The organism is Amorphoplanes digitatis, from assembly GCF_014205335.1.
GTDB lineage: Bacteria > Actinomycetota > Actinomycetes > Mycobacteriales > Micromonosporaceae > Actinoplanes > Actinoplanes digitatus.
This window is the reverse complement of record NZ_JACHNH010000001.1, coordinates 6,564,715-6,677,712: the sequence shown is the minus strand read 5'-3', so window position 1 is coordinate 6,677,712 and position 112,998 is coordinate 6,564,715. Positions and strand designations below refer to the sequence as shown.

The following is a 112,998-nucleotide window of genomic DNA, read 5'->3' as shown; positions in this document are numbered from 1 at the left end:
CTGGGCGAGCAGCGGCCGGCGCAGCTCGACGGCCTGTAGCCGGTCGAGCGGGATGGCCCGGTTGCGCCGCCAGATCAGCCCCTCGGAGATCCGCAGCTCCCGGCCGACGATGTGATAGCCGGTGTTGAGCCAGCCGACCACCGAGAAGATCACCACGCCGATGGCGATCACCGTGACCACCACGGCGAACCGCCCGACACCGACCTCCGACAGCGTCTGCCAGCTCAGCGCGGCGACGATGACGGCGATGGACTTGGCACCGTTGAGCAGCGGGCTCAGCGGATGCAGCCGCCGCCGTGGCTCGCCGGCCTCCGGCGCTGCCGGGTCGGGTTCCGGCGGCGTGGTCAGGTCACGGTGTGGGTCCGGCTGGGGACGGGCGTCGGCGGTCACAGGCCCTCGGCCCGGTCCTCGCCCAGCGCCGTGAGCCGGTCGCGCAGGCGGGACGCCTCCTCCGGCGGCAGGCCCGGTATCCGCGCGTCGCTGGCCGCCGCCGCCGTGTGCAGCTGGACCGTGGCCAGCTTGAACGCCCGTTCCAGCGGGCCCGCGGTGACGTCGACGAACTGCATGCGCGCGTACGGCACGATCGAGAGGCGGCGGATCACCAGGCCGTGGCGGACCAGCAGGTCGTTGTCGCGCTCGGCGTACCCCCAGGCCTTGACGGCCCGGACCGTCACGGCGGAGCGCCAGGCCGCGAAGAGCAGGACCGCCGCCATGGCCGCCGGCCAGCCCCAATGGTCGGTGAGCAGCCAGCCGACGGTGAGGCCGGCCAGCACGAGCACGACCCAGATCGCGCGATTGATCAACTCCACAGTGATCAGGCTGCGCGAGACCGGCCGCCAGGTGACCGTCTCCGGCCACGGCTCGAGCGGGTCGGTGTGTGCGGGCGCCGCGGCGCTGGGCTCGGTCACAGCAGAAAGCCTATGGGGTGCTGTCGTGCGGCGGCGCCCTGAATTCGGTCACCTCGCGCAGGAAACCGCGGGCGTTGAGGAAATCGCCGAGATGGTCCCGGTGATCGTCGCAGGCCAGCCAGGTCTTGCGGTGCAGCGGCTCGTGCAGGCTGGGATTGTTCCAGCGCAGGACCCAGACCGCCGGCGCACGGCAGCCCTTGGCTGAACATTCGGGAAGAAATTCCTCGACCACTCCGAAACCCTATCCGCAGGATGAGGAATCGGAGGGGAGTTGAGCGCCGGGCGACCACGGGGGAAGTCGCCCGGCGACGCGCTGAATGTTACACGGCGGATCTGGGATTCCGTCTACCCGCCAGGGTGCCCGTTCGAGCGCATCGCGCAGAAAGATCGACATCTCCGGTGAGCATGGCCAGGGACCACCGCGGGAGCCGTCGACCGGGCACCGGGGAAAAAGGTTCTATCTAATGCGGCTCTGCCAGCCGCCTCCAAGCGTGGTCGTGTAAGTCTTGAGCGTCGGCATCCGTGCCGGCGACGGACGACACGCGAAATCTCGATGGAGGACCGGTGGCCGAGCCGACCATGCCCGAGGGCACGACCAGCACCGATCCGGGCGCCCCGGTGCCGCCGGCGCAGGACGCCACGCAGCTCGAACGCGCCATGTTCGAGGTCAAGCGCGTGATCGTCGGCCAGGACCGGATGATCGAGCGGATGTTCGTCGCGCTGCTGGCCCGCGGTCACTGCCTGCTCGAGGGCGTTCCCGGCGTCGCGAAGACCCTCGCCGTCGAGACGCTGGCCCGGGTCGTCGGCGGCTCGTTCTCCCGGATCCAGTTCACCCCCGACCTGGTGCCCGCCGACATCGTCGGCACCCGGATCTACCGCCAGTCGAGCGAGAAGTTCGACGTCGAGCTCGGCCCGGTGTTCGTCAACTTCCTGCTCGCCGACGAGATCAACCGCGCGCCGGCGAAGGTGCAGTCGGCGCTGCTCGAGGTCATGGCCGAGCACCAGGTGTCGATCGGCGGCGAGTCGCACTCGGTGCCGGACCCGTTCCTGGTCATGGCGACGCAGAACCCGATCGAGCAGGAGGGCGTCTACCCGCTGCCCGAGGCGCAGCGCGACCGCTTCCTGATGAAGATCCTGGTCGGCTACCCGACCGACGCCGAGGAACGCGAGATCGTCTACCGGATGGGTGTCAGCCCGCCGGAGCCGAAGCAGATCTTCACCTCCGAGGACCTGCTCGCCCTGCAACGCCGCGCCGACCAGGTGTTCGTGCACAACGCCCTGGTCGACTACACGGTCCGCCTGGTGCTGGCCACCCGCGCGCCGGCACAGCACGGCATGGCGGACGTCGCCCAGCTCATCCAGTACGGCGCCAGCCCGCGCGCCTCGCTCGGCATCGTCCGCGCGACCCGGGCACTGGCCCTGCTGCGCGGCCGCGACTACGCGCTGCCGCAGGACGTGCAGGACATCGCGCCGGACATCCTGCGGCACCGGCTGGTGCTCAGCTACGACGCGCTCGCCGACGACATCCCGGCCGATCACATCGTCGCGCGGATCATGGGCAACGTGCCGATGCCGTCGGTCGCCTCCCGCCAGGGCGCGTCGCCGAACGGCCACCAGGTCTCCGGCGTTCCGGCGCCGGCCAGCGGCGCACCCGCGTTCGACGCGCAGCCGCAGTTCCCCCAGCCGCAGCCCGCCTGGCCGGGACAGCAGTGACGGTCCGGTCATGACCACCGCTGACCTGGCCCGCGCCGAGGCGGACGCGGCCCGCGCCGAGGCGGTGCTGTCGCGGCTGCAGCTGCTGGTGACCCGCAAGCTGGACGGGCTGTTGCAGGGCGACTACGTGGGGCTGCTGCCCGGACCGGGCAGCGAGGCCGGCGAGAGCCGCGAGTACCGGCCCGGCGACGACGTGCGGCGGATGGACTGGCCGGTCACCGCGCGGACCACGCTGCCGCACGTGCGGCGCACGGTCGCCGACCGCGAGCTGGAGACGTGGATGGCGGTGGACCTGTCGGCGAGCCTCGACTTCGGCACGGCCGCGATGCTCAAGCGCGACCTGGCGCTGGCGGCGGCCACGGCGATGGCGCACCTGACCGTGCGCGGCGGCAACCGGATCGGCGCCGTGGTCGGCACAGGCGCGGGCGCGGTGGCCACCGAGCCGGGCCGACTGTGGCGGCGGCGCGCGGCGGCACCGCCGGAGCCGGAGCAGCAGTCGACCGTGCGGATGCCGGCCCGGCCCGGGCGCAAGGAGGCGCAGGGGCTGCTGCGCGCCATCGCCCGTACCCGGATCAGGCCCGGGCGCACCGACCTGGGCGAGCTGATCGACATGCTGAACCGGCCGCCGCGCCGCCGGGGCGTCGCCGTGGTCATCTCGGACTTCCTGTCGCCGGTCGAGGGCTGGTCCCGGCCGGTCCGCAAGCTGGGCGTCCGGCACGACGTGCTGGCGATCGAGGTGGTCGACCCGCGGGAGCTGGAACTGCCCGACGTCGGCGTGCTCACCCTCGCCGACCCGGAGACCGGCGCGCTGCACGAGGTGCAGACGGCCGACCCGGCGCTGCGGGCCCGGTACGCGCAGGCGGCGAGCAACCAGCGCGGCGAGATCGCCCGGGCGCTGCGCGCCGCCGGCGCGGCACACCTGAGGCTGCGCACCGATTCCGACTGGCTGCTGGACATCGTCCGCTTCGTGGCCGCCCAACGACACGCCCGGACCCGGGGGACCACCCGATGATTCGTTTCTTGCAGCCGTGGTGGCTGCTCGCCCTGCTTCCCGTCGTGCTCGTCGCGGCCGCGTACGGCTGGCGCCAGTTCCGCCGGCGCACGTACGCGATGAAGTTCACGAACGTGGACCTGCTGCGCACGCTGGCGCCCAAGGGCCTCGGCTGGCGCCGCCACGCGGCGGCCGGCGCGTTCCTGCTGAGCCTGCTGGCGCTGGCCCTGGCGATGGCGCGCCCGTCGATCGACCGCGAGGAACCGTTGGAGCGCGCGACGGTGATGCTGGCGATCGACGTCTCGCTGTCGATGGAGGCCGACGACGTGCGGCCGAACCGCATCGAGGCGGCGCAGGAGGCGGCGAAGGCGTTCGTGCAGGAGCTGCCCCCGACCTACAACCTGGGCCTGGTGTCGTTCGCGAAGTCGGCGAACGTGCTGGTGTCGCCGACAAAGGACCGCGCGTCGGTGATCGCGGGCATCGACGGGCTGACCCTTGCCGAGGCGACGGCGACCGGCGAGGCGGTCTTCACGTCGCTGGACGCGATCCGTTCGGTGCCGGCGGACGGCGCGGACGGCGCGCCGCCGGCCCGCATCGTGCTGCTCTCGGACGGCTACCGGACGTCGGGCCGTTCGATCGAGGACGCGGCCGCGGCGGCCGACGCGGCGAACGTGCCGGTGTCGACGATCGCGTTCGGCACCGACTCCGGCGTGGTGGACATCCGCGGGCAGCTGCAGCGGGTGCCGGTGGACCGGCTGTCGTTGCAGCAGCTGGCGGAGAAGACCGACGGCTACTTCTACGAGGCGGCCTCGGTCTCGGAGCTGAAGCAGGTGTACGAGGACATGGGCAGCTCGATCGGCCACCGGGTGCAGCCCCGCGAGGTCACCCAGTGGTATGCGGGTGTGGCGCTCCTGATGGGCCTGGTGGCGGGCGCGATGAGTCTGCTGTGGACGTCCCGCCTGCCGTGAGACGTCAGGGTGCGCCGTGCACCAGGACGAAGATGACGACCACCCAGGCGGCTGCGAGGGTGAAGCTCAACGGTGCGACGAACTTGCTCATGGCTGTGACTTCCCGGTGGAGACCGATGGGGAAAGTGCGCACACGAAGCGTCGCGGCCGGCACCCCAGCTCCGTCGCGGCGCACGACACCGGCCGGGTTCGATCGCGTCGAAGCCACGGAACGGCAGGGAGGAGCGGGGTGGTTCTGCGTCAGCGGTCGAGGTCAGAGCGGCTGACGAGCGGCCCGGCCACGACTAGGAGGATCGCTATCTCGCACAGCGATCACCTCCATCAGTAGTCCGGGCTCGGGAACCGTCCAAGAGCGTACCTCTTAAGGCTCGCTTAATGCATCAGGGTCCACGGGGGTGTCGCACACCCGTTACGACGGCGAGGACGGCGGCGAGTACGGGCAGCCAGAGCAACCGGCCGGCGACCCACCCGGGCCCGGCCGGCGCGGTCAGCAGGCCCGGCATCGCGGGGTTGACGAGGGCGGCGATTCCGGCGACGGCGAGCAGGACGCTCTGGTGGCCGAGGTAGACACCGACGGCGGCGCGGTTCACCGCCGCGACCGGACGCCAGGCCCGGTCGTGGCGCAGCAGCCGGGCGAGCGGCCCGCGCAGGAGCAGGAAAACGCCCGTCTGGGTGACGGCCAGCGCGACGGCAAGCAGCGACGGCGGGGAGAGGTTGGACCGGCCCGCACCCGGTACGCCGACCGCGCTGGCGGGGTAGTGGCCGAGCCGGATCAGGGCGACCATGGCGGCCGCGCCCGCGAGGGCGAGCGCCGCGCCGCCGTAGGCGAGTGCGTCGCCGGTGCCGGTGTGGTCGGCGACCAGCATGCCGAGCAGCCAGGGCGCCGACCACGCCGCGATCACGGCCACCGGTCCCGGAAGCAGGCCCGCGTCGGTGGCCGCGACAACGGCGACTCCCGCGAGCACCGCGGCCGGCCCGGCCCGGGCGAGGAGGCGGCGCAGGGCGCCGGTGCCGGCGGACAGCGCCAGGTACGGCAGCAGGAACCAGAGCGGGCTGACGACCAGGGTGGCGATCGTGCGCAGGGTCGTGGCGGGCACGCCGAGCGCGGCGGCGAGCAGCAGCGCGAGCGCCCAGCCGGCGAGCAACCCGAGTACCGGGCGGGCGTGGCGGCGCAGCGGCGGTCGTGGCCGGCCCGCGCGGCGCGAACGGGCCGCCGCGAAGCCGCCCGCGAAGAAGAACAGCCCGAGGGTCTGTAGCAGCCAGGTCAGGGGCGCGCCGGCGGGCATGGCCGCGAGCGGGCTGGCCGTGCCGAGCCCGTCCGGGCCGGGGACCAGGCCGGTGACGAGCCAGTGGCCGCACACCACCCCGGCGACCGCGAAGGCCCGGACCGCGTCGACGGTACGGTCGCGCGGGATCCGGCCGGGCCCGCTCACGCCGCGTTCGCCGTCGTGCGACCGAGGACGATCTCCGCGACCGCGTCCAGGGTCGCGGTGCCCGCGCACAGGTACCCGTCATGCCCGGAGACGCCCGTGACCGGCAGCGCGCGGGCGCCGAAGGCCGGCGCGGACGGGCGCCGCCCGTGGCCCAGGCGCAGCAGGCGAAGCTGCGGCACCCGCCGGATCCAGTCGTCCGGTGCCAGCGCCGACCAGACCCGGGCGCCGCCGAGCCCGGCCGCCGTGTCCGTGCCCATGCCGGGCGCGCCAAGCGCCACGACGTCCGCCACCCGGGGCAGCCGCGGCGCGGCCAGCCCGGCCACCAGCGCGCCGTAGCTGTGGCCGATCAGGGTCACCTCGGCCCGCGCGGGCAGCGCCCGCACGAAGGCCGTCAGCGCCGCCGCGCCCGAGCGGGCGCGCAGGTCGCGGGCGACGTCCAGCGACAGCCCCTCCGGCGGGTCGTAGCCGAGCCACGCCACGACGGCGACCCGGGCGCCCGGGTCGGCGGCGCGCAACCGGTCGTAGACCGCGCGGGCCTGCACCGCCGGCGCCCGGCGGGCCACGCCGCCCAGCCCGCGGTCGAAGTCCCGCAGCCGGGTGTCCACGCCGGGTATCAGCACCGCGATCCGGTCGGCGGTCTCGAGATCGCCGACGGCCTCGACCCCGATGCCGTCACCGCGCGGGTCGAAGGCCAGGAACCGCCGCCCGGTCCGGGCCCACGAGGCGTACGGCTCGCCCGCGGACACCATCGCCGCGAGGGCGGCGGACCGGGAGAGCCCGGGCACGGGCGGCGGGGCCGGCGGCGGCACGGAGGCGAGCGGGAGTGCGACGGTCAGGGCCAGCAGGGCCGGGGAGATTCGCATGCCGACGACCCTGCGGCGCCGGCCTGCCCCCGGTCGTCGGTCCCGGGTGCTGACCGTGGGGCCGTACCCCGGTACTACTCGCCGGCGGCCACCAGACCCGACTCGTAGGCGAACACGACGACCTGCGCCCGGTCGCGCAGGCTCAGCTTCGCCAGGATGCGGCCCACGTGGGTCTTCACGGTCTGCTCGGCCACCACCAGATCCGCCGCGATCTCCTGGTTGGACCGCCCCCGGGCGATCAGCCGCAGCACGTCGGTCTCGCGGGGCGTCAGGGCCGCCAGCGCCGTCGGCCGGGGCCGCCGGGTGCGCGGGCGCGCCGCGAACTCGGCGATCAGGCGCCGCGTCACCGACGGCGCCAGCAGCGCCTCGCCGCCGGCCACGACCCGGACCGCCCGCACCAGATCCGCGGCCGGCGCGTCCTTCAGCAGGAAGCCGCTGGCACCCGCGCGCAGCGCCTCATAGACGTAGTCGTCGAGATCGAAGGTTGTCAGGATCAGCACCTTGACCGTCGACCCGGGCGTCATCAGCCGCCGGGTCGCCTCCAGGCCGTCCATCACCGGCATCCGGACATCCATCAGTACGACGTCCGGGTCGAGCCTGCGTGCCGCCGCGACGGCCTCCGCGCCGTTCGGCGCGTCGCCGACCACGAGCAGGTCCGGCTGCGCCGCGAGCAGCGCACCGAAGCCCTGCCGGACCATTGCCTGGTCGTCCGCGATCAGTACCCGGATCATCAACCCTCCGCGAGTGGCAGTCGTGCCTCGACGCGGTAGCCGCCGTCCGGCGACGGCCCGGCCTCGAGCACGCCGCCGAGCAGCGCGGCGCGCTCCCGCATCCCGATCAGTCCGTGCCCCGGTCCGCCCGGCGCCGGAGCGGGGGAGCCGGGCCCGTTGGCCACCTCCACCACGAGCAACCCCGGACCCCCGCGGACCGAGACCCGCACCGGGCCGCCCGGCGCGTGCCGGGCCGCGTTCGCCAGGGCTTCCTGCACGATCCGGTACGCGGCCAGGCCGACCGCCTCGGGCACGTCCGCGGGCTCGTGGCCGTCGAGGGCGACCGTGACGCCGGCCCGTCGCGCGGTCTCGACGAGCGTCGTCACCTCGGCCAGCCCCGGCTGCGGCGCCCGCGGCGACTCGTCGTTCTCCGCGCGCAGCACCCCGAGCAGCCGCCGCATGTCGGTGAGCGCCGCGCGGGCACCGGACGCGATGGTGGTGAATTCGGCGAGGGCCGGCGGCGACAGGCCGGTGACCCGGTACGGCGCGGTCTCGGCCTGTACCGCGATCATCGACATGTGGTGCGCCACCACGTCGTGCATCTCGCGGGCGATCCGGGCGCGTTCCTCGAGCACCGCGCGGCGGGCCTTCTCCACCTCGGTGAGCTCGGACTGCTCGGCCAGCGCCTGGCGGCTGCGCCGCCGCCGGGACACCATGTCGCCGGCGAGCGCGATCGCGACGAGCAGCAGCGCGACGCCCCACGCGTTCGCGCGCGGCGCGAACAGGAAGACCGGCACGATGTTCAACGCCGTCACGATGCCGATGACGCCCGAGTCCTCGCGCAGGGCCAGCGTCGCGAACACGAACAGGAAGCCGAGGATCTGGACCGTCGTCCACGGCCAGGGCTCGCGGGCGTTCGCGCCGACGGTGCCCAGGAACAGCAGCGGGTACGCGATGCGCCAGGCCAGCAGCGGCCGGCGGACCGCCACCACCACCGGCAGCACGGACCAGGCCGAGAGCAGGCCGGCGACCAGCCCGTTCATCGGCCGGTTGTCGAGCCAGTACTGCGCGTTGGCCAGCCCAAGCCCGAGCAGCGCGAGCACGGCGAGCGGCGCGCCGTACGAGCGGGTTCTGGCCCAGCGCCGGGACGCGGTCGCCGGCGGCCGGTGGTCCGGGCCGGCCAGCACCCGGCGCAGGGGGCCGACGACGTCCATCCCGGCAGGCTACGGTCCGAGGTGACGGCACGTCGTGCACCCCAGGGATGATCTCTGACCCCTACCCGGGTATGAGCCGGGTCGAGTTCCTCCTACCCGCAGGTAACACCTAGTGTTCGATCGGTCCGAGTCCCACGAAAAAAGGAGTACGCGTGGCCCGCACCGTGTTGGTGACCGGAGGCAATCGCGGCATCGGCCTGGCGATCGCGCAGGCGTTCGCCAAGCAGGGCGACCGGGTCGCCGTCACGCACCGCGGCAGCGGTGCACCCGACGGACTGTTCGGTGTGGAGTGCGACATCACCGACTCCGCGGCCGTCGACGCGGCGTTCGCCGAGGTCGAGAAGGAGCTCGGCCCGGTCGAGGTGCTGGTCGCCAACGCCGGCATCACCGACGACACGCTGCTGCTGCGCATGTCGGAGGAGCAGTTCACCCGGGTGCTGGACACCAACCTCACGGGCTCGTTCCGGGTCGCCAAGCGGGCCAGCAGCAAGATGCTGCGCGCCAAGTGGGGCCGGATCATCTTCATCTCCTCGGTCGTCGGCCTCTACGGCGGCCCCGGCCAGGTGAACTACGCGGCCAGCAAGGCCGGCCTGGTGGGCATGGCCCGCTCGATCACCCGGGAGCTGGGCAGCCGTAATATCACCGCGAACGTGGTCGCACCGGGCTTTATCGACACTGAGATGACGGATGTGCTGAGCGACACCCGCAAGGCGGAGATCCTCAAGTCGATCCCGGCCGGACGGCTCGCGGCCCCCGACGAGGTCGCGCAGGCCGTGGTGTTCCTGGCGGGCGACGGCGCGGCGTACATCTCAGGCGCGGTCGTCCCGGTCGACGGCGGCCTCGGCATGGGTCACTGACCCGGCCTCTGCGAAACGGAGAATAAGAAAGTGTCTGGACTGCTCGCCGGCAAGCGGCTGCTCATCACCGGCATCATCACCGACGCCTCGATCGCGTTCTCGGTGGCCAAGCTCGCACAGGAGAACGGCGCGACGGTCGTGCTGACCGGATTCGGACGGATGTCACTGGTCGAGCGGATCGCCAAGCGGCTGCCCGCGCCGGCGCCCGTGATCGAGCTGGACGCGACGAACCCGGAGCACCTGGCCGGGCTCGCCGACAAGGTCCGTGAGCACGTGGACGGCCTCGACGGCGTGGTGCACTCGATCGCGTTCGGCCCGCAGAGCGTGCTCGGCGGCGAGTTCCTCAATGCCCAGTGGGAGGACGTGGCCACCGCGCTGCAGGTGTCGACGTACTCGTACAAGTCGCTGGCGACCGCCTGCCTGCCGCTGATGGGCAAGGGCGGCAGCATCGTCGGCCTGACGTTCGACGCGACGAAGGCCTGGCCGGTCTACGACTGGATGGGCGTCGCGAAGGCGGGCCTCGAGTCGGCGTCGCGGTACCTGGCGCTGCACCTCGGCGCGCAGGGCATCCGGAGCAACCTGGTGTCGGCGGGTCCGCTGCGCACGATGGCGGCCAAGTCGATCCCGGGCTTCGAGCAGTTCGAGGAGGCCTGGGCGCAGCGCGCGCCGCTGGGCTGGGACCTGACCGACCAGGAGCCGGCCGCGCGGGCGGTCTGCGCGCTGCTGTCCGACTGGTTCCCGGCAACCAGCGGGGAGATCGTGCACGTCGACGGCGGGTATCACGCGCTGGGCGCCTGAGCCGGGCCGGGGTCGGTGGGGGCCGCCGGCCCAGGCGGGGGAGGATGGGCCGGTGGCGTACGACGCGTTTCTCCTTCTCTCGTTCGGCGGCCCGGAGGGCCCCGACGATGTGCTGCCGTTCCTGCGCAACGTGACGCGCGGGCGGGGCATCCCCGAGGAGCGGCTCGCCGAGGTGGCCGAGCACTACCGGCACTTCGGCGGGGTGTCCCCGATCAACCAGCAGTGCCGGGACCTGCTCGCCGCGGTGCGGGCCGACTTCGCCGCGCACGGCGTCGGCCTGCCCGCGTACTGGGGCAACCGCAACTGGACGCCGATGTTGGCCGACACCCTGGCGCAGATGCGCGACGACGGCGTCACCTCCGCGCTCGGCTTCGCGACCAGCGCGTACGGCGGCTACTCGTCGTGCCGGCAGTACTGGGAGGACATCGCGCAGGCCCGCGCCAAGGTCGGCGCGCGTGCGCCGGCGGTGACCAAGCTGCGCCAGTTCCACGACCACCCCGGCTTCGTCGCGCCGCACGCCGACGCGGTCCGCTCGGCGCTGGCGACCCTGGACCCCGGGCGCCGGGCGAGCACCCGGATCGTCTTCACCGCGCACTCCATCCCGGCCTCGATGGCAGCCACCGCCGGACCGGACGGCGGCCGCTACGAGGCCCAGCTGCACGAGACGGCCGCCCTGGTGCACGCCGCGGCCGCCGCCGACCTGCCCTGGGACCTGGTCTGGCAGAGCCGCTCCGGCCCGCCGCAGGTGCCGTGGCTGGAGCCCGACGTCAACGACCACCTGACCGCGCTGGCGGCCAAGGGCGTCACCGACGTGGTGGTCAGCCCGATCGGCTTCGTCTCCGACCACCTCGAGGTCATCTGGGACCTCGACAACGAGGCCCGCGACACGGCCGAGGGCCTCGGGCTCGGCTACGCCCGCGCGGCGACGCCCGGCACCGACCCGCGCTTCGTCACCATGATCCGCGAGCTCGTCGAGGAGCGGATCGCCGCGCTGCCCCGACGGCGGCTCGGTACGCTGCCGGTCTGGGACCAGTGCGCGGCCGACTGCTGCCCCACCCCGCAACGCCGAGGAGCAAAATGACCGAGCGCAAGGCCATCGAGACCTGGCTCACCGACATGGACGGGGTGCTCGTCCACGAGGGCGTGCCGGTGCCCGGAGCGCCCGAGTTCGTCAACCGGATGAAGAGCTCGGGCAAGCCGTTCCTCATCCTCACGAACAACTCGATCTACACCCCGCGCGACCTGCAGGCCCGGCTCAGCCGGATGGGCTTCGACGTACCGGAGCAGTCGATCTGGACGGCCGCGCTGGCCACGGCGCAGTTCCTGGCCGGCCAGCGGCCCGGCGGCACGGCCTACGTCATCGGCGAGGCCGGCCTCACCACCGCGATGCACGCCGTCGGCTACGTGCTCACCGACTACGCGCCGGACTACGTGGTGCTCGGCGAGACCCGGACCTACAGCTTCGAGGCGATCACCAAGGCGGTCCGCCTGATCAACGACGGCGCCCGCTTCATCTGCACCAACCCGGACCCGACCGGCCCCTCCAACGAGGGCGCGCTGCCGGCCGCCGGGTCCGTCGCCGCGATGATCTCGAAGGCGACCGGCGTCGAGCCGTACTTCGTCGGCAAGCCGAACCCGATGATGATGCGCTCGGCGCTCAACGTCATCGGCGGCCACAGCGAGAGCACCGCGATGATCGGCGACCGGATGGACACCGACGTGCTCTGCGGCCTGGAGGCGGGCCTGGAGACGATCCTGGTCCTGACCGGCATCAGCACCCGCGCGGAGAGCGAGCGCTACCCGTACCGCCCGTCCCGCATCATCGACAGCGTCGCGGACCTCATCGCCGAGATCTGACCGGGCCGGTGCCGGTGTTGCCGGTGGGGTCGCCATCGTCCGTTCGGTCCCGGCGACTCCGGGTGGCCGGTTGACCTTGACCGCCGCCGCCCCTCGTAGCCTTGCCGCGTGATCCCTGCCGTGCGTGTCGTCCGCTGAGCCCCAAGCACGCCGTCGTCCTTCCCGCACAGGAGCGGGGACGGCGGATCAGATGGCGCGTGGCCACGATCGGCCTGTTTGCCGCGCTGGCCGCGGCCGGGTCATGGGCGTCGGACGCGTGGGGCTGGCCGGACGGTCTGGTCATCCCCGCGATCGCGGTGCCGTACTGGGCGGCGGTGACGGCGGTATGGTCCCGCTGGGGTCCGGAAATGCCGGGCCTGCACTGAACCGTGGCTCATTCTCCGTGTTGCGCCGCAGGCCCGGCCGGGGCTTCGCCGGCCTGGTCCGGCAGGGGGTCTCCGTCAGGCTCGGCGTTTCGCGGCCGGCCCCTCCTTCGCCACCACCGGCGCAACGGCCGGAACATCCTTCTCACCGAGGCCACCAGCAGGAGCGGCCCGACGGCGGTCACGGCGACGAGCAGCCAGAGCCGGGCGTCGCCCGGATCGGCGACCCGGCCGAACACGATCAGCGCGGCCAATGCCCGTCCGGCGATCTCCGTCCCCTGGTCGCGCACCCTGAACGCGATGCGACGCCAACCCTGGGAGTGGTGGGCAACGGCCTGCCGTTCCAGGTGCGAGACTCGCACCGGATCCGGCGCGCACGGCGCCGCGGGGGCACCTTGATCTTGGAGTGGCAATCGTGGGACTGAGCTGGGAAGAGTCTTACATCGGAGGGCTGCGCAAGCTCGCCGGGGACGACCGGGTGCTGATCTCGATCGGCGCGCACAGCCTGGTGCGCGACGGCGACGGCCGGATCCTGCTGATCCAGCGCTCCGACGACCGCACCTGGGCGCTGCCCGGCGGCACGATGGAGCTGGGCGAGACGCTGCGCGACTGCGCCGCCCGGGAGGTCCGGGAGGAGTGCGGCCTTATCGCGCACTCGGTGACGCCGTTCGGGCTGTACACCCGGGCCAAGGACTGGTACCCGAACACCTACGGGCACGTCTACCAGTACATCGCCCTGCTCTGCCGGGTCGACTCGTACTCCGGTGAGCTGGTCCGGGTGACCGACGAGAGCGTCGACGCCGGCTGGTTCGCCCCGGACGAGCTGCCCGAGGGAACGGGCCGGCTGGTCACCCGGGGGCTGGCGGATTTGGTCGCCTTCGAGACATTAGGCACATTCGCCCTAGACTGAGTCCCTCAACTCGGGGTGAATGGGGCCGATCTCACCAGGTGATCCCCCAGGAGGAACCATGTTCGCGCTGCTTGACCGGCTGCCGCTGAAGGCCCGGACCGCCCTTGCCCTACTCTGCTTCGTCGGCTTCGGCATCGGCCTGGGCCTGTTCACCTCCTCGGTGGCCGGCTCGGTCGCCGAGGGGCTGCCCGCCGGTTCCGACGGCCGCGCCGACCTCGAGCGGCTGGCCTCGATAGCGCTCTGGACGCCGCTGATCGTCGCGCCGATCGGGGTGATCCTCCAGATGTCGGTCTGGTTCAGCATCGTCAGGGTGCTGCGCCTGAACGTCGCCGTGATCAAGGCGGCCGCCGCCGGTGACCTCAGCCCGCGCATGCTTGTCGTCGGCAAGGACGAGCTCGGGCAGATGGCCACGGCCTTCAACACGATGATGGGCCGCTTCCAGGAGACCGTCGCCGGCATCCGCCGCGCCGTCGACGAGGTCACCACCTCGGCCGGCAGCCTCCAGCGGGCCAGCGGCACGATGACCGCCGCCGCGGACGCCACCGCCGGCGAGCTGGAGACCGTCGCCCGTTCGGCGGCCCGCACCAGCGAAGAGGTCGGCGCCATCGCCGAGGGCACCCAGCAGATGCGTCACGCGATCACCGAGATCAGCGCGAACACCTCGGACGTCTCCCGGATGACCGACGACGCGGTCACCGGCGTCTCCCGGGCGAGCGGCAACGTGACCCGGCTGCAGGACTCCAGCCAGGAGATCAACGAGGTGCTGCGCACCATCAACGCGATCGCCGCGCAGACCAACCTGCTGGCGCTCAACGCGACGATCGAGGCGGCCCGGGCGGGCGAGGCCGGCCGCGGCTTCGCCATCGTGGCCGGCGAGGTGAAGGAGCTGGCGCAGGCGACCGCGACGGCGACCGAGGAGATCGCCCGGCGGATCGAGGGCATCCAGCACGACACCAGCGAGACCGTCGACGCGGTCAGCGGCTTCTCCGACATCATCGGCCAGATCGCCGCGCACCAGGTGACCATCGCCGCGGCGGTCGAGGAGCAGACCGCGACCACCGGCACGATGGTCGACGGGGCGGGCCTGGTCAGCGCGGGCGCCGAGCAGATCAGCCTGGCGATCGGTGCGGTCAGCTCGGCCGCGGACGAGGTACGCGGCGCGGCGGAGGAGACGCACCGGGCGGTCGACGACCTCACCGGTACGGCGGCCCGCCTGCACGGCCTCGCGGCGGTCTTCCGGTCCTGAACGAACGACTGAACGACTGAACGACCTACAGGCCGCCGGGCTACATGCCGGCGGCCACTTGGGCGAAGTAGCGGTTCGCCACCCGGGTGTGCAGCTCGAAGCCCAGCGGCTCGGGCCCGTGCAGGACCACCCGTTCGAGGGTCTCGTCGGTCGCCTCGAGCGGTGGCAGTTCGTCCGCTGAGGACAGCGCCGGGAACAGCCCGAAGACCAGCAGCGTGCCGTCGGGGGCGCTGATCGTGTCGTACAGCCTCGCCGCGTCGGGATCCGCGGCGAGGCCGGTCTCCTCGATCAGCTCGCGGGCCGCCGCCTGCTCCCAGGTCTCGCCGACCTCGATGTAGCCGCCCGGCAGGGCCAGCGCCTTCTCGGCCGGCGGGATGCCCCGGCGCACGACAAGCAGACCGCCGCCGACCGGCTGGACCGCGACGGCGACCGGCTTGGGGTTCAGATAGCTCGTCTCGCCGCAGGCGCCGCACCGCCGCGGCCACGGCTGCCCCGGCACGAAGCGCGCACCGCAGAACGTGCAGTGCAGGTATCTGTCAGGCATGCAACGGAGCGTTGCAGGCGGCGACCAGGGCCTGCCGGCACGCCCTGGTCAGCGGGCGCAGCGCCGCGTCGCGCTGCTCCGCCTCGTAGCCGTTGACGGCGCCGCCGGGTGCGCTGTGCTCGGCCAGCGCCAGAACCTGGTCGAGGATGCTGGCCCGCGCGAACAGCCGCCGCGAGCGCGGGTCGAAGCCCGGCGGCAGCGTCGCGGTGCTCTCCGGGCGGCGCAGCGCCTGTAGGGCGCCGGCCAGCTCGGGACGCCAGTGCGCGACGTCCAGGCGGGTCAGCCGGTTGGTGGCCTCGGCCAGCGCCGTGGTCAGCTCGCCCTCCGCCTCGGCGGAGCCCATCTGGAAGCCCGGCCGGAACTCCGGCACCGGATAGAAGCGCCACAGCACCGTCTCGAACTCCACACCCGAACCGGAGGTGTGCCGGCGCAGCTCGGGCACGATCCCGAACGACGGGGTGACCATCGCCTCGCCGGCCAGCATCGCCGCGCCGGTCAGCTCGCCGGGGCCGGGCAGGCCGCGCGGGTCGCCGGGCGCGGGCAGCACCAGCCGGATGTCGTCGGGGTGCAGCTTGGCGAACGCGGGCAGCGCCTGCCCCAGCGGCACGTCGGTCCACGTGCCGGGTGCATCGGCGACGAGGTGCTCCTCGTCGCCGGCGATCTCGTCGGCCAGCTCGTCGAACGGGACGAGGCCGGCCCGCCAGGCGCGTACCCACGTCACGAACCGGGTGGACCGGCGCGCCGTGAGTGTCGCCGCATCTGCTGCGGGGGACATGCGAGCAAGGGTACGTGCCGTCTGCCGAGCTTGTCTCGGTCGGAGCGTCGTAACCGGCGTGTCCGCGCTGAGGAGTTAACGTGCCCGTCATGTATGGCGAGGACGTGATGGCGGGGGACTGGCGGCGCCGCAAGGTCGTGCCCGAGGTGGACGCCGAGCGCGATCTGGTGGTCGAGGACGCCGATTCGGGCTTCTGCGGCGCGGTCGTCGGTTTCGAGCTGGGCGCGGTCGTGCTGGAGGACCGGCACGGCCGGCGCCGCAACTTCCCGCTCGAGCCGGCCGCCTTCCTGCTGGACGGCAAGGTGGTGACCCTGCGCCGGCCGGTCGCCCGGCCGGCGCCGGTGCGGCAGCGGACCGCGTCCGGGTCGGTCGCGGTCGCGGGCGTACGCGCACAGGTCGCCAAGGCCAGCCGGATCTGGGTCGAGGGCGTGCACGACGCGGCCCTGGTCGAGCGGATCTGGGGCGACGACCTGCGCATCGAGGGCGTCGTCGTGGAGCCGCTGGACGGCATCGACGACCTCGCCGGCGCCCTCCGGGAGTTCCAGCCGGCCCGCGGGCGCCGGGTCGGTGTGCTCGTCGACCACCTCGTCGCGGGCTCAAAGGAGAGCCGGATCGTCGCCGCGGTCAAGGACCCGAACGTGCTGGTCACCGGGCACCCGTACGTCGATGTGTGGCAGGCGGTGAAGCCGGAGCGGGTGGGACTCGCGGCGTGGCCGGTGATCCCGCCCGGCCAGCCGTGGAAGGAGGGCGTCTGCCGGGCGGTGGGTGTCGCCGAGCCGTACGAGATGTGGCGTCGCGTCCTGAGCGGCGTGCACAGCTACAAGGACGTCGAGACCCCGTTGATCAACGCGATGGAGCGGCTGATCGACTTCGTCACCGAGCCGAGCTGACTTCTGAACGCCCTGCTCACGCGAGGTGCATCGGGTCGCGGCTGAAGACGAACGTGGCGATGTCGAGCTGCGTGACCTCGCCGCCCGGTCCGCGCGACGCGACGAGCACCTCGCCGGTGTTGGTGCCCGACACCCCGCGCCACCGGTCCCGGGACTCCCGGACGAAGCGCCACGGCACCCGTCCGGTGAGGCCGACCGGGCTCATCACCAGGTCCGCGCCGTCGCCGGCGACCTCGAACTCGCCACCCATCCACCACCAGCGCCCGCACAGCTCGGCGGCCTCGCCCTGCGGTGCGGGCGCCGGGCGCCACGGCTGCGGGGCGGGCGGCTCGGCGTCCAGGACCGCGGTGAGCGCCTCGAGGCCGACCGCCCGGATGGTGGTGCCGCGCAGCCCGTACGAGTTGGCGAAGGCGACCACGCCGGTGCGGCTCGGCCGGTGCACCGCGATCACCGCGACGTAGCCGGGCATGGAGCCGCCGTGCCCGACGTAGATCCGCTCGCCGACGCGCATCAGCTCCGGGCCGAGGCCGTGCCCTGCGGTCCAGGCGTCGTCCTGGATCGCCACCGGCGTGCACATCTCGTCGACGGTCGCGCGGCGCAGCATGGCCGGCGCCGGGTCGGCCAGGAACGCGGCCCACTTCGCCATGTCGGTGACCGTCGACCAGAGCTGCCCGGCGGAGGCCATCGCGCCCGCGTCCAGCCTCGGCTCCTCGTGCAGGCTGCCGTCGAGCGCGTGCACCACGTAGCCGCGGGCGAACGGCTCGACGGGGAAGTAGGTGGTCCGCCGCATGCCCAGCGGATCCAGCACCCGCTTGGCGAGCAGCTGCGCCCAGGGCTCCCCGGTCACCCGCTGCAACACCGCACCCAGCACCCCGTACGCCAGGTTGGAGTAGTGGTAGGTCCGGAACGGCGGCGCGGCGATCTTGTCGAACGCGAGTTCGGCGAGGAGCTTGTCCACGTCGCCGCCGGTGTTGCGCTCCCACCACGGCCCGTCCGGCTCGCGTTGCAGCCCGGAGACGTGCCCGAGCAGCTGCCGCACCGTGAGCCCGCCGAGCGGGGTGTCCGGCAGATGCCGGCCCAGCGGGTCGTCGAGGGCGAGGCCGCCCTCGTCGCGCAGCTGCATGATCATGGTCGCGGTCATCGTCTTGGTGATCGAGCCGATCCGGTACTGGGTCTTCGTATCCGGCGGCGGGGTCTCGCCCGCGCCGGTGAAATGCAGCAGCGATCGGTCGCGGACGACCGCCAGCGCCAGGGACGGCGCGCGACCCGCGGACTGCGCGCGGGCGGCGATCTCGGTGACGCGTCGGCCGGTCTCCGGCAGCAGGGACACGGGTGAGCCTTTCTCGGATGCGGGGTACTACTTCTTAACTGAACGGCACCGATATGGCTACGTGGCAACCCGACGTGACGCGACGTCGCCTCACGAGCGCGGACGTGTCACGATCAGGGGGTGGAAAGCGTCCTCTGGATCGTGCTCGCCGTCGCCCTCGCGGTCGCGGAGGCCTTCACCGCGACCTTTCTGATCATTTTCTTCGCCATTGGTGCCCTCGCGGCGGCCGGCGCGGCGGCGCTCGGCGCCCCGCTGCTCCTCCAGACGATAGTCTTCGCCCTCGTGTCCGGCCTCTCCGTCGCCGCACTTCGGCCGATCATCATGCGGCACCAGCGGTCCGCCGCCGAGTCCGGCGAGACGCCGTTCGGGATCGAGGCGATAGAGGGATCCCAGGCGACCGTGCTGGAGGAAGTCACCGCCGACCACGGGCTCGTGAAGATCGACGGTGAGCTCTGGACCGCGCGCTCCTTCGACGGCGCGGAGACCTACGCGCCGGGCGATCGGGTCCGGGTCATCAAGGTCAAGGGAGCCACCGCGATCGTGTGGCGCGACGACCTGCCCAATCTCTGAATCACCAATCGCATACAGAAAGAGAAGAGACGCCATGGAAGTCGCTATCGGTGTGCTCGTCTTCGTGATCGCGCTCTTCGCGGTGATCACCTTGCTCAGGTCGGTCCGGATCGTGCCGCAGCAGCGGCACGACGTCGTGGAGCGCCTCGGCAAGTACAAGCGCACGCTGTCGCCCGGGCTCAACCTGCTGGTGCCGTTCATCGACACGGTACGCACCAAGGTGGACATGCGCGAGAACGTGGTCAGCTTCCCGCCGCAGCCCGTCATCACCTCCGACAACCTCGTGGTCTCGATCGACACGGTGCTCTACTTCAAGGTCGTCGACCCGGTACGCGCCACGTACGAGATCGCGAACTTCCTCCAGGCCATCGAGCAGCTGACCGTCACCACCCTGCGTAACGTCATCGGCTCGCTCGACCTGGAGCGCGCGCTGACCAGCCGCGAGGAGATCAACCGCCACCTGTCCGGCGTGCTCGACGAGACCACCGGCCGATGGGGAGTCAAGGTCACCCGCGTCGAGATCAAGGCGATCGAACCGCCGCCGAGCATCCGCGACTCCATGGAGAAGCAGATGCGCGCCGAGCGCGACCGCCGCGCCGCGATCCTCACGGCCGAGGGTGTCAAGCAGTCCCAGATCCTCACGGCCGAGGGTGACAAGCAGTCGGCGGTGCTGCGCGCCGACGGCGACCGGCAGGCCCGGATCCTCACCGCCGAGGGCCAGGCCAAGGCCATCCGGACCGTCTTCAACGCGATCCACGAGGCCAACCCGAGCCAGAAGGTCCTGGCCTACCAGTACCTGCAGGCCCTGCCGCAGATCGCCAACGGCTCGGCCAACAAGGTCTGGATCGTGCCGACCGAACTCACCAAGGCCCTCGAGGGCGTCGGCGGGGCGCTCGGCGGACTGGCCAACATGGTCGGCGACCTCCCGTCGTCGACGGTCGACGCCGGCGCCGTCGAGCGCGAGGCCGCCGCCGCGGCCGAGGCCGCGGCGAAGGAGGCCGCCGCCGTCGACGCACAGGTACGCGCCGCCGAGGCCCAGGTGTCCGGAGACAGGGGACCCCGGGGCCTGGCCGCGCCCGAGGCCGTGCCGCCGGCCGCGGCGCTCGGCAGCGCCGACTACCACAACACGGGGGAGCCCGAGCGCGCCTGACCTCCCCCGACGAGGTGCAAGATCGTAGCGAATGCCGCAAAACCCCGCGCAGTGCGCGGGGTTTTGCCATGCTGACCGAGGATTCCGACCGGGGTCCACGGCCGCTTGGCGTGAGGCGATGGAATGAGCATCAGTCAACATCAGACGGCCAGCGGACGCCCGCTGCGCGTGGCGCCGGCCTGGGTCGGCGGTGCACAGACCACCGCCGAATACCTGCCGGTCCGCGAGGCCGTCTGGATCTGGTCCGTACGCCGGTACGCCCGGATCTCCCTGTGGGCGCTGCCGCTCGGCGCCGTCCTCTACGGCTGGACCACGCTCGGCGTGTCCAGCCCACCCGGCACGCTGCTGGTCCGACTCGTCGCCGGCTGGCTCTGCGCCGTCGCGATGATCGGCCTCGCCGGACTGCTGTCCGGCTCCCGCACCCGCCGCTCGGCGCTCGCGGGCCTGCTCGTCGGCATGGCCGGCTTCATGATGATGCTCCCGCTGGCCGCACTCCCCGAGGGCGTGGGCCCGGCCGGCTCCGGCCTGAGCGCCACGCAGGTGCACGCCGCCTCGCTGGCCGCCGCCGCGGTCGCCGGCGCCGGCTGGCTGCTGCTGGGCTGGGCGGTCTTCCGCTCCAAGCTGGTCAACCCGGCCGACGGCGTCCTGCTGATGCTCGCGGCCCTCTCGATCGGCGCCGGCTCGTACGCGGTCCGCCCGCTACCGACCGTCGGCGCGCTGCTCCTGCTCGCCGCCGGCATGGGCCTGGCCTGGACGGGATCGCGGCTCATTCCGCCGGCCTGAGGCGGGATTGGTTCCGCCCCGCCTGGGTACCGGTCTCCACATGACGAAGGTGGTCGCCGACATCTCGGTGTCCCTGGACGGGTACGTGACCGGCCCGGACCCGGACGCGGAGCACGGCCTCGGCCGCGGCGGCGAGGCCCTGCACACCTGGGCCTTCAGCCCCGACCCGATCGACCGTGAGGTACTCGCCGCGACGACGGACGCCACGGGCGCGGTCGTCATGGGCCGCCACCTCTTCGACATCATCGACGGCCCGCACGGCTGGAACGACGACGTCGGCTACGGCGCGGGCCTGGCCGCGAAGCCACCCGTGCTGGTGGTGACCCGCAGGCCGCCCGACACGGTCCGCCTCGCGGATCGGGTGACGTTCGTGGTGGACGGCGTGCGCAGCGCGGTAGGGAAGGCCACCGTGGTGGCCGACGACCGGGATGTCGTGGTGATGGGCGGTGCCGAGGTCATCCGCGGTGCGCTCGAGGCGGGCGTGCTCGACGAGTTGCGGCTGCATCTGTCGCCGGTGCTGCTGGGCGGCGGGACGCCGCTGTTTCTGGCCGGGACCGGCCCACGCACGCTGCGTCAGATCCACGTACGAGCCTCCGGCACCACCACCCACCTGACCTACCGCGTCGACTGAGCGTGTCATTGCGGTGACAGTGCCTTGTCAGACATCGACGAGGACGGTAGCTTTGATCAACATTGACTGTCCAGATAGGAGTCTCATGTCTCGGATGCTCAGAGTCATGGCTACCGTATCGGCCGCCGCCCTGATGGCGACGGCGGGACTGATCGCCGGGCCGGCGTCACCGGCCTCGGCCGCTCCGCCGGCGCCCACCGGCTGCCCCTATTCGGTGCCGACCCACCTGCCCAACGGCGGAGGCAAGCTCACCGTCCTGTCCGGTGGCACCTGGCTGAACACCGGCTCCTACGCAGACTGCGACCGGATCAGGAGCCTTTCCGCCGGGACGGTGGTCTGGATGTGGTGCCAGTATTCCAACCACTACAACAACACCTGGTACTACGGCCGCGTCGAGGGCACCACCACGTACGGCTGGGTCTCCTCCGACCGGGTGGCGTTCTCGTACACGCCGGGGGAAGAGCTCGCCACCTGCACCTTCTGACACGGACAGAGATCGTCTCCGGGAGCCTGTCGACGCCGATCTCGGTCAGTTCTTCGCGTGACTTCTCGATGCCAGTGATCTTCCCGTTCGCGATCTCGACGGCCTTCAGGGCTCGGCGCTGAAGGTGCGCCCGGTTCATCGACCAGCATGACGCCGTTACGTGGCGCCACGTCGATGGGCCGGTGCCGGCCTTCGTTGTGTCTCAGAGGGCCGCTTCCGGCTGGACTTGACGCCAACGGCAGGATGTCGGGCGTGGCATTGGCGGCGGTACTGGGCCCGATGCGAACAGACTGACAGGATCAGACACGTGAGCGCCGAAGTAATCGACACAAAGAGGGCGAACCGCGCGCAGCGTGCGGTCATGGCGGCGACCGGCGCACAGGGTTTGTCGGAAGCGTCCCTGTCGGTCCTGGCCAGCGTGCCTGAGTGGTGGCGTCGGCGAGCGCAAGCAGCGGGGATCCGAAGTCCCTGGGGACTGGATGTCTTCACTGCTGTCAGTGCTGAGCCGCCGGTCGACATGGTGTCTCTGGGATTCGCGTCTCCGCGCGATGACCTTCATGAGGCATCCTGTGAGGCGCTTACGGACGCTTACGTCGTGTCACTTGATGCCGAGGTTCGAACTGCGGATGGCCGGCACTACACCCCACCGGCCCTGGCCGCTGCTCTCTATGAGAGGGCAGTAGCTGATCTGGACGAGAAGCCTGGTGGGCTGGTGTGGGATCCGGCGGCCGGGGCCGGCGCGCTGCTGCTTCCCGCTCTCCGAGACTGGCTGAGTGATCAAGCCACGGTTCAGCCGGACATCACCCTGACACGGGTGACGCGCTGCATCGGGGGACGAGACCTGGACGCGGCCGCGGTATGGCTCGGCAGTGTTGTTCTGGCTGCTGAGCTCCTGGAGACCTGGCAACGAGTGCCGGCTCGGCGGCGACTGCCTCTTCCCGCGCTCCTACAGCTAGGCGATGGGCTGTCCGCCCCGCCGCAGCAGCCTCAAGTAACAATCCTCAACCCCCCATACGGTCGAGTGCGGCTGGCAGAGAAAGATCGCGCCACCTGGGCCCATGTCCTGGCCGGGCATGCGAACCGCTACCAGCTGTTTCTCGCTGCCGCTGTCGACCACGCGGCCGACGCCGGCACCGTGGCAGCGCTCATTCCTGCCGGATGGATCGGCGGCAAGTACTTCCAGCTGTTGCGCAAACACCTGGCCTCGAAGGCGCCGCTGAGGCAGGTCTCGTATATCGCCGATCGAAGCGGCGTCTTCTCAACAGGTGTTCTGCAGGAGACGGTGCTCGCCGTCTTCCGCCGTGGCGAAGCCGGCGATGTCGCATGCGAGCAGGTGACAATGAATGGCACCGTCAAGAGCGCTGCGATCGGGCACGGCACCATCCCCACCGACACGTCACTGCCGTGGCTGTTGCCGCGTTCTCAGGACGACAACGCATTGGTCGCCGCGGCGGGTGGTATGACAAAGCGACTCAAGGACTATCACTGGAAGGTCTCTACGGGTCCGCTCGTATGGAATCGCCACAAGGACCAGCTTTCTGCAGAGCCGAGACGGCGAAGCGTGAAGATCGTTTGGGCGGCAGACCTCGACGGCGGGAAGCTTCACCAAGATCCTTTACGCGACAAGATGCGCTGGGTCGAGATGCGCCACGATGCGGACGAGCGGACGCTGGTGCTGCGGCAGCCGGCGGTACTGGTCCAGCGAACGACTGCTCCCGAGCAGAACCGCCGCCTTGTCGCGACGGCCCTCGACGCCGCGGAGCTTGAGCAGTGGGGCGGACGGGTCTCGGTGGAGAACCATGTCAACGTCCTCAGGTGCGGCACTGAGGACAGCGTCCTGACGCCGCGACTTCTGACGGCATTGCTGGACTCGGCAGCGGTCGATCGTCTCTATCGATGCCTGACGGGTTCGGTGGCCGTGTCGGCGTACGAGCTGTCTGCTCTGCCGTTGCCCGATGCGGAGCTCCTCCGCCGATGGGCCAAGCTGGATCCGGCGGTGCTGCCCGCGGAGATTGATCGCGTATATGGTCTGGTGCGTGACGCAGAGCAACCCGAGCCGGGAACTTCCAGCCCTTCTTGAGGACCGCGAGGCGTACCTGGAGCGGCTGCAGGCCATCGTGCCGTCGGACCTCACCGGGACTACCGCAACGGCCAACCCGATCGCAGCGGCAGCAGCTTTGACGCTCATGTACACCGGCGCCATCGACGGTCAGAATCCTGTACGGCCGCTCGCCCTCATGCGGATGAACGAGGAGATCGCGGCGCATCGCACAGACGACGAGCGCCGGGCATACTATGCCGCCTCCAGGTCGTCCAGGGGCAGCCGAGCCATTGACGATCTCTGCGCCGAGTGGGGCGTTGGTTCCCACGCCTGGTATCAGACCAACAGCCGCGAGGGCGTCCGCGATGAGACCTTCCACCGCTGGGAGGAGAACGGCGTGCTGCTCTGGGATCGCTCCGTTCCGACCACTTCCAGCGTCGGCCGGTACAGCCTTGTCGGGGAATTCGCCAAGCTTCTGAGCCCGGTCCTTCAAGGTGAACAGCTGAGTGCTGAAATCGCAGAATGGCAGTCGGCCAATCTGACGCCGACAGGTCGCATGCGAGCACTGACGCGGGCGGACCGCGCCAAGGCCGGAGCCATGGTGACGGTGACCTTGCCCGGAGGCGCTTCCCGCGTACTCAACGCCGGAAGCGAGACCCTGGCTGCTTTCCTCGAGCTCGGCGCGCCGAAGATCATGGGTGATCCGGCTGTTGTGTTCATCAGCCAGTCGGGGGAGCCGGTCAACATCGTCGATGAGCGACTGCTCACGACCTTGCATCTTGATCTCAAGAAACTCGGCAAGCTGCCCGACTGCCTCATCGTCGATGTGCTGTCCGACAGATTCTGGTTCGTCGAGGTCGTCGACAGCGATGGCCCTGTCCACGATGAACGGAAGAAGGCGTTTCTGGCGTGGGCCGTGAGCAGCGGAATCGCGCAGGACAAGTGCAGTTTCTTGACCGTTTTCCAATCACGCGCTCACAGTCCTGCCAAGAAGGCGCTCCCACAACTCGCACTCAACAGCACGGCCTGGTATGCCGACGAACCCGGAGGCATCCTGACCTGGTCAGACATTGGAAGCTAGCCGTCGCCGCATGGCCGATGACATCGGACCACAAGCCGTCATGATGAAGCTGCCGGCTCTCCTACGCCTGACGCTGGTCACGCTGGTGCTTCTGGCGCTGCTCATCGCCGCTCTCTGGGTGCTGCAACGACGGCTGATATACCTCCCGGACCGGGCCTCGCCACCACCCGCGTCCCAGGTGCTGTCCGGTGCTCGCGACGTCACCCTGCACACCGCTGACGGGCTGCGCCTCACCGCGTGGTTGATCGCGCCTTCGCCCGGCATACCGGACCAGCAGACGGCGGTGCTGGTCGCCCCCGGGAACGCGGGGCACAGGCAGGCCCGGGCTCCCCTCGCCGCGGCTCTGTCCGCTCGGGGTCTCACCGTGCTGCTCGTCGACTACCGCGGCTACGGCGGCAACCCCGGTGATCCCAGCGAGCAAGGCCTGGCCCACGACATCCGCGCGGCACGGACATACCTCGTCGAGCAAGCCGGAATCCGCCCCGAACGGCTCCTCTACTACGGCGAAAGCCTGGGCGCCGCCGTGGTGACCGCGCTGGCGGCAGAACACCCACCGGCAGGACTGATCCTGCGGTCCCCGTTCACCGACCTACCGGCGGCCGGGCAGGAGCACTATCCCTTCCTGCCCGTACGGCTGCTGGCAAGAGACCACTTCCCGGTCACCGACCTCATCCGGCAGATCACCGCACCCACACTCGTCATCTACGGCACCGCCGACACGATTGTCCCGCCGGCCCAGAGCCTGACGGTTGCGCAGGAGGCCGCAGGACGAGTAAGAGTACTCGCCGTCGAGGGTGCTGACCACAACGACGCCTCCCTTCGCGACGGCGACCAACTCGTCGACGCGATCGCGGACCTCGCCGCCGAAACAACCTGATCCACATTCGGCCGGGAAGCGTCGCCGACGGCGGGTACGGTTGCCTCTTTGGTCGCGCGCTTCCGGATCCGGCGGGATCTCGTGGCCACGTAAGCGTCTGGGTATGCGCCGTACCTGCCTCGAATCGGCCGTCCGGTCCGCCGGTGCGACGAGCCGATCCCTCCGCGGTGGCAGGTTCTGAGGTAATGCGCGTGTATTTACCGCTGCCGGATCATTTCAAGGCATGAGCTGGGGAAGGTGCTGCCCCGCCGCGCCGGCGAACGGACTGGCTTCACTCAGGTCTTTCCGACCGTCTCTTCCGGCGCGATGGCGCCGGTTGGGGGAAGACATCCTCCCAACGGCAGCCCTGGACGGCAGGAGTCTGGTGATCAAGGCAAGTCAGTGGCAACATCGGTTGGCGTAGGAGGGGAGTATCCCTTCGCGATGGAGTCGTCAGCACGGTAGGGACCCCCGAGTCCCAAGGCGGCGAATACGCCGCCCCCGGCTTCATCGGTCCGGCTTCGGCCGGGCGGGAGAGACCTCCGGCTAGAAGGCGCTGCCTCGTTGTCTCCGAGGACAGGCGTCTGGTCGAGCTGGAGGGATCGAGAGACAGAAAATCTGAGACCCAACCGGGGGCAGGGATTCTCAGCTTCGCCAGTGAAACACGCTGGTCGAGCTGAGCCCTGCGCACAACTCGACCAGCCGGGTCACAGATGTGGAGTCCTCGATGGGCTGGTCGAATCTTCCCTACGCTATCGCTGTCGCAACCTCGGTGCCGGTGTTGATCCTTGGCCTCGTAGCGCTGAACGCCCTCCGCGGTACGGAGCCGCATCAGCGGGCTGAAATACTCAAGGCACTTGCTGTCTTTGCTCGTGCCGTCATGGCTCGCAAGCCAAGCCCATCAATTCCACGGGCACGGCGACTGACGAGGCGTCGGTCCGTCGGGCGAGCGGCAGCGGGCCAGAGGGCGGACTCCAAGCCCGACGATGGCTGATTTACAGGGCCAGCTTGGAACCCGTGGTCGATAGGCTGACGCGGGAAGTGTTGGCGTCTCATGGATTCTCTCGGCGCCACTTCGACAGATGCTCGTTGAGGCCGGACACCGCGCGTTCACCGGGGGTGCTGCCTCGCCCTAACCCGTAACTACCGAGGCCGCTAATGGCGACAACCTGGCGAGGGTAACCCGGTCGTGCCACGACGATCTGTGGCGATGTTGCGCCACCGAGGCTCGCTGGGCCGCTGACCGGTGCACCATCGGATATCTCCACGGTGTCAGCCCACTTGATTTTCCATGTCCGTGTGAGTTCCCTGATCACAACGTAGGTGGGGCCGGCGGTGACTCCAATCATGAGGGACCTGGCCGCTGCCACCCATAGTGCGATGGACATCGCCCCGAATAGCGCCCCGGCCCACCAAACGCCGCTGCCGAGATATTCGAGCGCAACTGGCGTGGAAACGGCGGCCATCATTCCAGTGCAGATCATTAGTGCGATGTTCCAAAACCAGGAGCGCCAAGAGCTTCTCATAATGGCGGCCCCCGAGTCTTCCCCATCATGGACGGGATGGTCCATAGCGAGCACCTTAAATACCGCTTATATTGCTCGGATATCAGGTCGTCTCGGCGCGGGTGAGTTCCCAGAAGGCGATGGCGGCGGCGGTGGCGACGTTGAGGGAGTCGACGTTGTTGTGCATCGGGATGGCGACGCGGACGTCGCTGGCCGCGAGCGCCTCGCGGGTGAGTCCTGGCCCCTCGGCGCCGAGTAGCAGTGCCGGCCGCGAACGCTGGGCCGCGGTCAACTCCTGCAACGCCACGGCGTCCGGTGCCGGCGTCATCGCGAGGAGGGTGAAGCCCGCGGCGCGGACGGCGGCCAGTGACTGGGGCCAGTCTTCCGTCTTCACGTACGGGATGGCGAAGACCTCGCCCATGCTGACGCGTACCGCGCGGCGGTAGAGCGGGTCGGCGCAGGTAGGGGAGAGCACGATCGCGTCGATGCCGAGGGCGGCCGCGCTGCGGAACAGGGCGCCGAGGTTCGTGTGCGTGTTGAGGCCCTCGAGGACCGCCAGGCGCCGGGCGCCGGCCAGCAACTGCTCCAGCGTGGGGAGTTCGCGGCGGTGGAACGAGGCGAGGATGCCGCGGTGGACGTGGAAGCCGGTGACCGACTCCAGGACGCCGGGGGTCGCGCTGTACAGCGGCGCGTCCGCCGGCAGCCCGCTGAGCTGGTCGACGCGCTTCTCGTCGACCAGCGCCGAGCGCAGCCGATAGCCCGCGCGCAGGGCGCGCTGGATGACCAGCTCGCCCTCGGCGATGAACAGCCCGTTGGGCGGCTCCCACCGGGTACGCAGCTCCAGGTCGGTCAGCGCGCGGTAGTCGGCGATCCGCGGGTCGTCTGGGTCGGTGATGCTCAGTGCGGGCACAAGGGCATTCTGCCCACTGGGCGCCGACCGCTCTGATGCCGGTACCTTTTACCGGGTCACCGAGAAGGGACGCGATGACGATCTCCGAGTTGAAGACCGACCGCCTGCTGCTGCGCCAGTGGCGCGAATCCGACGTGATGCCCTGGGCCGCGATGAACGCGGATCCGCTGGTCCGCGAGTTCTTCCCCCAGGTGATGAACTACGAGCAGAGCGCCGCCTCGGTGGCGTACTTCAGCGCCGAGCTCGCCGCGCGCGGCTGGGGTTGGTGGGCCGTCGAGGAGGTCGCGACCGGCGAGTTCATCGGGTTCGCCGGGCTCGACCCGGTGGACGAGGAGCTGCCGTTCGGGGGTGTCGAGATCGGCTGGCGGCTGGCCCGCGCGGCCTGGAACCACGGGTACGCGACCGAGGCCGGCCACGCCTGCCTCGACTACGGCTTCGACGTGCTCGGGCTCGCGGAGATCCTGGCCATCACCGCAGTCGGCAACGACCGCTCCCGCGCGGTCATGCACCGGCTCGGGATGTCCTACGACCCGGCCGACGACTTCGAGGATCCGACCGTCGAGGGGCCGCTGCGCCACTCCGTGGTCTACCGGATCGCGTCGCCTAGGGCCGGCTGATGCACGTCGATCCGCTCGAGACGCTTCGCGGGCGGCGCAGTGCCAAGTGGCGCACCTACCCCGACGACGTGCTGCCGCTGTTCGTGGCCGAGATGGACTATCCGCTGGCCCCGCCGGTCGCGGCCGCGCTGCACGCGGCGGTGGACGCCTCCGACACCGGGTACTCGCTGGCTCAGCCGGACCTCGGGGTCGCGCTGGCGGGCTTCGCTGGCCGGCACTGGGGGTGGGATTTCGACCCGGGCGCGGTCACCGCGGTCGCGGACGTCGGCGTCGGCGTGGTCGAGCTGCTGCGCCTGCTCACCCGGCCCGCCGACACGGTGGTGATCAGCCCGCCGGTGTATCCGCCGTTCTTCGACTGGGCGCCCGAGGCGGGTACCCGGCTGCTGGAGGTGCCGCTCACCGGGGAGTTCCGCCTCGACCTACCCGCGCTGGAGGCGGCCTTCGCCGCCCACCCGGCGGTCTACGTGCTCTGCAACCCGCACAACCCGGTCGGCCGCGTGCATACCCGCGAGGAGCTCACCGCCCTGGTCCGGCTGGCTCGCCTGTACGGGGTGACGGTCGTCAGCGACGAGATCCATGCGCCGCTGGTGCTGCCGGGTGCCGAGTTCACGCCGTTGCTGAGCATCCCCGGCGCGGGCGAGGTGGCCGTGAGCCTGCTGTCGGCCAGCAAGGCCTTCAACCTGGCGGGCCTCAAGTGCGCGGCGATCGTGACCGGCGGCCCGGCGCTGGCCGCGCTGGTCGGCCGCCTTCCGCCCGACGTCCGCTGGCGCACCGGCCACCTCGGCGTACTGGCGACCGTCGCGGCGTTCAAGGAAGGCGACGCCTGGCTGGCCGAGCTGCACGCGGAGCTGGACGAGCGCCGGGCGCAGCTGGGCCGCCTGCTGAGCACCCGGCTGCCGGGTGTCCGCTGGCGGGCGCCGGAGGCGACGTATCTGGCCTGGCTGGACTGCCGGGCACTGGGGCGCGACGACGAGCCGCAGGAGTTGTTCCTGGCCAAGGGGCGGGTCGCGGTCGAGCCGGGCACCCGGTTCGGTGCGGCCGGCGCCGGCTACGTCCGGCTGAACTTCGCGACGAGCTCTGGCATTCTCGACGAGGCGACCGCGCGGATGGCGGGCGCCACCGGGTAGTCGATGGCGGCCGGACGCGGCGGCAGTACGGTTGTACTGTTCGCATCGTTCTGCGGTCGGGGGGTGTGCACGTGTCGTCCGGATCCGGTACCGACCCGCATATGCTCGCGCTGCTGCGAGCCATCCGGCTGCGGCTCACCGCGCCGGAGGCGGCCGCGTCCGGCGCCGCGGACGCGGTGGCCGGCATGAACGCGCAGCCCGCCCCGGAGACCGTCCTGCCGGCGCACCCGGACCGGCCCGCGGCCGACAGCGAGGCCGATCTTCCCGCCGAGCCGCCACTGGCGCTACCAGCGGCGCATCCGTACCGCGAGCTCTCCGCCGGCGAGGTGCCGCGGCCCGACCGCGAGACGCCGGAGGCCGCGGAGGCCACGGCGCAGCGGGCCGGGGAGTTCCGCGCCGCGATCGGGCCGGTTCCCAGCGGCCCCCGCACGACCCGTCCCACGACACCGGCGCCGGGCGCCAACCCGGGTGGTGCCCGCGGCACCGAGTCCGGAGGTACGGGCACATCCGGCGGCGCCGGGTCCGGTGGTGCCGGTGGTGCCGGTGGTCCGGGCGCATCCAGTGGTCCGGGACCTGGCCAAGCGGCGCCCGGTGCGCAGGTGCCCGGGGAGGCGCCGCCCGGGGAGGCGCCGCCCGGGGAGGACCCGCCCGGACCGGAGCCGGAGCCTTCGAGCCCGCTGCTGCCGCTGCGCGGCGCAATACCGATGAGGCCCGGCGGTCCGCCTGTTCTCCCGGGCCTTGGCCAGCCCGGGCCCGGTGTCCCGCCCGGGCCCGGTGTCCCGCCCGGGCCCGGTGTTCCGCCTGGGCCCGGTGTCCCGCCCGGGCCCGGTGTTCCGCCTGGGCCCGGTGTCCCGCCCGGGCCCGGTGTTCCGCCTGGGCCCGGTCTCCCGCCCGGGCCGGGCGGGCCGGCCACGTCCGCGAACGGGCCGGTCAGGGTGCCGCCGAATCCCGCACTCCCGGGTGCCGCCCAGCCGCCCGGCACACCGGCCCTCCCGGCGGTCCGCCCGCCATCAGGAGTGACCGGAGTCCCGGGCACGCCCCCGGCCCCCGGCACGGGACCGCCTGCCCGGATACCACCGTGGATCCCAGGCACGACAGCGCCGCCCGGCGCCGGGCCGGGCGCCGCCCTGCCACCCGTACCCGGCGCCGGGCCGGGCGCCGCCCTGCCACCCGTACCCGGCGCCGCCGTGCCACCCGTACCCGGCGCCGCCGTGCCACCCGTACCCGGCGCCGCCGTGCCACCCGTACCCGGCGCCGCCGTGCCACCCGTACCCGGCGGGCCGCCGCGCGGTCCCACCACCCCGCACCGGCCCGGCGCCGGGCCCTGGATCGCTGGCATGGTGCCGCCCGTGTTCGGCTCGGGGCCGATCAGCGCGGTCCAGCGGATCGGCGCACCGCGCCCGGCCGGCCCGCACTGGCCCGGCGAGCCCATCGCGCCGCCGAGCCCGTTCGGCCAGGTGCGGCTGCCGGGCGTCGTGCCGCCCGTCGGCGTACCCCCGGTGCCGGCCGCCGCCGACGGCATGGACCCGGCCGACGACGTGGCGCTGCACGAGATGCAGCGGCTGCTCGGCGACAGCCTGGAGCTCGCCGGCGGCGCCGAGGACGTGGCCCTGCGGCTGCGGGCCGCGCTCGTGCAGGCGCAGCCCGCGCTCTTCGCCCGGCTGCCCGGCGGGCCGACCTGGCAGGCCGAGCAGCTCGCGCAGGCGCTGACCTGGCTGGTGCAGAACCTCGATCAGCCGCCGCAGCTTGTCGCCGCCTGCGGCCGGCTCGGCGCGGCGCTCGCCGAGTGCGGGGTGCTGCCGCAGCAGCTCCAGCTCGCCGGTGCCGCGCTCGCCGAGGCGATGCGGGCCGGCATGGCCGCCAACGGCTGGCGGCAGGACTTCGACGAGGCGTGGCGATCCAGCTGGCACCACGCGTACGAGTGGATCGCGCACGGGATGGCGGCGCAGTACCGGCCCGCCGCGTGGACCGCCGTGGTCGTCGCGCACGAGCGCCGCCGCGACGACCTCGCGGTGCTGTGGCTGCGGCCGCTGCTTCCGATGCCCTACCGGCCGGGGCAGTTCGCGCGGATCGAGGTTCCCGAGCTGCCCGGGGTCTGGCGGCCGTACTCGCTGTCGGGCGATCCGCGCCGCGACAACTTCGTCGAGCTGCACGTGCGGGCGAAGGGCGAGGCCGGGGTCAGCGGCGCGCTGGTGTACCGCACGCAGGTCGGCGACACCGTCCGGATCGGCCGGGCCGAGGGGGAGATGGGCCTGCCCGAGCGGGGCCGTGACCTGCTGATGATCGCCGGGGACACCGGGATCGTGCCGCTGAAGGCGCTGCTCACCGAGCTGGCGTCGACCAGGGACCGGCGCTCGGCGGTGCTCTTCTGGGGCGTCCGCGACCTGGCCGAGCTGTATGACATCGAGGACGTCGCGGCGATCGCCGCCGCCTGCCGCCGGTCCACCGTCGTCCCGGTGATCTCCGAGGGCCCCGCCGGCCCGTACGCGTCCGGCCTGGTCACCGACGCGGTCGCCGCGTACGGGGAGTGGTCGGAGCACGAGGTCTACCTGGCCGGGCCGCCGTCGATGCTGACCGCGACCAGCGAGGCGCTGCACGGGCTGGGCGTCGCACCGGAGCGCATCCACCACGACGCGCCCGAGTAGCGGTCAGCCGATCGCGGTCGCGAGCACCTTCGCGTACGACGGTGGCACGAACGTCTGCCCGGCCGGGGTCAGCACCTCGTCGCGCGAGGCCGCGGCCCACGCGCCGGGCGGCACGGCCGCGCGCAGGGCGGCGATCACCGGCGAGTCGGCCCACTGCGGGTCGTCGCCGAGCATCGTGAGCGCGACGAGCGACTCCTCGACCTCGCCGACGCACTCGAACGGCTTGTGCGCGTCGATGCCGAGCAGCTCCAGGTAGCCCGGCACCTGCGCCGGGTCCGCGAACAGGTCCCGGCCGAAGATCGCGGTGAGCCGTTTGCGCGGCATCGACGGCGCCATCGCCAGCGCGACGAAGCGGCACTTGGGGCAGTCGCCGCACCAGCGGGCCGTCGGGTCGTGCAGCTTGAAGGCCTTGTTGCAGCTGGTGACCACGTCGTCGTACGCGGTGTGCCGGGCGAAGAGCTGGGCGATGTGTAGCTCCGACAGCGAGCGCAGCAGCGAGAAGTAGGGCTCGGTCAGGCCGGTGTGCGCTGTGACCGCGGCGCGCAGCAGCGCCTCGGCGGCGACGCCCTTGGACCACTGGTGGTTGATCTCGTGACCGTTCCAGATCAGGTTCGGGTCGGACGCCGAGCGCTCGTTCGACATCACCACCGGGCCAAGACCGTGCAGCGCCGCGGTGGCGATCGCGATCAGCGAGTTGATCGCCGTGACCGGGATGTGGCCGTTGAGCGCGCCGGCCTTGTTGAGCTCGAACAGGCGGGGGTCGAGCTTGCGGCGGGCGGCGAGCGCGGGCAGGCCGGATGCGGCGTTGACGTTGACGATCACCGGGTTGGGGTTGACCGAGAAGGGCACCGGGTCGAGCCCGGCGGCGCGCAGGATCTCGAGCGTGACGATCGAGTCCTTGCCGCCGCCGACGGCCGAGAGCGGGCGGCCGTCGGCGTTGTCCACCGCGGGGGCGGCGGCCGAGGTGCCGGGCACGTGCACCGACAGCTCGAGGACGTGCGGCAGCTTGTTGACGTAGGCGTACTCGCCGAGGCCGTGGGTGTAGACGGCCGTGAACAGCGCCGCGGCCTCGGGCGGGACCGCGGACGGCGCCTCGATGCGCGCGGGGGCGCCGACCTTGTAGTAGCTCACCCCGGCCACGCCGTGCAGCAGGTCGAGCACCCGCGAGAAGTGCTCCGGCGGCGGGCCGGCGGCCACGGGGAAGGTGATCGTCTCGGTGAACTCCAGCGGCTGCGGGCCGTCGAGCAGGTAGTCGAACTCCGCGACCCCCGTCGCCGGATCGAACCTGTATGCGGGGAACCGCATGACCTCGAACTGCGCACGCACCCGGAAGCTCCCGTCGTAGGACCAGCGAGCCATACTAGTTCGACGCGACCGAGGGAGACGACAGTGCGCTTGACCGACCTGCGCGGACGTTCCGTGGCTGTCTGGGGCACAGGCCGTGAGGGCCGTGCCGCCGTCACGGCCGTCGCCGCGCACGGTCCGTCGCGCCTGATCGCGGTGGACGACAGCGCGAACTTCCTCTCCGTGCCCTGGGAGGGCGAGCTGGCCTCGCTGGCGCCCTTGGCCGGAGGTGATCATGCGTTCGCCGCGCTGGTGGCGGCCGACGTGGTGGTGCGCTCGCCGGGCGTGCCGCAGACCCACCCGTGGATGGCCGAGCTGCGTTCCCGCGGTGTCACCGTGACCGGCGGCAGCGCGCTCTGGATGGCCGACCACGCCGGCCGGACGATCGGGGTCACCGGCAGCAAGGGCAAGAGCACCACGGCGAGCCTGATCAGCCACCTGCTGGCGGCCGTCGACCGGCCGAACGTCTTCGGCGGCAACATCGGCGTGCCGCTGCTCGACCTGCCGCCGGCGCAGCAGTACGTCCTGGAGCTGTCCAGCTACCAGTGCAGCGACCTGACCGACTCGCCGCGGGTCGCGGTGGTCACCGCGCTGTTCCCGGAGCACCTGGACGCGCACGGCGGCGAGCGCGAGTACTACCGCGACAAGCTCAACCTGCTAGCGCACGGCCCCGAACTGATCGTGATCAACGGCGCGGACGAGCGGCTGGTGACCGAGACCCTGCAGGCCCGCGACGCCAACGGCTTCGCGGCCGTGCCGGCCGGCAGCGGCGACTCCCGGTTCCGGATCGACGACGACGATCTCGTCTACTGCAGCGACGAGGCGCTCTTCCCGCGTACGGCGCTGCGGCTGCGCGGGCGGCACAACGGGCGCAACCTGTGCGTGGCGCTGGCCGTGCTGGACGGCATGGGCATCGACGTCGCCGGGCGCAAGGACGACCTGCGCCGGGCCGTGGAGTCGTTCGAGGGGCTGCCGCACCGGCTTACCGAGATCGAGGACCCGTCGGGGCTGACGTTCGTCGATGACACGCTCTCCACCAGCCCGTACTCGGCGATGCACGCCATCGACGCGTACGAGGGAAGGCCGTTGACCGTGCTCGTCGGCGGGACCGACCGCGGCCTGGACTATGCGCCGCTGCGGGACCACCTGCGGGATCTCGAGATCACCGTGATCGGGCTGCCGGACAGCGGGCCCCGGATCCTGGCGGAGCTGGCCGGGCTGCCGGGCGTGCGCACCGAGGCGGCCGAGGACCTGCCGTCCGCGGTCCGGCTGGCGCGCAAGCTCACCCCGCCCGGCGGGGTGGTGCTGCTGTCCCCGGCGGCGCCCAGCTACGGCCGGTTCCGCAACTTCGAGCACCGCTCCGAGGTCTTCGCCCAGGCGGTCCGCGACAGCGCCTGACCGGTCCGACCGCGCCTCCGGCGCGGCGCCGGGGCCCGTTTGGGCAGAATTATTGCCGGACCACACCCCGTTCCGTGACGCCCTCGCCGCCGGCGAGGGCGTTTCGCGTTAACGGTCTCATCGACCGAACCTACTAGTTGTTGCTAGCCGATCGGTGCTGTCCGATGTCCGAAAAGCCGACGTATAAATCGGGCTAAATAGGCGGATGTGATGGCGGTCACGCCGTATCGGCCATATGCGGATCGACGCGGGTCAACCGACGGCGGAGTGGCACACATTCACCGACGTGCCCTTGGTAACGGTTTGAAAACTTCACCCACAGGCTTGACATGGGGGGTCAGAAAGTAAGAACTTTTACCGCGACAGTAAACACTCCTTATGAAGGGACGGCCGATGGTCGAGCCAGACGCAGACGGCACCGCATCGACCGCGGTCGTCGACTCGCTGGTGCGCGACCAGGCACCGCAAATCGTGATGAGCAACAACTCCGACGGTGTGCTGGTACGGGTGCGCACCCTCCTACCGGAGTTCACCGGCGCCCTTCAGCGCGTCGCCGAGCAGGTGCTCACCGACCCGGCCGCCGCGTCCCGGGCCACCATCGTCGAGCTCGCCGAGCGCAGCGGCACCTCGCCGGCCACCGTCACCCGGTTCTGCCGCGCACTCGGCTTCGACGGCTACGCGGATCTGCGCCTCGGCATCGCCGCGGAGACCGGCCGGGCCCGCGCCTCCGGCTGGACCGTGGACATCGGCCGCGAGATCCAGCCCAGCGACCCGCTCGAGCGCGTCCTCGGCCAGATCATGGCCGCCGACACCCAGGCCATGCACGACACCGCCTCGCTGCTCGACCTCGCCGAGGTGGAGCGGGCGGCGGTGGCCATCGCCGTCGCGCCGCGGGTCAACATCTTCGGCGCCAGCGGCAGCGCGCTGGTCGGCGAGGAGATGCAGTTCAGCCTGCACCGCATCGGCGTGGCGGCCTGGGCCTGGACCGACGTGCACAACGGCCTGGCCAGCGCCGCGCTGTCGCGCTCCGGCGACGTCGCCCTCGGCATCTCGCACAGCGGCGAGACCGGCGAGACGATCGAGCTGCTCGCCGAGGCCAGCAGCCGCGGCGCCACCACCATCGCGCTCACCAGCTTCCCGCGCTCGCCGCTCGCCGAGCTCGCGGACATCGTGCTGCTCACCGCCACCCAGGCGACGACCTTCCGGCCGGACGCGCTCTCCGCGCGCCACCCGCAACTGGTCGTCCTCGATCTGCTTTATGTCGCCGTCGCCCAGCGGACCCACGAACGTTCGCACGCGGCCTTCCAACGCACCGCCCAAGCCGTACACGGCCACAAAGCCGTCAAGGACGGCAGCTCCGCCCCGTGAACCCAACATCCCCACCGCACCTTCATATTCGTCCAGGAGGAATAGCGTGAAGCGCAGAATCGCGGTTGCCGCGGCGCTCGCCGCGACGTTGGTCGGCGCCGCCGCGTGCGGCTCGAGCAGCGACAGCAGCGACACCCCCAACGCCAACGCCACAAACGGTGCCGGCAAGACCATCAAGGTCTGGCTGATGGTCGACGCCCAGTCCGGCTGGCCCGAGGTCGTCAAGCAGGCCAACGACCGGTTCACTGCGGCGACCGGCGCGCAGGTGCAGGTCGACTACCAGCAGTGGACCGACCACCTGGCCAAGCTCGACACCACCCTGGCCGGCAACGAGGTCCCCGACGTCGTCGAGCTGGGCAACACCGAGATGCCGAAGTACGTCTTCAACGGTGCCTTCGCGCCGCTGGACAAGTCGCAGTTCGAGAACTCGGCGCAGTGGCTGACCGGCCTCTCCGCGCCGTGCGAGCTCGACGGCAAGACCTACTGCGTGCCGTACTACGCCGGCGCCCGGGTGCTGCTGTACCGCACCGACCTCTACGAGAAGGCCGGCCTGAAGGCGCCGACGACCTACGACGAGCTGGTCGCCGCCGCCAAGGCGCTCAAGGAGAAGAACGGCGCCGACAAGCAGTTCTCCGCCTTCTACATGCCGGGCAAGTACTGGTACGCCGCGATGGCGTGGGTGCACGGCAACGGCGGCGAGATCGCCAAGAAGGACGGCGACAAGTGGGTCGGCACCCTGTCTGAGGCGGGCGCGCAGGCCGGCCTGACCAAGTGGGCCGAGCTGGCCAAGACCTACTCCAGCGGTGACCCGACCAAGGACGAGACCGACCAGGACGCGGTGTACGCGCAGGGCAAGTCCGGCATGCTCTACGGCAACGGCTGGGAGCTCGGCGCGGTACAGGAGCAGCCGAAGGACCCCAACAACCCCGCCTCGGAGAAGGTCAAGACGAAGGTCAACGGCAAGGTCGCCACGGCGCCGCTGCCCGAGATCCCGTCCTTCCTCGGCGGTTCGGACGTCGCCGTCACGGCGAAGAGCCCGAACGCCGACCTGGCCGCCAAGTGGGCGCAGATCTTCACCGACACCAAGTCCCAGGAGGGCCTGATCGCCAAGGGTGCGCTGCCCAACGCGACGAGCCTGCTGGACAAGGCCGCGGCCGTGAAGGGTAACGAGGCGACCGCGCTGGCCGCCAAGGAGACCTGGTTCGTCCCGATGGCGCCGAAGTGGTCCGACGTGGAGTCGGCGAACGTGCTCCAGAACATGCTGGTCAGCATCGCCACCGGCAAGGCAACCGTCGCGGATGCCGCGAAGGAAGCCGACGCGAAGATCAACGAGATCCTCAACGCCAGCTGACCGGAGCGTGCCGCCCGCCCCCGGGCGGGCGGCACTACCCTCCGCCACCGCACTGACGAAGCGAGAGAGGTAAGGGACCGATGTCCGTCGTCGAATCCCCGCCCGCCCGGCCGGCATCGCAGGCGCCGGCACCGGGTGACGGCCGCGCCAGGGGCAGGCGTCGTTCGGCGACGAGCGGCGGGTACGCACCCCTCGCGCTCACCCTGCCCGCACTGCTCCTGCTCGCCGGCCTGCTGGGCTACCCGCTGGTCCGCATGGTCGTCCTGTCCTTCCAGAGCCTCGGCCTGCGCCAGCTCTTCGGTGACTTGCCGCCGGACAACGTCGGCTTCGCCAACTACGTCAAGATCTTCACGACCGACACCTTCTACCAGGTCGTCGCCCGCACTATCGCGTTCACCGTGGTGTCCGTCGTGCTCACGGTGGTGCTCGGTCTCGCCGTCGCGCTGCTGATGCGCCGGGTCGCGCCGAGCGTGCGGATCGCCATGATCATCGCGATGATGTTCGTCTGGGCCATGCCGCAGCTGGTCGCCACGCAGATCTTCCGGTGGCTCGTCGACTCCGACTTCGGCGTCCTGAACTACCTGATCGACCTCCTGCCCGGCGTCGACTTCGCCAACCACAGCTGGTTCGCCGACCCGATCCAGGGCTGGATCGTGATCACCACGATCGTGGTCTGGGCCGGCATACCCTTCATCGCGATCACCCTCAACGCCGGCCTGACCCAGGTGCCCAAGGAGCTGCTCGAGGCGGCGACGGTGGACGGCGCGTCCGCCTGGCAGACGCTGCGCCTGATCACGGTGCCGATCCTCAAGCCGCTGCTGATCATCGTCACGACGCTGTCGGTGATCTGGAACTTCGGCCTGTTCACCCAGGTCTACGTCGTGCGCAACGGCCGGCCGGAGGACGAGTACCAGGTGCTGGCGACCTGGGCGTACAGCATCGCGTTCAAGAACAACAACTACGGGCTTGGCTCGGCCATCGCGGTCGTGACGGTGCTCCTGCTGCTGGGGGTCATGGCGTTCTACCTGCGCCAGATGTTCAAGATCGGAGACGTGGACTGATGGTCGCCACCGCACCGCCGGCCGCCGTACGCAAGCGGCGCCGCAAGCACCGCGAGTCGGACACGCCCACGGTCGGCCGCAGCCGGTTCGGCACCGCCGCCGCGAACGCGGGCGGCGTGCTGTTCGCGATCGTGATGTTCTTCCCGGTCTACTGGATCATCAACACCGCGTTCAAGCCGGCGCCGGAGATCCTCCAGTTCGAGCCGACGTTCTTCCCGCACACGTTCACGATGGACAACTTCAAGTCGGCGTTCAACGCGCCGTTCTTCCAGCAGGACCTGCTCAACGGCGTGATCATCACGTGCGGCGCGGTCGTCGGCGCGCTGCTCGTCGGCTTCCTGGCGGCGCTGGCCATCGCCAGGTTCCAGTTCTACGGCCGCAAGGCGATCATCCTCGTCGTCCTGTCGGTGCAGATGGTCCCGTTCGTCGCGGTCCTGATCCCGCTCTTCCTGATGCTTCAGCGGTTCAACCTCACCAACAGCCTGCTCGGCATCACGCTGGTCTACGTCGGACTGATCCTGCCCTACACGGTGTGGACGCTGCGGGGATTCATCAGCGCGATCCCGCGCGAGCTCGACGAGGCCGCCTCGATCGACGGCGCCAGCCGCTTCCAGGTCTTCTGGAAGATCATCCTGCCGCTTACCGGCCCCGGTCTGGTCGCGACCTCGGTATACGGCTTCATCCAGGCCTGGAACGAATTCATCATCATCAACACGCTGAACGATCAGGCGCACCAGAACCTGATGGCGTGGCTGCTACAGAACCAGACGAGCCGCGGCACCTTCTGGGGCCCGCTCATGGCTGGGTCGATCCTGACCGCCCTGCCGGTGGTCATCTTCTTCCTGATCGTCCAGCGCAACATCGCAACTGGCCTGACGGCTGGCGCCGTAAAAGGCTGACCCGGCACCGCATCAACACCCTGAGGAGAAAGTGAATGTCCGAGATTTTTAAGCCCGAGGTCGATCGCCGTACGCTGCTGCGCCGCGCGGCCGCCGTCGGTCTGCTCGCCACCCCCGCCGTCACGATGCTGAGCGCCTGCGTCGGCAGCGGCGGCGACAAGGACGAGAGCACGGACAAGCCCGCCGGCACGGTCTCCGCGACCAACCCGCTGGGTATCAAGGAGGACGCGCCGCTCGAGGTCGTCATCTTCAACGGCGGTCTCGGCACCAAGTACGCGACCGACGTGCACATCCCGTCGTACAACAAGCTGTTCCCGAACTCCAAGGTGGCGTACAGCCAGACCGAGGAGATCGCGACGGTCGTGCAGCCGCGGTTCACCGCCGGCAACCCGCCGGACATGATCAACAACTCCGGCTCGAAGCTGATGGACCAGGGCGCCCTCGTCCAGGCCGGCCAGGTCCAGGACCTGACCGAGCTGTACGCGGCCCCGTCGCTGGACATCTCCGGCAAGACCGTCAAGGACACCCTGATCCCCGGCACGGTCGAGCAGGGCTCGTTCAACGGCAAGCCCTACGTCCTGAACTACGCCTTCACGGTCTTCGGCCTCTGGTACTCGGGCAAGCTGTTCAAGGACAACGGCTGGACCGCGCCGGCCACCTGGGCGGACTTCACCTCGCTGCTGGAGAAGATGAAGGGCAAGGGCATCACGCCCTTCGGCTACGCGGGTGCGAACGCGCCGTACTACATGTACACGGTGATCCTCACCAGCGCGGCCAAGATCGGTGGCGCCGACGTCCTCAAGAACATCGACAACCTCGAGGACGGCGCCTGGACGTCCGACGCCGTCAAGCAGGCCGCGGCCGCGTGGGCCGAGGTCGGCGCGAAGTACTCGAACAAGGCGTTCCTCGGCCTCAAGCACACCGAGGTCCAGCTCCAGCAGAACCAGTACAAGGTCGGCCTCTACCCGTCCGGGTCGTGGCTGGAGAACGAGCAGGCCAAGGACACCCCGGCCGGCTTCGACTACCAGCTCATGCCGATCCCGAGCGTGACCGCCGCCGACAAGCTCCCGGTCACCGCGCTCTACGCCGCGGCCGGCGAGCAGTACTTCGTCGCCAGCAAGGGCAAGAACCCCAAGGGCGGCATGGAGTACCTGCGTCACATGCTGAGCAAGGCCGGCGCCATCGGCTTCACCCAGCTCACCAAGACGCTGACCGTCGTGGCCGGCGCCACCGACGGCATGGAGATCAGCCCCGGCCTCACCTCGGGCAACAAGGCCCTTGGCGCGGCGGGCGCGGACACCTTCAGCTTCCGTTTCGACACCTGGTACAAGAAGCTGGACGACGAGCTGCGCGCCGCCACGAACGAGCTGTTCTACCAGGGTGGCACCGCGGACAAGTTCGTCACGCGGATGCAGAAGGCCGCCGACGCCATCAAGAAGGACCCGTCGATCGAGAAGTTCACCCGCTGATCCACCAGCGCTGAAGACGTACCCGCAACCACGGACGGAGCAAGAGAACCATGAAGCACGGCAGGTATCCCTTCATCATTGGCTTCCTGATCGTGCCGGTGGCCATCTACGCGACGTTCGTGGTTGCGGCGTACGTGCAGGCGTTCCAGCTGTCGTTCACCAACTGGCGGGGCTTCTCGCCGGACGTGAGCTACATCGGCTTCGACAACTTCGTGAAGCTGTTCCACGACAACACTTTCTGGCAGGCGATCCGGCACAACCTCTTCCTGCTGCTCTTCCTGCCGCTGCTTTCGATCGCGATCGCGCTCTTCTTCTCGTTCCTGCTGAACATGGGCGGCGGGACGAAGGGCGGCCGCACCCACGGGGTCCGGGGCTCGGGCTTCTACAAGGTGGTGTACTTCTTCCCGCAGCTGCTGGCCCTGGCGCTGGTGGCGGTCATCTTCGCCCGGGTCTACTCGCCCGACGAGAGCGGCCTGATCAACGGCCTGCTACACCAGATCGGCGCCGGCCCGGTGCTGTTCCTGGCCGACGAGAGACTCGCGATGTGGTCGATCCTCGCGGTGCTCGTCTGGCAGGCGGTCGGCTTCTACGTGGTGCTCTTCTCCGCGGGCATGGGCTCCATCCCGGCGGAGATCTACGAGGCCGCCGCGCTCGACGGCGCCACCCGCGGCACGCTGTTCTTCCGGGTGACGCTGCCGCTGCTCTGGAACACGATGCAGGTCGCCTGGGTCTACCTCGGCATCGCCGCCTTCGACGCGTTCGCCCTCGTCAACATCATGTCCGTGGACCGCGGTGGCCCGGACGGCGCGACAACGGTGATCGGCCTCGAGATCGTCCGCAATGCCTTCGACTACGCACAGTTCGGCTACGCCTCGGCCATGGGTGTCGTGCTGTTCTTCCTCACCATCACGTTCGCGGCGCTGACCCTGCGGGTCACCCGGCGCGAATCGATCGAGCTGTGAGCCGGGAGCCTACGATGACAAACCTCATGAGTTCCGACAGCACGGTCACCCCGCCGCGTTCGAAGGCCCACACCACCGAGGCGGGCCGGGCGAAGCGCGAGATCAAGCTGTTCAGCGGCTTCGCGCACATCGCCCTGGCGATCTGGGGCATCATGGTCGTCGCGCCGCTGGTCTGGGTGGTCTTCGCGTCGTTCAAGAGCAACACCGAGATCTTCACGCACGCGCCGTTCAGCCTGCCCAGCCAGATCTCCTTCGAGAGCTACAAGACGGCGTGGACCGAGGCGCACGTCGGGCGCTACTTCCTCAACAGCGTCTTCGTGGTGACGATCAGCACGGCCGGCACCATGCTCTTCGGCTCGATGGCCGCCTACGTGCTGGCCCGGTACAGGTTCTTCGGCAACCGCTTCATCTACTACCTGTTCGTCTCGGGCCTGGCCTTCCCGGTGTTCCTGGCGCTGGTGCCGCTCTTCCTGATCCTGCAGAACCTCGGCCTGCTGAACACCTACACCGGGCTGATCCTGGTCTACATCGCCTACTCGCTGCCGTTCACGGTCTTCTTCATGACGGCGTTCTTCAAGACGCTGCCGAACCACATCGCCGAGGCCGCGATCGTCGACGGCGCCTCGCACACGAGGCTGTTCTTCCAGGTGATGCTGCCGATGGCCAAGTCCGGCCTGGTCAGCATTACGATCTTCAACATCGTCGGCCAGTGGAACCAGTACCTGCTGCCGGTCGCGATCATGCAGGGCCAGGGCGCCGAACAGAAGTGGGTGCTCACCCAGGGCATCGCGAACATCTCGGTCTCGGCGGGATACCAGGCCAACTGGGCCGCGCTCTTCGCAGCCCTCACGCTGTCGATCCTGCCGATGATCATCGTGTACGCGTTCTTCCAGCGTCAGATCCAGTCGGGTCTGACCGCGGGCGCGACCAAGTAGTCCGCGACCGCGAATCCGGGCGGCGTCTGGTCCAGGGGGACAGGCGCCGCCCGATCGCGTTTCCGACAGGCCGCTCGGTACCGGGTTCGTGCCATGCCCCGGCGGCAGGCGACTGTGGACGGTCCCCGCTCGACAGGATGGTGATCATCGGATCAACACATGGGGGACCAGCACAATGAAACTGAGCCGACTTGCCGCCGCCGTGACCGTGGTCGCCGTGGCCTTCGCCGGACTGACCGCCGGCCCCGCGCAGGCCGCCGCCAAGCCCGGCGTCGTCGTCGACTACGACTACCACAAGATCAAGGTCAAGCCGAAGACGATCCGGCCGTACAAGGATCTCAACTTCAGCAAGCTGCACTGGACGAGCCTGACCGCTTCGACCGGGTACGCCACCGGCGTGCAGAACGTGAACACCTGCATCCCGGACTGCGCCGCCGCGAACTACAAGCACACCAAGGTGAAGCTGAAGTTCACCCGGGTCCGCTCCTCGGACTGCCGCAAGGTGTTCACCCGGGTACGCGTGACCGAGGTCAAGTCGAAGCGTACGAAGACCTACGCCTTGCCCCGTCACAAGCGCTCGGGCTGCTGAGTACCGTCACCGCCGGGCCGTTGCGGCCCGGCGGTGACGGCGGCGTTCATCGGGCGGCGAACCGCGGCACCTCGGCCTCGACGGCCTGCTCGTCGACCGGGAAGCCCGGGAACCGCGACATCCGCCGCAGCGGGATCGCCCGCATCATCTGGCCGTGCGGCGCACCGTCGGCGAGCATGTCGGCGAAGCCACCCTCGCCCAGCCGCTCGCGCAGCCACGGACCGGCGAGCGGGTGGCCCAGCCAGGCATCCACCGTCGACTCGGCGGTCAGCGGCGCGGCGAAGTCTTCGCCGGCGAGCTCGACGGTGCCCTCGAGGCGGATGTCGCGTGAGGACGCCCCGACGCGGATACCGAACGTGCCGCCCTCCACGACCCAGCGGCGGGCGGTCTCGTGCCAGAACGCGAACTCCCGGGCGCCGAGGGTGAGGGTCACCGGCCGGCTCTCGCCGGGTTCGAGGCTGACCTGGGCGAACGCCCGCAGCTCCTGCTCCGGTCGGTAGACGCTCGCCTGCGGGTCGGTGACGTAGAGCTGCACGGTCTCGCGGCCGGCCCGCGCGCCGGTGTTGGTGACCGTCAGCGTCACCTCGACGCTCGGCCGCTCACCGTCGGCGGTCACGGCGATCGCGAGGTCGCCGTAGGAGAACGACGTGTAGGACAGGCCGTGGCCGAACGGGTACGCGACCGGCAGCCGGTGCGCGTCGTACCAGCGGTAGCCGATCAGCAGGCCCTCGCCGTACCGGACGTGGCCGAGCTCGCCGGGGAACGCGCCGATCGTGGGGTTGTCCTCGAAGCGCACCGGTACCGTCTCGGCGAGCCGGCCCGCGGGCTCGGCGGCGCCGAGCAGCAGGTCCGCCGTCGCGGCGCCGCCGGCCTGGCCCAGCAGCCAGCCCTCGAGGACGGCCTGCGCGCGGTCCTGCCAGGGCGCGACGCTGACGACCGAGCCGTTGGAGAGCACGACGACCACGCGGGGGTTGGCGTCCGCGACGGCGTGCAGCAGGTCGATCTGGTGCGCCGGCAGGTCCATGTGCGCGCGGTCGAAACCCTCGGACTCGTACGACGGCGGCAGCCCGAGGAACAGCACAACGACCTCGGCGCCGGCGGCGGCCCGGACGGCCTCGTCGACGAGCGCGGGGTCGGCGGCGCCGGACTCGACGGCGAAGCCGGGTGCGAAGGTGACCTCGCGGCCGCCGCCGAGCGACTCGCGCAGCGCGTCCAGCGCGCTGTCGAGCCGGGTCGGGTTGACCTGCGAGGAGCCGGCGCCCTGGAAGCGCGGGGTGCGGGCGAACTCGCCGATGACCGCGATGGTGCCGCCGGAGCGCGGGTCGAGGGGTAGGACGCCGCCCTCGTTCTTGAGCAGCACCGCGCTGGCGGCGGCGGCCTCGCGGGCGAGCGCGTGGTGCGCGGCGGCGTCGAAGGTGTCCGCCGGCCCCGCCGCCCGGAGCGACCTGTCGACCAGCGTCAGGACGCGGGTGACGGCGAGGTCGAGGTCGGCCTCGCTCAGCGTCCCGGCCTTGACCGCTTCCAGGACGACCCGGGTGCCGGCCCCGCCGGAGGAGGGCATCTCGAGGTCGAGGCCGGCGGCGACCGCGTGGTCGCGGCGGTTGACCGCGCCCCAGTCGGACATGACCAGGCCCTCGTAGCCCCACTCGTCGCGCAGCACCTCGGTGAGCAGCCAGCGGTGCTCGCTCGCGTACCGGCCATTGATCCTGTTGTAGGAGGACATCACCGTCCAGGGCCGCGCCTGGGTGACCACCCGCTCGAAGGCGGGCAGGTAGATCTCGCGCAGGGTGCGCTCGTCGACGTCGGCGGAGACCGTCATCCGGTCGGTCTCCTGGTTGTTCGCGGCGAAGTGCTTGACCGACGCGCCGACGCCCTGGCTCTGCAGCCCGTTGACCAGCGCGGCGCCGAGCTCGCCGGCCAGCAGGGGGTCCTCAGAGAAGTACTCGAAGTTGCGCCCGCACAGCGGCGAGCGCTTCATGTTGACGCCGGGCCCGAGCAGCACGGCGACCCCGTTGGCCCGGCATTCGCGGCCGAGCGCCTCGCCGACGCGGGTGAGCAGGCCGGTGTTCCAGGTGGACGCGAGGCCGGCGGCCGGCGGGAAGCAGGTCGCCGGGACGCTGTCGTCGAGGCCGACATGATCCGATCCGCCCGCCGGCTTGCGCAGGCCGTGCGGTCCGTCGGTCATCATGACGCCGGGAACGCCGAGGCGCTCGACGGGCTGCGTGCGCCAGAAGTCGGCGCCGTCGAGCAGCTCGGCCTTCTCCTCGAGGCTGAGCGCGGCGAGCAGGGCCGGGATATCGAGTGTCATCACAGCACCGTAACAACGAAAACCTCCGCGCGGAAGTTTTGGCGACCCTAGGATGGGCCGATGGATGACGCCCAGGGGACGCCGCCCCGCCGCGGCGCGTACGAAAAGGGTGTCCGCCGGCGGCGCGAGATCCTCGACCGCGCGATCGAGGTCTTCGCCGAGCGGGGCGCCGAGGGCACGTCCCTGCGGGCGATCGGAGAGGCGATCGGGGTGTCGCACGCGGCGCTCAAGCACTACTTCTCGTCGCGCGAGGAGCTGCTGATCGAGGTGTACCGGGCCGCGGAAGAGCGCTCGATCGTCGAGGACCGGCCGCCCGCGGGCGTCTCGGTGGTCGGCATCATGACCCACGCCGCGCGCCGCAATCACGGCGTCCCGGGCCTGGTGCAGCTGTATTCGACGCTGGTGGCCGGCGCGCTGGAGGAGGGTAACGAGCTGTCCCGGGCGTTCTTCGGCGAGCGGTTCGCGCTGCTGCGCCGGTTCCTCGCCGAGCGCGTGGAGGCGGAGCAGGCCGCGGGCCGGATCCGCCCGGACATCGCACCGGAGGCCGCCGCCGCGCTGATCATCGCCGCCTCCGACGGGTTGCAGACGCAGTGGCTGCTCGACCCGCGGATCGACATCGAGAAGTCGCTGGAGCTGCTGGAAGGCCTGCTCGGCCGCTGAGTGTCGTACCCGGGCGGCAGAATGACCTCGTGCTGGTAGCTGTGGTGTCCGACGACGGTAGCTGGCACGGCTCCGGCCGCTGGCAGGAGCTGCTGCCCGACGGGCGCCCGGCCGGGGAGCCGCAGCGCGTCCCCGATCTCCCGGCGGCCATCGCGGCCCGCGAGGCCGCCGAGCAGCCCCGCTGGATCTGGGCGGCGACGACCGAGGGCTACCCGGCGCTGCTGCGCGGCGGCGTGCGGGTCGGCCGCTGCCACGACATCGAGCTGACCGAGGCGCTGCTGCTCGGCCACGCGGGCCGCTGGGGCGAGCCGCGCGCCCTGCCCGCCGCCTGGGCCCGGCTGACCGGCGCCCCGGTGCCGGCCGACCCGCCGCCGCGCCAGCCGGACCCGCCGGGCTTCGCGCAGGCCGCGCTCTTCGAGGCCATGACCGGCCCGCCGACGGCCTCCGGCTCGGTGGTCCTCGAGGCGCTGTCCGGGGTCTTCGCCGACCAGCACGCGCGCATCCGCGCCACCGGCAGCCCGGGGCGGTTCGGCCTGCTGGTGGCCGCCGAGTCCGCCGGCGCCCTGGTCGGCGCCGAGATGGGCCACGCCGGGCTGCCCTGGAGCGCGGAGATCCACGACCGGCTGCTGCGCGAGCTGCTTGGCCCGCCGCAGCCGGTCGGCCCGCCGCGCCGGCTGGCCGAGCTGGCCGGCGAGGTCAACGCGGCGTTCGGCATGCACGGCCTGCACCCCGACTCGCCGGCCGAGGTGCTGCGCGCGTTCGCCCGCGCGGGCATCGACGTGCCCAACACCCGCGCCTGGGTCCTGCGCAACGTCGAGCACCCCGCCGTCAAGCCCCTGCTGGAATACAAGGAGCTCTACCGCATCTGGACGGCGCACGGCTGGGCCTGGCGCGACGCCTGGGTCAGCGAGGGCCGCTTCCGCCCGGAGTATGTGCCCGGCGGCGTGGTCTCGGGCCGCTGGGCCACCCGCGGCGGCGGCGCCCTCCAGGTGCCGAAGGTGGTCCGCCGGGCGGTGGTGGCCGACCCGGGCTGGCGCTTCGTGATCGCGGACGCGGGCCAGCTCGAGCCACGCGTGCTGGCCGCGGTCTCGGGCGACGCCCGGCTGGCCCGCGCCGGCGCCGCCGGGGACCTCTACGCGGCGCTGGCGACCGACTCGTTCGGCGGCGACCGGGCCAAGGCCAAGGTCGCCCTGCTCGGCGCGATGTACGGGCAGACCGGCGGCGCCGCGATCCCGGCGCTGGCGGTGCTGCGGCAGAGCTACCCGACCGCCTTCGAGTACGTGGAGGCGGCGGCCCGGACCGGCGAGGCCGGTGGGCTGGTGCGCTCGTGGCTGGGCCGCACCTGCCCGCCGGCGTCGACGGCCTGGCGCGACGCGGGCCTCGACCCGCCCGAGGAGTCCGGATCGGGGGAGCCGCAGGGCGGTGCGCCGGGCCGGGCCCGGGGCCGCTTCACCCGCAACTTCGTGATCCAGGCGACGGCGGCGGAGTGGGCGCTGGTCCTGCTCGCGACGCTGCGGACGGCGCTGCGGGGCACCCGGGCGGAGCTGGTGCTGTTCGTGCACGACGAGGTGGGGGTGCACTGCCCGGAGCAGGAGGCGGAGGGGGTGGCGCAGGCGGTCCGGGAGAGCGCGGCGCGCGCGGGCGAGCTGCTGTTCGGCGCGACCTCGGTCCGCTTCCCCCTGGACGTGTCGATCGTGGAGTGCTACGCCGACGCGATGTGACTGGCAGGCGCCCAGGGGGTGCGCACCGGGGTCGATACCGGCAGACTGGCGCGGATGGATGCGACTCCTGTACTCGGCGGCCGGTACGTGCTGCGGGATCAGCTCGGCGCCGGCGGCATGGCGGTCGTGTGGCGGGCCCATGACCAGGTGCTGGGCCGGGAGGTCGCGGTCAAGCTGCTGAACGCCCGGCATGCCGGCGACCCCGACTCCAGGCGGCGGATCCATGAAGAGGCCCGGGCCGCCGCCGCGCTGTCGCACCCCAACATCGCCCAGGTCCACGACTACGGCGAGGCCGACGCCTACTTCGGCCAGGTGCCGTACGTGGTCATGGAGCTCGTCCGCGGCGGGACCCTCCAGGAGCGGATGACGGCCGGTGAGCTGCCGCCGCGGTTCGCGATGCGGGTGGCCGCCGAGGTCGCGGCGGCGCTGGCCACGGCGCACGCCGACGGGCTGGTGCACCGCGACATCAAGCCGGCCAACGTCATGGTCACGCCGACCGGCGCCAAGGTGGTGGACTTCGGCATCGCCGCCGCCATCGATCCCGGCGGCACCGGCGACCCGGACTTCGAGGTGCTCGGCACGCCGGCCTACCTCGCGCCCGAGCGGCTGATCGACGACGCGGTCGAACCGGCCTCGGACGTCTACGCGCTCGGCGTGCTGCTGTACCGGATGCTCTCGGGGCACTCGCCGTGGAGCGCCGACACCACGACGCAGATGCTGACCGCGCACATCTACATCGATCCGGAGCCGCTGACGCCGCAGCCCGGTGTGCCTGGCTACATCATCGCGCTGTGCAACCGGTGCCTGGTCAAGGACCCCACCGAACGGCCGAGCGCCCGCGAGGCCGCGGCGCTGCTGGCACAGGGCGCGGGGCTGCGCGTCGTCGACGACATCCCCCCGCAGCCGCAGGCGGGACCGTGGCAGGAGGACGACGACCCTTCGGTCCTGATCCGCCCGAAAGCGGAGCCCTCGGAGCCCCCGGAGCCCGCCGTGACGGCCCCGCCGGCCCCGCCGGACGCCGGCGAGGTCCGCAAGCCGGTGCACCGCCGCCGGGGTGTCCTGCCTTTCGCGTTCGTGCTGCTCGCGGCGGTCGCCGCCGGGCTCTGGTGGCTGGTCGCCGGCGACGACCGGGCGGCGCCCGAATCCGCCGCCGGTGCGCCCGCCGCCGGCCGGTCGGTCCCGGCCGCGGCGGCGCCGTCGGCCACGAGCGGGGGGAAGGCGCCGGCCACCCCCGGCGCGGCGACCCCCGGCGCGGCCACGCCCGGCGCGGTCGCACCCGGCACGGTCGCGCCGGCCGCACAGAACCCGGCGAACGGCATACCCACGCTGACGACGACGGCTCCGGCGGCCGCGACGACCGGCGCGACGCCCAGCCCGGAGCCCGAGGCCACGACGCCGGCGCCGCAGGAACGCACGCTCACGTCGGAGGGCGGTTCGGTGCGCGCCGTCTGCCAGGCCGCCGGCACCGCCCAGCTGCTGTCCTGGACGGCCACCAAGCCCTACAAGGTGGACGAGGTCGAGGCGGGGCCGGCGAGCGCGGCGGTCGCGGTGTTCCGGCACGGCAACGAGCGGGTGCGGATGACTGTCACCTGCGCGGGCGGCGTCCCGTCACACACCACCACCGGCTGAGCGCCTGGAGCTCAGCCGTCGGCCCAGGTGTCCAGGTCGAGCTGGTTCAGCAGGTGCGGCGCGAACATCCCGAAGATCGACAGCAGTGCCACCAGGGTGAACACCGTGCGCAGCACGAGCACCTCGCCCTTGCCGCCGACCTTGACCGCCATCCCGTTCGGGATGCCGACCATCCGCCACATCCGGCGGCCGATCGGAATGGGCCACAGGATCGGCACGCCGTTCTTGGTGATCATGTCGCCGAGCAGGTGTACGACGCAGCCGACCCCCACCGCGAACCCCAGCATCGGGTAGCCGCGGTCGCCCGGCAGGTGCGCCGCGGTGAACCACGCGATCGCACCCGACGCCAGCGTCACGATCAGCCAGCCGGCCCGCTCCGCCCACTCGTCGAACAGCCCGCGCAGCGCCAGGCCGGCCATGAGGAAGACGACGGCGACCACGGCCCATCGGCCGTAGTTCGCGCACAGCGTCGTGGTGCCCCAGCCGACCAGCCCCGCGAACGGCAGCGTGTGCGTGAACGTGCGGTGCCCGTTGTTGCGGCGCGGGTCCTTGCTGAGCTTGGTCGCCGTGTAGACACCCAGCGAGATCTTCTCGATCACCTCGGCCACGAACAGGGAGAACACGCCGAAGGTCCGGGCGACCGTCGCGCCGCCCTGGTTGCGGGTCACCTTGCCCGACAGGTCGAGGTCCGGCAGCAGCGCGCCGCCCGCGCAGACGGCCGTGCCGACGGCGACGGCCAGCGGCGACTGCTCGTACCCGGCGAAGTGGTCCAGGGCCCAGCTGCCGGCCAGCCATACGGCCGCGCCGGACAGCGCGTGCGACGGACCCATCATCGTGACACCCCTCCCCGAGGTCCCCCGTACGCGACAGCGGCCGGGGGTAAACCGGGCAACTCTCGCAGAGCGGGGAGGGGCGTTCAACGACCGCCACGGCTACTGTGGAGTGTTGATGATCACCGGTAGTTCGGCGCGTTCCACGGCGCGACCCGGTGGTGGTGGTAGTGGCGATGGTGGAATTCGCCGTACCGGATGTGTCGCATCAGGCCGATGACCAGGAACACGAGCGGAATCGCCGGCCAGAAGAAGTGCGCGCCGGAGAGCAGCCACAGCCCGGTCAGCAGGACGGCCGCGGCGGCGACGAAACTGGCGTGCCTGCGCACGCCCCGGCGTGTCGCGGCCCGGGCCTGCGGCGTCTCGGCCAGCGCCCGGCGGCCGTTGTCCGGCAGATCGGCGGTGAGCGGGGCCAGTTCGTCGCGGAACTTCGCCGCGTACACCTGGCCGAGCCGCTCCTCACCCTCCTCCAGGGTGAGCCGGCCCTCGGCCATCGCGGCCCGCAGGATCTCGGCGACCTGCTCGCGCTCGGTGTCGGAGGTACGGAGCCGGTTCGGTCCGGACCAGGTGGCGTCGGTGGGATGCACGGTGACCTCCAGGAGTGGCGGGATCTGCTTAACAGCGTGGCCGGTTCGCCGCCGGGCCGCGTCGCCCCGGCGGAGCATCCGGTACGCGGCCCGCGGCGCAGCCGCCCGCCCGCGGGGTACCACCGGGGGAGTACGCCGGGCACGCCCGTACCACCCGGGGCGCAGCGCCTCGTCGTCGTTGTGCGGATGCCCGGGCGAACGGCGGTGCCGTAGGTTCGAAGACGTGCGAAACCCGGGCCGGCGGTACCCGCCCCGGCGACCGGATCGACCCGGCCGCCGGGCCGGCGGTGCTGCCCCGACCGCGGGGTCCGACGAGATCGAGGCGCACGCCGGCGCGCACGGTCCGGCGTGGTCGCCGGGACGGGGCGGTGGCCGTTTCCGATCGTCCGGCCGCTCCGGCGGCCTGGGCCGGCGGCCACGGCAGCCGCACTGGCCCGGCGCGGTCGTCGCGGCGCTCTGCTTCCACGTGTTCGGCAACTGGTCGCAGGCGGCCGCCCTGTCCCGCCCGGCCGACGTCGTCGCGTGCGCGCTGCTGCTGATCGGCCCGCTCGCGCTGGCCTGGCGCGGGCGCGCCCCGATCGCCGTCCTCGCCGTCAGCGGCGCGGCCACGATCGGCTTCGCCGCACTCTCGACGCCGTCGTGGAGCTACGCCGTCGCACCCGTCATCGCCCTCTTCGGCGCGGTCAAGGCGGGCCGGCGCCGGGACGCGGTGGTGGTCGCCGCGGCGGGCTACCTGGCCTACCTGACCGTGACCTGGTTCTGCGCCGGTGCGCTCGGGCTGCCGGCCGCGGCCCGTCCCGACCTGCGCGACGCCGTGCTGATCGGCCTGGGTCTCGCGCTGACGGTCTTCCTCGGCAGCGCCGCCCGGGCCCGGGCGATCTATCTGGCCGAGATGACCCAGGCAAGGGCCGAACGGGCCCGGGCCCGGGAGGAGCAGGAACGCCGCCAGGCCTCCGACGAACGGCTGCGCATCGCCCGCGAGCTGCACGACGTGCTCGGCCACCACCTGTCGCTGATCAACGTGCAGGCCGGGGTCGGGCTCCACCTGATGGACAACCGCCCCGAGCAGGCCCGCGAGGCCCTCGCGGCGATCAAGACGGCGAGCTCCGAGGCGCTGCGGGAGGTCCGGGCGGTGCTCGGCGTGCTGCGCCCCGAGGAGGAGGCCGCGCCGCGCCAGCCCGCGCCGGGCCTGGGCCGGCTCACCGATCTCACCGCCGACGCGGGCCTGCCGGTGACCACGACGACCGTGGGGGAGCGGCGCGACCTGCCCGCGGAGGTGGACCGGGCGGCGTACCGGATCGTCCAGGAGGCGTTGACCAACGTCCGCCGGCACGCGGCCGCCGGCGCGGCCGCGACGGTCGCGGTCACCTACGCGGAGAACGAGCTGCGCCTGTCGATCCGCAACGACGGCCCGGCGGCGAAGGAGCCGCCGGACGGCGGCGGCGGTAGCGGCATCGCCGGGATGCGGGCCCGCGCGGCCAGCCTCGGCGGCACCCTGGCGGCGGGCCCGCCGCCGGAGGGCGGCTACCTGGTCTCGGCGGTGCTGCCGACAGCGACAGGGGAGAATCCATGATCACGGTCCTGCTCGCCGACGATCAGGTCCTGGTCCGGGCCGGCTTCCGGGCGCTGCTCAACGCCGAGCCCGACATCGAGGTGGTCGCGGAGGCGGGCGACGGCCTCGAGGCGGTGCGCCTTGCCGCGCAGACGCGGCCCGACGTGGTGCTGATGGACATCCGCATGCCCGGCGTGGACGGCCTCGAGGCGACCCGCCGCATCGCCGCGGATCCGGCGCTGGCCGGCACCCGGGTCGTCATCCTCACCACGTTCGAGCTGGACGAGTACGTCTTCGAGGCGCTGCGCACCGGCGCATCCGGCTTCCTGGTCAAGGACACCGAGCCGGTCGAGCTGCTGCGCGGCGTGCGCGCGGTCGCGGCCGGTGACGCCCTGCTGTCGCCGAGCGTCACCCGCCGGGTCATCGGCGAGTTCGCCACCCCGGGCGGGCGCGGCCGTCCCGCGCTGCCGCCGGAGGAGGCCGAGCAGCGGCTGGCGCAGCTCACCGAGCGCGAACGCGAGGTGATGGTCCTGGTCGGCGAGGGCCTGTCCAACGACGAGATCGCGGGCCGCCTCATGATCAGCCCGGCGACGGCGAAGACACACGTCAGCCGCACGATGGTCAAGCTCGGTGCCCGGGACCGGGCCCAGCTCGTGGTCTACGCGTACGAGGCGGGCCTGATCCGTCCCGGCTGGCTGGCCTGATCAGGGCTGACGGCCGGCGATCTCGCCCTCGCCGGGCCGGGCGAACCAGGCCGGGGCGTCCTCCTCCAGCGAGGTGCGGATCCGGACCATGGCGAACGGGCTCATCTCCGGCAGCGCGTCGGGCGCGAACCAGCCCACCGCGATCGACTCGGAGTCGTTGACCCGCGCCTCGCCGCCGACCGCGCGGCAGCGGAACCAGGTGTTGACCATGTGGCAGTGGTCGCCGTTCGGGTAGACCACCTGGTGCAGGGCGACGCCGGCCACGCGTTCGATCTTCACCTCGACGCCGGTCTCCTCGAGAACCTCGCGCACCAGCGCGTCCGCGGGCTGCTCGCCGGGGTCCATCATGCCGGCGATGACCGACCACTGCCGGTTGTCGCTGCGCTGGCCGAGCAGGACCTCCCCGCGGTCGTTGAGGACGATCGCGCTGACGGTCGGGAACATGATCACGTCTTGGCCGACCTTGGCGCGCAGGTTCTTCACATAGTCAGATGCAGGCACGCCGCGACCCTAACCAACCTGGTCACGCAGCCGCCCCACCTGTGCTCAGGCAACGGCACGCGCAACCTCGTCGAGCACCAGCCGCAGCGTCTGCGACCGCCGCTCGGCCGGTAGGGCGTCCATCGCCGCCCTCGCGTACTCCAGACCGCCGGATTTGTCGCCGGCGTGCGCCAACATCAGGCCGCGGTGCAGCTCGATATGTGTGGCGAACCGGGTCAGCTCCGCCGGTCGCCCGCCGTCGGCCTCGGCCTGGGCCTGCTCGCCCCGGCGGACGTCGCCGAGCCGGGCCCACAGCATCGACCGGAAGGTCGCCATGCGCCACGGCGGAACCGCGAAGTCGGAGATCTCGCCGTCGGGCGACGCGACCCGATCGAATACCCGCCTCGCCTCGGAATCCGCGGCCACGGCCCCACGGTGGTCGCCGCGACCGGCGGCGACGTGGGCGCGGGCGACCAGCGAGTTCAGCCGTCCGAGTGACGGCCGGTCGGAAAGGCCGATCGCCTGGTCGGCGAGCCGCTCCGCCGTGGCAAGAGCCGCACCCTCGTACGCGAGGGCGATCGCGGCGCGTCCGCGGACCCAGACCCGTACGCCGAGATCTTCGGACCGGTCGGCGGCCGCCGCGGCGATCCGGTACCAGCGCAGGGCCTCGACCGGGTCGCCGGTGGTCTTGCCGTAGGTGGTGAGCAGCCGTGCGGCCGACGCCCACATGCCGGGGGAGTTGAGCTGCTGCTGAACCAGCACGAGGTCGGTGGCGAGCCGGTCCTGGAGCGCCGCCGCGCCGATCTCCATGTAGTCCCGGCCATATTGGATGACCTGGGCTCGCCATTCGTCTTCGGCGCCGCGCTTCGCCAGGGCCGCTGTGAAACCGCCGCGTATCAGCTCGCGCGCGGCGACGGGCCCCAGCACTCCCGCACCGATGGCGCCGAGTATCAGACCTCGACGTTGCATGCAGTCCTCCCCGAGCACCTGGGCATAGGCGAGAAGGACCGTGTCGGTGAGGCTGCGCCGACATGCCTCGATGTTGCTCAGGTGCGCTGCGCTGATGTGTGCCCGCGCCGCCACCGCGGACGCCTTCTTTCCTTCGGCCTCTCTGGCCTCGCGAAGTCTCGCTCTCAGGTCGTCCATCCGACCACCTTTTGAAAACGCCTGAAAACCCCAGAGTGCTACTGATCACAGTGCGCTCTCGCGACGCTACACCACGAGGCGGCGAGTGGTTGGGCCGCGAGATCGAGGGAGGCGTGAGCGATGCGAGATCGACATGAGGCCGGGGCGGTGGGCACCCTTGCGGTCGGCGACCGGGTCACGGTGCAGACCGCGAACTTCGATCCCGTCGAGCTCACCGTCCACAGTCACGCCGTGGTCACCGATATCGAGGACGATCCCGGCGGCCCGCGGTACCTCGTCGGACACCCGCCCGCTGACCGCCGGTACGGGCCGTACCCCGCGGCCCGCCTGACCCGCGGATGGGAGGCCGGCCGATGACCGACCCGGGTCCTCGGCTCATGACGAACCTCAGCTCGACCGCAGCACGGCCTGGCCGGTGTAGAGCACGGCCAGCGCGATGGCCAGCCCGCCGAGCACCAGCCGCAGCGCGCGCTCGGGCAGCCGGGGTTGCAGGCGGGCGCCCAGGTAGCCGCCGACGAGCCCGCCGGCCCCGCACAGGATCCCGACGCCCCAGTCCGGCGCGATGTCGCCGCGCCCGGTCAGCGCGAGCACCGCGAAGGCCGCCGCGCCGGCGACGGAGGTGACGAAGGTCGTGGCCAGCGCCGCGGGCGCGACCACCGCCATCGGCATGCCCCGGCCGGCCAGGACGGGACCGATGATGGATCCGCCGCCGATGCCGTAGACGCCGCCGACCACCCCGACGCCCAGCGCCAGCGCGGTGATCCCGCGGCGGGACATCGCGGGGGTACGGGGCTGCGGCACCGGCGGGCGCAGGCAGAGCCACACGCCGAGGGGCAGCAGCAGGACGCTGACGATGAGCCGGAACACGTCCGGGCCGGGCACGACGAAGACCCGCACCACCGCGCCGACGACCACGCCCGGCAGGGTGCCGACCAGCAGCAGCCGGGTCAGCGGGCCGGCGAGGCCGCCGCGCCGGCCGTACCGCAGCAGGGCACCCGGGCCGGAGACGACGTTGAACAGCAGATTCGTCGGCGTCACCGCAGGATTGGGTACCGCGAGCACGCTGAGCTGGACCGGGAGCAGGAACACCGCGCCGGAGACGCCGACCGGGGTGGTGACCACCGAAATGATCAATCCGGCCGCGATGCTCAGCAGGGCCTCGGTCCATGTCACGGGTGGAACCCTCGCACGGTCCCCGGAGCGCCCAAACTTCGGCACGCGGTCCGTTAGTGTTCGTAACACCTGTCAGTAACAATGTCGGGGTTCCCGGGGCGGATAGGGGGTGTGCGGCGGCGTGGCGGAGCGTGAGCGGCTGGCGCAGGCCGACTCCGGCGAGCAGCCGTGGCGTGCCTGGGGCCCCTACCTCGCCGAGCGGGCGTGGGGCACTGTCCGGGAGGACTACAGCGAGCACGGCACCGCCTGGGACTACTTCCCGCACGACCACGCGCGCTCCCGGGCGTACCGGTGGAACGACGACGGCATGGCCGGAGTCTGCGACGACCGGCAGACGTTCTGTTTCGCCCTGGCGCTGTGGAACGGCCAGGATCCGATCCTCAAGGAGCGGATGTTCGGCCTCGGCGGCGACGGCGGCAACCACGGCGAGGACGCCAAGGACTACTGGTGGTACCAGGACTCGACGCCGACCCACTCGTGGATGAGCTGGCGCTACCACTATCCGCAGGCCGCCTTCCCCTACGACGAGCTGGTCCGGGTCAACGGGCACCGGTCGCGGGAGGACCCCGAGTTCGAGCTGATCGACACCGGCGTCTTCGACGAGGACCGGTTCTGGGCCGTCACCGTCGACTACGCCAAGGCCGGCGTCGACGACATGTGCATCGTGGTGACCGTCTCCAACCGCGGCCCCGAGGCGGAGACGCTGCACGTGCTGCCGTCGCTGTGGTTCCGCAACACCTGGTCGTGGGGGCTGCCGAACCGCCGGGTCCCGACCATCCTCGGCGGACCCGGGCGGCTCGCCGGGCAGCACCGCGGCCTCGGCCACATCACGCTGGAGGGCGAGGGCGCGCCGCCGGCGCTGATGTGCGACAACGAGACGAACGCGCAGCGGCTCTGGGGCCTGCCCGGCACCAGCACGTACCCCAAGGACGGCATCAACGACCACCTCGTGGCCGGCGCGCCGACCGTCAACCCGGCCGGCGTCGGCACCAAGGGCGCGCTGCACTACGAGCTGACGCTGGGCCCGGGGGAGACCCGGGAGATCCGGCTGCGCCTGGCCCGGTCCGACGAGGCGGCCGACCCGCTCGACCTCGGCGACGGCTTCGCCGCCGTGGTCCGCGACCGGCGGGCCGAGGCCGACGCCTACTTCGCCGAACTGGTACCCGCCGCCGCGTCCGCCGAGGAGGCCGCCGTCGTGCGGCAGGGCATCGCCGGGCTGATGTGGGGCAAGCAGTTCTACCACTTCGACGTCAAGCAGTGGTTGCGCGGCGACCCCGGCTCCGCGCCGCCGCCCCCGGGCCGGCGCTACGGGCGCAACAACGCCTGGTGGCACATGAACAGCTTCGACATCATCTCGATGCCGGACCCCTGGGAATACCCCTGGTACGCGGCGTGGGACCTGGCGTTCCACTGTGTCTCGATCGCCCGCGTCGACCCCGGATTCGCCAAGTCGCAGCTGCTGCTGTTGCTGCGCGAGTGGTACATGCACCCCAACGGGCAGATCCCCGCGTACGAGTGGTCGTTCGGCGACGTCAACCCGCCGGTGCACGCCTGGGCCGCGCTGCGGGTCTTCGAGATCGACGGCGGCCGCGACCACGACTTCCTCGCCCGGATCATGCACAAGCTGCTGCTGAACTTCACCTGGTGGGTCAACCGCAAGGACGTCGGCGGCAACAACGTCTTCGAGGGCGGCTTCCTCGGCCTGGACAACGTCGGCCCGTTCGACCGCTCCGCGGCGCTGCCCGTCGCCGGCGTGCTGGAGCAGTCCGACGGCACCGGCTGGATGGCCATGTACGCGCTCAACCTGCTCGACATGTCCATCCGCCTCGCCCTGCACGACCGCACCTACGAGGACATGGTCACCAAGTTCTTCGAGCACTTCGCCTACATCGCCGAGGCGGCATACCGGCAGGGGCTCTGGGACGACGAGGACTGCTTCTTCTACGACGTGCTGCGCCTGCCCGACGGGCACCGGATGCCGCTCAAGGCGCGTTCCATCGTCGGGCTGCTGCCGCTGGCCGCCACCACCACGCTCAGCGCCGGCACCCTGAACCGGCTGCCCGGGCTGGGCGCGCGGCTGCGCTGGCTGCTCGCCAACGCCCCCGAGTACGCCGACGTGATCAGCGCGCGCCGGCTCGCGACCGACGGCCGCCAGCAGCGGCTGCTCTCCATGGTCGGCCAGGACCAGCTGCTGCGGATCCTGGCCCGGATGCTCGACCCGGAGGAGTTCCTTTCCCCGTACGGGCTCAGAACGCTGTCGCGCGCGCACCGGGAGAAGCCGTTCACGGTGTCGCTCGGCGGCTCGGATTTCACGGTCGGCTACGAACCGGCGGAGAGCACGAGCGGGCTGTTCGGCGGCAACTCCAACTGGCGCGGCCCGGTCTGGATGCCGACCAACTACCTGCTCATCGAGGCGCTGCGCGAGTTCGCGGCGTTCTACGGCCCCGACCTGATGGTGGAGTACCCGACCGGCTCGCAGACGAAGATGCCGCTGAGCGCGGTCGCCGACGACCTGTCCCGGCGGCTCATCTCGCTGTTCGTGCCGGACTCGTGGGGGCGCAGGCCGATGTACGGCGCCACGGAGATCTTCCAGAACCATCCGGACTGGAAGGACCTGCTCGCCTTCCCCGAGTACTTCAACGGCGACGACGGCGCGGGCCTCGGCGCCTGGCATCAGACCGGCTGGACGGCACTTGTGGTGGATCTGATTCTGACTCTGCATCGATAGGATCGGTCACATGGAGTTCGGTGTCGGTTACTTCCCCACCCATGACGGCATCGGCCCCGGTGCGCTCGCCCGGCTGGTCGAGGAGCGCGGACAGGACGCCCTCTTCTTCCCCGAGCACACCCACATCCCGGCCAGCCGGGAGAGCCCCTGGGGCGACGGCAGCCGCGAACTACCCAGCAAGTACTCGCACTGCTACGACCTGTTCGTCGCGCTGACCGCGGCGGCGGCCGCGACCAGCCGGATCCGGATCGGCAGCGGCGTGTGCCTGGTCGTCGAGCGCGACCCGATCATCACCGCCAACGAGGTCGCCAGCGTCGACCACCTCTCCGGGGGCCGGCTCGAGTTCGGCGTCGGCGCCGGCTGGAACCGCGAGGAGATGGCCAACCACGGCACCGACCCGCGTACCCGAATGGCCCTGCTCACCGACCGGGTCCAGGCGATGCAGGCGATCTGGACGCAGGACGAGGCCTCCTACTCGGGACCGTTCGTGAACTTCGACCGGATCTGGTCGTGGCCCAAGCCGGTGCAGGGCCCCTGGCCGCCCGTGCTCGTCGGCGGCGCCGGCCCCACCGTGCTCGACCGGGTGCTGGCCTGGGGCGACGGCTGGTTCCCGCAGTGGCACGACCGGGACCTCTTCGAGCGGATCGCCGAACTGGAGGCCCGCGCGGACCGGCCGATCGAGGTGCAGGTGCTCAGCGTGCCGGCCCAGCCGAAGGCCCTCGAACAGCTCGCGAACGCGGGCGTGCGCCGCGCCTCGTACTGGCTGCCCTCCGGGCCGTGGGACGTGGTCGAGCCCAGGCTGGAGAAGTGGGAGGCCGCGATCGCCGAGCTGACCGGCCGCTGATCAGCTACCGGTTTTAGGTACGCGGGCTCAGGAGCCGAACGCCGCGGGCGGCGATTATCGTCGCGTGACCTCGTATCCGTGCCCGTACTGCCATGCTCCGGCGAACCTGACCTCCGGCTGTCCCGGCTGCGGCCGCGGCCCGGACACCGACGCCGCCGAGGTCGTCCGTCTCGACGCGGAGATCCCGGTGCTCACCGCCCGGCTCGCCGGCGCCCGCGAGGCGGTCTCGGCGGCCGACGCGGCGCTGCGGCAGGCCTGGCGGTCGCGCGAGGACGCGGCGACCCGGGTTCGCGCGGCGCTGGCGGCGGCGGCCGTGCCGGTGGTCGTGCCGGCCGCCCGGCCCGCTGCGGCGCCGCGCACCAAGGAGGCGTCGACCAGGCTGGTGCAGAACGTGCTGTTCCTCCTGGGCGGCCTGCTGCTCGGCGTCGCGGCGATCGTCTTCACCGCGGTCGCCTGGGCGCAGTTCGGCGTCGGCGGGCGGGCGCTGCTGCTCGCCGGATTCACCGTCGTGTCCCTGGCGGTGCCGCATCTCGCGCTGCGGCGCAACCTGCGCGCGACGGCGGAGACCTTCGCGGCGGTCGGGCTGCTGCTGGTGCTGCTCGACGGGTACGCGGCCTGGTACGTGAACCTGTTCGGCGTCGCGGACTACTCGGCGCTCGGGTACGCCGGTGCGGTCTGCGCCGTCACGGCCGCGGTCGCCGCCGGGTACGAGCACGTCACCGGGCTGATCGGCCCGCGCTTCGCGGCGCTGATCGTGGCCCAGCCGGTGCTGCCGCTGCTCGCCGCGCCGTTCGAGCCGGACGCGGCGGGCTGGGCGTACGTGCTGACCGGCGTCGCCGTCATGAACCTCGTGGTGATCCACCTGGGACGGTCGGCGCCGAACGCGGTGGCTGTCACGGCCTACGCGCTCGGCGCGGTCGCGGTCGGCTCGGCGGGCCTGTCGGCGCTGTTCGCGCTGGCCGTCGCCGAGACGACGGTGGAGGCCGCGCCGGCCGCGACCGCGCTGGTCGCCGCCGCCGGGCTGACGGTGGCGGCGGCGGTCCTGGCCCGGGCCCGGGCGGCGCAGGCGATCACCGGTGGCCTGTTCGTTGTCGCCCTGGCGCCGGCCGCCGGCCGCTTCGCGGCGGTCGCCGGCGGGAGCTTCCTCGCCCCGGTGCTGATCGCCGCCGTCGTCGCGGCGGTGGCGGTCCTGGTGACGGCGGCGAACCGGGTGCTGCCGGCACAGGTACGCCGCGGGCCGTGGATCGGCGCGCTGGTCGTCGCCGCCGCGCCGGTACCGTTCCTGGCCGCCGCGATGATCGCGGGAGCCGCCGACTGGCGCCTGCTCGCCGTCATCGCGCTGAACACCGTCGCCCTGGTGGTGCTGGTTCCGCGCATGCTCCAGCCGCAGGTGCTGCTCGGCGGCGCCGCGCTGGCCGCCGTCTCGGCGCCGGCCGCCCTCGGAATGCACTGGTGGGCCGCGCCGGTCCTCGACCTGATCGTCGTCGCGGCGGCGCTGGCGTGCGCGCTGCGGGTGGCGCCGGCCTGGCCCGCCACGGTCGCGGCGGCGCTCACCGTCCACGCCGTGACGGTCGCCCTCGCGAGCCCGGGCGTCGCCTGCGCGACCCTGTCCGCGGTCGCCGCCCTCGGCGCCGGCACCGCGGTGGCCTCCCGGCGTGCACCGCGGCCGCTCACCGGAATCGCGCTCACCGTCGGGCTCCTCGCGGTGCCCGCGGCGGCCTGGACCGGCGCGGCCGCGCTGTCCCTGGCCGCACCGGCGCAGAGCCGGGCGGCGCTGGCGGCCGTCGCGCTGCTGACCGGCGCGCTGCACCTGACCGCCCGGGGCTACCGGCCGTACGTGCTGGCCGCCGTCCTGCTCGGCGCCGTGCCGGCGCCCGCCTGGGCGCTCGCCTCGGGCGACTCGCCCGCGCTGTACGCGGCGATCGGGCTGCTGCTCGTCGCGCTGACCTTCTCGGCGACCGTCTGGGCCCGGGCGGCCGCGCTGCCGCTCGGACTCGTGCTGCTCGCGACGACCGCGCCGAGCCTGTCCGCCGTGCTCCTGCGCCCGTACGAGTGGATGTCCCGGGTGTGGACCGGCGTGCCGGACGGCACCGGCGCCGGCCCGGTTGCGGTCGCCGACGTGGCCGCGCTCGGGGTGTTCGCCGTGGCCGTCGCGCTCGCGGTGCTGGCCGCGCGCGGCCCGCGGACCGCGGCCTGCGCCGTCGCGCCGCTCCTGGCCGTGCTGGTCCCGGCGGGCCTCGCCGCGGCCGGCGCACAGTGGCCCGCCGTGCCGGCCGCGAGCCTGCTCCTCGGCCTGGCCGGCCTGCTCGCGGTCGGGCTGCCGTCCTTCTTCGGCCCGGCCCGGGTCGCCGCGGGTGTGACCGGTGCCGCGCTCACCGGCGCGGGCCTCGCCGGATCGCTGCCGACCCGCGGCGCGACCCTGGCGGCGCTCGGCCTCGCCCTGGTCGCCGCCGCCGTGGTGAGCGTGGCCGGCCGCGACCTCGCGGCCCGGCTGCTGGGCGGCCTCGGCGCCGCCGCCGCGGCCCTGACGCTCGGCTTCACGGCGGGCCGCGCGGCCGGCCTGCCCCTGCACACCACGGCGTTCGCGGTGCTGGGCACCGCCGCGGTGCTGCTGGCGCTCGGCACGGCGCTCGCGTCGCGCCGGCCGCACGAGGGCCGCGCGGTGCAGGCCGCCGGGCACGCGGGTGCGCTCGTCGCGCTGCTGCTCACCGCCGGGTCGATCCGGCACGCGGCCGCCGTCTGCACGTTCTGGGGGCTGGCGCTCGGGCTGCGGGCGCTGCGCCCCGGCGAGTCCGCGACCGTCCGGCGTGGACACTTCACCGCGGCGGTGCTCACCGAACTCGGCGCCTGGTGGCTGCTGCTCGCGGGTGAGCGGGTCGCGATCGTCGAGGCGTACACGCTGCCGGCCGCCGCCGTCGCGCTGCTCATCGGCTGGCTGGCCCGCCGCGGCCGGGGCGAGCTGTCGAGCTGGATCGCGTACGGCCCGGCGCTGGCCGCGGCGCTGCTGCCGACGCTGGCCTCGGTCCTGACGGGAGAGGGCGAGCCGCTGCGGCGGCTGCTGCTCGGCCTCGGCGCCCTGACCGTCCTGCTGGCCGGCGCACACGCCCGCCTGCAGGCGCCGGTGGTCGCCGGCGGCAGCGTCCTGGCCGCGGTCGCCCTGCACGAGGCGGTGCTGGCCTGGGATCTGCTGCCGCGGTGGATCCCGCTCGCGGTCGCCGGGCTGCTGCTCGTCGCCCTCGCGATGACCCTGGAACGCCGCCGCCGTGACCTGGCCCGCGTCCGCTCGGCCCTGACCCGCATGGGCTGACCAGGGCCCGGTCGCGCAGGGCAGACTGGCACCGCGCCCCAGTGCCACCCGATGGCTGCCCGGAGCGTCGTGGCGGGCGGCGAGGTTGGCGGCGGAGCAGGTCAGCGGCAGCTGGGGGTGCTCGTAGTTTCCAGCGAAAACCAACGTTAAGGATTCGGTGCCATCACCCTTGTGCCTCGTGGCAGGTGCACTGGTCGAAGGCTGAGCGGTGGCTGAGCGTTCCTCAGCGCCGTCCAAGCTGGGATGCGGAGACTGCGACCATGGTGATCGAGTCTTGAGAGTCGATGGATCGGTCCGGCTTATCGCGCTCGTCTGGCAAGCCGTATACGTTGTGGTTCATCTGTGGTGGGCGATCGGCGGCGCGCCGCTTTTCCTCAACGGTCGGGAGTCGTACTTTCCCGGCGGATGGGTTCCGGTGGCACTCGGTGTCCTGGCGACGGTTGGGTGTCTCGCAGCCGCGGCTACCGCCCGCCGAGAGGTAGGCGACACCCGCCGCCATGTGCTTGCAGGGATCACCGCCCTTGCCGGCGTCGCCCTGTGCGTCTACTCGTTCCTGTTCCCGATAACGCTGGTGGCGCTGCTGTTCGAGGGCGCCAGGTCCGGCATTGTCGCAAGTCTGCTGGCTACTGGTGGTGGCGCCGTCGCCGGGGTTCTCTGCCTGCGCGTCGCCGTGGATGAGCGGCGCCTGGCCGTGCGTCCCTGCGAGTTGTGCGGGCGGGTGCACGGCAAGTCACCGGAGAGCCGGGCAGAGCGGGCACCCGGCTGGGCCTTCGCCGGTGCGTATGTCGCCGTTGCCGGGTTCGCGGCTCGGATCAGTGTGTGGCTGGCCGATACGATCGCCGGGCGGTGGCAGTCCGAGGTGAGCCGGGCGAACGTGTCGTGGAGCGCCATGGTGGTCTTCATGGTGCTGATCAGTCTGGCCGGCACGGTGCTGCCGTTGGCGCTGGCTCACCGCTGGGGTCGGCTGTGGCCGGCCTGGGTGGGACCACTGCGGGGACGGGCCGTGCCGCGTTGGCTGGTGCTCGGCCCGGGGCTGTTCGTCGGGGCGGGCCTGACCGCGTACTTCGGTATCGCCGGAAATACCGCCTGGATCCGCGGGGACTTCGGCGGGCCGTTCCTGCCGTTGTTCCTGGAGATGGCCGGCTACACACTGTGGGGAATCGGCCTGCTGGTGGCATGCGCATCGTACGCCGCGCTGACCCGACCACCGTGCCGGCAACTGATCCGGGAGCAGGCCCGATGACCTCCTCCCTGCCAGTGGCGCCGGACTGGTTTTGCCCCACCAGATGGGTCTGGTTGACCCTCTGCCGCCGGTGCTGCTGACCGCCCGGCCGCACGGCGACTACGACCTCGACACCTACCGGGTAAGACCGGTGACGCCCACCCGTTCACTGGCCGACGGCGACCTGCTCGACCTGGGTGGCCACACCCTGACGGTCCTGCACCTACCCGGTCACAGCCCCGGCAGCATCGCACTGTTCGACGACAGCGACGGACGGCACGCTGTTCAGCGGAGACGTGGTCTATGACGACGTCTTGCTCGACTGCCTACCCGGCAGCGACAGACGCCAATTTGTCCACTCCCTCCGCCGGCTGCGTGCCCTACCTGTTTACCTCGTTCGTCCCGGGCACGATCACAGTTTCGACTGGGAACGCCTGCACCACCTCATAGACGACTACCTCCGTTGCGCACCCTGTTGATCCCGCCCGGAGATCCGGGCAGAGGGACTGTGTCGTTGAGTGGAAGGACGAACTGACGTTGGATGTGTATGAAGCTGTGGACAGTCGCCGCGCGGTGCGGGCGTTCAGCAACGAGCCGGTACCGAAGGAGGTCCTCGAACGAGTGCTGGCCGCAGCGACGCGAGCTCCGTCGAGTGCGAACCTCCAGCCCTGGCATGTGTACGTCGTGACCGGCGAGCCGTTGGCCGAGCTGAAGCAACGCGCGACGGCCAGGGCGCTGGCGGGAGACGGAGGTGACGAGCGGCAGTATCCGATGTACCCGGCCGACCTCATTGCGCCGTACCGGGACCGCGCTTTCGCCGCGGCTGCCCAGCGGTACGCGGCGCTGGGTATCGAGCGGGACGACCCCGACCGGCCCATGAAGATCGCCGCCTTGAACACGGACGCGTTCGGGGCACCAGTCGTCCTGTTCTGCTACCTCGACCAGACGATGGGTCCGGGCCAGTGGGGCGACGCGGGAATGTACCTGCAGACGGTCATGCTGCTACTGCGGGCGGAAGGGCTGCACAGCTGCCCACAGGTGATGTGGACGATGTATCGCAAGACCGTGAGCCAGACAGTCGGGGCCGGTGACCGGCTCATACTGTTCTGCGGTATCTCGGTGGGATTCGAGAACGAAGACGTGCCGCGCCTACGCACAGGACGTGCGGAAATGGCTGAAACCGTGAACTTCATCGGATGTTGATAACTGCGCTCACGACCGTGTCGACAGACTAGCTAAGCTTGCCGTTTAACCTTTGCCTCCCGGCAGGCGTCGCTTCTGAGCAGCTCACGGCATCACCAAGGGCGACTACGGTCAGTGTCGGCGGACGAGCCCGTGCGGGCCTGGTAACGAGACCCGACCGCGCGTTATCTGCGGTAGATGCGGGCGTCTCCACGACGAGCGAGGTCGGCGGATACTCGACGCATGACTCACGCGTACTCGGTGCGTCCTGCCACGAACGGCGACCTTGCATCGGTATTGCAAGTGCTGGCAGACAACCAGTCCAGCCGGCCAACGGAACTACCTGCCCCCGCGGCCTCTCCCTCGAAACGGCAGATCGCGATGTGGAGCCGGATCACTCGCAGCCCCGATGTGACGGTCTACCTCGCTGAGTCCGGCGGACAGCCGGTCGGCACGGCGTGCCTGTCAATCCTCCCCAACATCACCTACGACTGCCGTCCGACGGCGTTTATCGAGGCCGTTGTGGTTCGGTACGAGCATCGCCGGCGAGGAGTAGCAAGACTCATGCTCGGGTGCGCTCTCGACGCCGCCCGTCGCGAGTCCTGCTTCAAGGTCCAACTGCTGACGCACAAGAAGCATGCGATCGACGGCGCACATGACCTCTACCGGTCACTCGGCTTCGAGGCAGAAGCTGAGGGCTTCAGGCTTTACCTGCGCGACGCCTCACTCTCTCTGGCCGATCCGTTATAAAGCTCTGCGGCATTGTCTTGATCTTGTGGAGTCGGTGAGATGGAGGCATGGTCGAACGCGTCCGTGCCAGGGAACGAGAGACGACGGGCGCCGAACACGTCGAGCGGGATCGGGGTCCTGCCGCCCGGCCCGGCATTCCGGACTGGGTGGGGCCGGCCGGCAACCGGGCGATAAGCCGATTGATGCGCAGCGGCGCCGAAGCGGGCGGTGGTGGTGTGCCGCCCGGATTCGCCGATCGGTTGCGGGTCGCGGGTGGTGGCGCGCCGATCCCGGCCGAGGCCCGCGGCAGCCTCGAGGCGGGGCTGGGCGCCTCGCTCGACGCGGTCCGGGTGCACGTCGGCTCGGGCTCGGCCGCGATGTCCGACCAGGTGCAGGCGCACGCGTTCACGGTCGGGCAGGACGTCCACTTTGCTCAGGGCGCGTTCGACCCGTCGTCGAGGCACGGCTATCACCTGCTCGCTCACGAGGCGGTGCACACGCTTCAATCCGACGCGGGGGCGCCGGCCGGCTCGCTGACCGTCGGCCCGGGCGACTCGCCCGCGGAGCGCGAGGCAGAGGCGATCGCGACCCGGCTGACCGCCCAGCGCTTCGGCGACGGCGGTCCGGCGCCCGGTGCCCCGGCCGGGTCCGGCGGCGCCGGGTCGGCGGTGGTGCGCCGCTTCGGCCGTGCGGAGCACAAGGAGCTGGGCGACGCCGCCAACGCGGACATCGACCTGGGTGGCGGCCTGATCCTCACCTGGGGCGACGTGGTGTCGCTGGCCGGCGACGAGTACGGCTCGGTGGAGGAGCTGAAGGCGGCCGCCGCCACCGCGGCGGGCCGCGCCGAGCTGCGGCGCATCATGACCAACGACAACAACCACAGCGCACAGTACGTCGACCTGGCCATGCACAACATTCCGCACTTCGCGGGCGGCGGCACCGCGATCCCGTCGTGGAGCTCGCATCACGAGAGCGCCCTGCTCACCGCGCTGCTGTCCGGCCTGGACGACAGCGAGCCGCTGTGGCAGCAGGCGCAGCTCACCGAGGCGTTCGGCCAGCACTTCCTGACCGACTCGTTCTCCGCCGGGCACGTGCGCACGCCCCGCGCCGCGATCATCGCCTGGTACCAGGACGACTTCGCGCCGCGGGCGATGCCGCCGCTCATCGCGTACGCGAAGAACTGGCTCCGCACGGAGCTGGTCCGGCAGATAGGCCCGCAGGTGCTGATGCCCGACGCCGCGGTCGGTGCGATGGTCGACGCCCTGATGTGGGGCGCGCTGAAGTGGCTCGACGACGACATCCGCGACAAGCTGCAACCGCTGGTCGGTCTCGGCATCTCCGGCGCGATCAGCGGCACCCTGCACGACCGGGACAACGAGCGCGGCCTGTGGGTGGCGAGCGAGGCGCATCCAGACCCCTGGCTCGCGTACGGCGACGGCCGGCTGAAGTGTTCCGCGGAGAGCGCCGACCAGGCGCAGCTCGCGGTCATCACCGCCCGGGAGCAGCTCGTGCAGGCGCAGGCGCTGGGCCGGATCCGCCGCGCGCAGCGCGGCGTGGTCGCACAGACGTCGCGGGCGGTCAACGAGGTGCCCAGCTCGGTGCACTTCGCCCTGGACTCGGCGGTGCTGGACGGTCCGAGCATCACGGCGCTCAACCAGGCCGCCGACTTCCTCACCGCCCACTCCGAGCAGGTGCTCGACATCAGCGGGCACACCTGCCCGCTGGGCGCCGACGACTACAACGAGAGGCTGGGGCTGCGGCGGGCCGAGGCGGTCGCCACGTACCTGATGGCCCGCGGCATTCCGGCGCACCGGCTGCACGCGGCGACGGCCGGTGAGCGGCAACTGCTCCGCGCGGACAGGGCCGGGTTCCCGAGCGACCGGCGTGCGGAGCTGGCGTACCGGGCCTCGGGTGACGCACCCGACGACCTGGTGTGGGCGAACCAGATCCTCACCGAGCGGCTGCCCGGCCCGCCGTACGCGGAGGTGGAACGGTTCATCCCGTACGAGGTGATTGTGCTCAACGACCCCCAGGAGGACTGGCGCTGGGGCACGATGAGCAGCGAGATGGCGGCCGAGATCAACCATTGGATCGCCAGCTACGTGGCCGGCGCGGTCGGCGCGGTCGCCTCCGATTCGCGGCTGGACGACCGGCAGATCCCGGTTCCCGACATCTTCGAGACCGCGATCGTGACGATCAGCCCGCGCAAGCCGGTGCAGGACCTGCTGAACTCGCTGGTCGCCGACGGGACCGGCCTGCTCGGCCGGATGGTCGGCATCCCGGCGGCGAACCGCAGCGTCCCACCGCTGCCGCCGCCGGTCTCGTGCCAGGTGCCTTGACGAGGGAGTGTGCATGGCTTCGCCACCGGTGATCTCCGTGATGTTGATCGTTTCGGACGCGGACGCCGCGGTCGCCTGGTACAAGGCCGCGCTGGGCGCGGCGGAGCTGTGGAACCTCGGCGGCGTGGCCGGCCTCGAGGTCGGCGGCGCCGCCTTCTTCCTCCATGAGGTCAATCCCCGCAAGCCCACGGAGACCAGCCCCGGCCAGGCGGGGGCCACGAGTACCCGCATCGAGGTGTTCACCGACGACCCGGACGGCTTCATCGAGCGCGCCGTCGCCGCGGGCGCTACCGCCGGTTCGGAGATCGAGGATCATCAGGTGCCCTGGGGGACACACCGCCAGGGTGGCTTCACCGACCCGTTCGGCCACAACTGGTCCGTCGGCGACAGGTCACCGCTGGACCGGTTCCCCCGCTGACGGAGAGGGCTGACGGAGAGGGCTGACGGAGAGGGCGGGGCATGTCGAGTTGGAGTTCCCGGGCCGTGCACGCCGACGCGGAAGTGCCCCGCGCGGCCGGTGCGGTGTCGCCGCCGATCGTGCAGACGGCGACGTTCGCCGCGGACTCGGCGCAGGAGTTCGCGGAGCTGGCACTCCAGCGGCGGGGTAGCGGCTTCTACACCCGTTACGGGAACCCGAACCACGCACAGGTCGCAGCGGTGCTCGCCGACCTGGAAGGTGCGGAGGCCGCGATGGTCTTCGCCTCCGGCATGGCGACCATCACCACGACCGTTCTGGCGCTGGTGCGGTCGGGTGACCACATCGTCGCGCAGCAACGGCACTACGGCGGAGTTCCCTCGCTCCTGCTGAACCTGCTGCCGCGGTTCGGGGTGAGTTGCACGCAGGTCGACCAGACCGACCCGCGGGCGTTCGCCGCCGCGATCCGGCCCGAGACGCGGCTGGTGCTTGTGGAGTCGCCGAGCAATCCGCTGCTGGACATCACCGATCTGCGCGCGGTCTCGGAGCTGGCCCGTGCGGCCGGCGCGCTGACCATCGCGGACAACACCTTCGCGACGCCGGTGAACAGCCGGCCGCTGGCGCTCGGTGCCGATCTGGTGTGGCACAGCGCCACCAAGTACCTCGGCGGACACAGCGACCTGTCGGCCGGCGTCCTCGCCGGACCCGCCGAGGTGCTCGACCGGGTCTGGGACGCCGCCATCATCACCGGCGCGGTGCTCGGCCCGATCGACGCGTGGCTGCTGCTGCGGGGTATCCGCACGCTTCCGCTGCGGGTACGCCAGCACAACAGCAACGGCCTGGCGCTCGCGCGGGCGCTGGAGGCGCACCCGGCCGTCGCGGCGGTGTACTACCCGGGACTGCCGACCCATCCCCAGCATCGGGTCGCGGCCGCGCAGATGGACGGCTACGGCGGGGTGCTGAGCCTGGAGCTCGCCGGCGGCTACGAGGCCGCGGACCGCTTCATCGATGGTCTGCGCTATGCGCGACGTGCGCCGAGTCTCGGCAGCGTCGAGACCCTCGTCGTCCATCCTGCCACGATGTGGCAGGCCATTCTCCCGCCCGACCAGATACAGGACGCCGCGATGAGCCCGGGCCTGGTCCGCCTGTCCGCCGGAGTCGAGGACACCGACGATCTCGTCAGCGACGCGATTCAGTCCTTGAACGCGCTGAAGACCTGAACGGCGTGCCGCCGGATCCGGTGCCTGCCGCCCCGTGCCGGTTGTGCCGTCGTCACCGGACCGGCGACCTGGACGGTGTACCCGCCGGCTCCGCCGCAGGAACAGCCGTCGATCCCGGCGCAGACCCCGCTGCAGAGTGGGTCGGCCGGCCTCCGCCGGATCGGCGGGTTCTGTGCGGGCCGGGCCTCGGCCTCGGCGATACCGTCGCGGCCCGAGTCCTTCGCCCGGTAGAGGGCGGCGTCCGCGCGCGCCGTCAGTTCGTCGGAGGTCTCGGCGCCGTCCCAGGTCGCCACGCCCGCCGAGAAGGTCTGGCGCATGGGCGTGGCGTGCTTCATCCGGGTGAGTACGTCGCGGGCGTAGTCGGCGGTGGCGTTCGGCATCAGCAGGACGAACTCCTCGCCGCCGTAGCGCGCCAGGTGGTCGGCCGCGCGTACGGTGCCCGACCAGGCCGCGGAGGCCTCCTTGAGCAGGCGGTCCCCGGCGGGGTGGCCGTTGGCGTCGTTGAACCGCTTGAAGTGGTCGATGTCGAGGATCGCCACCGTGAGCGGCTCGCCGTTGCGGCGGGCACGTTCCATCGTCCGCGGCAGCTCGAAGTTCCAGGCGCGCCGGTTCGGCAGACCGGTCAGCTCGTCGGTCACCGCCAGCTCGCGGACCCGCTGGGACTGGATGTCGAGCTGGGTCGTCAGCAGCGCCATCCGGGCGACGACGAGCAGGAACAGCACGGCGCAGCCGAGCCCGATGGCCAGCCCGTCGGTCACCTGGTGCCGGAGCGCCTGCATGATCAGCAGCGCGGGGCCGATGAGGGACGCGAGCGTCAGGAGCAGCAGCAGCGTCCGGCTGGGCCGGGGCCGGCGCGGGGTGACATCGCGAGCCAGGGTATGCGCGGCGGGGTGGACCGCAGCGGCCGCGAACAGCAGGTATCCGGTGAGGAACACGTCACCCAGCAGCTTGTGGGCGAAAGGCCCCGGTGCCCAGACCATCTGGTTGACCACGGCCCAGGCGACGTCGCCGGCGAGGAACGTCAGCAGCGCGGCGCAGATCAGCCGGAACGAGCGGTTCCGGGCGCCACCGGCCAGCAGCAGCCGGACGGTGATGGCCAGCAGCACCACGTCCCCGACCGGGTAGGCGACGCTCGCGATGTGACCGAACAGCCCGATCTCCGGGTCCGAGGCGGCCGGCTTCACCATGAAGATCCACGCCAGCAGGCCCAGGCCCGTGGTCAGCGCGGTGGCGTCGACGATGTTCGTCCAGTCCCGTTTGGCGGTGCGGCGGCGGATAAGCCGCAGCAGCCCGACCGCGACCGCCGGATAGATCGAGAGGTACGCGGCGTCGGCCCACGACGGGAAGTCGGGTACGCCGTCGATGTACGTGAGCACGAACTCGACGAGGATGCCGCCGGCGTTGCCCGCCACTCCGAGGGCCACCAGCCACCAGGTCGCCGCCATCGGTACCCGGCGGAGCAGGACCACGCCGATGATCATGCCGGCGGCGTACCAGCCGGTGGCCAGCTGCCACACCAGCTGCAATGTGCTGTCGTCCGGGATGACCAGGAACCCGGCGAGCGCGATCACCGAGACGACCAGGTTCGTGCGCATGAGCCGGCTCGTCGGCACTCGCCCTCCAACGTTCAGCCCGGCCCATCGGAAAGCCCGCGGATCCCCTATGTCATCGGTACGCGGGTGCGAGGCCGTTGCCGGCGAGGTGTGGCTGGGTGGCATCGACGGCGCCGGAGGTCAGCTCAGCGCGGCCGCCTTGCGCAGCAGCACCGAGCGTTCGCGCTGGTTGGCGCAGAGCCGGGCGGCCAGCTCCAGCTCGGCGCGGGCCTCCGGGCGCCGGCCGAGCCGGGCCAGCAGCTCACCGCGTACGGTCGGGACCAGATGCGAACCGGGCAGCCGGTCCGCGGCGATCAGCTCGTCGACGATGGCCAGGCCCTGCGCCGGGCCCGAGACCATGGCCACGGCGACGGCCCGGTTGAGCTCGACCACCGGGGAGGGCGCGACCCGGCCGAGGGCCTCGTAGAGCACCACGATCCGGTCCCAGTCGGTCGCCTCGACCGAGGCCGCCTCCGCGTGGGTGGCGGCGATCGCGGCCTGTAGGCCGTACGGGCCGAGGCCGCGGACCGACGCCCTGGCCAGCGCGGCGAGCCCTCGGCGGATCGCCGAGATGTCCCAGAGCCGCCGGTCCTGCTCCTCCAGCAGGACCGGCGAGCCGTCCGGCCCGGTCCGGGCCGGGAAGCGCGCGGCGGTCAGCTCGCAGAGCGCGAGCAGGCCGTGCACCTCCGGCTCGTCCGGTTGCAGCGCGGCCAGCGTGCGGGCCAGCCGGATCGCCTCGTACGCGACGTCGGTGCGCAGCAGCCGGTCACCCGACGTGGCCGTCGACCCCTCGGTGAAGATCACGTAGAGGACGCTGAGCACGCCGCCCAGCCGTTCCCGGCGCTCGGCGGCCGGCGGCAGCTCGAAAGGCACGCCCGCCGCCGCGATCGTCTTCTTGGCCCGGGTGATGCGGGCCTGGACGGTCGGCACGGGCACGAGGAACGCGCGGGCGATCTCCTCGCTGGACAGCCCGCCGACCACGCGCAGGGTCAGCGCCACCCGGGCCTCGGGGGAGAGCACCGGGTGGCAGCTGACGAACATCAGCGCCAGCACGTCGTCGTCGATCCTGTCGAGATCGACGTCGTCGTCGACCGCCGGTTCGGCCGCGATCAGGGCGTACCGGTCCCGCAGGGCGGCCCGGCGGCGGATCGCGTCGATCGCCCGCCGCCGGGCCGTGGCCATCAGCCAGCCGCCCGGGTTCGCCGGCGCGGCGCGCGGCCACGACACCAGCGCCTCGGCCACCGCCTCCTGCGCCGCGTCCTCGGCCAGCCCGAAATCGCCGGTGAACCGGGTCAGCGCGGCGACGATCCGCGCCGACTCGATCCGCCAGACGGCCTCGACGTCGGCCATCAGGCCTGCGGAACCTCGTCGCTGCCGGGCACCCGCCGAACCTCGATCTTGGACCCGCGTGCCGCCGGTACCCGCTTGGCCCACTCGACCGCCTCCTGCTGCGAGGCGACGTCGACCATGAAGAAGCCGCCGAACAGCTCCTTGGTCTCGCCGTACGGCCCGTCCGTGACCACCGGGGCCGTGCCGCCGAAGTCGACCACGGCGCCCTTGGCCGGATCGTCCAGCCCCTCCGCCGCGAGGAGCACGCCGGCCTTGAGCGCGTCGTCGATGAACTGGCGGGTCGAGGCCATCATCTCCTCGATGTCGGCCATCATGGCCGCGTTCGACTCGTCGGTGCCCCGCATGATCAGCAGATATTTCGGCATCGCATTCTCCTCGTCCGCAGGGACCGCCTCTCGGCCCGCGCACCCCCACGTCGAACGAGCGGCCGGCGGATCGACATGGCTCCGATGAAATCTCCCGCCGACCTGATCGTCGCACCTTGGCAGGCCGCGCCGCTCGCGCAGGTCCGGGAGGCCGGTAGCGGGGCAACGCGGTCAGCGAAACAGCTGTACTCTGCCGCCCAGCGATCCGAAGATCCATTCAGGAGTGTCTGTGAACAGTGGTCAGCACCTCCGGCGCTACATGACGTCGGCTACCGCGATTCTCGTCGGCGGCATCGTGTCGGCCGCGCTGATCGGGCCTTCTCCGGCGGCCGCCGCTGACCTGCCCGATCTCCAGGTCACGATCGCGGTGACCCCGGCGAAGGCGACCTATGCCGTGGGTGACGCCGTCACCACGACGTTCACCATCAAGAATGTGGGCGGAGCGACCGCCGTGAACGCCCGCATCGAGGGCGGAGACGAGGACGGCCTGGACCGCAGGACCGACCCGCCGTCCGCGCACCAGGACCTCGCACCGGGTCAGAGCTTCAGCATCGACTGGGCCGGCACGATCGACCAGTCCGCGAGCGTGGCCGGCCGCGCGAGCGGCTCCTGGGCCGCGACCAATGACGCGGGCGAGGCGAACCCCGGCGACAACACCGGGCGCTTCAACATCGCGGTGCCCGGTGTCACCGGCGTGCTGCACGTCAAGGTGTATGTGGACATCAACGGCCAGTCCGACGACACTCAGCCCGGGCTCGTCGGCGCCACGATCGTCATTCAGGACGACGGCAGGACCAAGACCGTCGCGACGGTCACGACGGGCGCGGGCGGCTACTTCTCCGCGACCTTGCCGGCGGGCGACTACTGGCTGACCGCACCCGGCTGGAAGCTCAAGGGCAGCGAGTACGCGGGGCACGTCCAGGTGAAGGGCGGCCGCACGTCCGAGGCCACCCTGCCCCTGGTCGCCGGCAGCAACAGCGGTGGCGGCACCCAGACCACCGCCCCTGCGGACCCCATCCCGGCGGCGTCCTCCAGCAGCCCGGCGGCACCCGGTGGAACCGGCGGCGGCGAGTCCGCACTGCCCGTCACCGGCGTCGGCGCCGGCCCGGCGATCCTGGCCGGCGCGGCCGCGATCCTGGTCGGCGCGGCGGTCGTATTCGTGGCCCGTCGCCGGCGCAACCGGTTCGTCCTCCCGAAGTAGCGGCGCAGGCCCCCGGCGGTCCGCACGGACCGCCGGGGGCTCGGCCGGTCGCCGCGGATCTGAAAGCATCAACGCATGGCGTCGATACGGTGGAGCGGCTGGGATCCGACGGCGGCCGCGGCCGCCGCGATCACCGCGGTCATGGTGGTGCTCTATCTGGTGCTCATCGGCCGGCAGGGCGGGCAGCCGGCGGCATGGTTCGTGGTCGGCCTGACCACGGCAGCACTGCTTTCCCTGTACGGAGTCAGGCGCGCGGCGCCGCGCCGCCGGGTTGCCCTGGCCGCGTCCGCCGTCCTGCTGCTGCTGTTCGGGCTGCTCGGCCTGCTGTCGATCGGCCTGCCCATCGTCGTCGCGGGCGTGCTCGCCTCGGTCGCCGCCGCGCGCGATCGGGGGCCGGTCAGCCCGGCCGGCTCACGACCTGCGGGCCGAGCGCCGCGGGGTGATGCCGGGCCAGGGTGACGCGGAGCTCGGACAGGCCCGGCCGGATCGTGCCGACCTCGACGCGGAACATCGCGACACCGCGGCGGTACAGGATCCCCGGCAGGTCGCGGCTCGGCAGGGCGCTTCTGACCGCGTACAGATCCGCCGGGGTGATCTCGAGGACCGCGAAGACCCACCGGCGGCGTACCCGGGCCTCCGCGATCTGGGACCACGGTACGAACACCGGGTCGCCGCGCTGCGCCAGCTCGATGCCGAGGCCGGAGACCCGGATCCACGTGGGCCGACCACGTTGCTGCCACGCCGTGCCACCGAAAACGGTCAGCGGGACAACCATCGGGAACAGCAGGCTGGAGCCGAGGTCGCCCCAGCCCACGCCGTGCCCGACCAGCGCCGATATCAGTACCTTCGCGAGCACCCAGGCGGCGACCGTCGTGGCCACGAGGATGAGCAGTGACCGCAGCGTCGAACTCCGGAACAGCACCGCATCCGGAGCCGGGGCGGCCACGTCCCCTGGACCAAGCGGTCTATGCGCCGTCACCTGATCATGTTATTGGCCTGCCGGAACGCTGTGACCTGGCCTTTCGGTCAGGTGCGCGGGGTTATTGTTCCGCGGCGAAATCGGCCAGCAGCTCGGCGACCAGGGGCGCGGCGTTGCGCACCGCGTCGGGATTGCGGACGCGGTAGTACGGCAGCGCGATCATCGTGAGGGACAGGGTCCAGCCGCGGGCGCGCGCCCAGGCGTGCTCGTCGATCTCCAGCGCGTCGCGGAAGGCGCGCCGTGAGTCGCCGCTGAACAGGTACCAGGCGGCCAGCAGGTCGCCGGCGGGGTCGGCGGCACACGCGGTGCCGAAGTCGATGACGGCCGCGAGCCGGCCGTCGGCCACCAGCACGTTGCCGGACATGAGATCACCGTGAATCCACCGGGGCGGCCCGTCCCACGCGCCTGCCGCGAGCGACGCCTCCCACGCCGCGAGTACCAGCTCGGCGTCGAACTCGCCCCGCAGCTCCTCGACCGCCGCCCGGAACAGCCCGTCGCGCGGCGCGAGCGGCGTGCCCCGACTGAACGGGTCGTCCGGCGGCCGCGGCGCCCCGCTCGCGGGGATCTCCCGCAGGCAGTTGACGAACCCGGCGAGCTCGCGGGCCGCGGCCGCCGGGTCGGCGAGCCGATCCCGGCGGAACGTCGCGCCGTCCAGCCACCGGTAGACACCCCAGCTGAAGGGGAACTCCTCATTCGGCGAACCGACCGCCAGCGGTTCCGGGACGGCCAAGGGCAGCTTCGGGGCGAGGTAGGGCAACCACGCCAGATCCTTCTCCACCTGACCCTGCGTCCGTCCGGTACGCGGCAACCGCACGGCGAGATCCGCACCGACGCGAAACGTCACGTTGTCCGTGCCCGACGCCGCGACCAGCCGAACCGGCCGCCCGGCCCACTCCGGAAACTGCCCGGCCAGCAGACGCGCCACCAGCGACGCGTCGATGTCCACCTCATCGTCGTGCAGCTTGGTGACCTCGACCCCCGACACGAAGCAGAACCCTGCTACAGCCATCACCCCGTGTCCACCGAGTTGAGTCCCGGGAACGAAGGAACCCGCCGCAGCGATAGGCAACCGATGGTTGCGTATTTGCCCCTCCGGGGCTACCGTTTCACGCAACCAATGGTTGCTAATGACGGAGAGGCCCATGAACAGCAGCTTCAGTACGTCGTTCTCGGTGGAGCAGAGTCCCGACGAGGTGTTTCGGGCCATCGTCGACGTGTCGCGGTGGTGGACCGGTGACATCGACGGCAGTGCCGGCGAGGTCGGTGACGAGTTCGTCTACCGGTACGGGGATCTGCACGTGTCCCGGCAGGGGGTCACGAAGCTCGTCCCGGGCCGTGCGGTGGTCTGGCGCGTCCTGGACGCGAAGCTCTCCTTCACCGAGGACCCCGCCGAGTGGGTCGGCACCGAGATCGACTTCCGCATCGATCGCCGGGACGGGCGGACCGTCGTCACCTTCGAGCACGTCGGGCTGGTGCCGGGCGTCGAATGCTTCGACCAGTGCTCCAGCGCGTGGGGCTTCTTCGTCAACGGAAGCCTGAAGCGGCTCATCACCACCGGCGAAGGACCCACCACCCCGCCATGGGCGGAAGGTGCGTAAGTTCTGATCCCCGGCCCGCTACCGTCGCGGCCTATGGACAGGATCGTCGTCATCGGCTGCGGCGGCTCCGGCAAGACCGTGCTCGCCCGCCGGCTCGGCGCCAAGCTCGGGCTGGACGTCACCAACCTCGACGCGCGGTACTACGACGAGGGCTGGAACCCCATCCCGATGGACGAGTTCGCCGGCATCCAACGCGATCTCGTCGCCGCGGACCGGTGGATCATCGAGGGCAACTACGCCGCCACGCTGCCGATCCGGCTCGAGCGCGCCGACACCGTCGTCTTCCTCGATCTCCCGGCCCGGACCTGCCTGTTGGGCATCGCCCAGCGCCGCCTGCGCTACCGCGGCGGTCAGCACGCCGACGGCGTCTACGACCGCATCACCTGGTCCTTCATCGAGTACGTGATCGGTTACCGGCGCGGCATGCGACCCCGGGTCACGGCTCTGATCGCCGCGCACGGCCGGCACCTGCGGTGCGTGCGGCTGACCAGCCGCCGGCGGGCAGACAGGTTCGTCACCCAGATCGACAGACTATGAGCGGCCGCGCTTGAGTTCGAAGAACCTGCCGCTGCGGGCCAGCGGGACGACCGCGTCCCAGATGGCCAGGGACTCCTCGCGGCCGGGTACCTCGTCGAGGATCGGGCCGTGCACGCCGCGGGCGGCGCCGGAGATCATCAGGACCGGTGAGCCGATGTCCGGGCCCGCCGAGCCGAAGCCCAGCTCGTGCGACTCGCGGACCGCCTCGTCCCACGCGGGATCGTCGAGGATGGCCTTCGGGTTCTCGATGCCGGCCGCCTCGGCCGCGGCCGCGACGATGTCGTCCGAGATCGGCGTGCCGGCGTCGTGCGTGCGGGTGCCGAGTTCGGTGTAGAAGGTGCCGATCGTCTCCTCGCGGCTGTCGGCCCGTAGCGCCTCCACCAGCCGCAGCGCCCGGCTGGACGCCGCCATCATCGGCCGGTACTGGTCGGGGACGTTGTCGCCGTTGAGGATCGTCAGGCTGAAGGCGCGCCAGCGTAGCGTCACGTCGCGTTCGGGCGCGACGGCGACCAGCCACCGCGAGGTGCGCCAGGTGAACGGGCAGGCCGGATCGAAGAAGAAGGTTGCTTCCACAACGACATCCTAGGCGGGCCGGTGGCCCAAGCGGAGGCTCTCGATCCGCCTGGACCACCGACGTCCTCTTGCGCTACCCGTTCACCGCCGGGCTAACCGTCCGGGAGAGAAGTGGAGGAAGTAGTTCCGCGAGGAGCGCGACGCCGTCCGCGCTGAGCACCGACTCCGGGTGGAACTGGACGCCGGCGAAGCCCGGGCCGCGCAGCGCGTGCACCGTGCCGTCGGCCGGGTCGGCGGCGATCTCGACGCCGTCCACCGGGTCGGCGAGGGCGGTGAAGCTCGAGTAGAAGCCGACCCGCCGTACGGTGCCGAACAGGTCGATGTCGCGGGCGACGCCCTGGTAGGGCTGGTCCCGGCGGTGCAGGCGCAGGCCCAGCGTCGCGCAGAGGATCTGGTGACCCAGGCAGACCGCCAGCAGCGGCCGGTCCGCCGTCAGCAGGTCGGCGACCAGGCCGCGGAGCATCAGCATCTTCGGGTCGTCGGAGGCCGGGTCGCCCGGGCCGGGGCCGACGACCACCAGGTCGGCGGCGGGCACCACCGCCACCGTCCACGGCACCACCGTCACGGTCAGGCCGAGCGCGCGGAGCTGGTGTGCCAGCATCGCGGTGAACGTGTCCTCGTTGTCGACGATCACGGCGGTCCGGCCGTCCAGCCCGGGCACGGTCAGGGCGCCCGGGCGGCGCTGGTCCAGCCAGAAGCGGGCCAGGCCGTCGTTGCGCGCGGCCAGGGCGGCCAGCACCTCCGGGCCGTCGTCCGGCCGGCTTGCCGCCGGGCCCGGCGGTGGCGCGGCGCCGAGCGCGGCCAGTACCCCCGCGGCCTTGGTGTGTGTCTCGGCGACCTCGCCGGCCGCGGTCGAGTGCCGGACCAGGGTGGCGCCGACCGGTACCCGCAGGGCGCCGGCGGGCGAGATCTCCGCGGTGCGGATCAGGATCGGCGCGTCGAGGGTCTGCCGGCCCTCGTCGTCGTGGCCGAGCAGCGCGAGCACGCCCGCGTAGTAGCCGCGGCCGCGGCGCTCGTGCCGGGCGATCACCCGGCAGGCGTTCTCCAGGGGGCTGCCGGTGACGGTCGGCGCGAACATTGTCGCGCGCAGCACCTCGCGGACGTCGAGCGAGCCCTTTCCGGCCAGCAGATACTCGGTGTGGGTGAGGTGGGCCATCCGTTTCAGGTACGGGCCGACGACCTGCCCGCCGTGCTCGGCGACCGCGGCCATCATCTTGAGCTCCTCGTCGAGCACCATGTACAGCTCGTCGGTCTCCTTGGGATCGGCGAGGAAGTCGAGCAGGTCGCGGGTGCCGTCGTGGCGGAACGTTCCGGAGATCGGGTTCATCATCGTCAGGCCGTCGGCGACGCTGACGTGCCGCTCCGGGGTGGCGCCGACGAGCGTACGGGTGCCGGTGTGCACCAGGAACGTCCAGTACGCGCCCCGCTCGCCGGTGAGCAGGTTGCGGAACGCGGCCCGGGCCGCGTCGAGCGGGTCGCCGCCGACGGTCGCGGTGAAGACGCGGTGGATGACGAAGTTGGCGCCCTCGCCGTGTCCGATCTCGTCGCGCAGCACCTCGGCCACGATCTCGCCGTACGCGTCGTCGGTGATGTCGAAGGAGCCGCCCGCGAGCGCGACCGGCGCGGCCGGGAGACCGTCGATGATCTCCCGCAGCGGCCGGGTGGTGTGTGCGGCGATCCGCAGGCACTCCAGGGGTGTTCCGTCGTCGACGCAGTCGAAGCCGCGCTCGGCGATCTGCCGGAACGGGATCAGCGCGAGGGTCTGCGGGCCGGGTTTTCCGGGGGTCAGCGGGATGTCGGCGAGCGCGTCGACGGTGACGATGTCGCCTTCCAGGACGTCGACGTGGTCGGCGCCGTCACGGTGCAGCAGGGCGAAGGGCCTCATTGTTCCTCGGTTCGGTCGGAGACCGCCGCCGAGGATCGGGCCACACGGGAACGGCCGCCTCGGGGAGGCGGCCGCGGTGGTTGAGGTTACGCGCGGGTGGGTGTGGCCGCCGGGTTGGCGGGCCACCACATGCTCAATCGCGCGTGCATGACGGACACCTTACGGCCCGTCGGCAAGCCGGCGCCAGGATTCGCCGGCGCCGGCTTGCCGGAAGTCGGTCAGGCGGCGAACGCGGTGCGCACGGCGGTCCGGGCCCACTGCATCCGGCCGAGGGCGCAGTCCGGGTGCTCGCCGAACTCCTGGGCGACCAGGGCGGCGCAGCCGCTCTCGCCCAGCCGGTCCACCGTCTCGGTGACGGCCTCGCGGATCAGCTCGGGGGTCGGCTGCTGCGAACGCTGAAGGTCGGAGACGAACAGCGCTTCGGAGCGGATCTCGTCGCTGCTGAAGACGGTCATCGGGTCCTCCTGGCGTTCGGTTCGCGTGTCTGTGAACTAGAGCACCAGGCCGGGGCTGCACGGCGGCTGCTGGGCGGTTGCCGTGTGGTTGCGGCGAGCTGGGGTCTTACGCGAACTAACGGGATATCATGCGAATTGGTAGCGAATATTGGGTCACGGACCGGGGGGGAATTTGTCGTGACGGTCGTTCTGGTCGCCGACGACGACCCCGACATCCGCGACCTTGTGGCGTTCAAGCTCGAGCAGGCCGGCTTCGACGTGATCGCGGTGGCGGACGGCCAGGCGGCGCTCGAGCAGGCGCGGACCCGGCAGCCGACCCTCGCGGTCCTGGACATCTCGATGCCCGGCCTCTCCGGCATCGACGTGTGCCGGATACTGCGCGGCGACCCGGCCACCGCCGGGATGCTGATCATCATGCTGACCGCCCGGGTGCAGGAGCACGACGTGGAGGGCGGCTTCAGCGCCGGCGCCGACGACTACGTGACCAAACCGTTCAGCCCGCGCGAGCTGGTGTCGCGGATCCAGGCGCTGCTGAGCCGGGCCCGGGCCTGACCACCTGCCCATGCGCCGTGACCGCTCCGTCGGGTTCCTGCTGACCAGAGCGTTCGTGGTCCTGGTCAGCCTGATCGTCTGCTCCGGGCTGGTCGAGACGGCCGCGGTGCTGCAACAGCACCGGGTGGTGCGCGCGCTCACCAGCCATGTCCAGCCGCTGCGGCTGGCCAACGCCGAGCTGCGCGGCGTGCTCGCCGACGCCCAGCTGGGGGTGCGCGGCTACTCGCTGACCGGCGACGCCGAGATGCTCGGCGCCTTCCGGTCCGCCCTGCTCGACTACGCGCTGGTCGGCCGGGCGCTGCGGTCGATGGCGGGCGAGGACGAGGCGCCGGCCGTCGACGAGCAGCTGGCCCGGGCCGACACCTGGTTCGACGTGGCGGAGCTGCAAAGCCGGGCGCCGCCGCGCAGCGCCGCGGCGCTGCGGTACGCCGGCGAGGCCGGGCCGCTCTTCCTGGCCTTCATGGCCGCGAACCGGGAGTTCGACGCCGACCTCGCCGAGCGCACCGAGGAGTTGCAGAGCCTCAGCTTCCGGCTGGGTGGCGCGACGATCGTGGTGCTGCTGGCGCTGACCGTCGGCGCGGCGCTCATCGCGGGCTGCACCGCGGTGCTCACGGCCCGCCGGATCACCATCCCGCTCGGCGACGTGGTCCGCGTGCTGGCCCGGCGCGGTCAGGGCCGGCTCGACGCCCGTGCCGACGCCCACGGCGGCCCGACCGAGATCCGGGCGGTCGCCGCCGCCGTCAACGCCATGGCCGACGAGAACGACCGGGTACGCGGCGCCGAGCGCGACATCGCCCGGCTGCGCGGCGTGGTCCGCGATCTCGGCTACCGGATCCGGGCCCACCTCAACGTCCGGGACGCGATCGACGAGGCGGTCCGGGGGCTGGCCGAGATCATGCGGGCCGACCATGTGCTGGTCCGGATGGCGCCCGGGCATCCCGAGGCGCCGCCGCTGAGCAGCCTGCGCGACGAGCACGCCGACGGGCCGCTCGCGCCGCTGGCCGGCTGCGACGTGGGCTGGCTCGGCAGCGGCGACGTGTGGACCACCGGCGACCCGGCCGGTGGCGTGCAACCACCGGAGGCCGAGCGGCTGGCTTGCGCCCGGGCCGGCGACGGGCCGGTGCTCACCGTCGCGGTCAGCGCCGGGGAGGACTGCCTCGGCGCGCTCACCCTGATCCGCGACGCCGGGCAGCCGTACACCCCGGTGGACGTCCAGCTCACCGAGTCGGTCGCCGGCGACCTCGGCCGCGCGGTGCACCTGGCCCGGCTGTACGAGCGGGAACAGCAGCTGGTGGCCCGGCTGCAGGAGCTCGACACCGCGAAGACCGACTTCATGTCGACGGTCTCGCACGAGCTGCGTACGCCGCTGACCAGCATCGCCGGCTATGTCGAGCTGCTGGAGGACGCCGGCGAGCTGAACCCGCAGCAGGCGCGGATGCTGGAGGTGATCGGGCGCAACACCCGGCGGCTGCGCGAGCAGATCGAGGAGTTGCTGGTCCTCTCGAAGATCGAATCGGGGGCGTTCCTGGCCACCCGGCGCCCGGTCGACCTCGCCGAGCTGGTGGAGGCCGCCGTCGCGGCCGTCTCGCCGGCGGCGGCCAAGGCGGAGGTCGGCCTGCACGCCGAGGCGCGCGGTCCGCTGCGGCTCGACGCCGACGCCGGTCAGCTGGACCGGCTGCTGATGAACCTGCTGAGCAACGCCGTGAAGTTCACGCCCGCCGCCGGCACGGTGTCGCTGCTGGCGCGGCGCGACGCGGACGAGATGGTCATCGCGGTCACGGACACCGGAATGGGCATACCGGAAGGCGAGCAGGACGCGCTCTTCACCCGCTTCTTCCGGGCCAGCAACGCGGTCCGGGAGGCGGTTCCCGGCACCGGCCTGGGCCTGGCGATCGTCGGCGCGGTGGTGGACAACCACCACGGCCGGATCGACGTGCGGTCGGCCGAGGGGGCCGGCACCACCGTCACGATTCACCTACCGGTGTCCTGATCTCTCCTTTCCCCTGCGTTCGGGGCTAATGTGTCGGCCATGTGGACAGTCGAGGGCCTGCACGGCGCGGCGTTGGTGACCGTCGACGGCTCGGTCGCCGTCGACGTCGCCGGCGGCCCGTCGACGTCGCAGACCCGGTTCCCGATCGCCTCGCTGGGCAAGCAGTTCGCCGCGGTCGCCGCGCTGCTGCTGGCCGAGCGGGACGCACTCAGTCTGGATCGGCCGGTGAGCCACTGGCTGCCGGACAGCCCGGCCCGGTGGCGTGAGATCACCCTGCACCACCTGCTGACGCACACCTCCGGGATGAGCCACTGGCAGGACGCGCCGGGATTCGACGTGACCGATCCGATCGCGATCGAGCAGCGCACACCCCTGCTCACGGCCGCGGAGCCGATCAGCCGGCCGGGGGTCCGCTGGTGCTACAGCAGCCCCGGCTACCTGCTTGTCGCGCACATCGTCGAGCGGGCCGCGGGTCAGGATTACGCGTCGTTCCTCGCGGAGCAGGTCTTCGCGCCGGCCGGCATGGCGTCGACCACGACGGGCCGCCCGGACGACCCCGGCGCCGCCCACGGGCATCGCGCCGGCGAGCCGCTGCCCGGCGCCGTGCTGCCGCCGTTGCCGGGCACCAGCGATGTGTGGTCGACCGTCGGCGACCTCGCCCGCTGGACCGGGGCACTGCACGGCGGCGAGGTGCTCGGCTGGGAGTCGCAGATGGTGCTGACCGGCCCGCTCGCGGCGACCGGGGAGGAGCCCGCGCCGGGCGGGTCCTACACCGGCGCCCACTACGGCTACGGGCTCTACATCGGCACTGTCGGCGGGCACCGGGCGTACTTCCACCCCGGCGACCTGCCCGGCTTCGTCTCGTTCGGCGCCTGGCTGCCGGAGCGCCGAGCCGGGATCGTCGTGCTGGCCGACGACGAGACGGTCGACGTGCACACCCTGCTCCGGCGGTTGCTGGCGGCGGCTGGGTTATCGTAAACGCTTACCGAACGAACGAGGTCTTGGCGGATGCCGTCGAAAAAGGCCGGCGGCAAGCCGACGTCGAGCGATGTCGCCGCGGCCGCCGGGGTGTCCCGATCGGCGGTGTCGTGCGCCTTCAACAATCCGCAGCGGATCTCCGTCGCCACCCGCGAGCGCATCCTGGCGGTGGCCCGGGAGATCGGCTACACGCCGAACACGCTGGCCCGGATGCTCCAGGCCGGCGCCACCCAGTCGCTGGGCGTGCTGCTGCCGGAGCCGTTGGCCCGGATCATGGAGAACCCGTACTACTCCCGCTTCCTGATGGGCGTCGGCCAGGTCTGTGATCAGGAGGGCTACACCCTGCTGCTCACGCCGCCGCTCCAGGACTCGGTGCTCAAGGCCATCCCGTACGCGGCGGTCGACGGCTTCATCGTCTGCGGGCTGGAGATGGACCGGGGCGAGGTGGCCGAGCTGGAGCGGCGCAACATCCCGTTCGTGCTGATCGACAGCGACCGCTACGAGGGTGCGGCCAGCGTCGACGTCGATGACCACGGCGGCGCCCGGGAGGTCACCCGCTACCTGCTGGACCTGGGGCACCGGCGCCTGGCGGTGGTGTCGCCGGGTCCGGGCCCGGACCAGCCGCACCGCGGCCCCGGCGGGCCGTTGGGGCGGCGCCTGGCCGGCATAACGGAGGCACTGGCCGAGGTCGGGCTGACGATGGACGACATTCGGCTGATGGAGGTCCCGGTTTCGCGTACGGAGGGTTACCACGCGACCCGGGCGCTGATGGCCGAGGGGCAGCCGCCGACCGCGATCCTGGCGCTCTCCGACGTGCTCGCGTACGGGGTGGTCGACGCCCTGCAGGAGCTCGGCATCGACGTGCCGACCGGCGTCTCGGTGACCGGCTTCGACGACCTGGCCGAGTCGGCGTGGTTCCGGCCCCGGCTGACCACGGTGCGGCAGCCGATCGTGACGAAGGGCCGTACCGCGGCGGATTTTCTCATTTCGGCCATCCGGGGCGAGGATCAGCACCCGCACCAGTCGCTCGGCACGTCACTGATCGTGCGCGACTCCACCGCCAAGCCCTCCTGAGCGGCGCCGGGGAGACCTCGGTCACGCTCGCGATCCAGGTCGTTGGTAAACAGGTATGTAACACGAGTTAGTAACCTGCTACCGTCATCCGCCATGACCGATCAACTGATCGAACTCCCGTCGGCGGAGCGCGAAGACGCCGCCGCGCCCGCGCCGAGCCCCTGGTGGCGCGACGCGGTCATCTACCAGATCTACCCGCGTAGCTTCGCCGACTCCGACGGCGACGGCATCGGCGACCTGCCGGGTATCCGCAGCCGCCTGCCGTACCTGCGGGACCTGGGCGTCGACGCGGTGTGGCTGTCGCCGTTCTACGCCTCGCCGCAGGCCGACGCCGGCTACGACGTGGCGGACTACCGCATGGTCGACCCGATGTTCGGCACCATCGCCGACGCGCAGGGCCTGATCGCCGACGCACACGAGCTCGGGGTACGCGTGATCGTCGACCTCGTGCCGAACCACTCCTCGGACCAGCACGAGTGGTTCCGGCGGGCGATCACGGAGGGCCCCGGCTCGGCGCTTCGCGGGCGCTACCACTTCCTGCCCGGCAAGGGTGAGAACGGCGAGCTGCCGCCGAACAACTGGAAGTCGATCTTCGGCGGCCCGGCCTGGACCCGGACCACCGACCCGGACGGCACACCCGGCGACTGGTACCTGCACCTGTTCGCGCCCGAGCAGCCGGACTTCAACTGGGAGCACCCGGCGGTCGCCGACGAGTTCCGCACCATCCTGCGGTTCTGGCTCGACCTCGGCGTCGACGGCTTCCGGGTCGACGTGGCGCACGGCATGGTCAAGGCCGAGGGCCTGCCCGACATCGACGAGTCGAGGGAGTGGCACCTGCTCGACGCGGGCATCAGCCCGAGCTTCGACCGCGACGGCGTGCACGAGATCTACCGCACCTGGCGCAAGATCCTCGACGAGTACCCGGGCGAGCGCATCGCGGTGGCCGAGGCCTGGGCGCCCACCCTGGAGCGGGTCGCCAACTACGTGCGCCCCGACGAGCTGCACCAGGCGTTCAACTTCGCCTACCTCGGTACGGCCTGGGACGCCGCCGCCCAGCGCAAGGTCATCGACGAGTCGCTCGAGGCCATGGGCACGGTCGGCGCGCCGGCCACCTGGACGCTGTCCAACCACGACGTCGTCCGGCACACCACCCGCATGCTCCAGCCCAACGACGGCGACGAGGTCGCCGGCCGCAAGCCGATCGTCGTCGACCCGGTGGCGGGGCAGCGCCGGGCCCGCGCCGCGACGCTGCTGATGCTCGCGCTGCCCGGCTCGGCGTACCTGTACCAGGGCGAGGAGCTGGGTCTCCCCGAGGTCGTCGACCTGCCGCCGGAGGTGCGCCAGGACCCGGCGTTCCACCGGGCGAACGGCCAGGACGGCTACCGCGACGGCTGCCGGGTGCCGATCCCGTGGTCCGGCGACCGCACGCCGTACGGCTTCGGCCCGGAGGGCGGCCCGAGCTGGCTGCCGCAGCCCGAGAGCTGGGCGGAGCTGAGCGTCGAGGCGCAGCAGGGCCGCCCGGGCTCGACGCTGGACCTCTACCGTGCGGCGCTGGCGCTGCGCAAGTCGGACCCGGCGCTCGGCGCGGCGGAGAACCTGACCTGGTGCGACGCGCCCGAGGGCCTGCTGGTCTTCGACCGCACGCCGCACTTCCGCTGCACGGTCAACATGACGACCGAGCCGATCCGGATCCCCATGCCGGGCCGCGCGCTGCTCACCAGCGGCCCGGTCGAGCTGGACGGCGACGAGGTGGAGATCCCGGCGGACACCACGATCTGGTGGACCGTCTGACCTGAGCACGTGCCCCGGCCGTCACCCGGCCGGGGCCGTCAGGCAGCGGCGCTGGCGCAGTTCCAGCGACTCGATGCGCTCCTGCTGCTCGGCGGTGATGACGTCGCAGACCCAGTCCCAGTGCAGGGCCACCCGGTCGCCGGGCGACAGGCCGCCGAGCAGCGAGTTCCCGTTCGCCGACCAGGCGGCGACCTCATCCCGCGGCGGGCCCGGCGTCAGCTCGGTGCCGTCCCACACCAGCGGATTCGAGCGTACGGTCGCCGACTCGCCGTGCACGTCGAGGACCACGCCGGCGCGGATGCGGCAGCGGTCCAGCACCGACACCGCGACCGGCGCGGCCGGCGCGGTGAGCAGCCCGGCCCACGGATACACCTCGAACACCTGGAAGCTGTGGTGGGGCGTGGCCCGCCCGCCCGCCGTACGCCAGGTGCCGCCGGGCTGGCCGTGGAAGCGTTCGCCCAGCCACGCCACCAGGTCCGGCGCCGACACGCCGTCGAGCAGCTCGTTGCCGATCCAGTACGCCTCCACCACCGCCTCGTCGAGCGGATCGCCGATGCCGGCCGACGCGGCGATGAACTCGAGATAGCTCCAGGCACCCTCGAAGCGGCGGGCCCGCCGGGCGATCTCCGCGGGCGCGTCCGGGCGCAGCAGCGCCGCCGCACCCTCCGGCCCGCAGTAGCCCAGCTCGTTCGGCGGGTACGCGTACCGGGCGAACAGCAGCGTCCCCCGCACGCTCATCAGCAGATCCGCGGCAGCTGCTCGCCGATGGGCAGGTTGATCACCCGGGTGCCGCCGAGCGCCGTGCGCGCCACCACCATGCCGGGGTGCTCGGACACCACGGTGCCGATCCGGCACGCGTCCTCGCCGTGCGGATGCGCCCGCATGGCGGCCAGCACGTCGCCGGCCTGCGCGGCGGGTACGAACGCCAGCAGCTTGCCCTCGTTGGCGACCTGCATCGGATCGAGGCCGAGCAGGCTGCACGCGTCGCGTACCCCGGGCGGTACGGGCAGGTCCCGCTCGACCAGGTCGACGCCGACGCGTGCGGCCCGGGCGATCTCGTTCAGCGACGCCGAGACGCCGCCCCGGGTCGGGTCGCGCAGCGCGTGCAGATCGGCGCCGGTGGCGATCATCGCGGCGACCAGGCCGTGCAGCGGCGCGGTGTCGCTGCGCACGGCGGTGCCGAACTCCAGCCCCTCGCGGCAGCTCATCACGGCCACGCCGTGCACGCCGATGTCGCCGCTGATCAGCACCGCGTCCCCGGGCGCCGCCCGGTGCGCCGCGATGTCCACGCCGTCGGCGACGACGCCGAGGCCGGTGGTGTTGATGTAGACGCCGTCGCCGCTGCCGCTGTCCACCACCTTGGTGTCGCCGGTGACAAGCCGTACCCCGGCCGCGGTCGCGGCGGCGCCCATGGCCTCGGCGATGCGGGCGAGCTCGGACAGGGCGGTGCCCTCCTGAAGTATGAAGGCGGTCGACAGGTACAGCGGCGTCGCGCCGGACATGGCCAGGTCGTTGACGGTGCCGTTGACCGCGAGGTCGCCGATCGACCCGCCGGGGAAGAACATCGGCTTGACCACGAACGAGTCGGTGGAGATCGCGAGCCGGGCGCCGCCGGCGGTGACGACGGCCGAGTCGCCGAGCCCGGTCGCGGCGGCGGCGCCGAAGCCGGGCAGGAACAGGTGCTCGACGAGCTCGGCCGACATGGCCCCGCCGCCGCCGTGGCCCATCACGATCGACGGGGTGTCGCGCAGCGGCAGCGGGCAGGTCCAGTTCTCGAAGTCCAGGTCCGTCATCAGAGCTGCACCAGATCCAGCCGGCGGTACGCGTAGTAGGCCGCACACGCGCCCTCGGAGGAGACCATCGTCGCGCCGAGCGGGTTGCGCGGGGTGCACTGCTTGCCGAACGCCGCGCACTCGTTGGGCTTCAGCAGGCCCTGGAGGACCTCGCCGGAGCGGCACAGCTCCGACTCGCAGGCGGTGACGCCGCCGACGTCGAAGCGGAGTTCCGCGTCGAAGTCCCGGTAGCGCGGCGAGAGCCGCCAGCCGCTGTCCGGGATCATGCCGATGCCGCGCCAGGTCCGGTCGGTCACCTCGAACACGTCGCGCAGCATCGCCACCGCGGGCAGGTTGCCCTCCGCGCGTACGGCGCGGGGGTAGGCGTTCTGCAGCTCGTGGCGGCCGGACTCGAGCTGGATGACGGTCTGGCGGATGCCTTCGAGGATGTCGAGCGGCTCGAAGCCGGTCACCACGATCGGCACGCGGTACTTCTCCGCAAGCGGCGGGTACTCGCCGGTGCCCATGACGCTGCACACGTGGCCGGCGGCCAGGAAGGCCTGCACGCGGCAGCGCGGTGACTCCATGATGGCGGCGATCGCCGGCGGCACCAGCACGTGCGAGACCAGCAGCGAGAAGTTCGTGACGCCGAGCCGCTTGGCCTGGTAAACGGTCATCGCGTTGGCCGGCGCGGTGGTCTCGAAGCCGATGCCGAAGAACACCACCTGGCGGTCGGGGTTCTCCCGGGCGATGGTGAGCGCGTCGAGCGGCGAGTAGACGACGCGCACGTCCGCGCCGGCGCTCTTGACGCCGAACAGGTCCCGGCCGCTGCCGGGCACGCGCAGCATGTCACCGAACGAGCAGAAGATCACGCCGGGCTGCGCGGCGATGGCCAGGGCCCGGTCGATGATCTCGAGCGGGGTGACGCAGACCGGGCAGCCCGGGCCGTGGATCATCTCGATGCCCTCGGGCAGGAGCTGGTCGATGCCGTGCCGGATGATCGAGTGGGTCTGGCCGCCGCAGACCTCCATCATCGCCCAGGGGCGGGTCGCGGTCGCGTGGATCTCGTCGAGAAGCCTTCGGGCCAGGTCCGGGTTGCTGAATTCGTCGAGGTACTTCACCGGTCGTCTCCCGCCTGCTCGGCCGCGCGGGTGAACCCGTCGCCGAACTCCTCCTCCAGGATGCCGAGGCGCTCGAAGTTGGCGAGCGTCTCCTGCGCGGACTTCTCGTCCAGCCGCTGGATGGCGAATCCGACGTGCACCACGACGTACTCGCCGACCGCGGCGTCGGGGATGTATTGCAGGCACACGTTCTTGTGCACGCCGCCGAAGTCGACCTCGGCCATCAGGGTGCCGTCGGTCTCGGCGATGCTCAGGACGCGCCCGGGGACGGCCAGGCACATGGGAGTGTCTCCCTTCTCGATGGTCAACAACAGGCGCCGACGACCAACTGGCCGAGGGCCAGGCCGCCGTCGTTGGGCGGCAGCAGCCGGGGGAGCAGCACGGTGAAGCCCCGCTCCCGCAGGGCACGCCGGGCCGCGTCGAGCAGCAACGCGTTCTGGAAGACCCCGCCGCCGAGCGCGACGACGTCGAGGCCGGTCCGATCCCGGCCGAGCTCGGCGAGGTCGGCGATCAGGGCGGTGACGGCCGCGTGGAACCGGGCGGCCACGGTGGCCGCCGGCACGCCGGCGAGGACGTCGGCGGCGACCGCGCGGATCACCGGGCCGGGGTCGGCGGGCGGGCCGAACCGGTAGCCGTCGCCGGCCGGGCCGGCCGACGCGGCCAGCCCTTCCAGGATGATCGCCGCCTCGGCCTCGTACTCCACGGCGTGGCACGCGCCGGTCAGCGACGCGACCGCGTCGAACAGCCGGCCCATGCTCGAGGTGGGCACGCAGCCGAACCCCGTCTCCAACTGGTGGGCTAGCACGTCGCGCTCGGCGGGCGGGCAGGCCGCGACGCAGGCCAGCTCCGGGTGCCACGGCACGCCGGCGGCCCGCAGATGCGCCATCGCCATCCGGTACGGGCGCAGCACGCTCGCGTCCCCGCCCGCGAGCGGCACGTAGCCGAGGTGCGTGGCCCGGTCGTACGACTTGTAGTCGGCGATCAGCACCTCGCCGCCCCACACCGCGCCGTCGGTGCCGTAGCCGGTGCCGTCGAACGCCACGCCGATCACCCGCTCGTCGAGGCCGAGGCCGTGCTCGGCCATGACCGAGGCGATGTGCGCGTGGTGGTGCTGCACCAGCCGCACCGGCCGGCCGGCGGCGTGGTCGCGGGCCCAGCCGGTGGAGCGGTAGCCGGGGTGCAGGTCCGCCACGATCGTCTCGGGGCGCACCCCGGTGAGCCGTTCGAGGTGTGCCTCGGTGCCGGACAGGGCGTCGATGGTGCTCAGGTCGTCCATGTCGCCGATGTGCTGGCTGACCCAGGCGTACCGGCCGGCGCCCAGCGCGCAGGCGTTCTTCAGGTCCGCGCCGACGGCGAGGGTCGGCGGCACCTCGAACGGCAGCGCCAGCGGCATCGGCGCGTGGCCGCGGGACCGGCGGATCGGCAGCTCCGCGCCGGCGGCGTGCCGGCTTACCGAGTCGTCGCACGGCACCCGGATCGCACGGTCGTGCCGCAGGAACGCGTCGGCGAGCGGCGCGAGCCGCCGGGCGGCGTCCGCGTCGTCGTAGGCGATCGGCTCGCCGGCGAGGTTGCCCGACGTCATGACCAGGGCGTCCGGCCCGGTCGGGTCGCCGGGCAGGCCGAGGAGCAGCACGTGCAGCGGCGTGTAGGGCAGCATGATCCCGAGGTCGGGGTTGCCCGGCGCCACCGCGGCGGCGACGTCCCCGCCGGCCCGTCGGGGCAGCAGCACGATGGGGTGGCGTACGCCGGTCAGCAGCCGCTCCTCGTCGTCGGTCATCGTCACCAGCCGCCGGGCCGTGTCGAGGTCGGCGACCATCACGGCGAACGGCTTGCCGCCGCGCCGTTTGCGGGCGCGCAGCTCGGCGACGGCGTCGGCGTTGCGGGCGTCGCAGGCCAGGTGGTATCCGCCGAGGCCCTTGACGGCGACGATGCGCCCGGCCGCGAGCAGCTCCCGCGCGCCGCGCAGCGGGTCCGGGTGCCGGTCGCCGCCCGGGGTGTGCAGCTCCAGCCGCGGGCCGCAGTCGGGGCAGGCGATCGGCTGGGCGTGGAAGCGCCGGTCGGCCGGGTCCTCGTACTCGGCGCGGCAGGCGGCGCACATGGCGAACCCGGCCATCGTGGTGGCGGCCCGGTCGTACGGCAGGCCGGTGATGATGGTGAAGCGGGGGCCGCAGTTGGTGCAGGTGATGAACGGGTGCCGGTACCGGCGGTCGGCGGGATCGCGCAGCTCGGCGAGGCAGTCGTCGCAGGTGGCCACGTCGGGCGAGGCCAGCGTCCGCGCCTGCCCGCCCGCGCTCGACTCCGCGATGGTGAAACCGGTGCCGCCCACGGGCTCCAGCGGGGTCTCGTCGACGGCGGTGACCATCGCGAGCGGCGGCGCGTCCGCCCGGAGCCGGCGGCCGAACTCCCGCACCGCCTCGGCGGGGCCCTCGGCCTCGATCACCACGCCGTCGGCGGTGTTCGCCACCGACCCGGCCAGGGCCAGGTCGGCGGCGGTCGCGTAGGCGAAGGGCCGGAAGCCGACGCCCTGCACGAGCCCGGCGACGGTGAATCGCCGGCGGACCCGCCCGGCGGGCTCGGTGCTCTCGCGGGCCCGGCCCATCAGCTCCAGGCCGGACATGGCCCGCTCGGCGGCCGCCTCGTCGATGACCTCCAGCGCGAAGCCCATGTGGATCAGGATCCAGTCCTCCGGGTCCGGCGCCCGTTCGAGCATGCCCACGTTGACCTGGCGCTGCACGCCCATGACGTCCACCATTGCCAGCTGGCCGGCGTAGCCGGGAACGAGCCGCACGACCCGGCCGGGGATTCCGAGGCACATGGTCAGGACCCCCGGGTGTCGCCGGCGAGGACGCGGCCGACGAGCTCGCGTACCCGGGTGACGGCCTCGGGAACGGCGGCGGCGACCGGCTCGCTCAGGCCGATGCCCTCCTCGACGGCGCCGGCCCGGCAGCCGACGACGTAGGTGGTCGGCAGGGTGCCGCCGAGGCGTTCGAGGTTGGCGAGCATGGCCGCGGGGTGCATGCCGTGCGCGTCGTACTCGCCGTCGCCGAGGTCGTCCGCCGTCACCTCCAGCACCACGAGCTGGCCCGGCGCGCCGGCGGACGGCAGGGCGTCGACGAGCACCAGGGTGTCGTAGGAGTCCAGCAGGTCGTAGGCCAGGTGCATGCCGCGGATGCCGTAGTCGGCCACCCGTACCCCGGACGGCAGCGTGCCCTGACCGGTCAGCCGGCGCACCACCTCGGGACCGAAACCGTCGTCGCCGAGGAAGAAGTTGCCGATCCCGGCGACCAGGACCCGCGCCGGGTGCCCCTCGTCCGCGGTCACATCGAGCGGATCTTCAGGTACCGCTGGATGTCGGGCATCGCCCGCACGACCACAACGGCGGCGAACACGGTGACGGCCACGCCGGCGACCGTGGTGAGGATGCCGATGGTTCTCACGATCTGTACTCCTTCTTGGCCGGCGGAAGGTCGGCCGTAGCCGGTAGCGGTTCGAGCTCCTCGGGAGCGAAGTAGAAGTAGCGGCCGTACCAGTCGTGCAGGTCGGCGGCGGGGTCGTCGACGAGCACCAGGGCGACGTGCACGCCGCCGTCGACGTCGCCGAGCACCGCGGTCACCCGCGCCACCCGGCCGGCGAAGAAGATGTCCTGCGCGTCCGCCCGCCGTGACGGGTGCACCCGGACCAGGCTGCCCTTGGCGACGGGCACCCCGTCGATGAGCACCGTGTCGGTGTCCGGGTCCGCCCGCGCGTCGGCCGCGGGATCCCACCAGGGCTCCGGGTCGCGCAGGACGCCGTGCAGCCGCCCCAGTTCGGCGTCCGGCATGGCGTCGCAGCGGTCGATGATCGCGGCGGCCCGCGGGTCGGTCGAGCGGGCCTCGGCCTTCTCCGCCTCGGTCATGGTCATCACCCGCAGCGTGAGGATCTCGTCGATCTCGGTGGAGTCGAACAGCGCGCCCGGGCTCTGCTCGGCGATCCGCGGGTGGTCGTACAGGATGATCGGCGCGCCCAGCACGACGTCGTGCGAGCCGTCGGGTCCGGCGAGGACCGGCCAGCAGCGGCGCTGGCGGCAGCGCCCGGCCGCGGCGGCGGCCGCCTCCGGCGGCTCCAGCAGCGAGACGAAGGCGCCGTCGTACGCCTCGATCAGCAGGTGCGCGCCGATCAGCGAGGACCGGATCGCGGCGTCCTTTCCGGCGACGGTCTCCGGATGCTCGTTGCGCACCTCGACGGTCAGCCGCTGGTAACCGCCGTCGGCGTCGGTCCGGGTGCGCAGCCGCGCGGTCAGCGGCCACCGGCGCCGCACGATCCGGCCGGCGGGGGAGCCGTCCGGGCGGTTGACCGGCTCCGTCTCGCACCCGCCGGGTACCTCGACGGCGACGTCCGCCGCCTGACCGAGCGGCGTCGCCGGGACGGTGATCTCCCGTTCGACGGCCTCGTCCCAGCTCAGCAGCGCCGCCCCGGCGACGGTCAGCTCGCCGACCGGCAGGTGTGACCCGTCCGGTTCGAGGCGCTGCACCTCGCGGGCCTGCAATTGCAGGAAGCGCAGGTGGATCCGGACGCCCGCGGCGCCGCCCGGGTCGAGCAGGCACTGCATGGCCATGTCGGGCGCCTCGGCGAAGGCGGCGGCGGTGGCCCGCGGCGGGCCGAGGACCCCGAACTGCCAGCGGGACCGGTTCTTCGCCGCGCTCTTCCGGTACGGGTAGAGCAGGTACCCCTCGTAGAGCACCGCGTCGGCGATCGCCCGCACCGTCCCCAGGTTCATGCTCATGACGCCGCGCCGCCGAGCAGCTTCTCGACGGTCTCCTCCCAGCTCGTCATGCCGTGCCGGGCCCGGTAGGCGGCGAGCCGGGCCAGCACCTCGGAGTCCAGCCGCAGCCAGCCGGTGTTCGGGAAGTACAACGAGATCATCTGCCGCCACACGCCGACCGGCAGGTCGTGCCGGGCCTCGCACTCCCACGGGATCTGCTCCACGCCGAACCCGGTTTCACCCCGGGTGAACACGGTGCCCGAGAAGAGCAGGGTGAGCGGCACGTCGCCCGCGTCCAGCGCGTTGAGGTACTGCGAGCCGATCACCTCGAGGTCGTACGTGCAGGGCAGGGCGAGGTCGATCTCGGTGCGGCCGGTGAAGCCCTGCACGGTGGTGTTGCACTGCATCCACAGGAACGGCTTCAGGGTCTCGGTCCAGCGGGCGCGCTCGCCGAACAGCCCGCGCAGGTCCTGCTGCTCGCCCTCGTCGTAGCGGCGGCGCTGCGGCTCGATGCGCACCTGGCAGCGCAGCGCGATCGCGTGGATGCGCAGGCCAGTGCCCTCCGCGATGCGCAGCCGCGCGGTCAGCTGCGGCGCGGCCGCATAGGGCTCGGCGAAAACGTCGAGCACCGAGAACTCAAACGCGCTCATGGCGGCGGCGCCGGGCGGCTGCGGGCGCGGATGCCGGCGAAGAAGGCGTCGATGTGCGCGTGTGCCTCGGCGCCGCCGTCGAAGCCGCGCCACAGCTTGCGCAGCTGACCGACCAGCTCGTAGCACGCGTCGATCGGCACGACGAAACAGTCCTCGCCGGGGCGGCGGACCAGCAGCGCCTCGACGTCCGGCCGCAGCACGGCGAGCCGCGGGCTCTGCGCGACGATCCGGTCCCAGGCGGCCAGCGGCAGCTCGGACTCGGTGGCGCCGGCCGGGCCGGGATAGAAGGCGACCATCCGCCGCTGCGCCGAGTTGCGGAACAGGAAGGCCAGGCCCACCGGAATCTGGAGTTCGTCCCAGGTCCGGCCGTCGATCGCGGTGCCGGCGAAGGAGAGGTACCGCTCCGGCACCGACCGGTAGTGCAGTGCGGCGGCGGCGTCCGAGAAGAGCAGGTAGCAGGGGCGGCAGGCGCACATCAGCGCCCGGCTCTGCAGGTCGACCACGTGCGCGTGGGCCGCGGCGATCGGCTTGGCGCACATCTCGCAGCGCTCACCGTCGGCGGGCACCGGCCGCGACCGGGTGACCCGGCGCAGCGCGGCCAGCGGCACCCGGCCGGGCGACGGCCCGGTCATGACGCGACCCGCGCGCCGTCGGGTCCGGCGGCGGCGATGCGGGAGAAGAGCGCGGAGACCGGGATCACCGAGCCGCCGCCCGGCGCGGCTGCGGGCTCCTCGAACTCGATCGCGGTGACCTCCGGCGCGGCGGCCTCGATCGCGCCCTCCACGGCGAGTCTCAGGGTCGCGGCCGTCGACCCGCAGCCGTCGTGGCCGGCCGGCATCCGCAGCCGGACCACCCCGTCGGCGCCGACGTCGAGCAGTTCCACGTCGCCGCCGTGCGATCCGGGCTGGGCGCGGACCTCGGCCAGCGCCCGCTCGATCCGGGTATCCACCGGGTCCGGGTGCAGGCCGTGCACCAGCAGCAGGCTCGCCACCAGGTCGTCGCCGGCGAGCGCCGTGAGGACGTCGTCGGTCAGCGCGCCGTGCTCGTGCGCGATGTCGAGCAGCCGGGTGAGGCCCTCGCCGTAGAGGTCGGCGACCAGCCGGACCAGCTCCTCGGCGCGCTCGCGGGCGACCGCGCCCCCGGCGGCGCTGGCGGCGATCAGGGTCTCGACGCGGTCACCGGCCGCGCGCCAGTCCGCTTCGCTCACGACGCACCGGCGGACTGCGTCGGCGAGTGCAGCAGCTCCAGCTTCTTGCCGCCGCCGAGGTACATGTGCACGCCGCACGGCAGGCACGGGTCGAAGCTGCGCACCGTACGCATGATGTCGATGCCCTTGAAGTTCTCCCGGTCGTTCTCCTCGAAAATAGGCTGGCCCTGCACGGCGTCCTCGTAGGGCCCCGGGGTGCCGAAGCTGTCGCGGGGGTTGGCGTTCCACGGCGTCGGCGGGTACGGGTGGTAGTTCGCGATCCGGCCGTCACGGATCACCATGTGGTGCGAGAGGACGCCGCGCACGGCCTCGGTGAAGCCGCAGCCGATACCCTCGTCGGGCACCTCGAAGCTCTCCCACGTCTTGGTGCGCCCGGCCCGGATCTCCACCAGGGCCTTCTCCGCGAAGTGCAGCGCGCAGGCGGCGGCGTACGCCTGGAAGTAGGTGCGCGCCCGGTTACGCTCGATGGTGTTGCTCCATTGCGGGATCTTCCACTCGAACTCGACCGGGCCCTTGAGCGCGGTCTTCGGCAGATTGATCTTCACGCTGGAGCCTGTCGACCGGATGTAGCCGATGTCGACGAGCCCGGCGAGCGCGGTGGACCAGAGCCGCGCCAGCGGCCCGCCGCCGGTGTCCAGGGCAAGATAATCCTTGCCGTCGAACCAGCGCGGCGACATGACCCAGCTGTACTTGTCGTCCAGGTCGCGCTTCTGCGGCCGGGGGTTGGTGTGCTGGTTCCACGGATGCCGCCGGTCGACGGGGTTGCCCAGCGGATCGTGCGTCACGAACATCTCCTGGTCCTGCCAGTCGTCGTAGTACGACGAGCCGAGCAGGATCCGGATGCCAAGGTTGATCTTTACCAGGTCGGTGGTGATGAGCTTGCCGTCGACGACGATGCCCGGGGTGACGTACATCTTGCGGCCCCAGTCGGTCATGTCGGCGTACTTGAAGTTGCAGTGCTCGGGGTCCTGGAACGAGCCCCAGCAGGCGAGCAGGATGCGCCGGTTGCCGACCTGCTCGTAGCCGGGCAGCGCCTGGTAGAAGAAGTCGAACAGGTCGTCGTGCATCGGCACGACCTTCTTCATGAACTCGACGTAGCGCATCAGCCGGCTCAGGTAGTCGGTCATGAGCTGGATCGTCGCGACCGTGCCGACGCCGCCCGGGTACAACGTGGAGGGGTGCACGTGGCGGCCCTCCATCAGGCAGAACATCTCCCGCGTCATCCGGCTGACCTGAAGCGCCTCGCGGTAGAACTCGCCGGTGAACGGGTTGAGCGAGCGCATGATGTCGCCGATAGTGCGGTAGCCGTGCTCGCCGGCGTGCGGTGACTCGGTGCGGTTGGCCATCTCCAGCACGCCGGGGTTGGTCTCGGCGACCATCTTCTCGCAGTAGTCGACCCCGACCAGGTTCTCCTGGAAAATGTTGTGGTCGAACATGTACTCCGCGGCCTCGCCCAGGTTGACGATCCACTCGCCGAGGTGCGGCGGCTTCACCCCGTACGCCATGTTCTGCGCGTAGCAGGAGCAGGTCGCGTGGTTGTCGCCGCAGATGCCGCAGATCCGGCTGGTGATGAAGTGCGCGTCGCGGGGATCCTTGCCCTTCATGAAGATCGAGTAGCCGCGGAAGATGGAGCTGGTGCTCTTGCACTCCGCGACGATCCGCTGCTTGAAGTCGATCTTCGTGTAGATGCCGAGGCTGCCGACGATGCGGGTGATCGGATCCCACGCCATGTCGACGAGCTCGGTCTTGCCGGCGGTGGGGTCACGCCGATCCTGGGTCGCCGTCATGACGCCGCCTCTCAGTTACCAGGTGCGCTTTGCGCCGGTGGTCAGCTTCCGGCCGGGGCGGCGCCACTTGGGCTCCCGGTCGAGGGTGTGCGTGGTGAGCTCGCGGAGGCGGCGGATCGTCGCTCCATAAGGGCCGATCACGGTGGTGGAGAACTTGCCGCCGGGTGGCTCGTCCATGAACGGCATGAACTTGTCGGGGAAGCCGGGCATGGTGCAGCCGATGCAGATGCCGCCGACGTTGGGGCAGCCGCCGACGCCGTTCATCCAGCCGCGCTTGGGCACGTTGCACTTGACCACCGGACCCCAGCAGCCAAGCTTGACGATGCACTTCGGGGAGCCGTACTCGGTGGCGAAGTCGGCCTGCTCGTAGTAGCCGGCGCGGTCACAGCCCTCGTGCACCGTCTGGCCGAACAGCCAGGCCGGGCGCAGCGCGTCGTCCAGCGGGATCATCGGCGCCTGGCCGGTGGCCATGTAGAGCAGATAGGTGAGCGTCTCCGAGAGGTTGTCGGGCTGGATCGGGCAGCCCGGCACGCAGACGATCGGTATGCCCGCCTTGGACTTCCACCCCCAGCCGAGGTAGTCCGGCACGCCCATCGCCCCGGTCGGGTTGCCGGCCATGGCGTGAATGCCGCCGTAGGTCGCGCAGGTGCCGACCGCGACGACCGCGGTGGCCTTCGGCGCCAGCCGGTCCAGCCACTCGCTGGTGGTCATCGGCTGCCCGGTCGCGGGGTTGTTGCCGAATCCGCACCAGTAGCCCTCGTCGTGCAGCTTCTCGTTGGGAATCGAGCCCTCGACGACCAGGACGAAGGGCTCCAGCTCGCCGCGGTCGGCCTTGAAGAACCACTCGAGGAAGTCGTCGGCGCCGCCGTTCGGCCCGCACTCGAAGTCGATCAATGGCCAGTGCACGGCGACCTGGGGCAGCCCGGGCAGTGCGCCGAGCGCGATCTCCTCGATGCTGGGCTGGGTCGCGGCGGTCAGTGCGACGGAGTCGCCGTCGCAGCTGAGCCCAGCGTTGATCCACAATACGTGGATCAGCGTGTCAGCCGCTTTCAGTGCTTCCGGTGAAGGCATGAAAACCGCTTTCCGGGGCCGGGAGGAGGCCCCTGCGACACTGGAGTCGACAGTCGACCCGCCAGTGTTACTCACCTGACACCCTAGTGGCCCGGCGTGCGAATATGTCAACGCCGACGATGATTCAATCCGGCCGGGACGAGGCAGCATTGCACGAATTGTCGATCACTCAGAGCGTTGTCGACGCGGTCTGTGAGCGGGCCGCGGGTCGCACCGTCCACAGCGTGAAAGTCGAGGTTGGAGCGTTAACGGCGGTGGTGCCCGAGGCCATGCGGTTCTGCTTTGATCTCGCGGTGGAGGGCACCGTGGCGCAGGGTGCGCGGCTCGATATCGTGGCCCGTCCGGGGGTCGCCCACTGCGGTGACTGTGACACCGACATCGTGCTCGATGATCTGATCTTGTTGTGCGCATGCGGCAGCGCGGACGTCCGGGTGACGTCGGGGCGCGAATTGCGGATCCTTTCCATGGAAGTGGGCTAGAAATGTGTACCACCTGCGGCTGCGGAGAATCACATAGTCACCCGGAAGTGATAAACCATTCGCACGAGACGATCACTCTCGAGCAGAAGGTGCTGGCCAAGAACGACGCCCTGGCGCAGGCCAACCGCGAGCGGCTCGCTGCCCTCGGCATCGTCGCCGTCAACCTGATGAGCTCACCGGGCGCGGGCAAGACCACATTGCTCGAGCGCACCATCCGCGACACGGCGGGGCGCCGTGCCGTCGCGGTGATCGAGGGCGACCAGGAGACGCCGCTCGACGCGGACCGCATTCGGCGCACCGGCTGCGCGGTCGTGCAGGTGAACACCGGGGCGGGCTGTCACCTCGAGGCGGGCATGGTCGGTGCGGCGCTGGACCGGCTCGAACCGGCGGCGGGCTCCCTGCTGTTCATCGAGAACGTCGGCAACCTGGTCTGTCCGGCGCTGTTCGACCTCGGGGAGAACGGCAAGGTCGTCATCGTCTCGGTCACCGAGGGCACCGACAAGCCGTTGAAGTACCCGTACATGTTCGCGGCGGCCGACCTGGTTCTGATCAACAAGACGGACCTGCTTCCGTATGTCGACTTCGACGTCGCCGCCTGCCGTGCGCACATCAAGGCGGTGAACCCGGGGGCGCAAGTGCTGGCCGTCTCCGCGACAACCGGGGACAACCTGGAGTCCTGGTACGCCTGGCTGGACGGGCCGAGTGCGTGTAGCTGACTGACGGTCTGGCTCGGTGGGTGGCCTCTTGGTTGCGCTTGGACGGGTGGGGCCGGGGGTGACCACGCACTGCTGGTGGATCGTTTTTACGCTGTGCGTGGTCACCCCCGGCCCCACCCTTGCAATGGGGGGCGGTTGCGGTCGGTGATTGGTCGCTTGGCGGGTGTTAGGCGCGCATGACGGTTGCGATGGGGATTCGGGCGGCGCGTAGGGCCGGGACGAAGCCGCCCAGGATGCCGGCGATTAGGCCGGCGATGATGCCGGCCACGCCGGCGTCCCAGGGGAATGCGAGGTCGCGTAGGAAGGGTTCGGATTCGCCGACTACGGCGGAGATTGCCTTGAGGCCGATCACGCTGCAGCCGATTGCGGCTGCCGCGGTTAGCAGGCCGGTGAGCAGGGTTTCGGCTAGGACGATTCCGGCCAGTAGGGAGCGGGGGGTGCCTACGGCTCGGCGTAGGGCGAACTCTTCGATTCGTTCGCCGACTGTGGCTAGGCCGACGTTGAGGATGCCGGCGACGCCGATCAGTAGGACCAGGCCGGCCATTGCCAGGAAGACCAGGCGTAGCAGGCGGATTTCGTTTTGGCCCTGTTCGCGGGAGTTGACGGTGTTGACGTAGATTTCTGCGCCGGCGCCGCGGAGTTTGGTTGTGAGTACCTGCTCGACCGGTGTGGAGTTGGCCAGCAGTACTTGCATGCCGCCGCCGGTGTTCGGGTCGGCCAGGTTGGCCGGCGGGAGCCAGTTGGCCAGTTCGTCCAGGCGGACGTAGGCGTGGGGCTCGTAGGCGCCGTCGTCGACGACGCCGACGATTTGCGGGGTGATGTTGGCGGCCGCGCCGCCTACGCGCATTTCGGCGGGGACCTTGTAGCGGGCGAAGCCCTTGGCGGCCTCGAGGTTGATGACGATCCGCGGGGCCAGCGCGGGCACCGTGGAGAAGTCGAGCCAGTCGCCGGTCTTGGGGCGGAACGGGCGGAACGGGCGGATGTCGGCGGTCATGGCGGTGAGTTGCACCTGGATGGCCTGGCCGGGCGGGGCGGCCGCGGGAGCTTCGCAGGTGCCGTCCGGGTAGCAGACCTGGCTTGGGCCCCAGTGCTCGTCGAAGGGCGAGCCGCCCTCGTTGACGGGCGTGACGCCGGGCTCGCCGATGATGGCCGAGACGCTGAGCATGGCGGTCGCGTCGGAGCGGCCCTTCAGGGTGGTGAGGACGATGTCCGCCGTCCGTTCCTGGGTCGGCACGTCCATCACCTTGGTGCCGTCGATGCCGTTGCTGAGCTCGACGCCGGCGAACAGCGCGCGTTCGGCGATGCTGGCGCCGGCTTGTACGACGACGACGGCGAGTACGCCGAGGAAGAGGCTCACCATGGACAGCAGGGTGCGTAGTTTGCGGGCGCGGATGCCCTGGACACCGATGATCAGCGCGGACCGGCCGCGCCCGGACAGCCGTTTCACGCGTAGACCCTCTCGTTGAGTAGGCCGTCGACCAGGTCGAGTGTGCGGCCCATCCGGGCCGCGTGGTCGCGGTCGTGCGTGACCAGGATCAGGCCGCAGCCGCGGGTGGTGGCCGCGAGCAGGGCGTCGATGACGAGGGCGCCGGTCTCGGTGTCGAGTGCGCCGGTCGGCTCGTCGGCGAGCAGCACCTTCGGGCGGCGTACCAGGGCGCGGGCGATGGCGACCCGCTGCTGCTCGCCGCCGGAGAGCCGGGGTGGCCGGTGCTTGGCCAGGTGTGCGACGCCGACCTGGTCGAGCGCCTCCATGACCTGGGCCCGGCGCTCGCGGCGCGGCAGCCAGCCCTGCCCGTTGACCAGCGCCATGGATACGTTCTGGGCGGCGGTCAGGTGTTTGAGGAGGAAGAACCGCTGGAACACGAAACCGAACTGCGAGCTGCGCAACTTGGCGGCCCGGCGCTCCTTCAGCCGGCTGATCTCCTGGCCGCCGAGCAGGTAGCTGCCCTCGTCCGGGCGGTCGAACAGGCCGATGATGCTGAGCAGGGTGCTCTTGCCCGAGCCGGAGCGGCCCACGATCGCGACGCTCTCGCCCGCGTGCACGCTCAGGTCGACCCCGCCCAGGATCGTGCGGGCCTGCTGCTGGCCCTTGAGCACCTTGGTGATGCCGGCGAGTTCGATGAGCGCGGTCATCCGGTGAACCCGGACGGCTGGTCACCGGGTACGGCGGCCGCGGTCGGCAGGTTCGGGCCCGGGATGGCGACGGTCTCGTCACCCTTGAGGCCCGACTTGATCTGCACCACCTTGCCGTCGGTGAGGCCGAGGACCACGTCGACGGTCTTGCGTACGCGATCCGGGCCGACCAGGTCGACCTTGCCGCGGCCCTGCGTGCCGGCGATCGCCTCGACCGGCAGCACGAGCGCGTTGTCGGCCTTGCCGGTGACCAGGTTCAGGGTGACCGCGGCGCCGTTGATCAGCTTGATGCCGGACGGCGCGGTGCAGACCAGTTGGAGTCCGGTCGGCTCCGAGCCCTCGCCGCCGGAAGGCGCCTCGGGCTCGGGCTGGGGGTCGGGGGCGCCGCTGGCGTTCGGTGCGGGGGAGGTCGGCGGCGGCGCGGGGATCGTGCCGGCCGGCAGGGCCGCGATCGTGCCGAGCGGCTTGCACTTGAACGGGCCGGGCCCGTTCTTGATCTGCCCCTCGACGGACTTCGCCGCGCCGGAGATCCGGTAGGCCATCGCGCTGTCGATGTCGGCGACGATGCCGTAGCCCATGTGCCGGGCGGAGACGACGGGCATGCCGGCGGTGACGTCGGCCCGGTCCTCCATGAGTCGGCCGGCCATTGTCGCCCCGGCGGGGATCTCGACGGAGTAGGGCCTGCCCTTGCGCCAGACCGTCGCCACCCAGGTCTCCTGGTCGTACCGCGTCGGCGAGGGTGGCCGTTGCAGGTAGCGCAGCTCGCCGCTCTTGGGCGCGACGATCCCGAAGACCGGGTTGATCGCCACCTTGCCGGCCAGGCTGATCGTGTTGGTGAGGTCCTGCCGGGTCGGCTTGACGGTGGTGAGCACCGTGCCGCGCGGTTCGAGTTCCGGCGTCTGCACGCCGGCGTTCGACGACGTGCAGCCGGCCAGCGCGATGACGGCTATCGACACGCCCGCGCCGGTGAGCAGCCTGCGTACGTCCACCGGATCTCCCATCAGCCTGATCATCTTCGATGTGCGGCCGGGCAGAGATGATCTCCGATCCGACCGGCCCGCAGACGGTACATGGCCGATGCAAAACCCTGACGGAGGGATTACTGGCGGTAGGTCTCCAGGAAGCGGCGCAGGCGGTCGGTGGCGTCGTCGAGGACGTCGACCGGGGCCAGGAACACCATCCGCAGGTGGTCCGGTGTCGGCAGGTTGAAGCCCGTTCCGTGCGACAACAGCATCAGCTGCTGCTCCAGCAGGTCGATGATCATCCGCTGGTCGTCGTAGATCTTGTGGATCTCCGGGTCGAGGCGGGCGAAGAGGTACAGCGCGCCCTGCGGCTTCACGCAGCTGACGCCCGGGATCTCGTTGAACTTGTCCCAGGCGTGGTTGCGCTGCTCGTACAGGCGGCCGCCCGGGCGGATCAGGTTGTTGATGCTCTGGTAGCCGCCCAGGGCGGTCTGCACGGCGTGCTGGGCCGGCACGTTCGGGCACAGGCGCATGTTGGCGAGCAGCTGCACGCCCTCCAGGTACTCGGTCGCGTGGGTGGTCGGGCCGCTGATCGCCATCCAGCCCGAGCGGAAGCCCGCCGCCCGGTAGGCCTTCGACAGCCCGCTCATGGTGAGCACCAGCAGGTCCGGCGCGAGCGCCGCCGCGCACTCGTGCGTCGCGCCGTCGTACAGGATCTTGTCGTAGATCTCGTCCGCGAGCACGAGCAGGTCGTTACGGCGGGCGATCTCCAGCAGGCCCAGCAGGGTCTCGCGCGAGTAGACCGCGCCGGTCGGGTTGTTCGGATTGATGATCACGATGGCCCGGGTGTTCGGGGTGACCTGCGCGGCGACGTGCTCGAGGTCGGGCGCCCAGTCCTGCTTCTCGTCGCAGCGGTAGTGCACCGGCCGGCCGCCGCACAGCGTCACCGCGCCCGTCCACAGCGGATAGTCCGGGCTCGGCACCAGCACCTCGTCGCCGTTGTTGAGCAGCGCCTGAAGCGACATCACGATGAGCTCGGAGACGCCGTTGCCGAGGAAGACGTCGTCCGGCTGCACATTCTCGACGCCGAGGGTCTGGTAGTACTGCGCGACGGCGACGCGGGCGGAGTAGATGCCCCGGGCGTCGCTGTAGCCCTCCGCGTCGGCGAGGTTGTGCACCATGTCGGTCACGATCGGCTCCGGGGTGCTCAGCCCCCACGGCGCCGGGTTGCCGAGGTTGAGCTTGAGGATGCGGTGACCCGCGGCCTCCAGCTCCTGTGCGCGGCGCAGCACCGGCCCGCGGATGTCGTAGCGGACATTCTTGAGCCTGCTCGCCTGCTCCACCATGACCAGCAGCCTAAGGCGTCGTTCCCTGTGAACGATGCTCGCATAACGGATATATTCGACAAGATGAGCAAGATCCTCCTGGTCGTGGGCCGGCGGGCGGGCCGCTGATGCTCGGGCTGTTCACCGTTGTCATCGCGGTCCTCGCCGGCATCGTCGCGGTGACCGCGCTCGCCATCGTCGCCGTCCGGGTGCTGCGCCGGATCCGCGACCGCAGGCAGGCCGAGCTCGCCGCCGGCCCGCGCCGGGCGCTGCTCGCCTTCGTCGCCGACAACGGCGAGGAGGGCAGCCACGACCTGGTCGCCATCCCCGACGACGCCTGGCGCGCCGTCGAGCCCACCGCGCTCGCCCTGCTCGGCAAGCTCCGCGGCGAGGCGCACCTCGGGCTCGTCTCCGTCTTCCTGCGCCGCGGCGCGGGCCGTGCCGCGCTGCGCGACCTGCACTCGCGCAGCCGGGTCCGGCGGGCACACGCCGCGGAGGTGCTCGGCGACCTCGCGCTGCGCCAGGCCGTGCCCGAGCTATGCCAGCTGCTCACCGACCGGCACCCGGAGGTGCGCGTGGTGACCGTCCGCGCGCTGGGCCGCATCGGCGACCCGGCCGCCGCCTGGGAGATCATCGCCGCCCTCGACTGCGCCGACCCGCTGCCGTCGCTGCTGGCCACGCACGCACTCACGCAGCTCGGCGCCGAGGCCGAGGTGACACTCTCGGCCGCGCTCGACCACCCGCAGGCCCGCGTCCGCGCGGTGTGCCTGGACGCGCTCGGCCTGCTCGGCGCCGCCGGCTCGGTGCACCGCGTCGCCCGGGTGCTGCGCGACGACCCCGTCCTGGACGTGCGGGTCGCCGCCGCCACCAATCTCGGCCGGCTCGGCACGCGCACCGCGCTCGAGCCGCTGACGCTGGCGCTGCGCTCGTCGCGGCCGGCGCCGCTGCGCGCAGCCGCGGCCCGGGCGCTGGGCGCGCTGGGCGCGCCGGCCGCGGTGCCGACGCTGGTGGAGCTGCTCGACGACGACGAGTTCCAGGTGGCGCACGAGGCGGCGCACGCCCTGCGCCGGCTCGGCGGGCCCGGCACCGAGGCGCTGGCCGCGGCGGTCGAGGCCGAGCGGGACGGGGGTGCCGGCGCGCATCGCCGGCCGTCGCCGTCGGACGGCGTGTCGGTGAGCCACGCCCGGGAGGCGCTGGCGCTGTCCCGGATCGGCGCCGGGCGAGTGGAGGTGGCGGCGTGATCGAGGCCGTCCGCGAGTTCCTGCGCTTCACCGACGTCGCGATCTTCGCGTACTTCCTCGGGCTCAACACCAGCTACCTGGTGCTCATGGCGCTGGCCGGGCTCGAGTTCGGCAAGCACCTGCGGCGGGTGCCGTTCGCCGGCACCGACGACATGTTCCGCAGCCCGCTCACGCTGCCGGTCTCGGTGATCGTGCCCGCGCACAACGAGGGCGCCGGGATCGTCGCCGCGGTGACCGCGATGACCGCGCTGCGCTATCCGCGTTACGAGGTGGTGGTCGTCGACGACGGCTCGACCGACGACACGTTCGAGCTGTTGCGTGCCCACTTCGACCTGGTGGAGGTGCCGCGGGTGGTGCCGGGGGAGGTCCCGTACCAGTCCCAGGTGCTCTCCGTGCACGTCGCCCGCGCCAACCCGGAGACGCTGACCGTGGTCCGCAAGACCAACGGCGGCAAGGCCGACGCGCTCAACGTCGGCATCAACCTGACCCGGCACCCGCTGATCTGCATGGTCGACGCCGACTCGGTGCTGGACCCGGACGCGCTGCTGTCGGTGGCCAAGCCCTTCGCCGACGACCCGCTGCGGGTGGTGGCCTGCGGCGGCGTCGTGCGCATCGCCAACGGCTGCAAGGTGATCGGCGGCCGGGTGGTCGACGTGCGGATGCCGAAGCGGTGGCTGGGCCGCATCCAGGTGGTCGAATACCTGCGCGCGTTCCTGATGGGCCGCACCGGCTGGTCCCGGCTCGGCGGGCTGGTGGTCATCTCCGGCGCGTTCGGCCTCTTCCGCCGCGACCTGGTCGTGCGGATCGGCGGCATGGCGCACGACACCATCGGCGAGGACGCCGAGCTGGTCGTCCGGCTGCACCGCCACCTGCGGCAGCTCAAGGAGGACTACCGGGTGGTCTTCGTGGCCGAGCCGGTGAGCTGGAGCGAGGCCCCGTCGAGCCTACGGGTGCTGGGCCGGCAGCGGCGGCGCTGGCACCGCGGCATCGCGGAGATCCTGCGCAAGCACCGCGGCATGATCCTCAATCCGCGGTACGGCCGCATCGGCCTGGTCGCGCTGCCGTACTACGTGGTCTTCGAGCTGCTGGCGCCGTTCGTCGAGCTGTCCGCCCTGGTGCTGCTTCCGCTCGGTCTCCTGGTCGACGCCATCGACGTCGCCTTCCTCTGGCGCTTCGTGCTTGTCGCCTACGGCTACGGCCTGCTGGTCAGCCTGGTCGCCCTGTTCATCGAGGAGGTCTCGTTCCACCGCTATCCGCGCTGGGGCGACCTGGCGCGCGGCGTGCTGGCCGCGATCCTGGAGAACTTCGGCTACCGCCAGGTCCTCGCGGTGTGGCAGGTCCGCGGCGCGCTCGGCGCGCTGCACGGGCGGCGCGCGGAATGGGGCGCGATGCAGCGCGAGGGCTTCGACACGGTGGCCGAGTCACGCGAGGCGGTCGGCGTGGGCCTCGGCCGTTGACTGCGGGTGCCGCAGGCCGGGGTGCCCGGCGGGCAGGCTGCGGCGGATCACCCACCAGCTCAGCGCGAGGCAACCGGCGACAAGCGGCCAGGTGAGCACGCCGCGCGCGACACCCAGCGCCATCACCGCGTGCGCGGCCCAGAGCGGCACGAACACGGCGAGGCGGACCAGATACTGACCGACCCAGACCCAACTGCCCATGCAGTACGCCCGCAGCAGCGCGGGATCGCGGCGCCACCGCGTCTTCTGGCCGAGCACGGCGCCGACGATGACGCCGAGCAGCGGCCACCGGATCACGATGCTGACCGCCCAGGCCAGCGCGCTGGCGGCGTTCGTCACGATCTGGAGCAGGAAGAAGTCCTCGGCGCGCCCCGTACGCAGGGCGATCAGCGCGGCGACGCAGACGCCGAGCAGGCCGATCAGGACCGCGCGGGGCCTGCCGCCCTGCCGCAGCCGCCAGGCGGCGACCGCGAGGGCCGCGACCACCGCGGCGCCGGCGCCGACCCAGATCGAGCGGCCACCGGCGAACCAGGCCACGACGAAGATCACCGGGGGGACGGTCGCGTCCAGCGCGGCCCGCCGGCCGCCCAGCAGATCGGCCAGAGACTCCGGTTCGGCCACGCCCCACCCCGCTCTCAAGTTAGGAAAGCCTAACCGGCGCCGCTCGGGCGCGCATCGACCGGCCCGCCGCGGCACCGAAGATCACACCCCGGACCATTCCGTGCCCGGCCGCGGCGCCCGCCCGCCGTCCCGGTCACCGCCCGCGGCGATGCCCGGCCGCGATGCCCGGCCGCGATGCCCGGCCGCGGTGGCCGGCCGCGGTGCCAGCCGTCCCGGTCACGGCCTCGGGTGATGCCCGGGCGCGGTGTCCGCCGTTCCGGTCACGGCCTCCGGTGGTGCCCGGGCGCGGTGTCCGCCGTTCCGGTCACCGCGCCGGGTGGTGCCCGGCCGTGAGCTGCTTTCGGTGCCGGATGGCGTCGCGGTCGAGGATGGCTCGGGCCATGACCCACACGCAGACGGCGCCGTTGAGGAAGGACGCGAGTACGTCGGTGGGGTGGTGCATGCCGCGGTACATCCGGCCCAGCGCCACCCCGACCGGCACGAGCAGCAGCAGCCAGCACGCCGCCTTGAGGCCGGTGCGGTCGGTCAGCCGGACCAGGATCACGGCCAGCCCCAGGTAGAGGGCGACCGACGCCGAGGTGTGGCCGGACGGGAAACTCGAGGTCGGCGGGGAGGTGTCCATGTGGTCGACCTCGGGGCGCGGCCGGTCGATCACCAGCGTGGTCAGGAAGAAGATCAGCGCCTGGGCGCAGACCGCCGCGCACAGGAAGATCGATTCCCGCCAGCGCCGCAGGGTCAGCCGCAGCACGAGCGCCGCGAGGATCGTCACGGCGATGATCGCCGGGGTGCTGGCCAGGGTGCTGAAGATCAGGGAGACCATGCTGATGTCGTGGGTGCGGTCGCGCTCGAGCTCGCGATTGACCGAGTCCTCCACGGTCAGCGGCCACGTGTGCGGGAAGACCTTGGTGATGAGCAGGCCCAGGGCGATCATGACGGCGAGCAGGGCCGAGATCGGTGCCAGGATCCGCTTGAGAGCCTGCGCCGCGAAGTCAATCATCCGCCGGGGGTACCCGGGTCCGGGCGGCGGCCAAACCCGATCTTATCTATATCGGGTGAAAAGCTATTACTGTGGACAGTTGAATGAGATGAGTCTATTACGATCGGTTCACCGCCGATTCGGCGGGCACCGCACGGAGATCCGGCAGTTCTGCCTCGGTCGATCGGCTATGCCTGTGTTCGAAGCGTGTGGTTACCGGTACGTTGAGTAGGCAACGGCGCCTTAGCAATTGAATGGCACAAATGTGCGCTGAACTGGGAAAACATTACCTATAAAAGATCATCTGTACCGACTCTCTCGTGCATGTGGCCGATCCGTTGGGACTGGCATCTCCGAAGTAGACAGGTGGAGAAACAGGGATCCCGGCTGACAGACTAGGTGGTGTGATGATCCGGGTTGTGGTGGTGAGAGACGAGGGCTACTTCGGAGTCCCGGTACGAACACTGCTAGAGGCCAAACCTGACATTCACTACGTCGGCACGCTCTCTTTGAGCAGTGATCTGCCGGCTCGGGCCGCGGAGTTGTGGCCGAATGTGATCGTGATCGACACCGAGTACATGGTCAGTCAGGTGCTACCCCTCGCCGAGGAGTTGCGCGCGACCATTCCGTCCTGTTCCATGCTGCTGCTGTGCGATCCGGCGAAACGCGGAATGCTTCCGCCGCGCCGCTGGGCCGGCGGGCTCAACTTCGTCCTCAAGGACGCCTCCGACGCGGTGCTCGCGGATTCCATCCGGCGGCTCGCGGCCGGCGAGCGCGTCGTGTCCCCGATGCTCCAGGCCGCCTCGCTGAACACCGATCGCGGGCTCAGCACCCGGGAGCTTGAGGTGCTCGGGCTCGCGGCCGAGGGCGAGTCGGTGCGCGAGATCGCGGGCCGCCTCTACCTCTCCGGCGGGACCGTGCGCAACTATCTCTCGGCCGTCATCACCAAGACCGGCGCGCGCAACCGCCTCGACGCGATCCGCATCGCCCGTAAGGGCGGCTGGTTGCGATAGCGACCGGACCCGGCGCCGGCCTCGGTATTCTTGGCCCGGATGCCACCTGAACAGCTCACCGTGCCGGCCCTGCCGATCCTGATTCCGCTGGGGACCGTCCTCATGGTCGTGTCCTGGGTCGTGCTGCGCCGCCGGGGGCTGCTGACGACCGGGCGGTTCGTCGCGGCGTCGGCCTCGGGCTGGTACCTGGTCGCCGTGCTCGGCGCGACGATGCTGCCGCTGCGGCTGGCCTGGGGCGAGAACGCCGGCGAGCCCGAGCTCTACCGGATCATCCTGGTCCCGCTGACCACCATGCGGGTGGACGACTTCCTGTTGAACATCGTCATGACCCTCCCGCTGGCCGCGGTGCTCCGCCTGGTGTTCGGCGTCCGGGACAAGGGCCGGGTCGTGCTGGTGGGCTTCCTGCTCAGCGCGGGCATCGAGGTCACGCAGGCGATCCTGTGCCTCACCCTGCACGGTGACCGGTGGGCGGACGTCAACGACCTGATCTCGAACACGCTGGGCGCGCTGCTCGGCTACATCGCCCTGCGCCGCCTCCTGCGCTTCGCGTCGTTCGGGCGGGTGATGGAGGACTGTTCCCTGGTGCCCCGCCGCGTCGGTGAGCGGCCGTCGGCCATCCGTTCGTAGAGCAGGCCGACCGAGGCGGCCAGCTCGGCGGCGTCGTAGCGTTCGCCCGCCGTGCGTACGGGCAGCCGGGCGCCGTCGCGCTCCTGGAGACTGAGCAGCTCGGTGCGGAGCTTGCGCGGCAACGACTCCCGGTCGTGCGGGGAGAGCCGCTCGGTGCCCGAGACGGCGGACCGCGCCGCGGCGAGCTGCTCCAGCGGCGGGCAGGTCGCGTACAGCGCGGGCAGGCCGCTGGCCAGCGCCTCGAGCACCACCAGCCCGAACGTGTCCTCGTCAGACGGTGACGCGAAGACGTCCATCGCGCAGAGCATCTCCCGCGCGTGGCCGACCGCGCCGGCGAAGGTCACCCGGTCGGCGACGCCCTCGATGACGGCCAGCCGCTCCAGCGCGGGCCGGGCCGAGCCGTCGCCGACCAGCAGCAGGTCCGCGCCCGGCACCTCGCCGACGGCCCGGATCAGGCGGTCGAACCGCTTGCCCGGCTCCAGCCGGCCCAGGCCGCCGATAACCCGCGCGTCCGGGGCGATGCCCAGGCGCTCGCGGGCCGCGGCGCGCAGCGCCGGGTCGTAGCCGAACTCGGTCGCGTCGATCGCCTTGGGGATGACGGTTATCCGCTCGTCCGGCACGCCGAGGGCGCGCAGCCGGTCCGCGATCTGCTCGGACGCCGCGATGGTGAGCAGGCCGAGCCGGTCGCCGATCAGGTACAGCGCCCGGGCGCCGCCGGCGCCGCCCAGGTGGTACTCGGTGGCGACCACGTGCCGCACCCCGGCCAGCCGGGCCGCGAGCAGGCCCTGCACGCAGGCGCGGTAGAGGTGGGTGTGCACCACGTCGAAGTGGCCGAGCCGGATCAGGCGGCTCAGCCTGATCACCGCGGACAGGTCGCGGTCGCGGGTGGTGAGCACCTCATGCACGGTCGTGCCGTCGGCGCGCATGGCGGCGGCGACGGCGCCCGGCCGGGACAGCGTGACGACCTCGCAGTCGTACGGCAGCCGGCGCACCAGCAGCCGGAGCTGATGCTCGGCGCCGCCCTCGGCCAGCGTCGTGATGATGTGCAGAACCCTCATGGCCAGGCCCCGGCCCGCGTGCGGAACTTTTTCATTTTGTCTCCTGTTTGACATCCGCGATAAAGACGCTGCCAGAGCGCAGGTGCCCAATGACAGTTACAAATGTCATGTTGAACATGAAGCCTTCTCACTGGCTGTGGGGCGCCCGATTATTGACCGAACGGACGTCGCCCTTGGGTCGGAAAGTGCTTGTCGGGGAG

General features: G+C 71.8%; 109 protein-coding genes (1 of these 109 only partly in view). 62 read left to right on the top strand and 47 right to left on the bottom strand.

All coding sequences use genetic code 11. The features are described 5' to 3' along the window. The 3 genes in view from BJ971_RS29085 to BJ971_RS29075 are tightly spaced (at most 10 nt apart) and all read right to left on the bottom strand, a layout consistent with a single transcriptional unit that may run on beyond the window. Positions 1-390, bottom strand: the 5' end (the start) of a protein-coding gene (locus tag BJ971_RS29085) for a PH domain-containing protein (protein ID WP_184996364.1). 1,080 nt of this gene lie to the left of the window's left edge; the window shows 390 of its 1,470 coding nt (coding positions 1-390); it begins with the start codon at positions 388-390; its stop codon lies off the left edge, out of view. Beyond that, positions 387-908 carry a PH domain-containing protein gene (locus tag BJ971_RS29080; protein ID WP_184996363.1) on the bottom strand — a complete coding sequence of 174 codons (522 nt, stop codon included), beginning with the start codon at positions 906-908 and terminating at the stop codon, positions 387-389. The genes BJ971_RS29085 and BJ971_RS29080 overlap by 4 nt, the downstream gene beginning before the upstream one ends. A gap of 10 nt (positions 909-918) precedes the next feature. Beyond that, on the bottom strand, positions 919-1,140 hold the full coding sequence (locus BJ971_RS29075; protein ID WP_184996362.1) for a hypothetical protein: 222 nt from the start codon (positions 1,138-1,140) through the stop codon (positions 919-921). Between the two features lie 332 nt (positions 1,141-1,472). On the opposite strand from BJ971_RS29075, the gene BJ971_RS29070 reads away from it, so the two are divergent. Genes BJ971_RS29070 through BJ971_RS29060 form a run of 3 tightly spaced genes read left to right on the top strand, consistent with a single transcriptional unit; the run spans position 1,473 to position 4,580 of the window. Next, positions 1,473-2,621 carry an AAA family ATPase gene (locus tag BJ971_RS29070; RefSeq protein WP_184996361.1) on the top strand — a complete coding sequence of 383 codons (1,149 nt, stop codon included), beginning with the start codon at positions 1,473-1,475 and terminating at the stop codon, positions 2,619-2,621. 10 nt (positions 2,622-2,631) lie between these two features. Then, positions 2,632-3,633: a DUF58 domain-containing protein gene (locus BJ971_RS29065; RefSeq protein WP_184996360.1), complete on the top strand. Its 1,002-nt coding sequence runs from the start codon at positions 2,632-2,634 to the stop codon at positions 3,631-3,633. Further along, positions 3,630-4,580 (top strand): VWA domain-containing protein, encoded by a 951-nt coding sequence (locus BJ971_RS29060; protein ID WP_184996359.1) that lies wholly within the window; start codon positions 3,630-3,632, stop codon positions 4,578-4,580. Before BJ971_RS29065 ends, BJ971_RS29060 begins: the two co-directional genes overlap by 4 nt. Before the next feature lie 380 nt (positions 4,581-4,960). Here BJ971_RS29060 and BJ971_RS29055 read toward each other — a convergent pair whose 3' ends face one another. The 4 genes from BJ971_RS29055 to BJ971_RS29040 all read right to left on the bottom strand — a co-directional run bounded on the left by BJ971_RS29055 (position 4,961) and on the right by BJ971_RS29040 (position 8,800). After that, the gene (locus BJ971_RS29055; protein WP_184996358.1) at positions 4,961-6,013 is read right to left on the bottom strand and encodes an acyltransferase family protein; all 1,053 of its coding nucleotides are present in this window, start codon (positions 6,011-6,013) and stop codon (positions 4,961-4,963) included. After that, entirely contained in the window at positions 6,010-6,876 is an 867-nt protein-coding gene (locus tag BJ971_RS29050) for an alpha/beta hydrolase (protein ID WP_184996357.1), read from the bottom strand. The genes BJ971_RS29055 and BJ971_RS29050 overlap by 4 nt, the downstream gene beginning before the upstream one ends. Positions 6,877-6,950: 74 nt before the next feature. Next, positions 6,951-7,607, bottom strand: coding sequence for a response regulator (locus BJ971_RS29045; protein ID WP_184996356.1), 657 nt, complete (start codon positions 7,605-7,607; stop codon positions 6,951-6,953). Further along, positions 7,607-8,800, bottom strand: coding sequence for a sensor histidine kinase (locus tag BJ971_RS29040; protein WP_184996355.1), 1,194 nt, complete (start codon positions 8,798-8,800; stop codon positions 7,607-7,609). Before BJ971_RS29040 ends, BJ971_RS29045 begins: the two co-directional genes overlap by 1 nt. A gap of 152 nt (positions 8,801-8,952) precedes the next feature. Here BJ971_RS29040 and BJ971_RS29035 point away from each other — a divergent pair, with 152 nt between their 5' ends. The 5 genes from BJ971_RS29035 to BJ971_RS29015 all read left to right on the top strand — a co-directional run bounded on the left by BJ971_RS29035 (position 8,953) and on the right by BJ971_RS29015 (position 12,677). Continuing rightward, entirely contained in the window at positions 8,953-9,657 is a 705-nt protein-coding gene (locus tag BJ971_RS29035) for a beta-ketoacyl-ACP reductase (protein ID WP_184996354.1), read from the top strand. Between the two features lie 30 nt (positions 9,658-9,687). Then, on the top strand, positions 9,688-10,455 hold the full coding sequence (fabI, locus tag BJ971_RS29030; RefSeq protein ID WP_184996353.1) for an enoyl-ACP reductase FabI: 768 nt from the start codon (positions 9,688-9,690) through the stop codon (positions 10,453-10,455). A gap of 52 nt (positions 10,456-10,507) precedes the next feature. Continuing rightward, positions 10,508-11,536 carry a ferrochelatase gene (locus tag BJ971_RS29025; protein WP_184996352.1) on the top strand — a complete coding sequence of 343 codons (1,029 nt, stop codon included), beginning with the start codon at positions 10,508-10,510 and terminating at the stop codon, positions 11,534-11,536. Continuing rightward, positions 11,533-12,312 (top strand): HAD-IIA family hydrolase, encoded by a 780-nt coding sequence (locus BJ971_RS29020; RefSeq protein ID WP_184996351.1) that lies wholly within the window; start codon positions 11,533-11,535, stop codon positions 12,310-12,312. The genes BJ971_RS29025 and BJ971_RS29020 overlap by 4 nt, the downstream gene beginning before the upstream one ends. A 197-nt stretch (positions 12,313-12,509) precedes the next feature. Further along, a complete protein-coding gene (locus BJ971_RS29015) occupies positions 12,510-12,677 on the top strand; it encodes a hypothetical protein (protein WP_184996350.1) in 168 nt (55 codons plus the stop codon). Positions 12,678-12,685: 8 nt separating this feature from the next. Here BJ971_RS29015 and BJ971_RS29010 read toward each other — a convergent pair whose 3' ends face one another. Next, complete coding sequence (locus tag BJ971_RS29010) at positions 12,686-12,964, bottom strand: hypothetical protein (RefSeq protein ID WP_184996349.1); 279 nt, start codon at positions 12,962-12,964, stop codon at positions 12,686-12,688. Between the two features lie 116 nt (positions 12,965-13,080). On the opposite strand from BJ971_RS29010, the gene BJ971_RS29005 reads away from it, so the two are divergent. Next, positions 13,081-13,584, top strand: a complete 504-nt coding sequence (locus tag BJ971_RS29005) for an NUDIX domain-containing protein (protein WP_184996348.1) — start codon at positions 13,081-13,083, stop codon at positions 13,582-13,584. Between the two features lie 58 nt (positions 13,585-13,642). Continuing rightward, complete coding sequence (locus BJ971_RS29000) at positions 13,643-14,830, top strand: methyl-accepting chemotaxis protein (protein ID WP_184996347.1); 1,188 nt, start codon at positions 13,643-13,645, stop codon at positions 14,828-14,830. 40 nt (positions 14,831-14,870) lie between these two features. Here BJ971_RS29000 and BJ971_RS28995 read toward each other — a convergent pair whose 3' ends face one another. Together BJ971_RS28995 and BJ971_RS28990 are read right to left on the bottom strand one after the other, a co-directional pair. Next, positions 14,871-15,374 carry an NUDIX domain-containing protein gene (locus tag BJ971_RS28995; RefSeq protein WP_184996346.1) on the bottom strand — a complete coding sequence of 168 codons (504 nt, stop codon included), beginning with the start codon at positions 15,372-15,374 and terminating at the stop codon, positions 14,871-14,873. Further along, complete coding sequence (locus tag BJ971_RS28990) at positions 15,367-16,149, bottom strand: Rv1486c family protein (protein ID WP_184996345.1); 783 nt, start codon at positions 16,147-16,149, stop codon at positions 15,367-15,369. The genes BJ971_RS28995 and BJ971_RS28990 overlap by 8 nt, the downstream gene beginning before the upstream one ends. 89 nt (positions 16,150-16,238) lie before the next feature. On the opposite strand from BJ971_RS28990, the gene BJ971_RS28985 reads away from it, so the two are divergent. Beyond that, positions 16,239-17,039, top strand: a complete 801-nt coding sequence (locus tag BJ971_RS28985; protein WP_184999164.1) for a DUF3097 domain-containing protein — start codon at positions 16,239-16,241, stop codon at positions 17,037-17,039. 16 nt (positions 17,040-17,055) lie between these two features. Here the strand turns inward: BJ971_RS28985 and BJ971_RS28980 are convergent, their stop codons facing one another. Further along, entirely contained in the window at positions 17,056-18,369 is a 1,314-nt protein-coding gene (locus BJ971_RS28980) for a serine hydrolase domain-containing protein (RefSeq protein ID WP_184996344.1), read from the bottom strand. A 120-nt stretch (positions 18,370-18,489) separates the two neighbouring features. Between BJ971_RS28980 and BJ971_RS28975 the strand changes: the two genes are divergently transcribed. From BJ971_RS28975 to BJ971_RS28940, 8 genes are all read left to right on the top strand, one after another. Continuing rightward, a complete protein-coding gene (locus BJ971_RS28975) occupies positions 18,490-18,939 on the top strand; it encodes an NfeD family protein (protein ID WP_184996343.1) in 450 nt (149 codons plus the stop codon). A gap of 34 nt (positions 18,940-18,973) precedes the next feature. After that, the gene (locus BJ971_RS28970; RefSeq protein ID WP_184996342.1) at positions 18,974-20,089 is read left to right on the top strand and encodes an SPFH domain-containing protein; all 1,116 of its coding nucleotides are present in this window, start codon (positions 18,974-18,976) and stop codon (positions 20,087-20,089) included. Between the two features lie 123 nt (positions 20,090-20,212). After that, positions 20,213-20,872: a hypothetical protein gene (locus tag BJ971_RS28965; protein ID WP_184996341.1), complete on the top strand. Its 660-nt coding sequence runs from the start codon at positions 20,213-20,215 to the stop codon at positions 20,870-20,872. Positions 20,873-20,912: 40 nt separating this feature from the next. Next, positions 20,913-21,503: a dihydrofolate reductase family protein gene (locus tag BJ971_RS28960; protein WP_184996340.1), complete on the top strand. Its 591-nt coding sequence runs from the start codon at positions 20,913-20,915 to the stop codon at positions 21,501-21,503. A 106-nt stretch (positions 21,504-21,609) separates the two neighbouring features. Further along, the gene (locus tag BJ971_RS28955; protein WP_184996339.1) at positions 21,610-21,987 is read left to right on the top strand and encodes a hypothetical protein; all 378 of its coding nucleotides are present in this window, start codon (positions 21,610-21,612) and stop codon (positions 21,985-21,987) included. 307 nt (positions 21,988-22,294) lie between these two features. After that, the gene (locus tag BJ971_RS28950) at positions 22,295-24,067 is read left to right on the top strand and encodes an N-6 DNA methylase (protein ID WP_184996338.1); all 1,773 of its coding nucleotides are present in this window, start codon (positions 22,295-22,297) and stop codon (positions 24,065-24,067) included. Further along, on the top strand, positions 24,024-25,109 hold the full coding sequence (locus BJ971_RS28945) for a BsuBI/PstI family type II restriction endonuclease (RefSeq protein ID WP_184996337.1): 1,086 nt from the start codon (positions 24,024-24,026) through the stop codon (positions 25,107-25,109). The genes BJ971_RS28950 and BJ971_RS28945 overlap by 44 nt, the downstream gene beginning before the upstream one ends. A 10-nt stretch (positions 25,110-25,119) precedes the next feature. After that, positions 25,120-25,986, top strand: a complete 867-nt coding sequence (locus BJ971_RS28940; protein ID WP_239087503.1) for an alpha/beta hydrolase — start codon at positions 25,120-25,122, stop codon at positions 25,984-25,986. A 1,587-nt stretch (positions 25,987-27,573) separates the two neighbouring features. Here the strand turns inward: BJ971_RS28940 and BJ971_RS28935 are convergent. After that, positions 27,574-28,380: a TrmH family RNA methyltransferase gene (locus tag BJ971_RS28935; protein ID WP_184996336.1), complete on the bottom strand. Its 807-nt coding sequence runs from the start codon at positions 28,378-28,380 to the stop codon at positions 27,574-27,576. Between the two features lie 74 nt (positions 28,381-28,454). On the opposite strand from BJ971_RS28935, the gene BJ971_RS28930 reads away from it, so the two are divergent. The 3 genes from BJ971_RS28930 (at position 28,455) to BJ971_RS28920 (ending at position 32,769) form a co-directional block, all read left to right on the top strand. Beyond that, positions 28,455-28,997, top strand: a complete 543-nt coding sequence (locus BJ971_RS28930; RefSeq protein ID WP_203709357.1) for a GNAT family N-acetyltransferase — start codon at positions 28,455-28,457, stop codon at positions 28,995-28,997. Next, positions 28,997-30,124: a MalY/PatB family protein gene (locus tag BJ971_RS28925; RefSeq protein WP_184996335.1), complete on the top strand. Its 1,128-nt coding sequence runs from the start codon at positions 28,997-28,999 to the stop codon at positions 30,122-30,124. The genes BJ971_RS28930 and BJ971_RS28925 overlap by 1 nt, the downstream gene beginning before the upstream one ends. A 1,187-nt stretch (positions 30,125-31,311) precedes the next feature. Next, the gene (locus BJ971_RS28920; protein ID WP_239087499.1) at positions 31,312-32,769 is read left to right on the top strand and encodes a globin; all 1,458 of its coding nucleotides are present in this window, start codon (positions 31,312-31,314) and stop codon (positions 32,767-32,769) included. A 3-nt stretch (positions 32,770-32,772) separates the two neighbouring features. On the opposite strand, the gene BJ971_RS28915 is transcribed toward BJ971_RS28920, so the two are convergent. Next, on the bottom strand, positions 32,773-34,128 hold the full coding sequence (locus tag BJ971_RS28915) for a MurL-like N-terminal domain-containing (RefSeq protein ID WP_184996334.1): 1,356 nt from the start codon (positions 34,126-34,128) through the stop codon (positions 32,773-32,775). A 30-nt stretch (positions 34,129-34,158) separates the two neighbouring features. Here BJ971_RS28915 and murD point away from each other — a divergent pair, with 30 nt between their 5' ends. From murD to BJ971_RS28870, 9 genes are all read left to right on the top strand, one after another. Then, positions 34,159-35,511, top strand: coding sequence for a UDP-N-acetylmuramoyl-L-alanine--D-glutamate ligase (gene murD / locus BJ971_RS28910; protein WP_184996333.1), 1,353 nt, complete (start codon positions 34,159-34,161; stop codon positions 35,509-35,511). 393 nt (positions 35,512-35,904) lie between these two features. Beyond that, positions 35,905-36,879, top strand: coding sequence for a MurR/RpiR family transcriptional regulator (locus BJ971_RS28905; RefSeq protein ID WP_184996332.1), 975 nt, complete (start codon positions 35,905-35,907; stop codon positions 36,877-36,879). 46 nt (positions 36,880-36,925) lie between these two features. Continuing rightward, positions 36,926-38,230 (top strand): extracellular solute-binding protein, encoded by a 1,305-nt coding sequence (locus tag BJ971_RS28900; protein ID WP_184996331.1) that lies wholly within the window; start codon positions 36,926-36,928, stop codon positions 38,228-38,230. 80 nt (positions 38,231-38,310) lie between these two features. Beyond that, positions 38,311-39,291 (top strand): carbohydrate ABC transporter permease, encoded by a 981-nt coding sequence (locus BJ971_RS28895; protein WP_184996330.1) that lies wholly within the window; start codon positions 38,311-38,313, stop codon positions 39,289-39,291. After that, entirely contained in the window at positions 39,291-40,190 is a 900-nt protein-coding gene (locus tag BJ971_RS28890; protein WP_184996329.1) for a carbohydrate ABC transporter permease, read from the top strand. Before BJ971_RS28895 ends, BJ971_RS28890 begins: the two co-directional genes overlap by 1 nt. Before the next feature lie 35 nt (positions 40,191-40,225). Beyond that, positions 40,226-41,659, top strand: a complete 1,434-nt coding sequence (gene ngcE / locus BJ971_RS28885; protein ID WP_184996328.1) for an N-acetylglucosamine/diacetylchitobiose ABC transporter substrate-binding protein — start codon at positions 40,226-40,228, stop codon at positions 41,657-41,659. 50 nt (positions 41,660-41,709) lie between these two features. Further along, positions 41,710-42,621 carry a carbohydrate ABC transporter permease gene (locus BJ971_RS28880; RefSeq protein ID WP_184996327.1) on the top strand — a complete coding sequence of 304 codons (912 nt, stop codon included), beginning with the start codon at positions 41,710-41,712 and terminating at the stop codon, positions 42,619-42,621. A gap of 14 nt (positions 42,622-42,635) precedes the next feature. Further along, positions 42,636-43,556 carry a carbohydrate ABC transporter permease gene (locus BJ971_RS28875; protein ID WP_184996326.1) on the top strand — a complete coding sequence of 307 codons (921 nt, stop codon included), beginning with the start codon at positions 42,636-42,638 and terminating at the stop codon, positions 43,554-43,556. 175 nt (positions 43,557-43,731) lie between these two features. Further along, positions 43,732-44,145: a hypothetical protein gene (locus tag BJ971_RS28870; protein WP_184996325.1), complete on the top strand. Its 414-nt coding sequence runs from the start codon at positions 43,732-43,734 to the stop codon at positions 44,143-44,145. 46 nt (positions 44,146-44,191) lie between these two features. Here the strand turns inward: BJ971_RS28870 and BJ971_RS28865 are convergent, their stop codons facing one another. Continuing rightward, on the bottom strand, positions 44,192-46,453 hold the full coding sequence (locus tag BJ971_RS28865; RefSeq protein WP_184996324.1) for a glycoside hydrolase family 3 C-terminal domain-containing protein: 2,262 nt from the start codon (positions 46,451-46,453) through the stop codon (positions 44,192-44,194). 60 nt (positions 46,454-46,513) lie between these two features. On the opposite strand from BJ971_RS28865, the gene BJ971_RS28860 reads away from it, so the two are divergent. From BJ971_RS28860 to BJ971_RS28850, 3 genes are read left to right on the top strand one after another with little or no spacing between them, the layout of a single operon-like run. After that, a complete protein-coding gene (locus BJ971_RS28860; RefSeq protein WP_184996323.1) occupies positions 46,514-47,113 on the top strand; it encodes a TetR/AcrR family transcriptional regulator in 600 nt (199 codons plus the stop codon). Positions 47,114-47,142: 29 nt separating this feature from the next. Next, positions 47,143-48,834: a bifunctional 3'-5' exonuclease/DNA polymerase gene (locus tag BJ971_RS28855; RefSeq protein WP_184996322.1), complete on the top strand. Its 1,692-nt coding sequence runs from the start codon at positions 47,143-47,145 to the stop codon at positions 48,832-48,834. A gap of 54 nt (positions 48,835-48,888) precedes the next feature. Further along, on the top strand, positions 48,889-50,463 hold the full coding sequence (locus tag BJ971_RS28850) for a serine/threonine-protein kinase (RefSeq protein WP_184996321.1): 1,575 nt from the start codon (positions 48,889-48,891) through the stop codon (positions 50,461-50,463). 11 nt (positions 50,464-50,474) lie between these two features. Here BJ971_RS28850 and BJ971_RS28845 read toward each other — a convergent pair whose 3' ends face one another. Further along, on the bottom strand, positions 50,475-51,296 hold the full coding sequence (locus BJ971_RS28845) for a metal-dependent hydrolase (protein WP_184996320.1): 822 nt from the start codon (positions 51,294-51,296) through the stop codon (positions 50,475-50,477). Between the two features lie 119 nt (positions 51,297-51,415). Next, positions 51,416-51,880 (bottom strand): DUF1707 SHOCT-like domain-containing protein, encoded by a 465-nt coding sequence (locus BJ971_RS28840; RefSeq protein WP_239087498.1) that lies wholly within the window; start codon positions 51,878-51,880, stop codon positions 51,416-51,418. A gap of 223 nt (positions 51,881-52,103) precedes the next feature. Here BJ971_RS28840 and BJ971_RS28835 point away from each other — a divergent pair, with 223 nt between their 5' ends. Continuing rightward, positions 52,104-53,453: a sensor histidine kinase gene (locus tag BJ971_RS28835; protein WP_239087497.1), complete on the top strand. Its 1,350-nt coding sequence runs from the start codon at positions 52,104-52,106 to the stop codon at positions 53,451-53,453. Continuing rightward, entirely contained in the window at positions 53,450-54,136 is a 687-nt protein-coding gene (locus BJ971_RS28830; RefSeq protein ID WP_184996319.1) for a response regulator, read from the top strand. The genes BJ971_RS28835 and BJ971_RS28830 overlap by 4 nt, the downstream gene beginning before the upstream one ends. Here BJ971_RS28830 and BJ971_RS28825 read toward each other — a convergent pair whose 3' ends face one another. Both BJ971_RS28825 and BJ971_RS28820 read right to left on the bottom strand, forming a co-directional pair. After that, complete coding sequence (locus BJ971_RS28825; RefSeq protein WP_184996318.1) at positions 54,137-54,637, bottom strand: NUDIX hydrolase; 501 nt, start codon at positions 54,635-54,637, stop codon at positions 54,137-54,139. A gap of 45 nt (positions 54,638-54,682) precedes the next feature. Then, positions 54,683-55,762 carry a helix-turn-helix domain-containing protein gene (locus BJ971_RS28820; protein WP_184996317.1) on the bottom strand — a complete coding sequence of 360 codons (1,080 nt, stop codon included), beginning with the start codon at positions 55,760-55,762 and terminating at the stop codon, positions 54,683-54,685. A 120-nt stretch (positions 55,763-55,882) separates the two neighbouring features. On the opposite strand from BJ971_RS28820, the gene BJ971_RS28815 reads away from it, so the two are divergent. After that, positions 55,883-56,119: a hypothetical protein gene (locus BJ971_RS28815; protein WP_184996316.1), complete on the top strand. Its 237-nt coding sequence runs from the start codon at positions 55,883-55,885 to the stop codon at positions 56,117-56,119. Between the two features lie 30 nt (positions 56,120-56,149). On the opposite strand, the gene BJ971_RS28810 is transcribed toward BJ971_RS28815, so the two are convergent. After that, the gene (locus tag BJ971_RS28810; RefSeq protein WP_184996315.1) at positions 56,150-56,935 is read right to left on the bottom strand and encodes a sulfite exporter TauE/SafE family protein; all 786 of its coding nucleotides are present in this window, start codon (positions 56,933-56,935) and stop codon (positions 56,150-56,152) included. 121 nt (positions 56,936-57,056) lie between these two features. On the opposite strand from BJ971_RS28810, the gene BJ971_RS28805 reads away from it, so the two are divergent. The 10 genes from BJ971_RS28805 (at position 57,057) to BJ971_RS28760 (ending at position 70,921) form a co-directional block, all read left to right on the top strand. Beyond that, positions 57,057-59,663, top strand: a complete 2,607-nt coding sequence (locus BJ971_RS28805) for an MGH1-like glycoside hydrolase domain-containing protein (RefSeq protein ID WP_239087496.1) — start codon at positions 57,057-57,059, stop codon at positions 59,661-59,663. A 10-nt stretch (positions 59,664-59,673) separates the two neighbouring features. Further along, entirely contained in the window at positions 59,674-60,507 is an 834-nt protein-coding gene (locus tag BJ971_RS28800; protein ID WP_184996313.1) for an LLM class F420-dependent oxidoreductase, read from the top strand. A gap of 64 nt (positions 60,508-60,571) precedes the next feature. Next, entirely contained in the window at positions 60,572-63,814 is a 3,243-nt protein-coding gene (locus BJ971_RS28795; protein ID WP_184996312.1) for an SCO7613 C-terminal domain-containing membrane protein, read from the top strand. A gap of 274 nt (positions 63,815-64,088) precedes the next feature. Next, on the top strand, positions 64,089-65,057 hold the full coding sequence (locus BJ971_RS28790) for a hypothetical protein (protein WP_184996311.1): 969 nt from the start codon (positions 64,089-64,091) through the stop codon (positions 65,055-65,057). Positions 65,058-65,100: 43 nt separating this feature from the next. Further along, positions 65,101-65,343 carry an MBL fold metallo-hydrolase gene (locus BJ971_RS28785; RefSeq protein ID WP_184996310.1) on the top strand — a complete coding sequence of 81 codons (243 nt, stop codon included), beginning with the start codon at positions 65,101-65,103 and terminating at the stop codon, positions 65,341-65,343. Between the two features lie 236 nt (positions 65,344-65,579). Further along, positions 65,580-66,239, top strand: a complete 660-nt coding sequence (locus BJ971_RS28780) for a nitroreductase (protein WP_239087500.1) — start codon at positions 65,580-65,582, stop codon at positions 66,237-66,239. A 222-nt stretch (positions 66,240-66,461) separates the two neighbouring features. Then, on the top strand, positions 66,462-66,968 hold the full coding sequence (locus BJ971_RS28775) for a GNAT family N-acetyltransferase (protein WP_184996308.1): 507 nt from the start codon (positions 66,462-66,464) through the stop codon (positions 66,966-66,968). Between the two features lie 47 nt (positions 66,969-67,015). Next, entirely contained in the window at positions 67,016-69,286 is a 2,271-nt protein-coding gene (locus BJ971_RS28770; RefSeq protein ID WP_184996307.1) for an eCIS core domain-containing protein, read from the top strand. Positions 69,287-69,299: 13 nt separating this feature from the next. Next, positions 69,300-69,704, top strand: coding sequence for a VOC family protein (locus tag BJ971_RS28765; RefSeq protein WP_184996306.1), 405 nt, complete (start codon positions 69,300-69,302; stop codon positions 69,702-69,704). Between the two features lie 41 nt (positions 69,705-69,745). Beyond that, on the top strand, positions 69,746-70,921 hold the full coding sequence (locus BJ971_RS28760; protein WP_184996305.1) for a trans-sulfuration enzyme family protein: 1,176 nt from the start codon (positions 69,746-69,748) through the stop codon (positions 70,919-70,921). On the opposite strand, the gene BJ971_RS28755 is transcribed toward BJ971_RS28760, so the two are convergent. The 3 genes from BJ971_RS28755 to BJ971_RS28745 all read right to left on the bottom strand — a co-directional run bounded on the left by BJ971_RS28755 (position 70,894) and on the right by BJ971_RS28745 (position 74,228). Then, complete coding sequence (locus BJ971_RS28755; protein ID WP_239087495.1) at positions 70,894-72,516, bottom strand: GGDEF domain-containing protein; 1,623 nt, start codon at positions 72,514-72,516, stop codon at positions 70,894-70,896. The genes BJ971_RS28760 and BJ971_RS28755 overlap by 28 nt on opposite strands. Positions 72,517-72,654: 138 nt before the next feature. Beyond that, positions 72,655-73,863, bottom strand: coding sequence for an RNA polymerase sigma factor (locus tag BJ971_RS28750; protein ID WP_184996304.1), 1,209 nt, complete (start codon positions 73,861-73,863; stop codon positions 72,655-72,657). Further along, the gene (locus BJ971_RS28745; protein ID WP_184996303.1) at positions 73,863-74,228 is read right to left on the bottom strand and encodes a YciI family protein; all 366 of its coding nucleotides are present in this window, start codon (positions 74,226-74,228) and stop codon (positions 73,863-73,865) included. Before BJ971_RS28745 ends, BJ971_RS28750 begins: the two co-directional genes overlap by 1 nt. A gap of 229 nt (positions 74,229-74,457) precedes the next feature. Here BJ971_RS28745 and BJ971_RS28740 point away from each other — a divergent pair, with 229 nt between their 5' ends. Together BJ971_RS28740 and BJ971_RS28735 are read left to right on the top strand one after the other, a co-directional pair. Next, entirely contained in the window at positions 74,458-75,429 is a 972-nt protein-coding gene (locus tag BJ971_RS28740) for an LPXTG cell wall anchor domain-containing protein (RefSeq protein ID WP_184996302.1), read from the top strand. Between the two features lie 75 nt (positions 75,430-75,504). Continuing rightward, positions 75,505-75,888: a hypothetical protein gene (locus BJ971_RS28735; RefSeq protein WP_184996301.1), complete on the top strand. Its 384-nt coding sequence runs from the start codon at positions 75,505-75,507 to the stop codon at positions 75,886-75,888. On the opposite strand, the gene BJ971_RS28730 is transcribed toward BJ971_RS28735, so the two are convergent. Both BJ971_RS28730 and BJ971_RS28725 read right to left on the bottom strand, forming a co-directional pair. Further along, on the bottom strand, positions 75,827-76,375 hold the full coding sequence (locus BJ971_RS28730; RefSeq protein ID WP_184996300.1) for a hypothetical protein: 549 nt from the start codon (positions 76,373-76,375) through the stop codon (positions 75,827-75,829). The genes BJ971_RS28735 and BJ971_RS28730 overlap by 62 nt on opposite strands. A 94-nt stretch (positions 76,376-76,469) precedes the next feature. Continuing rightward, positions 76,470-77,417 (bottom strand): aminoglycoside phosphotransferase family protein, encoded by a 948-nt coding sequence (locus tag BJ971_RS28725; protein ID WP_184996299.1) that lies wholly within the window; start codon positions 77,415-77,417, stop codon positions 76,470-76,472. 133 nt (positions 77,418-77,550) lie between these two features. Between BJ971_RS28725 and BJ971_RS28720 the strand changes: the two genes are divergently transcribed. Next, positions 77,551-78,006 (top strand): SRPBCC family protein, encoded by a 456-nt coding sequence (locus BJ971_RS28720; protein ID WP_184996298.1) that lies wholly within the window; start codon positions 77,551-77,553, stop codon positions 78,004-78,006. Between the two features lie 33 nt (positions 78,007-78,039). Next, a complete protein-coding gene (locus BJ971_RS28715; protein WP_184996297.1) occupies positions 78,040-78,543 on the top strand; it encodes a P-loop NTPase family protein in 504 nt (167 codons plus the stop codon). Here the strand turns inward: BJ971_RS28715 and BJ971_RS28710 are convergent. The 3 genes from BJ971_RS28710 to BJ971_RS28700 all read right to left on the bottom strand — a co-directional run bounded on the left by BJ971_RS28710 (position 78,538) and on the right by BJ971_RS28700 (position 81,456). After that, positions 78,538-79,116: a DsbA family protein gene (locus BJ971_RS28710; protein WP_184996296.1), complete on the bottom strand. Its 579-nt coding sequence runs from the start codon at positions 79,114-79,116 to the stop codon at positions 78,538-78,540. The two genes, BJ971_RS28715 and BJ971_RS28710, sit on opposite strands and share 6 nt — an antisense overlap. A 73-nt stretch (positions 79,117-79,189) precedes the next feature. Beyond that, positions 79,190-81,001, bottom strand: a complete 1,812-nt coding sequence (locus tag BJ971_RS28705; RefSeq protein ID WP_184996295.1) for an anthranilate synthase family protein — start codon at positions 80,999-81,001, stop codon at positions 79,190-79,192. Positions 81,002-81,219: 218 nt separating this feature from the next. Further along, positions 81,220-81,456, bottom strand: coding sequence for a hypothetical protein (locus BJ971_RS28700; protein ID WP_184996294.1), 237 nt, complete (start codon positions 81,454-81,456; stop codon positions 81,220-81,222). Positions 81,457-81,633: 177 nt separating this feature from the next. Between BJ971_RS28700 and BJ971_RS28695 the strand changes: the two genes are divergently transcribed. From BJ971_RS28695 to BJ971_RS28675, 5 genes are all read left to right on the top strand, one after another. Next, positions 81,634-82,008, top strand: a complete 375-nt coding sequence (locus BJ971_RS28695; protein ID WP_184996293.1) for a response regulator transcription factor — start codon at positions 81,634-81,636, stop codon at positions 82,006-82,008. A 10-nt stretch (positions 82,009-82,018) separates the two neighbouring features. Beyond that, positions 82,019-83,998 carry an ATP-binding protein gene (locus BJ971_RS28690; RefSeq protein ID WP_184996292.1) on the top strand — a complete coding sequence of 660 codons (1,980 nt, stop codon included), beginning with the start codon at positions 82,019-82,021 and terminating at the stop codon, positions 83,996-83,998. A gap of 39 nt (positions 83,999-84,037) precedes the next feature. Further along, positions 84,038-84,976 carry a serine hydrolase domain-containing protein gene (locus BJ971_RS28685; RefSeq protein WP_184996291.1) on the top strand — a complete coding sequence of 313 codons (939 nt, stop codon included), beginning with the start codon at positions 84,038-84,040 and terminating at the stop codon, positions 84,974-84,976. Between the two features lie 30 nt (positions 84,977-85,006). Then, on the top strand, positions 85,007-86,050 hold the full coding sequence (locus BJ971_RS28680; protein ID WP_184996290.1) for a LacI family DNA-binding transcriptional regulator: 1,044 nt from the start codon (positions 85,007-85,009) through the stop codon (positions 86,048-86,050). Between the two features lie 93 nt (positions 86,051-86,143). After that, positions 86,144-87,841, top strand: a complete 1,698-nt coding sequence (locus BJ971_RS28675) for a glycoside hydrolase family 13 protein (protein WP_184996289.1) — start codon at positions 86,144-86,146, stop codon at positions 87,839-87,841. Between the two features lie 21 nt (positions 87,842-87,862). Here the strand turns inward: BJ971_RS28675 and BJ971_RS28670 are convergent, their stop codons facing one another. From BJ971_RS28670 to BJ971_RS28615, 13 genes are read right to left on the bottom strand one after another with little or no spacing between them, the layout of a single operon-like run. Further along, entirely contained in the window at positions 87,863-88,579 is a 717-nt protein-coding gene (locus BJ971_RS28670) for a DUF6390 family protein (RefSeq protein ID WP_184996288.1), read from the bottom strand. Then, positions 88,579-89,634: a hydrogenase expression/formation protein HypE gene (gene hypE, locus BJ971_RS28665; protein WP_184996287.1), complete on the bottom strand. Its 1,056-nt coding sequence runs from the start codon at positions 89,632-89,634 to the stop codon at positions 88,579-88,581. The genes BJ971_RS28670 and hypE overlap by 1 nt, the downstream gene beginning before the upstream one ends. After that, on the bottom strand, positions 89,634-90,734 hold the full coding sequence (gene hypD, locus BJ971_RS28660; protein ID WP_184996286.1) for a hydrogenase formation protein HypD: 1,101 nt from the start codon (positions 90,732-90,734) through the stop codon (positions 89,634-89,636). The genes hypE and hypD overlap by 1 nt, the downstream gene beginning before the upstream one ends. Continuing rightward, on the bottom strand, positions 90,731-91,015 hold the full coding sequence (locus BJ971_RS28655; RefSeq protein WP_184996285.1) for a HypC/HybG/HupF family hydrogenase formation chaperone: 285 nt from the start codon (positions 91,013-91,015) through the stop codon (positions 90,731-90,733). Before BJ971_RS28655 ends, hypD begins: the two co-directional genes overlap by 4 nt. Before the next feature lie 23 nt (positions 91,016-91,038). Beyond that, the gene (hypF, locus tag BJ971_RS28650) at positions 91,039-93,549 is read right to left on the bottom strand and encodes a carbamoyltransferase HypF (protein ID WP_184996284.1); all 2,511 of its coding nucleotides are present in this window, start codon (positions 93,547-93,549) and stop codon (positions 91,039-91,041) included. Between the two features lie 2 nt (positions 93,550-93,551). After that, positions 93,552-94,055, bottom strand: coding sequence for a hydrogenase maturation protease (locus BJ971_RS28645; protein ID WP_184996283.1), 504 nt, complete (start codon positions 94,053-94,055; stop codon positions 93,552-93,554). Next, positions 94,052-94,171, bottom strand: a complete 120-nt coding sequence (locus BJ971_RS42700; protein WP_377885181.1) for a DUF6893 family small protein — start codon at positions 94,169-94,171, stop codon at positions 94,052-94,054. Before BJ971_RS42700 ends, BJ971_RS28645 begins: the two co-directional genes overlap by 4 nt. Continuing rightward, positions 94,168-95,496, bottom strand: a complete 1,329-nt coding sequence (locus BJ971_RS28640) for a hypothetical protein (protein WP_184996282.1) — start codon at positions 95,494-95,496, stop codon at positions 94,168-94,170. Before BJ971_RS28640 ends, BJ971_RS42700 begins: the two co-directional genes overlap by 4 nt. Further along, a complete protein-coding gene (locus BJ971_RS28635; protein WP_184996281.1) occupies positions 95,493-96,125 on the bottom strand; it encodes a DUF6084 family protein in 633 nt (210 codons plus the stop codon). The genes BJ971_RS28640 and BJ971_RS28635 overlap by 4 nt, the downstream gene beginning before the upstream one ends. Beyond that, on the bottom strand, positions 96,122-96,757 hold the full coding sequence (locus BJ971_RS28630) for a DUF5947 family protein (protein ID WP_184996280.1): 636 nt from the start codon (positions 96,755-96,757) through the stop codon (positions 96,122-96,124). The genes BJ971_RS28635 and BJ971_RS28630 overlap by 4 nt, the downstream gene beginning before the upstream one ends. After that, entirely contained in the window at positions 96,754-97,332 is a 579-nt protein-coding gene (locus tag BJ971_RS42325; RefSeq protein ID WP_184996279.1) for a NifU family protein, read from the bottom strand. The genes BJ971_RS28630 and BJ971_RS42325 overlap by 4 nt, the downstream gene beginning before the upstream one ends. After that, entirely contained in the window at positions 97,329-99,119 is a 1,791-nt protein-coding gene (locus tag BJ971_RS28620; protein WP_184996278.1) for a nickel-dependent hydrogenase large subunit, read from the bottom strand. The genes BJ971_RS42325 and BJ971_RS28620 overlap by 4 nt, the downstream gene beginning before the upstream one ends. Before the next feature lie 15 nt (positions 99,120-99,134). After that, on the bottom strand, positions 99,135-100,142 hold the full coding sequence (locus tag BJ971_RS28615; RefSeq protein ID WP_239087494.1) for an NADH-quinone oxidoreductase subunit B family protein: 1,008 nt from the start codon (positions 100,140-100,142) through the stop codon (positions 99,135-99,137). 152 nt (positions 100,143-100,294) lie between these two features. Here BJ971_RS28615 and BJ971_RS28610 point away from each other — a divergent pair, with 152 nt between their 5' ends. Beyond that, the gene (locus BJ971_RS28610) at positions 100,295-100,669 is read left to right on the top strand and encodes a hydrogenase maturation nickel metallochaperone HypA/HybF (RefSeq protein ID WP_239087493.1); all 375 of its coding nucleotides are present in this window, start codon (positions 100,295-100,297) and stop codon (positions 100,667-100,669) included. 47 nt (positions 100,670-100,716) lie between these two features. After that, entirely contained in the window at positions 100,717-101,385 is a 669-nt protein-coding gene (hypB, locus tag BJ971_RS28605; RefSeq protein WP_239087492.1) for a hydrogenase nickel incorporation protein HypB, read from the top strand. A 166-nt stretch (positions 101,386-101,551) separates the two neighbouring features. On the opposite strand, the gene BJ971_RS28600 is transcribed toward hypB, so the two are convergent. From BJ971_RS28600 to BJ971_RS28585, 4 genes are all read right to left on the bottom strand, one after another. Next, positions 101,552-102,832: an ABC transporter permease gene (locus BJ971_RS28600; RefSeq protein ID WP_184996275.1), complete on the bottom strand. Its 1,281-nt coding sequence runs from the start codon at positions 102,830-102,832 to the stop codon at positions 101,552-101,554. Continuing rightward, a complete protein-coding gene (locus BJ971_RS28595; protein ID WP_184996274.1) occupies positions 102,829-103,518 on the bottom strand; it encodes an ABC transporter ATP-binding protein in 690 nt (229 codons plus the stop codon). Before BJ971_RS28595 ends, BJ971_RS28600 begins: the two co-directional genes overlap by 4 nt. Then, complete coding sequence (locus tag BJ971_RS28590) at positions 103,515-104,519, bottom strand: efflux RND transporter periplasmic adaptor subunit (protein ID WP_184996273.1); 1,005 nt, start codon at positions 104,517-104,519, stop codon at positions 103,515-103,517. Before BJ971_RS28590 ends, BJ971_RS28595 begins: the two co-directional genes overlap by 4 nt. A 98-nt stretch (positions 104,520-104,617) precedes the next feature. Then, positions 104,618-105,826, bottom strand: a complete 1,209-nt coding sequence (locus BJ971_RS28585) for a pyridoxal phosphate-dependent aminotransferase (RefSeq protein WP_275411379.1) — start codon at positions 105,824-105,826, stop codon at positions 104,618-104,620. A gap of 107 nt (positions 105,827-105,933) precedes the next feature. On the opposite strand from BJ971_RS28585, the gene BJ971_RS28580 reads away from it, so the two are divergent. Both BJ971_RS28580 and BJ971_RS28575 read left to right on the top strand, forming a co-directional pair. Continuing rightward, positions 105,934-107,046, top strand: coding sequence for a HEAT repeat domain-containing protein (locus BJ971_RS28580; RefSeq protein ID WP_184996272.1), 1,113 nt, complete (start codon positions 105,934-105,936; stop codon positions 107,044-107,046). Continuing rightward, complete coding sequence (locus tag BJ971_RS28575; protein WP_184996271.1) at positions 107,043-108,503, top strand: glycosyltransferase family 2 protein; 1,461 nt, start codon at positions 107,043-107,045, stop codon at positions 108,501-108,503. Before BJ971_RS28580 ends, BJ971_RS28575 begins: the two co-directional genes overlap by 4 nt. On the opposite strand, the gene BJ971_RS28570 is transcribed toward BJ971_RS28575, so the two are convergent. Together BJ971_RS28570 and BJ971_RS28565 are read right to left on the bottom strand one after the other, a co-directional pair. Beyond that, positions 108,468-109,124 (bottom strand): DUF3159 domain-containing protein, encoded by a 657-nt coding sequence (locus BJ971_RS28570; RefSeq protein WP_184996270.1) that lies wholly within the window; start codon positions 109,122-109,124, stop codon positions 108,468-108,470. The genes BJ971_RS28575 and BJ971_RS28570 overlap by 36 nt on opposite strands. A 304-nt stretch (positions 109,125-109,428) precedes the next feature. Further along, a complete protein-coding gene (locus BJ971_RS28565; protein WP_184996269.1) occupies positions 109,429-110,121 on the bottom strand; it encodes a phosphatase PAP2 family protein in 693 nt (230 codons plus the stop codon). A gap of 386 nt (positions 110,122-110,507) precedes the next feature. On the opposite strand from BJ971_RS28565, the gene BJ971_RS28560 reads away from it, so the two are divergent. After that, a complete protein-coding gene (locus BJ971_RS28560) occupies positions 110,508-111,113 on the top strand; it encodes a response regulator transcription factor (protein WP_184996268.1) in 606 nt (201 codons plus the stop codon). Between the two features lie 39 nt (positions 111,114-111,152). After that, complete coding sequence (locus tag BJ971_RS28555; RefSeq protein WP_184996267.1) at positions 111,153-111,740, top strand: VanZ family protein; 588 nt, start codon at positions 111,153-111,155, stop codon at positions 111,738-111,740. On the opposite strand, the gene BJ971_RS28550 is transcribed toward BJ971_RS28555, so the two are convergent. Further along, the gene (locus BJ971_RS28550) at positions 111,629-112,798 is read right to left on the bottom strand and encodes a glycosyltransferase (protein WP_184996266.1); all 1,170 of its coding nucleotides are present in this window, start codon (positions 112,796-112,798) and stop codon (positions 111,629-111,631) included. The two genes, BJ971_RS28555 and BJ971_RS28550, sit on opposite strands and share 112 nt — an antisense overlap. Positions 112,799-112,998 lie beyond the last annotated feature (200 nt).

What these genes read in the sequence shown, in the direction of transcription:
- BJ971_RS28715 (WP_184996297.1), top strand. Translation starts at nt 78,040, where the DNA reads ATGGACAGGATCGTCGTCATCGGCTGCGGCGGCTCCGGCAAGACCGTG.
- BJ971_RS28845 (WP_184996320.1), bottom strand. Translation starts at nt 51,296, where the DNA reads ATGATGGGTCCGTCGCACGCGCTGTCCGGCGCGGCCGTATGGCTGGCC.
- BJ971_RS28830 (WP_184996319.1), top strand. Translation starts at nt 53,450, where the DNA reads ATGATCACGGTCCTGCTCGCCGACGATCAGGTCCTGGTCCGGGCCGGC.
- BJ971_RS28590 (WP_184996273.1), bottom strand. Translation starts at nt 104,519, where the DNA reads ATGGGAGATCCGGTGGACGTACGCAGGCTGCTCACCGGCGCGGGCGTG.
- BJ971_RS28585 (WP_275411379.1), bottom strand. Translation starts at nt 105,826, where the DNA reads ATGGTGGAGCAGGCGAGCAGGCTCAAGAATGTCCGCTACGACATCCGC.
- BJ971_RS29000 (WP_184996347.1), top strand. Translation starts at nt 13,643, where the DNA reads ATGTTCGCGCTGCTTGACCGGCTGCCGCTGAAGGCCCGGACCGCCCTT.
- BJ971_RS28655 (WP_184996285.1), bottom strand. Translation starts at nt 91,015, where the DNA reads ATGTGCCTGGCCGTCCCCGGGCGCGTCCTGAGCATCGCCGAGACCGAC.
- BJ971_RS28675 (WP_184996289.1), top strand. Translation starts at nt 86,144, where the DNA reads ATGACCGATCAACTGATCGAACTCCCGTCGGCGGAGCGCGAAGACGCC.
- BJ971_RS28705 (WP_184996295.1), bottom strand. Translation starts at nt 81,001, where the DNA reads ATGAGGCCCTTCGCCCTGCTGCACCGTGACGGCGCCGACCACGTCGAC.
- BJ971_RS28765 (WP_184996306.1), top strand. Translation starts at nt 69,300, where the DNA reads ATGGCTTCGCCACCGGTGATCTCCGTGATGTTGATCGTTTCGGACGCG.
- BJ971_RS28800 (WP_184996313.1), top strand. Translation starts at nt 59,674, where the DNA reads ATGGAGTTCGGTGTCGGTTACTTCCCCACCCATGACGGCATCGGCCCC.
- hypF (WP_184996284.1), bottom strand. Translation starts at nt 93,549, where the DNA reads ATGTGCCTCGGAATCCCCGGCCGGGTCGTGCGGCTCGTTCCCGGCTAC.
- BJ971_RS28775 (WP_184996308.1), top strand. Translation starts at nt 66,462, where the DNA reads ATGACTCACGCGTACTCGGTGCGTCCTGCCACGAACGGCGACCTTGCA.
- BJ971_RS28580 (WP_184996272.1), top strand. Translation starts at nt 105,934, where the DNA reads ATGCTCGGGCTGTTCACCGTTGTCATCGCGGTCCTCGCCGGCATCGTC.
- BJ971_RS29020 (WP_184996351.1), top strand. Translation starts at nt 11,533, where the DNA reads ATGACCGAGCGCAAGGCCATCGAGACCTGGCTCACCGACATGGACGGG.
- BJ971_RS28685 (WP_184996291.1), top strand. Translation starts at nt 84,038, where the DNA reads ATGTGGACAGTCGAGGGCCTGCACGGCGCGGCGTTGGTGACCGTCGAC.
- BJ971_RS28995 (WP_184996346.1), bottom strand. Translation starts at nt 15,374, where the DNA reads ATGCCTGACAGATACCTGCACTGCACGTTCTGCGGTGCGCGCTTCGTG.
- BJ971_RS28565 (WP_184996269.1), bottom strand. Translation starts at nt 110,121, where the DNA reads ATGATTGACTTCGCGGCGCAGGCTCTCAAGCGGATCCTGGCACCGATC.
- BJ971_RS28635 (WP_184996281.1), bottom strand. Translation starts at nt 96,125, where the DNA reads ATGAGCGCGTTTGAGTTCTCGGTGCTCGACGTTTTCGCCGAGCCCTAT.
- BJ971_RS28610 (WP_239087493.1), top strand. Translation starts at nt 100,295, where the DNA reads ATGTCAACGCCGACGATGATTCAATCCGGCCGGGACGAGGCAGCATTG.
- BJ971_RS28865 (WP_184996324.1), bottom strand. Translation starts at nt 46,453, where the DNA reads ATGACACTCGATATCCCGGCCCTGCTCGCCGCGCTCAGCCTCGAGGAG.
- BJ971_RS28940 (WP_239087503.1), top strand. Translation starts at nt 25,120, where the DNA reads ATGGCCGATGACATCGGACCACAAGCCGTCATGATGAAGCTGCCGGCT.
- BJ971_RS28785 (WP_184996310.1), top strand. Translation starts at nt 65,101, where the DNA reads ATGGGTCTGGTTGACCCTCTGCCGCCGGTGCTGCTGACCGCCCGGCCG.
- BJ971_RS28760 (WP_184996305.1), top strand. Translation starts at nt 69,746, where the DNA reads ATGTCGAGTTGGAGTTCCCGGGCCGTGCACGCCGACGCGGAAGTGCCC.
- BJ971_RS28735 (WP_184996301.1), top strand. Translation starts at nt 75,505, where the DNA reads ATGGCGTCGATACGGTGGAGCGGCTGGGATCCGACGGCGGCCGCGGCC.
- BJ971_RS28965 (WP_184996341.1), top strand. Translation starts at nt 20,213, where the DNA reads ATGAGCATCAGTCAACATCAGACGGCCAGCGGACGCCCGCTGCGCGTG.
- BJ971_RS28745 (WP_184996303.1), bottom strand. Translation starts at nt 74,228, where the DNA reads ATGCCGAAATATCTGCTGATCATGCGGGGCACCGACGAGTCGAACGCG.
- BJ971_RS28970 (WP_184996342.1), top strand. Translation starts at nt 18,974, where the DNA reads ATGGAAGTCGCTATCGGTGTGCTCGTCTTCGTGATCGCGCTCTTCGCG.
- BJ971_RS28870 (WP_184996325.1), top strand. Translation starts at nt 43,732, where the DNA reads ATGAAACTGAGCCGACTTGCCGCCGCCGTGACCGTGGTCGCCGTGGCC.
- BJ971_RS28915 (WP_184996334.1), bottom strand. Translation starts at nt 34,128, where the DNA reads ATGGCTCGCTGGTCCTACGACGGGAGCTTCCGGGTGCGTGCGCAGTTC.
- BJ971_RS28755 (WP_239087495.1), bottom strand. Translation starts at nt 72,516, where the DNA reads ATGCGCACGAACCTGGTCGTCTCGGTGATCGCGCTCGCCGGGTTCCTG.
- BJ971_RS28690 (WP_184996292.1), top strand. Translation starts at nt 82,019, where the DNA reads ATGCGCCGTGACCGCTCCGTCGGGTTCCTGCTGACCAGAGCGTTCGTG.
- BJ971_RS29060 (WP_184996359.1), top strand. Translation starts at nt 3,630, where the DNA reads ATGATTCGTTTCTTGCAGCCGTGGTGGCTGCTCGCCCTGCTTCCCGTC.
- BJ971_RS28960 (WP_184996340.1), top strand. Translation starts at nt 20,913, where the DNA reads ATGACGAAGGTGGTCGCCGACATCTCGGTGTCCCTGGACGGGTACGTG.
- BJ971_RS28670 (WP_184996288.1), bottom strand. Translation starts at nt 88,579, where the DNA reads ATGAGCGTGCGGGGGACGCTGCTGTTCGCCCGGTACGCGTACCCGCCG.
- BJ971_RS28880 (WP_184996327.1), top strand. Translation starts at nt 41,710, where the DNA reads ATGAAGCACGGCAGGTATCCCTTCATCATTGGCTTCCTGATCGTGCCG.
- BJ971_RS28860 (WP_184996323.1), top strand. Translation starts at nt 46,514, where the DNA reads ATGGATGACGCCCAGGGGACGCCGCCCCGCCGCGGCGCGTACGAAAAG.
- BJ971_RS28700 (WP_184996294.1), bottom strand. Translation starts at nt 81,456, where the DNA reads ATGACCGTCTTCAGCAGCGACGAGATCCGCTCCGAAGCGCTGTTCGTC.
- BJ971_RS28630 (WP_184996280.1), bottom strand. Translation starts at nt 96,757, where the DNA reads ATGACCGGGCCGTCGCCCGGCCGGGTGCCGCTGGCCGCGCTGCGCCGG.
- BJ971_RS28720 (WP_184996298.1), top strand. Translation starts at nt 77,551, where the DNA reads ATGAACAGCAGCTTCAGTACGTCGTTCTCGGTGGAGCAGAGTCCCGAC.
- BJ971_RS28895 (WP_184996330.1), top strand. Translation starts at nt 38,311, where the DNA reads ATGTCCGTCGTCGAATCCCCGCCCGCCCGGCCGGCATCGCAGGCGCCG.
- BJ971_RS28725 (WP_184996299.1), bottom strand. Translation starts at nt 77,417, where the DNA reads ATGGCTGTAGCAGGGTTCTGCTTCGTGTCGGGGGTCGAGGTCACCAAG.
- BJ971_RS28890 (WP_184996329.1), top strand. Translation starts at nt 39,291, where the DNA reads ATGGTCGCCACCGCACCGCCGGCCGCCGTACGCAAGCGGCGCCGCAAG.
- BJ971_RS29065 (WP_184996360.1), top strand. Translation starts at nt 2,632, where the DNA reads ATGACCACCGCTGACCTGGCCCGCGCCGAGGCGGACGCGGCCCGCGCC.
- BJ971_RS28875 (WP_184996326.1), top strand. Translation starts at nt 42,636, where the DNA reads ATGACAAACCTCATGAGTTCCGACAGCACGGTCACCCCGCCGCGTTCG.
- BJ971_RS28680 (WP_184996290.1), top strand. Translation starts at nt 85,007, where the DNA reads ATGCCGTCGAAAAAGGCCGGCGGCAAGCCGACGTCGAGCGATGTCGCC.
- BJ971_RS29050 (WP_184996357.1), bottom strand. Translation starts at nt 6,876, where the DNA reads ATGCGAATCTCCCCGGCCCTGCTGGCCCTGACCGTCGCACTCCCGCTC.
- BJ971_RS29040 (WP_184996355.1), bottom strand. Translation starts at nt 8,800, where the DNA reads ATGGACGTCGTCGGCCCCCTGCGCCGGGTGCTGGCCGGCCCGGACCAC.
- BJ971_RS28905 (WP_184996332.1), top strand. Translation starts at nt 35,905, where the DNA reads ATGGTCGAGCCAGACGCAGACGGCACCGCATCGACCGCGGTCGTCGAC.
- BJ971_RS28815 (WP_184996316.1), top strand. Translation starts at nt 55,883, where the DNA reads ATGCGAGATCGACATGAGGCCGGGGCGGTGGGCACCCTTGCGGTCGGC.
- BJ971_RS28925 (WP_184996335.1), top strand. Translation starts at nt 28,997, where the DNA reads ATGCACGTCGATCCGCTCGAGACGCTTCGCGGGCGGCGCAGTGCCAAG.
- BJ971_RS28750 (WP_184996304.1), bottom strand. Translation starts at nt 73,863, where the DNA reads ATGGCCGACGTCGAGGCCGTCTGGCGGATCGAGTCGGCGCGGATCGTC.
- BJ971_RS28620 (WP_184996278.1), bottom strand. Translation starts at nt 99,119, where the DNA reads ATGACGGCGACCCAGGATCGGCGTGACCCCACCGCCGGCAAGACCGAG.
- hypE (WP_184996287.1), bottom strand. Translation starts at nt 89,634, where the DNA reads ATGACGGACCTGGACTTCGAGAACTGGACCTGCCCGCTGCCGCTGCGC.
- BJ971_RS28850 (WP_184996321.1), top strand. Translation starts at nt 48,889, where the DNA reads ATGGATGCGACTCCTGTACTCGGCGGCCGGTACGTGCTGCGGGATCAG.
- BJ971_RS29045 (WP_184996356.1), bottom strand. Translation starts at nt 7,607, where the DNA reads ATGATCCGGGTACTGATCGCGGACGACCAGGCAATGGTCCGGCAGGGC.
- BJ971_RS28555 (WP_184996267.1), top strand. Translation starts at nt 111,153, where the DNA reads ATGCCACCTGAACAGCTCACCGTGCCGGCCCTGCCGATCCTGATTCCG.
- BJ971_RS28990 (WP_184996345.1), bottom strand. Translation starts at nt 16,149, where the DNA reads ATGTCCCCCGCAGCAGATGCGGCGACACTCACGGCGCGCCGGTCCACC.
- BJ971_RS28820 (WP_184996317.1), bottom strand. Translation starts at nt 55,762, where the DNA reads ATGGACGACCTGAGAGCGAGACTTCGCGAGGCCAGAGAGGCCGAAGGA.
- BJ971_RS28930 (WP_203709357.1), top strand. Translation starts at nt 28,455, where the DNA reads ATGACGATCTCCGAGTTGAAGACCGACCGCCTGCTGCTGCGCCAGTGG.
- ngcE (WP_184996328.1), top strand. Translation starts at nt 40,226, where the DNA reads ATGTCCGAGATTTTTAAGCCCGAGGTCGATCGCCGTACGCTGCTGCGC.
- BJ971_RS28640 (WP_184996282.1), bottom strand. Translation starts at nt 95,496, where the DNA reads ATGAGCATGAACCTGGGGACGGTGCGGGCGATCGCCGACGCGGTGCTC.
- BJ971_RS28595 (WP_184996274.1), bottom strand. Translation starts at nt 103,518, where the DNA reads ATGACCGCGCTCATCGAACTCGCCGGCATCACCAAGGTGCTCAAGGGC.
- BJ971_RS28770 (WP_184996307.1), top strand. Translation starts at nt 67,016, where the DNA reads ATGGTCGAACGCGTCCGTGCCAGGGAACGAGAGACGACGGGCGCCGAA.
- BJ971_RS28560 (WP_184996268.1), top strand. Translation starts at nt 110,508, where the DNA reads ATGATCCGGGTTGTGGTGGTGAGAGACGAGGGCTACTTCGGAGTCCCG.
- BJ971_RS28955 (WP_184996339.1), top strand. Translation starts at nt 21,610, where the DNA reads ATGGCTACCGTATCGGCCGCCGCCCTGATGGCGACGGCGGGACTGATC.
- BJ971_RS28985 (WP_184999164.1), top strand. Translation starts at nt 16,239, where the DNA reads ATGTATGGCGAGGACGTGATGGCGGGGGACTGGCGGCGCCGCAAGGTC.
- BJ971_RS28550 (WP_184996266.1), bottom strand. Translation starts at nt 112,798, where the DNA reads ATGAGGGTTCTGCACATCATCACGACGCTGGCCGAGGGCGGCGCCGAG.